Below are 115,343 nucleotides of genomic sequence, written 5' to 3'. Positions count from 1 at the left end.
ATACGGGCATGAGAATGAACGTGAGTATAATTAGCGTTACCATTGGTTGCATATAATTGCGGAAAAAATCCGTCTAAAAAGCATTATAAATCAGTTTGATTTCCGAGAATAAAAATGAAAGAAGTACTTAAATCACTCAAAGAAAATGCTACATCTCGTCTTAAAAATCCAATTGTCGGTGCTTTTGCTCTTTCTTGGTGTGCATTAAACATAAATGGGTTAACAGTCTTTATCCTTTCTAGTAGTACGGAGAAGATTAAGATAGCTTCGAACAAAGTTTGGTCCTTTAATGGAGATCTATTAATCCCACTTTCTATAGCAATCTTGTATTTACTGTTGCTTCCGATATTGAATCTGGCATACGAGTTTATAAATGATGGGGTTATTAACTCTTTCCGAGATAAACGTCAAAACAAGACAGATAAAGAACGATTTGTTCGTCAAAAATCCACAGTAGGTGCAAAGATCGAGGCTGATGAGGAATACATTCGAAAGTTGAAAGACCAAGAAATTGAAAACTGGCTTCAAGAAAAAGCGTTGCGTAATAAACAATTTATTGAGCAGAAAAGTAAGTATTCTTCACTATTGGTCTTGTTGTCCGAAAAAGAGCAGCAATTCTCACAGTCTCGCGCGCAGTATGTTGCTGAGATAGAGTCCTTGAAATCGAAGCAGGTCTCAATAAGTACTCAGCTCGATTTAGTTGAGTCAGACACCGCAAGTAAGCTATCGTATTTGGAAATTACATTGAATGAGTTAGGCCGAATTTTAGATGGGGTTGAAAATGCTAATGGTTTAACCACATCACAAGATATTAAAGAACTCCGAGGTAAAATCGAAGAAGTGCGGAGTAAGTTTGGTATCTGGGACGATATACCGTTCTGATTTATAACAAGCAATTCAAGCTGATTCGCAACGCTCGGCACTTTCGGTTTCAAATGGTTTGGTGATTACGGTGAAGTGTTTGGGTGTGGTGGTAGCGTTGCTCACAACTTAATTGGGCGTTGGTTGCTATCGGATTAAATTAGACTTGAGGGATTATGGAACACATTACAAATCAACTTCGTGATCCATTAAGTGAAACAACGAGAAAAGTAAGGCGCAACCTTTTAGCTGCTAGCCTTGTTGGTCTCCTTACAACTAAAATAGGGCTTATTCCGACCCAAATAACAGCATTTGGTATAGCATTTTCAACCTCAAATTTGGAAGCGTTAATGCTGTTAATTACGGCTATTACTGCCTTTTACTTGGTCAGTTTTTCTATCTACATTGCATCTGAGCTTCAGGGATGGTCTCTTTTGACTAAATCAAAACATTTGGATTTGGTGTTCGAGCGTGTGACGCAAGCTGAACCGAGCGTGAAAAAGCTATATGGAGAACAGGCTGCTGACATACAGTTAGATTTAATGAAAAGGAACAAACTCACAAAACCAATCTTTATCTGTCGGTTGGTTGTTGAAGTTCTACTACCCATTTTGATTTCTGCTTATTCAATTACGCAAACCTCAAGTATTGATGTAGTAGCATTGTATACGCCTTGAGTACGCAACTAACAAATTGTTAACCGTTTCCTGCGTTTGGAGTTTAAATGACACGAAAAGAGCTAGTGCACGAAGTCTTATATATGGCTGAAGACATTACGAAAAAATTCAAACCAGTAGATGGTAGCTGTTTGTACATGAGCGCAATATTGGCAGCAATGATAAGCGATAACTTGTCAGTCGAACCTAGGCTTGTGACGGGGAGTTTGTCTGTTGCAGGTTCTAAGGTTTTTTCGCACCAACCAATCAAACCTGCGCTAAATCAAAAGTCAGGTTTAATCGCACAATGGGATGGGCACTCTTGGGTTGAAGTGGACGACCTTATTTTCGATTTATCAATATTTAGAACAGTATTTTCAGAAGTAGCTACACCTCGTATCCAGAGTCTATTTGAGGCGAGGTTTGATCGTGGAACCGCGTACCTGATTGGACAAAAAAGTACGCTAATCGAAATGGGGATAGAGTACACCCCACTAGAGCTATTGTCTGACGATGATGCGACCATTTTTATACAAAATGCCGATAGATTAGGGCTGATAAACAGTTATCAAAGCATTTAAGAATGATTCCCAACGCTTTAGCATTTTTGTCTCCACGTTGAGTTTTGTGTACTGTGCAATGGTTTAGGTTAGGTGGTCGCGTTGCTCACCTTAATGCGGCTAAATTCAATATGAGGAAATATGGAAAAACTGCTAGATAGTTTGCTTTCATCAAAGAGTGAAGGTTTATGGTGGGATTTTAAGCAAAAGTTTCATGATGAGTTATTCGATTTGCTTCATGACATTACGTGCTTGGCGAATATCATTCATGATGGCGACCGATATTTAATCTTCGGCGTTAGCGACGATTTCGAGGTGATCGGTTTAGATGAAAATGAATGTCGTTTTTCTCAAGCAGATTTAATTGGCTATTTAAGGCAACAGCCATATGCTGAAAATAACACTCCAACAATTGAGTTAAGGTTTATTCAGTACGCTAACAAAAGTGTTGCTGTTTTAACTATAAAAAATGAAAGGCTTAAACCTTTCTATTTTACGAAAGAGCTGAGATATCGTAATAAAATATTAAGAGCTGGGTCTGTTTACTCAAGAGTAAGGGATACCAATACACCGAAAGATTCTTGCGCTAACCCAAAAGATATCAAAGCTATGTGGTTAGAGCGTTTTGGGCTGGATTTGCCTGCAATAACTCGTTTTCAGTTACTTTTAGAAGACACTGAAAATTGGGTATATAATGGCATCAATGGTGCGTTTTATGCCTTAGACCCTGACTTCACGATATCTATCTCAGAAGAGGAGTATCGAGGTGGAAACTTTTGGTGGCAAAATACTCTAGTTGAACAGCCGATCAAATATGATTATCTGCTTAAGTATAAAAATGCAGTCATGCATGAGTTACCTGTGATCCACTTTCAAAATGAAGGTTTATGTGTTCCATTTCCTGACGTTGAGTATGTTACGCACCCGGAGAAGAATGACGGACTTAACGCAGAGTTCTATTGTGACCTCTTTTACTACACAAAAGGCACATTATCCTATGCCTTATTTGAACACTTACGCAAGATTCACACTGAAGACCCAGACTTGAGTACACCGATTGTTACGCAGACCAAGCCGCCAATCATAAAGCTTCCATTCTTTATCCTCGATAAAGATGAACAAATTCATGATCTTTGTAATAACTACCTATCAGCATACAAAAAATTTGTAGAGAACCAGCAAGGTATAGTTGATAGTAGCCTTTACAAAGGGAAAAATATGAATAGGTATAAATTCGAAAGGGTGTTCTCTGAGTGGGCGTTTTGTAGGTTAACCGGCAAATACATATAACACATCTGAGCCCTTCTCCGGTCAATAGGCAATAGTCAACTTTTGGCAGCAGCAGTCAACGCTCTCGAACAACAGAATCGTCTACTTCGTTTTGCCCAAATCCACCTTATTCGAATTAGACAGTTTAGAGAGCAAAATCTAACTGCCTTTTGTCCAAAAGTGTGCCGAAGGGGCATGAAACACGAAAAATGCCCCAAACTTGTTAGGATAAATGCTCTACACATTTTACGGGGCGTGCGTTTTCCCTATCAAATCTAATCCGATGAAAGAGGATCAGACCGAGCTTATTTTGGGCCTATGTAGGTTGAAAATCGTATTGTCCAGAAGACGCCGGATTTATACAGGAACTTTCGGCAATTTCTGAAGTTCACATCCTAGACGCCAGGCAATACGGGCATTAGATTGAGCGTGAGTATAATTAGCGTTATGATTGGTTGCATATAGTTACAGAAAATACGCTTAATGATAGTTATGTTCTTTTCGAGGAGAGAAAAATGAGTAAGTGGTCATTGCTACTGTTGTTTATGAGCAGCACTTGTGCTGCATCTCAGGTTATTTACTTAACTTGTGATGGTGTTGCGACAGATACTGACCTCAACAAAGTTGTAAGTACAATGAAGAGTGACTTCATCATCAATAAAAAGGAAAAGTACATACAGCAAGTCATTACAGGTATGACCGAAGAGCAAACAAAAAATCTAAGATATCCGTATACAGAAACACCAACACAGTACGTATCTCATGGTTTTTCGATAAATAGGCATACCCTAGATTATGCAGCAGAGGGAGTCATGGGCGTAAAGATCACTGGAAGCTGTAAGCTAATGGCGCCAGCCATATAGAACAAACCATAACAGATAAGGATTAAGCGTTGCGTAGCCAACGTTAAATCCCAAGTGTTGGACAAACTTGAGCCTCTATAAAAGTAAATTGTACGATCTGCTCTAGAAAGGTGGCGTCCTTGATGTTTTTCTCAAGGCAAGAGCGGTCTTCGAAAGGCAGAGGCTTCAACTCGTAATCCGGTGCGTCCCGCATGTCAGTTTTGCTATTTGCCATACCTGTAGGAGAGTAGTGTGCTTCCAAAGAATCAAAAAGGTTTGAGTCGTTTATCTCTGTTTTACAACAAGAGCCGAGTCAAAAATATAAGAAATAAGTTTTACTCCAAAGCCCAGTGCTTTCGAGCTAACTTCTCGAATGTTTCATTTGTAAATGTGAACTTTAAAGGGGCTATATTAACCAGTTGTAGTTTTAATAACGCAGAGTTTTCGCAGGTTGAGTTTCTTGGCTCAAATCTGAAAAAATCTAATTTCACTAATGCTAAGTTTAAGTATTGTGTGTTTTCAGCAGCGTTGCTGAAAAAGAGTAACTTCAAAGGCTGTACGTTTGAAAACTGTATTTTTATAAATACAAATGTGGATGTGGCTAAAAACATGATTTTTGGTGACACTAATCGCTTCTACTCGCAGCATCCGTCACCTGTTCTATCAGCAAGCACAATAGGCTTGCTTGATAAATTGAGATTTCACCCAAAAATTCAGAATAGCCGTGTGTTGCATCTAAAAGGCGGCAAGCTAAATTCATTAACGCTATTTAGCCTACTTGAGCGACTCGGCGAGGAAAAGCTTGCAGTAGGTCTCAAAAAATTGAATGGTACTTTGCCATATCGTATCGTTACCGCTAATGGACTATGCAACGCAATTGACAAGGCAAGTCGATAAAGATAGTCTCTGTGTTGTCCCGCCCCATTCAATCGAGAGATTGAAAAGTTCAGGAAATTAGTGGGGACTCGATTCAATAACTGGCATTCGAGAGGGGGTAGCTATGGTAGGAAATCTTTGCACGATCTTTGGTTTTTTAAGTTTGATCATTGTTAACTGTCTAGACCTTTTTATTTTTAGTGAAAACTCTCGATTGTTTGGGGTTTTATAGCCTCAAACAACTTCACACTACTCTCCAGCATTTCTTCTAACGAATAAGCGTTGCGTAGCCAACGTTAAACCTCAAGTTTTGAACAAACCCTAGCCTCTGCTTTATATAAGTAAATTGTGCAAATCTGCTCTAGAAGAGTGGTGGTATTGAATTTCTTTTCAATTAGGACGCAGGTATTGAAAGTAGAAGTTTCGACACATCATCCCGTGCGTTCCGCACGTCAGCTTTACTAGTTCCCATACCTGAAGTTATTCATGAATTACTAATGTTCGATTTCCCGAAACTGATAATTGTCCAAAAACTATTTATACAAAGTTGGAGTGACTAACCATCACGCTCAGCTTTCATCTTCTTAACGACACGTACAACCTTTCTGGCAGAGACACCAATCATCTTGGCCGTTTCATTAATGCTCATGTGGTTATTGACTCTGAGCTTGTAAATCTTTTCATGCAGTCCCAGCTCGGGTTTTCTTCCTTTATATTTCCCTTCGCTCATGGCCTTCCGATGCCTTGCTTTTGGCGGCGGCGTCTATCTTCATAATCCGTTCTTGTGCAGAATTTCTTTTAATTTTGACTCTCATTACCATGATATTAATTATTATCTGAAATATAATATAAATCTAAAAACAAAAAGAGTTATGCTATGGGAACTAAAAGACTAAATGTTTTTTTAACTTTTATAATTATAGTAATGTCATTATTTATTTTATATGAAAAAAATAACAAAAATTACAATGAAAGTCTTGAATCAGGCTACATAAAAAATGCTAGGGAAGATTTAAGAGAATATGCACTTATATCTTGCTTAATAAAAATAGAACCTAGTGGTAAAATGGCAAATGACCTTGGAAATCTTAGAAGATCATTATCTTACATGGGAAAAGGGAAGTACTTTATAGAACAAGATAATGATACATTGGAAGACATAAGAGACCCATACCGTAATGCAGTCGAATCTATGCTTTTAGAAGCGAGTAAACACAAAGGTTATATGAAAAATGGTAACATATCTGAATCATTCACCTGTTTTAAAGCATATCGTTCGAAAATATTTAATGAGATAATTCATGGTCAAGATGATTTAATATTACCCAATGAAAAAAACTCCTTTTAAAAATTTGTTAGGCTTGTGTAGGGGGACTTGCTGCAAAAATTGAAGATGTGTCTGAGGTGCCTAACTGAGCACCTCTTTTCATGCGTAAAGTCCGAAGATATTGAAGAGTTCATTGAGGAAGGCGGATCTCTCCTGCACCCTCAGTTTCGGCTCATCAAGATTTGACAAAAATACATAGTTCAGTGATCAATCATAGTTAAAGTCTGGCGGGTTGTGAGGGTTTTGCAACAAGCTCATTATGCGTACGAAAGAAGAGTTGGACTGGTATGTGAATATCACGCCTGAAGGGTTTGATTTGGCGCTAGGTTGGATACACGGGGGAGAGTCTTAAGTCGAATTTTGTATCAGGCCGATGTAACAGACATTCTGCCTATAGAAAGCACGTTTTCCTCAGTATATGAAGCACAAAACGAATATTCAAAGACCACGATAGAAAAGTCTAAACAGTTTGAGGAAAGCATTCTTCAAATTCAAGATTCAGGTAACCAAAGCGCCAAAAGCCTTATTGAACGTATAAATAATTCTTATAGGCCTACCTCTAATGGAGCGACAGATACTGAGCCAACTAAGGTCAAAAAAGTTGGTGATGATGCAGTTGCAAAAGTTCACAATCGACAAGATATAGTAGAAGATGGAGTTTTTGTTTGGATTGAAACAATAGGCACTGGACATGCTTTATTAACAGTGCATGATTCTGATATAACAATGTTTTCTTATGGGCGCTACGATGATATTTACCCTAATACTTTGGGGACTATGGGGGATGGTGTTTTGATTAAAGCCTCAAATGAGGACTGTAAACCATATTTAAGAGAGCAAATTTTTGCAAAAGGAGCTCGAGTATTTAAAATAACGGATGTAAATAAATCTGATGTTTTTAATTACTTAAATGATATTTGGGAAGACAGTGATGACTACCCCGATTCTACAGAAGGAGAACTAACCTTAAAAAGTGGAAGAGTTATTAATGAATATAGCTTATTTGAAAACAACTGTACAACCACAATAGTAGACGCCTTAGATAAATCTGGTACTAAAATCTTTGAAGATTCGATACTTGGAGTTGAGCTTGATCAAAGTTTTACGATCCCAGTTTCACTAAGCGATTATCTAAAAAATGCTTCATTAAACTTTGATATGCTTGTTATTGATGTAACAAAAGAGATGAAAATGTTTTTAGACAATCCAAATAACTTAAAGATAAAGAAACCAAGCAAAAAGGACATAGTATTTGGTATTATCACAAATCAAGCTAGTTTTTTTGGCTCTTCTAGTAGCGATTAAGTAGGTAAAATGATGGTTAAATGGATATTTATATTATTTTTAATTTTTCTATATAGCATTGTCCTTTTTCTTCCGTTCACGGATTTAATGTTATTAATTAAATATAAATTACCAGAAGATTGCTCCACTATTGGCCAGGATATTGATCGGATAACAGATAATCTATTTTTTATCGCATTCGGTGGTTATTATCTTTCATTAACCCTTATTATATTGATATTGGTTAAATTCAATAATAAAAATTAGTTAAAGTCCTCATGAGGCACTTACTGGCAAAACTGAAGATGTGTCTGAGGTGCCTAACTGAGCACCTCTTTTCATGCGTAAATTCCAAAGAGATTGAAAAGTTCACTGCGGAAGGCGGCTCTCTCTTGCACCCTCAGCTTCGGCTCATCACAACGTAACCAAAAATCAAACTGCCTTTATTCGAGGTTTTTGCAACAAGCCCATTTCTAAACTGCACACTGGTAGAAATAGAACTTGCGATTAAAAAACAACCAATTATTTTGTCATTGTTGTGTCAGCATTCGTGCAACAGTCTTAACTTTACATTGACCCTTAGGTGTTTTGTGATTATCGCTATTGAAATGATAAAAACACATACTATCAATAGCTTGTTGTTTGTTTTGATTAAGCAAGGCATGATCTCAGCGACTTAATTTAAAGTAATTTGTCAGGGTTGTGTTATTTAGTGTCCGAGTTGGGAAATAAAGCTTTGTGGCTCATACATTCACTAAATTTATGGTTGTTTGACAATTAATCAGCCTGGGTGAAGAATACACCACATCGCTACCGCTGATAACCATTATCAGATAAGCATTACACTTTAATATAGAGAGTTGAGACGCACATGAAAATTACACTAAATAAAATCCTTACTATTATTTCTGTAACTTCTGTACTGGCTAGCCCAATGACTCACGCTGAAGCAGAACCGGGTAAAATTCACTTTGAAGGCGCCGTGACTGCAACACCATGTGGTATTGTTCCGGAGTCTCTCAATCAAGTAGTTCAACTTGGTCAGGTAAGTAAAGCTAATTTATTACAGGGTGGTGCTTCTGAGCGTCAAGACTTCGAAATTCGTTTGGTTAACTGTACTTTTGGGCCTAATGACAACAAAACCGTATCGATCACTTTCTCTGGTGATACACCCATGGGATTTGCGAATGAACTTAAGACGCGCGGTGACTCAGGCAATACGGTGATCAAATTGTATGACCACGATGAAAACCCTGTTAACTTTGATCAAGCACTTGAAGCCGTTGACCTTGTAGAGGGCAGCAACGAGCAAAATATCTTGCACTTCTCGGCTGAAGTTGCCATGTCAAAGCAAGATGGTGCAACGGTTACAGAAGGGGACTTTGACGCGACATCAACATTTACTTTGGCTTACAACTAAGCTCATCAAATAGCGTTAGACAATAGTATTCAATAAAAAGGTTCAAGTGCTTATGTACTTGAACCTTTTTAACATATAAAACGATTTATCGCTGGTTATCATATATTCGCTCTAAGGCTTGAACGCGACGTTGTTGTTGCTCTGCAAAACTTTGTGTTCGGAGGAGGGCAATTTCTGTATTTTTTTGTTCTGTACTTAATCCATCATATTCGAGGATATCATCTCGTTGCTGTAAATAACCATTAAGTGCAGCCTGAAAATCTCGTTGTTGGTTTTCAAGGTCTTGCAGCCTTTTTGCCCCTTTTTCACCGACTAAACTCACATGCTGTATATATTTGTCTTGTAGGTTTAATTGAGAAGTACTGGCTAACTGCATGATTAATTGCTTGTTCTTATTCACCTGCTGTATATAGTTGGGTTGCTGACTAAGTAGATCATCAAGCAATTGTTGCTGTAACAAAGGATCGTGAGTTGTGGCTATGATCTCTTGCTTTTGAATCGTGAACCGTCTCAGGAGATTTTGTTGCCCGAATAACCGATCCTTTTCTGAATGTGTGAAAAACTTATCTTGAAGTGTGGTTATCACACCCTCAATTTCAATTAAATGTTGGAGAGATAGCTGAGAAGATGGTAATGGATTTAAGTCTAAAAGGGCTTGTTTATACTCAATATAACGATGAAATAAATCCTGTTCTACGCTCCCTTCAAACACAGCTACGGACGAATCAGAATCAAAATTGTGTATGATTTTGTTGAGAGTTTGTTCACCTTGAGTACTTAATTGATATTCAAAAAAGTCCTTAACCGAAGACACATCAAGCTCAGTATCGAGCTGTGAAGGGCTTTGCAATGATGCAGAACGATGGTCAGGTTCTTGATTGCTCAATATAGAGAGCAAGGCAACGCTTGCAGCTAGAGTAAGACATCCCCACCCAAAAAGATGACATTTTTCCATACTATCGACCTACAGTCCGTAAAGTTTCAAACGATTGGCATGTTGACGGTAAAGTGTCACGGGGTCGGTTTCAAATAAATGATGTAAACCTAACCAGCCATTAATTTCATCTAAATGATTTAGGCGGTAATCATCACGAATCACGTTACCTAAATGTGCGCTACAAACATCGACTAAACCATCATTAGGTAAATCGAACGCCAGGCTTAACAACATAAATGCACTATCGGTCGGGTCTAAAGCATGAGTAAAAGTAGCAGAACCAGTCCAGGAAAAATAATAAACACCGTTTTCAGCGAGTTCATCGCCTTCTCCACAATATGAAGAGGGGACGCCTTCAGGAAACCATTGATTAAATGCAAGCGAGCCTTCAGTCGTCAGAGCCGCAAGAGAGGCAAGAGGATCTTGCTCCAGATGGGAGCCGCCAGATAATAACCCAATCAACGCCGTTAGCCCTTTTGCAAGCTTGGTTGCGATTATTTCCTTATATGACCCCTCCGGTACAGAGCGACGAAGTATATCGGCGACCGAAGAACCTTTATGAACACCACCGACGCTGGTGACAGAAGCGACCAAATCTGGCCGAACACCTGCTACATAACGAGCGGTTGGACCACCATGACTGTGCCCTATTAAGTTCACTTTTTGAGCTCCAGTTGCTGCGAGTAGCTGCTCCACTTGGGCGAGTAACTGTTCCCCTCTGATTTCTGTACTGTTGGCTGCTGACACTTGAGCAACATAAACCGTTGCGCCATCTTTAGTCAGTGATTCGGGGATACCGTAAAAATAGTCGACGCCAGCCAGAGTATCGAAGCCAAATAAACCATGAACTAAGACGATTGGATATTTTGCAGCAGTGTAATCTGTTGTTGATGCGGAATAAACAGGAAAGAGATTGAAAACAAAGAGCATTGTTACGAATAGTCTGTACTTCATCATCATGTCCTTATAATTGATGTGTAACAATTGATAAAAATAGAAGATAAATAAGAAAGTAATAGACCTATTGTTAATCTCAGCATTTATTTTGTGATTTATCGCTTAGAAAACAACACAAATGTATAACATGATACTCAATCATTTGCTGTAAAAATCATCTTGAAAGGTCAACAGCTCTAATAGGTTGAAATCAACCCACCTCAAAGGTCTGAGTAAAAAGAAAAACGTCATTTGAAAAATCATAGGGCAGATGGCCTCCATTGCGAAAGCCATTTTTATAAAATCTGTAGGGAGGATTACAGATTGGCTAAAGTCGAGTTGTAACGAGCGAACCCTTGCTCTAGGTCGGTAATCAAATCATCCACATCTTCCAAACCAATATGAAGGCGTATTAGTGTGCCTGAAAAATTTGGATTAGCGACAGTGCGGAGCGATTTGAAACTATTCGGCTCATTTGCCAAGATCAAACTTTCAAACCCTCCCCATGAATAGCCCATCGCAAAATGCTTCATTCCATCGAGCAGAGCTGTTGTTGCCTGAGGTCGGCTGGTTTTTAAAACAAACGAAAAAAGCCCATTACCTCCGGAAAAGTCCCTTGAGAAAAATTCATGACCAGGGCAGGTTGGTAGGCTTGGATGACGAACGTGGTCAACTTCTGAGCGCTGTGTAAGCCATTGGGCAACTTTGAGGCTATTTTCGGCATGTTGACGTAAACGTACATCGAGCGTACGTATCCCTCGTAATGCAAGATAAGCATCATCAGCAGAGACACATTGCCCCATTAGGTAACTTTGCTCTCGTAATTGGTCCCAATATTGTTCAGTAGCAACAGCGGTACCAAGCATGACATCGGAATGGCCAACAATATATTTTGTGGCAGCTTGAATAGATATATCTACACCATGTTCAAAAGGAGAAAAGTTGACACCTGCTCCCCAAGTATTATCGAGTACAACGATGATACCGTACTCATGAGCAATCGCTGCGATGCTAGGGACGTCCATGACTTCCATCGTAATGGAACCAGGGGACTCTAAAAACAAAATTTTGGTGTTAGGTTGGATCAGCTTACGAATATTATTGCCAATTAAAGGGTCAAAATAAGTCGTATCAACCCTCATTTTTTTTAAGATGACATCACAAAAATCTCTTGTTGGTTCGTAGCACGAATCAACCATTAAAATATGATCACCGGTTTCAATAAATGAAAGTATCGTGTTGGAAATTGCGGCAGTGCCACAAGGGTATAAAGCACATCCAGCCCCTCCTTCAAGAGTCACCATAGCATCTTGAAGAGCAAAGTGTGTTTGAGTTCCCCTTCGACCATAAAATAATGCCTTGTTGGCTCGATTGATCGTGGCATGTTTTTTTTCGGCAACGCTATTAAATACAATTGTTGAAGCACGTTGAACTGGAGGGTTTACAACGCCATGAGTCCACTCACTATTGCGGCCCGCTGAGATCAGTTTTGTATTTTTCCCTTCAGACATAAAAATTCCCTGTCAAATGTTCTATCTAAGCATCAACTCATTTTTCGTGGTTAAGGCTTTTAGTTATGATGAATGTCTTAATATACCCAAGTTACCTCAAAATACTGCGTTCTGTGAGACGACTTTAGTGCGCTGAACACGGTATTTTGAAGTAACTGAGTTATAGAACATGTCTGAAGAATAATTTGCAAGTGAAAAATTTTCAGAATGCACCCAAGTGCTATACCCAAGTGACCTCAAGATGCTGCGTTCAGCGAGATGACCTTAGCTCTCAGGCGCGGCAACGATTCGAAGATATAGTTGCTCTACATTGAGAATCGTTAACAAAGTCTGAGAGTTAAGGTCACTCGCCCTTTGGGAGCGTGTCACTGAGCAGACTTCTTGCGTCAGACAACCGTTCTTCTTACAAAAATAAGAAAGAGCCGGCTATTCCGCTTCGTTGTCTTCCTTGAATTCGACTCAGTGACCTCGCTCTGAATCAAGCATCTTGAAGTCACTTGGGTATAATATGAGAGTAAGCGACTGAGGTCAGTTTGCTATACGTACTATTCAGAAATCCAAGGATTAAAGAAGTGGGTTAAATAAATAAAACACACGTTCGAGAAACCGAGAGAAAAGACTTCGCTGCTGCCATTTATCTTTATCAACAAGATGCGATTGTTTAATGTAAGAGCTTTGTAAAGAGGACATTTGCTTTGTAAAATCAACATCATCGACGGCGAGGGTTACTTCAAAATTAAGCCATAAACTACGCATATCCATATTGACGGTGCCGACTAGGCAAAATTCTTCATCAATAACAACAGATTTTGTATGCAATAAACCCCCATAGAATTCGAAGATTTTAACTCCTGCCGAAAGAAGGTCACTGTAGAAAGATCGTGAAGCCCATTGAACCATCATTGAGTCATTTTTATGTGGGATAATAAGCTCAACATCGATTCCTCGTTGTGCTGTCATTTGCAGTGTGCCAAGCAGGTCAGCACTAGGAACAAAGTAGGGGGTAGTGATCCTGACAGAGCGATTCGCTTGATTGATCGCGAGAGTTAAAACTTGATAAATTAAATGCTCAGGCATACCAGGACCCGATGGGACGACTTGGATTGGATGTAAATAATCGTTTTTCTGAAGGCATTTAGGGTGTTGAGGAAGTGCACGTTCACCGGTTTCAACTTCCCAGTCCCAACAGTGAATGGCACTGAGGACATTAACTGTTGGGCCAGTTAAACGCACCATAATGTCGATCCATTGTCCAACACCACTATTTTGCTTGAAAAATGCAGGGTCGACTAAGTTCATCGAGCCAGTGTAGGCAATGTCATCATCAATGACGATAATTTTTCGATGTTGACGCAGATCCAAACGACGCAGAAATATCCGCCACATATTCACTTCTAATGCTTGAACAACTTCAATACCAGCAGCCAACATCATTTTATGCCAATGACTCCGGAAAAAAGTTGGGCTTCCTGCAGAGTCTAGTAATAATTTGACCTTAACTCCTCGTTTAGAGGCTTGAATTAAAGCAGAAGCAACCGAGTCCGCCAAACCACCAGGATACCAAATGTAAAAAACCATTCGAATCGAATGTTGGGCATTCTCAATGTCTTTAATAATCGAATGTAGGATTTCTTGTGGTGATTGTTGTAAGGAAAGACTATTACCGCTTAAGGCTGGTAAGCCAAGCCGATTATTACACAATTCATCAATACGATAGATATGACGGCCCATTGCTTCAGGAACATGAGCATTACAGTCATTGAGCTGAGTAAACCATTGCTGGAAAGGGGAAAACATGTCTTTAGCGCGTTCAGCACGTTTACGTCCAAGATTTAACTCACCAAACAGGAAATAACAGACAACACCAAGTACAGGCACAATGTAGATGACCATGAGCCAAGCGAGTGAGACGCTTACAGCCCGTCGTTTCAAAACAACGCGAATGGTGACACCAGCGACAAGTAGCCAGTAAAAACCAACGCCAGTTAGAGTAAGAAAGTGATAAAACTTATCCATAATGGTTAATAACTAGTGAGTTCCTTCAGAGTGACCAAGCACATTGTAGATTATACCTAAGTGACTTCAAGATGTTTGAGAACGTGTCATGTGACACAGTCGAGGTATATACCCAAGGAACCTCTAGGTGCTTAATGCAGAGTGGGGTCACTTGGGTATAGATCTGTTATTTCATGAAGCTCGATATTACTCGCAATGTATGAAGCCAAACTAAGAAAAATACGACCACTTGCATATAAAATGGTCAAGATAAACCTTGCATGTTATGTTGTGGTTATGTGAAAATTTTGTTCAACAATTAACTTGTGGTTAAGAGTTCGGCTATTGAGGTGCGTTATAGTGTAAATAGACATTAAATACACTCATCGGGCTTCCAATTCTAAATTGAAACTGCTTTACTGACCATACATAGGGCGCTAGCAAACTTCTTATAAGGTGTAATTTTTATTTTACACTTAACATATTTTTGGCGCTTTATCCTATGTAAACACAACATGCAGTACACACATTTATGGAGAAAAAGCGTGGCTACAACGAATACAGCAGCACCACGTGATACGTGGGGGTCTAAACTAGGCTTTGTAATGGCAGCAGCGGGGTCCGCTGTAGGTTTGGGCAATATATGGAAGTTCCCATATACAGCAGGTGAAAGTGGCGGCGGTGCATTTGTCGCAATCTACCTTTTATTTGTTATTTTTATTGGCTTTAGTGTAATGCTTACAGAGTTTGCTATTGGCCGAAAAACAGGTTTATCAGCCGTTGGAGCTTTTAAATCGACGGATCGCCGTTGGACTTTTACGGGAGTGATTGGTGTTTTAAGTGGCCTACTCATCATGGGTTTTTATCCCGTTGTTGGGGGCTGGGCTTTAGCTTATATCTTTAAAATCGGTGGCGGTTTATTGAATACGCCTGATGCGATTGGTGACAGCTTTGGTGGCTTCATTTCTGATCCCGTACAACCTTTGATGTGGATGGCTCTATATTTATTTTTGAACGTGCTAATCGTTATCAAGGGCATCTCTGGAGGGATTGAAAAAGCGGGTAAAGTACTAATGCCACTGCTTTTCCTAATTCTGATTATTGTTTCGGTAAAAGGCTTAATGCTTCCTGGTGCTATGGCTGGGCTTGAGTTCTTGTTCATGCCTGACTTTTCTAAAGTCGACAGCAACGTCGTATTGGCCGCGTTGGGGCAGGCTTTCTTTTCTCTTAGTTTAGGTATGGGCTGCATGATGACGTATGGTTCGTACTTGAGAAAGAAAGAGAACCTTGTACAGACAACAGGCATGGTGACCGCAATGGATACAGGCGTTGCGATTCTCGCTGGTATTGCTATGTTCCCTGCGATGTTTGCTTTTGGCATGGAACCCGCTGCAGGCCCTGGTCTCGTATTTGTTGTCGTGCCGCAACTTTTTGCAGAAATGGGTGGTTTGATCGGTTTCCTATTAGCATTGATGTTCTTTATCGGCTTGACAGTCGCCGCTTTGACGTCTTCCGTTTCTTTACTTGAAGTTGTGGTTTCATATTTGATTGATGAAAAAGGCTTTAAGCGTTCCACCGCAGTGTTAAGCTCAAGTATTGTGATGGCGTCACTTTGTGTTATTGCTTCACTATCTCTTGGTGGGATTGGTCCAACACTGTTTGGAACTGGGGCGTTTGATATCTTTGACTTACTAACGGATAAAATCTTCCTTGCAGTAGGTGGTATGTTAGTGTGTATCTTTGCTGGATGGCGTTTAAACCGTGCAGATTTAGAAAAAGAAATCACTAACGACGGCAAAGTTTCATTCCCTCTATTTGGTCTGTGGTATAACTTAGTCAAGTATGTCATCCCTGTTGCTATCGCGATTGTTGCTTTCATGGGCATTAAATCAGGCTTTGATAGCGGTAAAGGGGAAATCATGCTAATCGGTATTGGAATCATTGTTATTACAGGTTTGTTCTCTAAAAAGCTGTAATAAACATTGTCCTCTAGGATGAAAACTAAAAGCGGAAGTAGGGTTACTTCCGCTTTTTATTTAATGACATTTGGTAAAGATTGAAAATAAGCCAATAAATCACTCAATTCATTAAGCGCCAATGAGGCGGCATCATTAAAACTCTCCACATTACCATGATGAACTAAGCAAGAGGGCATTTGAGCATTATACGCTGCTTGTAAGTCGTAAAGGTAATCTCCTACATACAGGACTTCATGAGGCAAGACACGCCACTCTTTTGCAAGAATCTGAAGAGAAAGTGGATCGGGTTTAGGGGGAAAACATTCACGTGTAATCACCCGTTCTACAGAGATGTGATTGTTTTCAAGTTTGCGCCTCGTCGCGATTTGGCAGTTACGCGTTACGATAGCCGTTTTGATTTTACTTTGTTGTAAGTAGGCTAAAAGCTCATGACATCCCATCATTGGAGAGGATTGCTGGGCGTCAGAAATCTCATAATCAAAAATCATACTGTGTGCGTTTTCTCGATGAGCGGGGTGGTCAATCGCATCGACAAAATCCAAGAGATCAGTCGTTTTTGGACAACCAAGCTGTTGACGTAACTCATTAAAATTTATATCAGAACTTACTAATGTGTTATCTAGATCAAATACAACAGCTTTAATTTTATCGAGCTGTAAAGGGAATGGAACCATAAAGACCTCGCACAATTTAGCTAGAGTGAAGTTCACCAAAAAATAAGAAACATATTAAGTTTAGGCTCTTTCAACGAGATGGTGCTGCTTTGATTGTTAATTCTATTATACCTAGGCAACCTCAAGATGCTGAGTTCAGAGCGAGGTCACTTGGGTATATTAACATGGTCAAATGAGCTCAAACTGCTTGATTCAGTAAGATTTTACTTGGTCAAGTTCACTAAATGCAAGTTGTGTATTAGGAATTTTTTATCAGAAATTTATATGAGTCTGGTTGGTTATTTAAGTTTGAATATTCTAATAATCTAAAATTATGCATTGCAAAGAAAGGCATGATGGACCAAAATGACACTGTATAAATAAACAGTTAAATGTTATGAATGTCATACCAATTTCAGCCAGTGCAGGTATTACTGGCTTTGAATCTCCTGCAGCAGAATACCGACAGCTAGCACTCGATCTAGATGATCTTCTAATTGAAAACCCAAGTGCCACTTTTTTGGGTCGTGCCAGTGGTGACTCGATGCAAGGTGTCGGGATCTTTGATGGTGATATCCTCATTGTTGATAGGCATATGCAACTCAAGAATATGGATGTCATTGTTGCGAACCTTAATGGCGAGTTTGTGTGTAAGATACTTGATATACCACAGCGACGTTTATTATCGGCTAATTCGGCTTATTCACCTGTACTTATAGAAGAGTGTGACGTGTTTACGGTTGAAGGTTTAGTGATACGTTCTATTCGTTGTCATCGAGCCAGTTCTCAGCTGGAGCGATAAGCCATGTTTGCACTAGTCGATGCTAATGCCTTTTATTGTAGTGCTGAGCAAGTTTTTCAGCCAAATTGGCGAGGAAAGGCAATAGTGGTCCTTTCCAATAATGATGGTTGTGTGGTTGCGGCTAATCAACAGGCTAAAGCAATGGGAGTAGAAAAGTTTAAGCCTTACTTTCAAATGAAAGCTCTTTGCGAGCAGCGCGGAGTCATCGTACTTTCTTCCAACTACGAACTGTATGCGGATTTATCAACAAAGATGATGCAGGTGATTGGCCGTTTTGCTCCGGAGCAATATATCTATTCAATTGATGAATCTTTTTTGTCTTTTACACAAACTGAGCGAGCGATACCTTGTTTACGTTCTCATGGTGTTGCTTTACGCCAAGCGGTATGGCGGGAATGTCGCTTACCTGTTTGTGTGGGAATGGGGCCAACCCTTACGTTGGCTAAAGTGGCGAATCATGCCGCGAAGAAAATACAGGGATATCAAGGTGTCTGTGTATTAGATAGAGAATCCGAGCGCAAACAGGTACTCTCTCAGTTATCGGTTAATGCAGTATGGGGTGTGGGTAGACGCCTAACGACACACTTAAAGCATCTAGGTATTACCACGGCGCTGCAGTTGGCTGATTATCCAGCTAAAATAGCGCGCAAGACATTTAATGTTGAGCTGGAACGAACGATACTAGAGCTAAATGGTCAGCCATGTAAACGGTGGGATGAAGCCCGCACGGATAAAAAGCAAATTTTTTCGACACGAAGCTTTGGTCATCGTATTGAAGAGCAATCATTATTAAGTCAAGCTCTTTGTCAACATGCGGCAATTGCTTCTCGTAAGGCCAGGCAGCAGGGCTCCCTGTGCCGAGTCATGGTTGCTTTTGCTTCGAGTTCTCCATTTGATGATATTCCCTATAGTCAGCGAGCAATATACCGCTTTGCTTATCCAACGGCAGATGTTACTAACATTACTAAGGTGGTCTCTCAACTAGCTAAGGAGCTATTCAAACAGGGGGTTCGTTTTTATAAAGTCGGGGTTGGACTACTGGATTTGGTCGACGGCCGACAAGAGCAGCCGGATTTGTTCAACCCCCAGCCTAACAATGCACCTTTGATGACGTTATTCGATGGGTTAAATAAGCGCTATGGTCAAAATACGTTATTTCTTGGAGCACAAGGGTGTGAACAAAAGTGGCAGATGAGGCGCCAGTTTTTGACACCTCAATATACGACATGCTGGTCTGACTTACCAATCATTCGATGCTAAGCATTTTTTAAAATTAGGGGTGGTAATTAAAAACTAATCCCTCGTTGACATACGATAATCAGCGTTGTGAGGAATTATCTGAATTGATGAGTCAATAAATGCTACAAGTCACCATAATGACAGTCTATACAGTTAATACGATATCATCTTTAGTAAAAAAGATTATTGAAATCTAATTATAATAAAAAGCCATCTTTCAAAAAACGTGAGATTTGTATAATAGCTAAAGCTTATGCGAAACTCATATAGTAATGATATAAGAGAAATTACCTTGAAAAAAATTGCATCGATTATTCTAATGGTTATGTCAACTCAGTCATATGCGAGTGAGCTGAGCGGTAGTGATGTTACAGAAACGACAAAAGGTGTTATTTCTGGATTTGTTAAGTTTAGTAAAGATCTTGTCGAAGGTGTCGATGAAGGTGTTGATGAAGGAAGAAAAACCGGCCTCAGTAAAGACGGTGCCCTGATCATTAACAATACTGAAGATTTGAACAAATATTTAGAAGTTAAAGTATTGAGTGTTAAAAAGGTAGGGGAACGTGGTGCTTCCATTGAGGTAGGCTTTAAGAGTGCGCATCATGAGCCTATTCGTATCATAAACCTAATCGAGTCAGAGAATGTTCTTGTGGTGGATAAAGAGGGATATGGAACCAATCTCTGGTCTGGTAAAAGTAACCCGCAGCAAATTACAGTGCCAAGTAAAGCAGGACGTAAAGCGACGTTCTATTTTGAACTGCCTCCAGAATCAATTAAATCCATACGCTTCTTTGGCTTACCATTCGATATCTAGAGTCTCAATTCCAGGGGGGCATCCAAGCCTCCCCGAAGTTATTAGGGCGTAACGATTTAATTTCAAAATTTGGTAAGAGATTTCAGAATTATTCACGTGTACTTGCTGGTTTAAAGAAGATAATGGAGAGCCATTTGGTTATCACATCAAGATGTTGGGCGTTGTTAAAATCCATTTTTCTAAACCAAGTGACCTCAAGATGGTGGCTTGAAAGTTTTTCAGTGAACACTTCATCTTGAGGTTACTTATGCATATAGCAAGCGGAGTGAATATGTTTAAAGCACTGACATCGGCCATTATGCCATCGAATGTTATCCCTGAATCGGTACAAAAAGAGCGTGCGCTTTTACGTGATTCTCTTGACCAGCAAAGTCATGATAATGAAGGGCTGCCACCATTTGCCGACTCTGTACGCCACGTTAATAACTGTCTAATTTCGCATAACCATCATGGTTTACCTGAGTGGAAGTCAGAGCAATATCGAGAGCTTACACAAAAGGTGACACTTGGTGAAGTTTCGAATTCATATGCATTTTTGAGTTCCAGTTTGGGTTGGGCTACAGAAGTGAAAAACGCACAAACAACGACACAAAGAGCAGAAGCTTTAGTCGGAGCCGTCATGAACTTTGGTGGTGCTCTTGCATCTGGAGCAGTCGACCACCAAAAAATGAAAGGTTTAAAATAAATTCAGAGAACTAAACTTAACAAGTTCAAAGCTTATTGTTCTTGGCTTAGTAGCCTATCTCTCACCTCCATAAGTGCAAACCCTAATAGGTTAAGCCCTTTCCAGCTGTATGGATCTGAAATAGCAGGATTATCCTGGCTCATGCCCACTCCCCAAATCTTATCAACGGGGCTGGCTTCAACTATGATTTGGTCGCCAGTATTGAGTAAAAAGTCTTTTAGAGCTTTGTTTTGAGAGAACTTAGCAAAGTTAGCATTTACGACAATCTCAAATCGTTTCTCATTCCATTGTTTTTGATTAAAACCTATCACTTCTCGGCCAATTTGCTTGGCTTCCTTGGCTGTGGGAGATAAAAGGACTTTTTCAGCGGCTTTTGCATCATCAAATAACTTGGCTTTGTAATACATCATATAATGTTCAGCTGTAGGAAACGTATTACCATTTTCTTGAAACCCTGAAATGTACCATTGACTCAAGCTGCTCTTCGTTACTTGGTTGCTTTTTTCTTGATGCCCCCAAAAAAAGAGATATTTGAACTTTTCTCCATTATTTAAAGCGTCAATAAGCGATTTCATTTTTGTAATTTTCATATATTGCTCTTGTTGCATTGTTATGGTTTTTGGCTGAGTTTAAATATATCAGGTAAATTTTAAATAGACAAAGCGACTTGGGTATAAAAAATAAAGAGTGATTCTTCATTATCCAAGATGGAAGCGGTGATTATCATATATACCCAAGTAACCTCAAGATACTGTGTTCAGCGAGATGACCTTAGCTCTCAGGCGCGGAAACGATTCGAAGTATAGTGGCTCTACATTGAGAATCGTTAACAAAGTCTGAGAGTTAAGGGCACTCGCCCTTTGGGAGCGTGTCACTGAGCCGACTTCTTGCGTCAGACAACTTGGAAATAGAATATTATTCCGCTTCGTTGTCTTCCTTGAATTCGACTCAGTGACCTCGCTCTGAATCAAGCATCTTGAAGTCACTTGGGTATATTGGTTCTCAAAAGATTAGATAAGGTATTACGAAAATAGATTAAATGTACCAGTAATAATTAAGGTTTATGAATTTATTATGAATTTATTGGCTTTTTTGATGGTAAGTGGTTGTTTAAAATGGGTTATTTATTTTTATGAAATAATGTTATTTTAAGTGTTGTTATGTTTTTTTTGTGCAATAAAATGCCCCCATGTTTATTAAGTGAGGTTTTATTGTGAATAAATTTAACAAGATGTTGTTTATAGTGGCTCTTTCTGGATTTGGCCTTTCAAATGCTGCAATAGCTGGTAACACGGGTACTATTAGGTTTATAGGTTCTGTAACAAGTCAGACTTGTAACATAGTTGGAGAGCAAGACAATATATATAGTAATACGATTACGTTAGGTGATTATACGAAAGATGAAGTTTTAGATGGTAGGACTACAGAGAAGTTATTTAACCTTCGTGCTTTTAATGATAATCAACAGGAATGCACACCACAAGGTTCAATCGAAATAAGCTGGACACCTATAAACGGGTGGGATCAAGGTGGGCTAATGAATACCGGAACAGCTAATGATGTGGTCGTAAAATTAATGGATAAAGACTCGGTCGCATTTGGTCCTTTAAGAAATAACGTCATCTACTCTCAGAGCTTTGCTGCCACATATCCATTCAAAGCACAGCTTATAAGTAGTGGAACTGGGGTATCTGCCGGAAGCGTTAGGGCTGCAGCAAGTTTTATAGTTGTATATCAATAATTATAGGCGTAGTTATAGTGAGCTGACATATGACATTGGCTCACTATAATCATATACACTTGTGGAGTAGTTCGACCAATGTTTCGGCTTAAAATAACAATAGCAATGCTATTTATCTTTTGTATAAAAGCCCATGCTCAGACTGAATTGGATCTTTCTTTCTTGCAGGGGAAGCAAACAAAGATTCCTAATATTTTTAAAAATATAACCAATAACATTCCGGGTGAGTATTTTTTAGATACATTTATAAATGGTGAAAATGTTGGAAGAAAAACATTAACTATCATGAAGGAAGATTCTTCAAACTTATGCTTGCCTGATGATTTTGTAGAAAAGCTATATCGAAAAATTGACCTAGATAAGTTGAAAACTGCTCTTAATGCAGAAAGACAATGTTATGACTTTACTCAAATAACTGGAGGGGGAGCCACTTTTGATTATGCGCAACAGGCATTACGAATTACCCTTCCACAGGTTGTTTTTTTGAGTTCAGTAAAAGGTAATAAGTGGGATTATGGTGTTTCGGGTTTTAACTTATCTTATCAAGTCAATGCGAGTAAAAACTTTGGTTTAAAATCATCTGAAGACAGTACACAATACTTCTCTGACTTTGACTTAAATATTAATTATGATAAGTGGGTACTGTCTGCTAGTGCATATGCACTCAATGATGAAAAAGTTCGATCTCCTGATATAAAACTAACAAGAGCTCTAGAAGATTTACAAAGCGATCTTACAGTTGGAAAAGATTATTTTAATGGTTCACTTATCGAAGGATTTTCTTTTTATGGCGTGTCATTGAACTCGAACTCAAGAATGCGTCCTCATCGTTTCAGTGGTTACGCACCTCAAATAAATGGAGTGTTGAATTCAGTTTCACTTGTGACGGTAAAGCAAAACCAGCGTGTACTATTTGCTCAGACTTTACCAGCAGGGCCATATTCTTTAAATGATATAGCACCCGCAGCAAATGGCGATATTACAGTTATCATTGAAGATGCAAATGGGGTGATTACTCGTCGTTCATATCCTGTTGCAAGTTTACCTGAACTGTTAAGGCCTGATAATTATAATTACAATCTTTCAGTAGGCACTCGGGAGCATTATGAGCTAGATGATCAGAAGTTTGCACTAGCATCAGTAGACTATGGATTAGAGTTTGGCACTGTAGGCTTTGCTTCATTATTCCATCCTAAATATCATAGTGTCGGCTCAAGTCTTGCTTTTCCTCTTGGTGATTTTGGAGCAATGTCTACCAGTATTAATTTGTCATGGAGTCGATATGACTTTGCTGCGTTCCAACCCAATGGAAATGCGACACAGAGTGGTTTTAGTACGAAAATAAAATATGCGAAAGACTTAGGGAAAACGACAAACCTACAATTGTTGTCGTACCATTATAGTAGTGCTGGGTACGTTGACTTTGCAGATTTTAAACCCGCCCGAATCCATAGTGAAAGCCCAAAACGTAGCCGCTATGAAGTAAAAATCGCTCAACGCTTAGGTTCAGCCCATCTAGCTTTATCAGCTTGGCGACAAGATTACCGTGATAAAAGAAAGAATCAAACGGGAACTAATTTATCGTTAAGTAAAACTACAGAGCAAGGGGTGATGTTCGGATTAAACGCCTCTTATGAAAACTCAACTTTGGGTGAAAAAGAATACAGCACAACATTTAGTTTGAGTATCCCAATAAATTTTATAAGTGAACATGAATACTTAAATAGTAGCGTTAGTTATGCTGATGATGGAAGTACTTTATTTAATAATGGTATGTCCATATCCACAGAAGACCAGACATCATACAGTTTAGACTCTACTTGGAGTAAAGAGCGGAGCACTTTGACAATAAGCTCATCTCATAGCTTTGATGCAGCGAGAGCTGGGTTACTTATATCAAAAAATAATCAAAGTACAACAGTCGCTTCATCGCTGTCAGGCTCTATTGCTGCAGTGAAAGATATCGGGTATGCATTCTCAAATGTACAAAGCAAAACTATTGCTCTCGTTCGGGTTCAGGATATAGAAGGAATTACACTCAGAGGGTCATCTCCGACGAATGAATCTGGTAATACAATCGTCCCATTAGTCAGCTACAGAGATAATGATATAAGATTAGAAGGTGGAAATATTCCGAGCAATGTTGAGTTTTCAAAAACGGCTTACAAAGTGACACCTTCAGGAAACGCTATTATTGTAAAAAATTATGATTACCAAAAAGTGAATCGTTATTTGTTAAGAGTCTATAATAACAAAGATCAGGTGTTTTCTTTCGGAACTGAAGTCATTTCTGAGAAGAATAGTCCGGTAGGGATTATTGCCAAAGGAGGCATTCTTTACGCTACTTTGTATTCAAACTCAAAAAATATCTTCATAAATCAAAGTGGCGAGAGTTGTAAAATCACACTTGAAAATATTAAACCTAACACCGATAAAATTTCGGATGTATATTGTAAATAAGATGGTATATTAAAATGAAAAAATTAATAAAACTGATACTTTTTTATATCTGTGTTTTTTCTCCAATATCAATGGCAGCCTTTGTACTCAATGGAACTCGAGTTATCTTTAACGATGGAAATGAAGATGGAACTGTAACTTTTGTTATTAAAAATAAAGCCAGTGATACCTATGGTGGACAAGTCTGGATAGATAATATCGATGAGAAAGATAATGATGTATACTTTCTACCAATGCCATCGTTTCTTAAAGTGGACGGTGGAGAGAGTCAAGTCGTTAGGATAAAGAAGATAACCGATAAACTGCCTAAAGATAGAGAGTCTATTTTCTGGCTAAATGTTCAGGAAATACCGCCAGTTAATAAAAATAAAAAAAATGCGTTGGTTATAGCTGTAAATACAAGAATAAAGTTAATTTACAGGCCAGAAAGTCTTATTGACTCTCGAGAAAATGCAGAAGAAGAAATAACGTTAACTAGAGAAAAAGGCGCTCTTGTACTAAATAATCCAACTCCTTACTACTTTTCAATCATAGGTACCATAGTCGGTGATAAGAAGATTAAATTAGGAGAAAGCTCAAAAAAGAAAATGAGTATGTTAGCACCTAATAGTAAAGTGGTATTGGATGAGATAAATGCCTCCAACTTTTCTAAATTAGTCCTAGAGGCCATTAACGATTATGGTGCCATTAATAAATATGAGGTAAAAATAAATGAAAGCCTATAACTTAGTTGGTGTTTGCTTGTTTATTTATATCTCATATCCAATACAAGCATTATCTAAAACGATTGGTTTAAGCCCCGGTGATGAGTATATCGCTTCTGTACGTGTTAGTTTACAAGGCTCAGCAACAACCAGCCCCAATGCTGGAATATGCTTTGGTTTCAGCAGATGGATGTCGTCAGGTGTGTTCTGTACATTACCTGTAAAATATTCCCAAAATGGTGTGACAGCTACGATTAACAGTGCGAGTGCCAATGTTAGATATCGTGGACAGCAGTCTTTTATGAGCGTAAGCGATGAACAAGTATCTGAATGTGTAACCGAACCCCAAGGACAGGAATATAAGGCGCAATGTAAATTTAGTGAAAATTCAGCTACTGACAATGGCGTTTTCTTGTTTCATAAACATTTTACTGGTACTGACCGTGTTACCTATCAGCAGTCTGCACAAATTAGAACCATTCGAATAAGAGCGAGTTCAAGTGCCACTCCGGGAAGGCACACTATCTATACGAGCATAGCAGCTATTGATGGTTCTAAATGGAAATTTAAAGAAAGGGAAGATATCACTGTTGAGGTCCGAAATAACACTTGTACATTAAGTAGTAATGACTTGGATATCGGCTCTATTACTCCTAATGAGGATAAGGTTGAAAGACTGAATATATCACTAAGTTGTACTGATAGCCAAATGGGTGGTTCAAGCTGGCGCTTTAATGAAATTACTGATAGTACAACGAATAAGCTAAATGATGTGTCACTACAGATATTAGATTCAAATAATAATATTCTTATGAAGAATGAAGACTATATTGATCCAAGTGAACTGAATAAATTGAAAATAAGAGTAAATGCAGGCCCTAGTGCAGAAATGGGTGAATTTTCAACTAAGTTTAAGTTTACACTCACTTATTCTTAACTTGGTAATCAGATGAATAAATATATTATATTGTTATTTTCAATTATTGTGCCTTTTAATTTGTTAGCGAAAATAGTCACCACGACAGTTATAGTAAAAGGCCGAGTTGTTGTGCCATCTTGTGATATTAATGGTTCTTCTACTCACTTTGAAGAAAAGGTCACCTTAGGAGACTATACCGGAGAGCAGGTTATACGCTCTCAAACTGACAAAGTTGAAGTTCCTATTTCAGTTGAATGTTTATCGGGCACACCTCGCTCTGTTACATTCAAGTTTGCTCCTTCAAATGGGTACAGTATTAAAGACAATACGTTACTGAGTACAAATTTAAACGGTCTTGCCATAGATCTGAAATGGAAAAAAGACGGTCAATATGTCTTGTCAGGGGCGAATGATAGAACGTTTTACTTCGGTAATGGTGTGACTGAATTAGATGCGAGTTTGATTGCACAACTAAAAACGTTAAGAAATTATGATTTGAACACCATACAGTATGGTAATTTCACTAGTTCATTAGCTGTCGATGTTTCTTATAATTAAAGGTAGATATGAAAACTTCAAAATTTAATAGAACATATTATTTATTACCTATTCTATTAGGTTCTACTTTTGCTTCCAGTGTTTTTTCAGCGGAAAATAATCAAAGCTCCATATGGATCGCTGGTTCTGTTGGTATGGGTACTAAGGATTCTTTAGGTTTAATGGATCGTAACTCATCGCCTTCGATTAAAGTTTCTTCTGGGGTAGACTTAGGAAAAAATATAGGATTCTTTGGTAGCTATGATCATATTGCTGACATTACTGATAATGGACGGTTAAACATTCTGTCATTTGGTATGAGAGGGCAGTACCCACTTATAGAAGGACTCTCTATTTATGGAAAAACAGGCATGAGCTACATGAATATTCAGAGAGAAAAGCAGAATGTATCAGGATTGATAGGAGTGGGCTTAGAGTATTCTTTAACGAATTCGATTTCTACCCATGTTGGCTATGACTATTATCAAGATCTCGCTAATGCGAATACTTCGGTAGATATTAATCAATGGTATTGGGGCTTAACTTACCATTTTGGTAAAGGCTCTTCTATCGTGGTGAAATCAAATCAGCAGATAAGCGGAGTTCAAGTTGTAGATCACAACTCAACTCTCTCAAGAAGTCAATATCTAGTATCGTTTGATACCGGAGAGAGCACTCTTGACTCATTTGATCGATATGTACTTGCTGATTTACTTGCCTTCATGAAGCAAGATCCTGAAATGAAAGCAAAGATTATTGGTAGAACAGATAAGCAAGGGGGATATAATATCAATGAGATTATTGCAAATAAACGCACAAACGTAGTCTATGAGTACCTGATTGATAATGGCATATCGCCATCTCGCTTAGAGAAGGATTCAGTAAGCAATAAACGTCCATTGGATCTGGAGAGCGAAGAAAGCCCTAAAAGCAAACTTGAACGAAGTGTTCAAATACTTCTTAATTATTGAGTTTTCGCCTTTTAACTAATGTCGATTTGGGTTAACTGCCCGTTAACCCAATTTTGTCTAGTGTATATACCCTAAAATGGACAAACGGCCTCATCTTCATGATAGGTACCACTTAATGACTCTTGGAACCAATGATCAACCTCTTTTCTATGGGTTCTAATGAAGTCATTCATAGCTAATATTATCGCTTTACCTTTGGTTGTTTGGTTAGCCATGTAGACTTTGTAGCGCTCAGGGTTGTGGTTCAACTCCATATTAAGCCCTTCATTACTGAAGACAGAATCAGAGCTATTACTCCGATATTCAACCTCTACAGAGTCAGTGATCATGGCATAGGGCTTTTCTTGGTATTTCTCAAAACAATCAAAAACAGCAATATTACTTTCTATGATTTTTATATCAGCATTTTTAATTATTTTATTGACATATATTTCGTTTGTTCCACCTTTATTTTCAATAATAACGTTTTCTCTCTTATCTATATCTGAAAACCTTTTAAATAAGTGAGCATTTTCTTTTGTGAAAAGTACGGCCTTTTGACTTTTTATAATTGGCTCGGTTAGATAGAAGAGGTCATTTCTTCCTTCTGTATAGGTAATACCGCCAATTGCCATGTCACATTTTTTGGCCATTAAATCTGAGGATAATTGTTGCCATGTTGTTTTTTGAAATTCTAATTTTAAATTCATATGCTTAGCAAAGTTCTTGACGACTACAGGTGCAAATCCCTCATATTGTCTAGTGTCAATATTGTATGATGTTAGTGGTGGATAGTCTCCAGTGGTACAAACAGTCAGAGTACTATTTTTGAGCGTATTAATTTGAATGTTTTCTGCTGTGTTTGCTGTTATTGATGTACTTAGAAAAGATAAAGCGAATAGTATTTTTTTATTTAGCATTGTTGTTCTTTTTTTTGTTGTGGGTATTGTATTTAATCAGATATTTACCGTTTATTGTGTGATGAAAATCATGAGCTTAAAAATAATTTTTTATGGTATTTCTAAAATTATGGATTAATCTATCTTGTTCGATATTAACTTCTATTTTTTAAATGACACAAAACTTTATACATAATGCATTGAAAAATCTATAGATCTTATTTTATTCATTATTCTATTTAATGCTTTAATTATGGTAAAAGTTAAAGTTATTACTAATAGCAAGTTAGTATATTTATATATATTGACATATATTGTTGTATTAAAGGATAGTCTATACCCAAGTAACCTCAAGATGCTGCGTTCAGCGAGATGACCTTAGCTCTCAGGCGCGGCAACGATTCGAAGATATAGTCGTTCTACATTGAGAATCGTTAACAAAGTCTGAGAGTTAAGGTCACTCGCCCTTTGGGAGCGTGTCACTGAGCCGACTTCTTGCGTCAGACAACCGTTCTTCTTACAAAAATGAGAAAGAGCCTGCTATTCCGCTTCGTTGTCTTCCTTGAATTCGACTCAGTGACCTCGCTCTGAATCAAGCATCTTGAGGTCACTTGGGTATACCAAGTAAACAATACTTCAAGAGGGGATTACTGATGAAGCCAATCAAAATTACTCTGTATCGTTGGGCAGGCAGTTGGGGACCATTTAACGTTAACATCCCTTGTGGGGAATGTACGTTAACTAAAGACATCTTAGAGGATACTTTCAGAACAGAGTTAGCAGGTATACCGATTGAACTGGAAGTGAAAGATTGGCTTTCTTGTTGGTGGGAACCCCTTAAGCTTGGTGCTTGGCATGCTCCTATTGTTGTTGTGGAAAATAAGGTAATTAGCCAAGGGGAAGCGCTCAATCGTGGTGTATTAGTTCAATCAGTGATTCATCAGGTCGTGCAACGAGAAGAGATCAAAGGCAATGTTGTTTTTGGCAAGGAGACTTGTCCCTATTGTGTCAAAGCCAAGGCTCTACTTGAGGCGTCGGGAGTAGAATACACGTATTATGACGTAGTCAAAGAAAGTGCGGCGTTGTACCGAATGATACCATCAGCTAAAGCAATTATTGGAGAGAAAACGCCTGTAACGGTTCCCCAAATTTGGTTGGATGGTCAATATGTCGGGGGTTATGATAATCTGTCTCAACGTATTGATAGCAATAAACAAAAGGAAGTAAGTAATGACTAAAAAGGCTATGTTATTAGGAGTACTTATCATATTGTTTATTGCCGTATATTTGCAATTTGGCCATCTTTTGACTCTAGAGCAAGTCAAACAATTTCATCAAGATGTGCAAAGTGATATTCAAGCAAACTTTACATTATATAGTGGCTTTTACTTTTTATTTTATATTTTGCTTACAGCGTTATCTATCCCTGGTGCAGCTGTAGTGACTTTACTAGGAGCCGCTTTGTTTGGTTTTTGGTGGAGTGTCGTCTTGGTCTCATTTGCCAGTTCGATTGGTGCCACCCTTGCTTTTTTGAGTAGTCGTTATCTTTTAAAGGAATGGGTTGAAAGTAAATTTGATGATAAGTTACATGTGATAAATGAGGGAGTAGCAAAAGATGGGGCCTTCTATCTTTTAACGTTACGATTGATTCCGGTTTTTCCTTTTTTCCTGATCAATCTCCTGATGGGCTTGACCAGTATAACCGTTGCTCGTTTCTATTTATTTAGTCAGTTAGGCATGTTGCCTGGAACCATGGTTTACTTAAATGCGGGGACACAATTATCAGAAATCACGTCGCTTTCTGGGTTGATTTCACCATCTATCTTGATTTCATTAGCTCTACTTGGCCTATTTCCACTGATCATCAAGTTCATCATGGGGCAAGTACAAAAATCACGGGCATAATCACGGAAAATTAAACTTACCTTGGTTCAGGTAAGGTCTATCCTTGTTCAAGGTCAATTGCTTTCAGAGGAAGTCATGAATACTTTTCGGTATATATTTAAAGTCAGTTATATACATTTAGCCAGCTTTGGGTTGTTAATTTTTCCATTGCTTAGTTTTGCCAATGAAGGGGAAAACACAATAGATTGTAGGGAACCATCGACAACGCTTGAGATAAACCAGTGTGCAGAACAAGATCTGGCTTTTGCACAAGTGCAGCTTAATCAGTATTTAAAGGTTACCTATGATCTTAACGTTAATGAACCAGAATTGGTCAGTGCGATCCAAGAGGCTCAAACCGCTTGGCAGGATTACATGCTGGCTCACTGTGGTGCAGTTTATAAACAATGGCAGGGTGGGACCATTCGCGGTGTGATGGCATTATCTTGCAAAACAAAACTGACCCAACAAAGAACGCATGATATCTGGACATCGTTTTTAACCTATATGGATAATTCTGCTCCGGTTTTACCTGAGCCTGCACTCGATAAAACCAATTGATATTAGTTCAAGCTTATACCCAAGTGACCTCAAGATGCTTGGGCATAAAAAGCTTCGGTGGCTATCAATCAATCTAGATAGCCGTTAACCTGACAACCTATTAAACATCGATGATGCTCAAAGAGTCGTTTCTTGCTCTAAAGATTCCACCCAGCGTAGGATTTCTGCTGTCGCTTCAATTAACTCGCCGGGTATGTACTGATCAATTTGTCCATCGGCGAACAAAGCTCTTGCAAGAGGGATCTTTTGCATCACAGGGATACCTTCTTCACGCGCTATTGCAATCATGCGTTTGGCAACAGCATCCGTTTCCATTAATGTGATCATTGGTAATGGTGTTTCGCCTCTTTTGTAATATAAACCAACCGCAATATGAGTAGGGTTGGTCACTAATACACTTGAGCGTTTGACGTTTTCACGTTGGTTAGAACTTTGAAGTTCTTGATGTAATTGACGTCGTTTACTTTTGATTTCAGGGTTACCTTCCATCTCTTTATATTCTCTTTTTACTTCATCTTTACTCATTTTGAGTTTCTTGGTGTGGTCATATTTCTGATAAGCAAAGTCTGCAACAGCAATAATGACAAAGCCAACGGAAGACATGATGATCAGCTGTTTGATGAGTAGCCCAGAGACCAAAGGTACACAACTTAAGCCACAGTGAGGAATATTTAATAACGTACTGATATTCCCTTGAAGTGTTGTCCAAATAATACACGACAGCAGAAAAACTTTGAGTATTGATTTGATGAAGTCAACGATGCTTTTCATCGAGAAGATCTTTTTTGCCCCTTCCGCTGGGTTGATCTTTTTTATGTCTGGCTTCAATGACTCAGCGCTAAAAAGTAAACCGAATTGACTGACATTAGCAATGATCGCCACTAGAAATGCAACAATAAGAATAGGTGCTAGCAGATAACCAATTTCCTTTGCCATCGCCATAGCAACATCCACTAAAGCATCTTGAAAGTTTTGATAAGCAAGTTCGCTTGGTAGTAGTAATAGAGCAGAAATATGAGTGACATAGTAATCTGCACAGGCAAAGAGCACCAAGATGAGTCCCATTATCAGAGCGGTAGAGATGACTTCTTGGCTTTTTGCTACTTGACCTTTCTTTCTAGCATCTCTGAGTTTTTTGGGGGTGGGCTGTTCCGTTTTTTCTCCACTCATAACTTCGTTTCCTTAAAGGTAAAGATTGAACTCAGTTGCTCTTGAAAGAAGGTGATATCAACGAGGCTTTTTTGAAAATACTGCATCAGTAGAGAGAGGTAAACGATAATAAGTGCACTTGATACCGCACTTTTTATTGGCATTGATAAAGAGAAAACATTAAGTTGAGGAGCGAAACGGCTGATAAGCGCCAGACCAAACTCTGCAAGAAACATGGCCAGAACGAGTGGGGCGGACATTAGCACGCCAAGGTATAACAGTTGCTCGAATAGACCATAAAAAAAGGCGACCCAGGCACTATTAATGCTCGGAAAAAACGCCAGAATTGGCCAAGAGGTATAGCTTTTAAACACGGCGTACATAAAGGAAGCAAACCCACCACCAGAAAAAAACAGAGTGATAAGGGTTTGAGTAAAGAGTACCGCTGTAGGGGTGGTTTGTGATCCAAGTAGTGGGTTAAACATACTTGCCATTGCTGCCCCTCGTTGGTTATCAATCAAAAAACCGGTGGCCTCAATCGCCCAAAATGGTATGGCTGCAATAAAACCGATCAGCATACCAATGAGCATTTCTTTGACCAAAATCAAAACAACCCAAGTACCATCTATTGAGTCCGGTATTGCTTCTTGGTTGATCAAGGGAAAAGCAAACAAAGCGAGCGAGAACAAAATAGCGTTTCTTATCATCGCTCCACCCAAGGTTTTTTTGTTGAGAAGAGGCAAGAAGATAAAACAGGCTATTAATCGCGGTAAGCTCAAGCTATATAGAAGAAATGCTTGTTGAATATCGTCAAAACTCATCGTATTTGCGGGATTCTATCCATAATTAACGAGGTAAAAGAATATAATTCAGAACCTAACCACTGCGTTGTTGCAAATAAAGTGATGATGACGGCGATCAGCTTTACAACAAAACCTAACGTTTGTTCTTGTACCTGAGTCAGAGCTTGTACAATGGATACCAAAGTACCGACCAGTGCGGCAACCAAAATAGGTGGAAGCGAAAGATATAACACGAGGATCAGTGCTTGAGTGGTAAAATGTATAATGTCAGGGGGAGTCATAAAAATACCTATATCACTGATAACTCATTACTAAGCCATGTGTAAGCTTTGTCCATCCATCGAGTAAGACAAAAAGTAACAGCTTAAAAGGCAGTGAAATGGTCATTGGCGACACCATCATCATTCCCATTGCCAGTAGAATATTAGACACGATCAAGTCGATGGCGATAAATGGAAGGTAGAGCAGAAAGCCAATCTCAAAGGCTCGGGTTAATTCACTGACAGTAAAAGCAGGCAATAAGAGCAATAAACTGTCAGATTCTAATCTATCGACGTACTTTTGTGGCCAAAGAGTTCGAGCTGCATCAGTAAAAAACAGTGTTTCTGTTTCGCGAATGTGTTTTTTTAGGAATTCTCGATAGGGTTGTAAACCCTCTTCTATTAACCCTTCTATACTGGCAGAATCCTCTAATGCAATGTCATGTTGTTTCAAATAATCGTATGTTTCAAATCCGACTGGCGCCATGATAAAAACAGACAGAATCACAGCAAGGCCATATAGAGCCATGTTGGGTGGAATTTGCTGCACACCAAGGGCATTTCTGAGCAATGAAAAGACAACCGCGAGCTTAACAAAAGAGGTTGCCATCATTGCAATAATTGGCAGTAACGTTAATAAGCTAAGTAGAGCGATTAGATTTAATTCATCGGGTAACTGAATCATACTGGTTCTTGATCCCCACCAAATAAATTCAGAATTCTGACACCTAGGTGTTCATTGATATTAACCAATTCACCTTGGCCGATAGCTTTGCCATTTGCTCTTACCGTAACAGGTTTGCTGACGGGTTGATTAAGCTCAAAGGTAAAACCCGGTTGAAGCGAATTAAGTTGCTCTAAGGTTATGGTTTGAGAGCCAATATCAAAACTCATTTCAATTGGAAGTTGTTGATGTTCAGTAAGCATTTCCGGATTATGGGCATCATTCATTTGGGAATCCTTTTGTAAAATATGAATTGTGTTTTCATCTAACTCACAGAGCCAAAGGTTTTGATTAGAGACTTTGAGGATGATCTGACTACGAGTGAGATAACATTGGTCAAAAAATATTACGTCTCCTTTTTCAAGCGCTTGAAACTGGTCGAGTGGTAAGCAGGTATCACCCAAGCTTAACGAGAAAGGTAAGGTGATCGATTGAGTTAGGTAAGACGTGGCCTTTGGTAAAGCTGAAATTAGGTATTCTTGACCTTGAGGCACCCAAAGGCATAAAGCACTTGTTGAGCGATTAAAGGTTAAAGCTAGCACATTTTCTTCTGCTGCTGGCTGGTTGTATTGTATTAGCTTGCTCAGTACAGGAAGTTGACCGAATAATATCTTTATGGTGTTGCTGTACGCTTCAACTTGTTGATTAAGTAGAGCGAGCTGCAAAGGCTCTGGTAAGGAATCGAAAGCAGTCGCACCCAATATATCGTGTAGCCACTGTTGCAGTTGAGCACTTGAAAATTCAATATCAATCGCTTGTCCTCCTAAAAGAACAGTCAGGCGATATCCTGTAAAAGCAGGCTTTGAATCTAAATTAATCGATAAACTGACGCCATCATCACTATTAAAATAACACTGTTTTTCACTGAGTGAGTTGCTCAGTGCTAGGGTTGACGTATCTATCTTAGGTAAAGCAAGAGTCATCAATCCTCCTCAGGGTTCCATTCGTCATAAATATTTCTTTGCTGTCTTGAGCGTTGTTGGTCGCTTTGTTGGTTCATCTGTTCACTGACTGACACTCTAATTGGTGCGTCAGTAACCAGTTTTTGCAGACGTTCAACCAGATCTTGTCGGGATTGTTGATTGATAAGAGTGAGCGCTTGTTCTTGACGAATGGTTACGCTGTAACCTTCTGCGCTCTGTTTGATTGAGATTTCTCCGCCTTTGAGTAGCCCCTCATTGAGGAAAACTCGAACTTCTTTCTCATTAGCTGAAGGTAAAGAGACCCAGATTTTTTCTACTAACTTATTCACTAACTGTGTTAGAGAGTGGTCGTCTTTAGTAGGAGCAATGACTTCCAGGTTTTTCAAGATGATGTCACCTTGAGTCATTCTGACCATCGGTGAAGCAAGGTGCGATAGAGACTCTGGCTCTTCCTTTTTATTCAATGATTTGTCTATGATTCGCGAATTGAGCTCTTTCGTTTCTTTTGCTGAAGTCATAGCCTGGTTTGTATTCAGGTTCAAAAGCACCTTACTGTGTTTACTGTCTTGTTCTGGTTTTATGTTCGGCTCGGTAGTCTCGGGTTTTGCAATTGATTCAAAATGAGAGTGCTGCAGACTAGACGCTGTAGCGGTGTTAATTGTATTTATCTCTTGCTTGTCTGAGTTTTCAACTTCTTTGAGCTTTTTCGATGGAGCTCGATCTTTCAATGGCTTTTGTGCAGGAAGCATGAGGTTTGCCTGTGCTGTACTAGAGCGGTTCAAAGGTGCCTCTGCTTCCTTTGAATTATCAGTATAAAGAGGACTAGTATGAGGAGTTGTATCACTTGAACTAACCCCAGATCTGGTGGTGTCAGTGTCTATCGCTGACTTAGTCTGCTTTATGTGGGAGAATTTTTGCAGCATTAATGCATCAGAAGTGGTGGCTGAAAGTGCTGAATTGGCAGTTTGAGTCGTCGATTCAAGTATCTCATTGAATGGCGTATTCACGTTATCAGAAGATTCCGGCAGAGCAGGGGAAGTCGCAAGTGCATCCGAGTTCTTCTTAGCGTCGTTTTTGCTCATCGCCTTGTTCATCTTTAACTCTAATGTTTCTACAGCAGAGTGATTTGCCGTCAACTTGTTTTGCCGTTGCTTCTTCTGCGGTAGATGATGCTCAGCTATGCAGTTTTCTATGCTGTTCTGAGGCTCTGATTTTAAACGCATAACCACTCCTACATGGTTTCCGGAAGTCGAAACTCTTCTTGCTCGATCTCTTCTTGATATTGTTGTTGACGGACGAGCTCATCAATTTCTTGTTGATTTAACTCTTCAAACTTCTGTTTGGTTTTGTGTGCTGCAAGCGCTTCATGTTTCTTTTGCTTTAACAAGACTCGTTCGTTATCTAAGTTCTTTTGTGCTTCCACCGCTTGCTGTTGAAGTTCTGCTTCCCGCTCCCTTAAGAGCGCAATTTCTTGTCGCAAATTTTCTAGTTCTTTGAGCAATAAAGTCTTCTGCTGCGCTTTTGCAAAACGACGTGCTTCTTCTTCTACTCTCCATTGTTGATAATCCGTTACGGCTTGCTCCGCTTTATTCAGCAAACTCGTCATGTTTCTCACGCGGTACTCTTGCTGCTTAACCGCACTATCTGCTCGGTCTGCACGTATCGACTTAATGTGCAAAAGTTGCTCAATCATTATCTTTTCAAGTCTTGCATAAGCGTGATGGTTTCATTAAGTTCACTTGGCTCATGGGTACCTTGGCGCAAGAATTCACGAATGGCATCATTTTGGGCAATTGCCATATCGGCTTGTTGATCTGCACCTTGTTGGTATTCTCCAATTTTGAGTAGCAGCTCAACCTCTTCGTACTTAGCGAGCATCTCTCTTACATGTGCCGCTGCAGTGCGGTGCGAGTCGCCAACAATTTGGTTCATGACGCGGCTCGCTGAACGCAAGACATCAATTGCCGGATAGTGGTTTGTGGCAGCAAGCTTGCGAGACAGAATAATATGGCCATCTAGAATTGATCGCGTTTCATCTGCAACCGGTTCAGTCATGTCGTCACCTTCTACCAAAACGGTATATAGAGCCGTAATGGAGCCTTTGTCTGACTGACCCGCACGTTCCATTAATTTGGGCAGAGAAGCAAAAACTGAAGGCGGGTAGCCTCGGCGAGTAGGCGGCTCTCCTGCTGCGAGGCCAATTTCACGTTGAGCTCGAGCAAAGCGAGTGACAGAGTCCATAAGAAGTAAAACTCGCTTACCTTGGTCACGAAAATATTCGGCTATGGAGGTTGCAACAAACGCTGCTTTTGCTCTTTCCATCGCTGGTCGATCTGAGGTCGCAACGACAAGAACAGAGCGAGCCATACCTTCTTCACCGAGATCATGCTCGATAAACTCTCTAACTTCTCGACCTCGTTCACCAATCAAAGCCAGAACAGTGACGTCGACGTCTGCGGAACGAATTAATTTGGCTAAGAGAGTACTTTTTCCTCCACCAGCTGCAGCAAAAATCCCCATACGTTGGCCTTCACCGCAAGTCAGTAAGCCATCAATAGAACGAACGCCTAACGAGAGTGGCTCGGTAATAAGTTTTCTCTGCATGGGTGGCGGTGCATCACGATAGACAGGATACCACTGCTCAGGCTCTTGGCTTTGTGAACCATCAAAAGGGCGCCCAAGGCCATCGAGAATTTGTCCCAATAAATGCTCACCCACACCGACTTCGTGCATTTTTCCCATTGGGCTGACTTCAGTATTTGAAGAGATACCAAACATATTACCCAAAGGGGTCAAGAGGGCATGATGTTGTTGAAAACCGACGACTTCAGCTAACAATGAAAGCGTTTGATCGGGATTACGTAACTCACATAATTCACCTACGCGAACGCCAGGAACTACCGCTTTGATTATGGTTCCTGTTACTTGCGTGACTCGACCGCGGATTTGAATTAAGCGACTTTGCTTTATCGCGGTTTGTTGGGCTTCGGTAATGTATGAGAAATCGTTCAATTTAAAAACAGCGTAATGGTTGATGGCTAGAGGATAAAGAATCGAGAAAGGAGCATATAGTAATTATTGGTCGTCATTTTTTAGAAAATAGTTAATCGACTAAAAAAACACGTCTGATTTTGACAGCTTCATTTTTTATGGATTCATATAATCCAAATATATTGTGCGAGAAGCGTACAAGGAGGGGAAATGTTCAATCAATCTATCCAAACAAACACTATTCGGAATCCATTAGCCGATAACTCATCGAACGCTCAAGGAGGGGGTGGAGCAACCGTTGGGAATTATCGTGGTCAACAAGTACACGTTCAACAGTCCAATCTCTCTTTTTTTGACGCGCTTGAAGAACTGACCGTTCAAGGTGCCTCAAAAGGTGAAAAATTATTATCCGATTACAAAGTCAAAGATGGCCGAAGTCGAGATATCAAGTTGGAAGAGCTGGTTTCTCGTTATCTTGAGCGAGTCCCTGATATTGAAAAAAATCAGAAGATCAAAGACCTCGCAACCGCAATGGCTGGTGGAAATATTGCAACGATTCGTCAGATGCAAACGTTCCTCGATAGCTTCTCAGAAGAAAAAAGTCATCAATACTTGGCTTTAAAAGCAGTGGATGTCTTCCTAAAGGATAGGCCTGAGAGTCAGCATCTAGCACAATTGGTTGCTCAAGCCATTTCTGATATAGAGCAAGATACGGCGGTATTCGCTCCAATCAAGACAGAAATACGCATATCCAGCATCGCTGACCAGTTTAGTGAAGATGAAGGCTTTAGCAGTCTACAACAATTACGTGGCTTTTATCGGGATACTGTGCACGGTTATCAAGGGCTTAATGCAGTGTTTAATGATGTAGTAAACCGTTTCGGTGAAGCTGGCATTGTTAAAGCAATTGATTTTTTAATGCAGGGCATGAGCGCGGATCTCAGTGTGCAAGGCAGCAATATTGAGTCAACTAAACTGAAGCTCTTAATGTCTGATATGAATATTCTAAAAACCTTGAATACGCTTCAAGAGCAGGTAGGTCAATTGTATCAACAATTTGCGCCACAAAAGGTAGGCTATGGAGTATAACGCGACACGTCTAATGGCGGACATCATAGCACTTGTTGAAGAGCGTTGGGTCAGCAGTGAAGCGCTATGGAAAATCGCTGATGCCATGAATCTCAAAGAGGCAGAGAAAAAAATAGGTTTTTTTAGAGAGCTACATAAGTTAGTTCGTCATATACCTATAAATGTTTTTGCTGACGATGAACAAAGACAAAACTTAATTCTAGCCGTTCAGAAAGCGCTGGATGAAGCAATTGAGCAAGAAGAAGAGGAAATGTGGGACGATGAACTGGATTGATGCATCGGTCGATGATTTTTTTCGGGGTATGGGACTGGATAATATCGATTTCTCATTAGTAGGGCGTGCCCAATTGAGCTTTGAAGAAAGCGGTACGTTACATATTGAGAGACATGAAAACCGCTTGTACCTAATGTTATCTAAACCACTTCCATGGGATGGTTTTAGTCGTTATGCACAAGCCGCACTCACTTTATGTCATGCCGACAATGGGTGGCCGTTTGTCATTAAAGCTGGATTATTGGATGAGCAAAATTTAGTGTTCTCGGCTGAAATTGAAGCACAAGAAGTCACATTACCTACGATAGAACAAGCATTTGCTTTGCTGAATCGTCTCCATGAAAAAGTGATTAACTCATGAGTAAAGTCAGCACGCTTAACGTCGGCATTGAGGGGTATAGTTATGTCTCGGCAGAGCAACTGGAATCTGATTTACCCTCCCGATTCCAGTTATTACCAGATGGACAAGCGATTGAAACTCATCTTGGTAAACTGTATGAACTGCGTCCTTCAGATCAATACTTGCTTTCACTAGCGAAGCCCAAATTGCATAACAGTGAGTTATTAAGACCAGAAAAGTATCGAAGGCAGTTTGATGACACTCTATTGCATCTGTCGCAACTAGCAGAAGAGAGACGTTCCCCCAAGCTGCAGAAGACGTTAGATGCCCTCAAGAATACACAAATGGATCAACGCTTTTTAACCATGGCTTTGAACTTATTAATTCAGGTTTAAGCATGATGTTAAGTCCTAAAGATCAAGAGTTACTGCTCGTACATGCTGCTCTTCAAGTTCAATACCAAAAGCCAGAACAAGCGATCACTTTGTTAGAGGGGTTGCTTGAGTTTGAGCCTGAGCATAAAGAAGCGCAGCAAGTATTAGCGGTTGCAAGCTTACATGCTGGGCAATACGAGCGTTCAGCGGAGCTTTGTGAACAACTGATTCAAGCTCAATCAATCAATCAATCTGGCTTGTGGTTTTGCTTAAGCCAAGCACGATGGAAACAACAGAATAATAAAGAAGCACGGTATGCACATCGTCGCTACCTGCAATCTTTAAATAGTGAATCGAATGAATAAACTTGTTGATATATTGAATAAAATCGGTCAACGTAAAGACATCATGTTGGCAGTCATGTTACTCGCCATAGTGTTTATGATGATCTTACCACTGCCGACTGCCATGGTGGATGTGTTGATCGGGACCAATATGAGTATTGCTGTCGTTTTACTCATGCTAGCGATTTACATTACTTCACCTTTGGAGTTCTCAGCTTTTCCTGCAGTGCTTCTCATTACTACGCTCTTTCGATTGTCCTTATCTATTACAACCACGCGTTTAATTCTTCTCGATGGAGACGCGGGGCAGATCGTTTATACCTTCGGTAACTTTGTTGTCGGCGGCAACTTGGTCGTGGGTATTGTTGTTTTCCTAATTATTACCATTGTTCAATTTATGGTGATCACTAAGGGTTCAGAAAGGGTTGCTGAGGTAAGTGCAAGATTCTCATTGGATGCGATGCCAGGCAAACAGATGAGTATTGATGGAGACATGAGAGCGGGAGTCATTGATATGAATGAAGCTCGTCATCGTCGCTCGCTGATAGAAAAAGAAAGCCAAATGTACGGTTCCATGGACGGGGCCATGAAGTTTGTAAAAGGCGACTCCATTGCAGGTTTGATCATCATTGTGGTTAACATCCTTGGCGGCGTTACCATTGGTGTGACGCAAAAAGGGATGTCAGCATCGGATGCGTTGGAACTGTTTGCCGTGTTGACCATCGGTGATGGTTTGGTCTCACAAATTCCGGCACTGTTTATTGCGATTACTGCAGGCATTATCGTTACCCGTGTTTCTAATGAAGAGTCGACAGATTTAGGCTCCGATATTGGTGGGCAGATTACGGCACAGCCTCGTGCTTTATTGATTGGTGGTGTCCTGCTGCTTTTGTTTGGCCTTATTCCAGGCTTTCCTAAAGTCACCTTTTTGATCCTCGCGCTCATCGTTGGCGGTGGGGGTATGTTTCTTTTATATCAGAGCAAAAAGAACGACCAAGCTGATCATTCTGATTTAAGCAGTTTTGTTGCCCAGGGTGCAGGTTCACCAGCTGCGAAATCCAATCACCCGTCCCCTTCAAAAGTCGGGAAAGGGAAACTCTCTGAGCAGGAAGAGTTTGCGATGACGGTCCCTTTACTGATCGATCTTGACATCGGTTTACAAGAGAGCTTGGAGGCAGTAGCACTTAATGACGAGTTAGCTCGCGTCAGACGAGCACTATATCTGGATTTAGGCGTCCCATTTCCTGGTATTCATCTACGTTTCCATGATGGCATGGGTGAAGGTGAGTATTTAATCCAACTGCAAGAAGTCCCTGTTGCCCGTGGCAATATTGAGAAAGATAAATTACTGATTACCGAAGGCAATGAGCAAATAGAGTTGCTGGGTATTCCACATGAAACGGCTGATGACTTTTTACCTAATATCAGTACCTTGTGGGTGGCTAAAAGCCATCAAGAAAAGCTGGCTAGCAGTCATGTTGGCTTTTTAACGCCAGATAGAATTCTGACTTATCATTTATCTCATGTACTCAAAGAATACGCACAAGATTTTATCGGCATTCAAGAAACTCGCTATTTATTGGAACAAATGGAAGGCAGCTATGCAGATTTGGTGAAAGAAGCACAGCGAATTGTACCATTGCAAAAAATGACTGAGATTTTTCAAAGATTGGTTTCGGAAGATATCTCCATTCGTAATTTACGTGTGATTTTAGAAGCCATGGTTGAGTGGGGCCAAAAAGAAAAAGACGTTGTTCAATTAACAGAATACATGAGAACCAGTCTGAAACGATACATTTGTTATAAATACGCCAGTGGTCAAAATATGCTACCGGCTTATCTCCTCGATCAAGGCTTGGAAGACACGATAAGAAATGGTATCAGACAAACCTCTGCTGGTAGCTATTTAGCATTAGATCCTTCAATTACACAACAGTTTGTCAGCGATGTTAAACAAACCATTGGTGATCTTAGTCGTATGCCGAATAAACCTGTGCTGGTGGTTTCTATGGATGTGCGTCGATACGTCAGGAAACTGATCGAAGCCGAATATTACGAGCTTCCAGTTTTATCATTTCAAGAGCTAACACAGCAGATCAATATTCAGCCTCTAGGGAGAGTGGGGGTCTGATGAAAGATATCTATACCCAAGTGACCTCAAGATGCTTGATTCAGAGCGAGGTCACTGAGTCGAATTCAAGGAAGACAACGAAGCGGAATAGCAGGCTCTTTCTTATTTTTGTAAGAAGAACGGTTGTCTGACGAAAGAAGTCGGCTCAGTGACACGCTCCCAAAGGGCGAGTGGCCTTAACTCTCAGGCTTTGTTAACGATTCTCAATGTAGAACGACTATATCTTCGAATCGTTGCCGCGCCTGAAAGTTAAGGTCATCTCGCTGAACACAGCATCTTGAGGTTGCTGGGTATATTCAATGGACTTCGGAATAAATAAAAACTTGCGACCATAATTGATAGCTTGGTTACTTGTGTGGGAATACGATGGTGCTATAAATGCAAAAGCCTTTTTCAGAAACAATCGAACAAGCAAAACTTGCCATTAAAAGTGCAGAAGAAAGGACAGATGTTTTCAATCAGCTCCTTGATGGCTTAGGTGTCGATCCTATTGTCGGAGAAATTCTACTTTCCGATATAAAAACCACACCCGAAATGATGAAAAAAGCTGAGCAAGAGCTTATGGATGAAGTACAGCGACGAAGAGCCCAACAGCCTTTGCTACAAGTCTCAACGTCATCAGGTACTCGCCGTAGAAGGCCAACAATGATGCGTGGCCTTATAATTTAAAGGTTATTTATGACATTTTTGACAACGACTGGCCTCAATGGTGGTTCATTAGCAAGTATCAATCATGATTTTGCTTTTCAAACACAATTATTAGATGTTTTTGAGCGGACACTTGGCCACTTTGATACCTTAAATTTGCAGACGTCGATTACTCAATTGCTACCGGTGACAGGGCTCAATGAACAGGATAGCCTCAAAGTTTACCACTCTGCGCTAGAGGGTTTAAAAGCAAAACAGCAAGCGTTTGAAGATGTGCCTTTAAAGACGGTCGTTCAAGATTGGCTAATGATCATGCAAGGACAATCTAAGTCTGGGCAACCTTCAGCCAGTGATGTGGAGCATACAGCAAATCAGACATTAGCTGTCCATTTCCAATCCTGGTTGGGGACAAAATTACATGTAAAAATTGATCAGCGTTTGCCTTCTGAGTTTATCAGCCAATTAAGCCTAGGTAGCCAAGCAACCCAAGCTTTGCAAATTGGGCATATGTCTGAGCAGGAGCTTGCTCGTACTATCAAGGAAGGAGAGGCATTTGTTGGTACTTTGGCCAGTAATATTTCTAACCGCCCAATGAATGAGTACGAGCTGTCAGTACTAACGAATGCTTTAAATCATTCTGCGGGGCTTACATTTCAACAACTTAATAATTCAGACTTCTTATTCAGCCATGAGCGGTTTGTTGTTAATGTTAAAAATGAACTGCAGAACGTCTTTTCTTCTATGGGTGTTATTCTAAACGCTGACACTGCACAAAGGCTTGCTGAGAAGGTCAATTTTGTCCCTGGTATTTCTAAGCAGGATTTAAGAGAGTCATTAAAAACGCTTTCAGAGCAAACTCAACAGCCATTTAGCCATATTTATGATGAATCTGAGGCTAGAGCAAAGCTGCAATCTTTTTGGGACGCAGAGATTCAAAATGTTCAAGAAAGTGCTTCATCGATCTCTCTATCTGGCTTATTTGCCAATGTGGTGAAAGCAACGGTTAATGCAGAGATTGACCAGCTGTTGGTGGATCTAAAGGATGTTAAACAGCAGTTAGAACTGCCGCAAAACATCAAGACGATCAAGCAAGTCGTTGGTCAAGATATAAGTGTTTTATTTGAAAAAATGGCTCAAGGGCAGAGTGTAGAAACTGATTTCATTACTCGCCACAAAAAATTATTAGCAAATCTTGCGCAGTTCTCTGAACATTTAAAAAATAATATTCAAAGTCAAACAGACAGCACGCAAGATAACAATGAGTATGTTCTAAAAGGCTTGGATCTTTTCGCCCTAATTGATGCCAGTACGGGAGATCGTTTGGATGATAAGATCTTAAATGCTTTGGATGAAATGAGGCAGGGCCAGTTTAATAAAAGGGATGAAATTAAAAATGAACTTGAAGAGCTGACAATAATTCTCAATTTGTACAACCTTATTCAGGCAGCGATTCATAATGCCCAAAGCGGCGAAGGTAAATACAATATTAACCAGGAGTTCAAACCGGAGGACTTTGGTTATAGTACACAAGAAGAATTTGAAAACTCCCCGGAGTTCGCATTTTTAAACAGTCAAAACCCACCGATAACAAGCCACAAGGGTTTCCTAGAACAACAAGGCCTAGATATAGATACCAGCCAAAACTCAGGTATTTATGAAGATACAGAAGATGATGGAAATAAACTCAGTAACCTTTCAACGGCAATCAGTGATAAGTCAAAGATTGTAAATACAGACGTACAGCTAAAAACGGAAGAATTTAGCAAAATGAACAGTGATTACAACGCAACGATTCAGGCAATGAACCAGATCGTGCAAAAGTTTATTAGTGTTTTAACTGATATCCTCCGTTCTTTCTAAGGGTAATGATGATGAGTGATAAAAATAAATTAAATGAACAAGCTCAAGTGCAAGCTGAAGAATTAATCACCTTCTTTGAAGAAGGGGGAACATTAAAAATGCTTCATGATGTCTCATCAGAGACGATTGAATACATATATTCACTTGCGTATAACTTTTTTCAATCTGGGAAAATAAGTCAAGCAGAACAGATATTTCAACTATTGAGCATGCTTGATCATTATCAAGCTCGGTTCTTTATCGGGCTGGGTGCAGCTCAACAGGAACTAGGTAAATACTTGGAAGCAATCAATGCTTACAGTGTTGCTGCGCTAGTGGATACACAGGATCCACGGCCTGCCTTTCATGCTGCTGAATGTTATCTAAAACTTGAGCAACTGACGGAAGCTGAAAGTGGTTTTTACGGCGCGAAGGAGATGTCTGCCGATAAGCCTGATTATGCAGACTTACATCAAAAAGCAGGCATCATGTTAGAAGCGGTGAAAAAAAGAAAGGAGTAATTAGAATATGAGTTCTATTACAACACTTGACCGTGCACAGTTATTAGCTTCGGTTAATAAACAGGAATTAGAGACACTAAAAGATGTGACTAGTGTTTCTAAGACTACCAAAAACGGTGATTCATTGATTAACGTCAATGACTTAGAATTAAAAAATGTCGTTTCACAGAATTCAACGGGCCTTTTTGTTCAACTTGATAAACCTAATTCTGAATTGGTTAATCAGGCGACCCGTTCTTTTCCAGAAGTATCAAAGGAAATAGGTCAGGTACAAGGCATTGCTGCAGCTCAAATTGAGGTCGTTGAAGCGTTTTCTGATCAAATTATTGGTTCTTTACAAAAAAATTTGCTTGGTCAAAACCGTTCATCTGCACAAAGTAAGTCGGTTGATTTCGAGTTGGCTTTTGCGTTGATGATGAATAAGTTAGAAAACATTCAAAGTAATCTAACGATCAATAAAATTAAAACAACCAAAGACAAATATGAAAAGGAAATGGTTGAGAACAAGCAAAAGATTGAAGAAGCTGAAAAAGCGGCACAAAACTCAAAGCAGGCTAGTAAAGCATCGCAAGTGATTGGTTGGATGAGTGCTTTTGCCTCATTGGCTGTTGGGGGCGTGTTAGCCTTTACTGGTGTTGGCTTGCTTGCTGTAGCTGCGGGTGCTTCAATGTTAATTGCCGGTGGTATCGAGTTGACTCAAAAAGTCATTAATATACCTGAGGTTAAAAGTTCTATTGAAAATGTGATTGGTGAAGATGCTTTTAAAGCGATAGACACGACTTTAACTGTTGGCGCAATTGCATTTGCTGTCTCTAGTCTACTGATTACTGGTGGAGGGAGTGCCGCTAATCTTATGACCAAGCTCGGTACAAAACTTCCAGGATCAGTCGGAAATTTATTAACGAATGCGGGGTCCAAAGCCACAACCTTAATTGCTAGTGCTGAAAATATCGGTGCTAGAACCGCAACAACAACGGGTCATATAACGCGTTTCAGTGCCGAAGGCGCAGACTTAGCACTTGATATAAGTAAAGGCATATCCAGCACGGTTTATACTGCAAGACAAGCTCAATCGGCAGAAGTACAAGCCGACATTGCAGACTTAAAAGCAAAAATGGCTTTGACTGAGGCGACGTTAGAAAAGTTGAAAGACGAAATGACTAAGGCAACGGAAGTTCATAGAGAGCTCATGATTACCATGATGCAAACAATGCAGTCTAATTTTACGTCTTTAAAAACATTAAATGCTAGACCTCAAGTAATTTAATGGAGAAATTTATGATAGATAATATTAATAATAAATCCGTGAGTGAGGCAGCAATTAAATTTGCTACCGATAACATGGTTGAAAAAAGTGTTGTAACTAAAACTGAAGCAAGCCTACCAGCTGGAATGAACCAAACAAGTGCTTCAGCTCGTCAGAATTTCTACCTCGATATTCCACAGGTATCAAATTCAGCATTGCAGGCAGATACTGCTGTTAATGTGATTAAGGCCATCAGTTCAAATTTAATGTCTTTGATGCAGCTAAAAGACAGCGTTATGCCCAGCGGTATTGTAAAAAATAGCGCTGTAGCTAACGAAAGCACATCAAGTTCAAGCGCTAGGGTCTTTGATATTCTGGTACTGCTGATCAGTATTGCTAACTTAAACCGAGAAAGACAAGCAACGGAACGTCAGGTTGCAGTGCAACGAAACGTAACGAGCCTCCAGAATCAAGCGGATGAACTGAAACATCAAGCGACCATCCAAACCATTGCAGCAGTAGGACAAGGGTTGCTTGCTGTAGCGACGTCTGGACTGGGAATCATGAGCTCTGTTAAATCAGCAAAGAGCCTTAAAAGTGAGATTGACGGTAATCAGCTATTAAAAGGCCATCAAACAAAGCTGGATCAAGAGATGGCAAAAATCCGAGAAACTAAAGGTTTTGAAGGCGCTAAAGTTCAGCGTGCTGAATTAAGAGAAGGTGTCAAAAATATCAATACTGATATCAGTAATACCAAGATCGAGACTCAGTTAAGTGGCCGTCAATTCGAAACTCAAGCTTCTAAGCAGCAAATGATTAAAGCAAGTTCAGATGGTGCTGGGCAAGTAATGAATACCTCGGTTAATGTTGAACAGACCAAATCTCAAGCTGCGAGCAAAGAGGAAGAAATCGATGCAACAAGAGCTCAGGCTGAGAAGCAACGTAGCGATGACAACAACGCTTCGCTAGAAAGTCTTATCGCTTCGCTTCTCTCTATATTTAGGGCTCAAGCCGACTCTAACTCCCGCCTAATGGGCAATATCATCATTTAAGGTATTTTAGAGTAGTAATTTGTCCCCACATATTGCTATAAATAATCACCACTGCTTAATGCAGTGGTGATGTTATTTATACACAAGTGACTTCAAGGTACTTGATTCAGAGCGAGCTCACTGAGCTGTAATTCAAAGAAAACGATGAAGCCGAATAGTATTCCATTTCCAAATTGTCTGACTCAAGGAAACTATTTTAATCTCTAAACTCTCTTAATCTCCAGACTCTCAGACCTGAAATCATCCGGTGCTCATTGGCACCAAATATGCAGTCTCCTATGTGATGTAAACAAAAACAACTAAGAATACGACTTTCCCCAGCGTGAGTCGCCTAGATTCTCATATTGATATTGATATTGATATTACTAATCGGGTGTCAGTGATAGTTCGGGGAGAATGGAGAGACTTATGTTTAGACGGTTACTGATGTTATGTTCCCTTGCTCTGCCGATAGCAGTGCAGGCTAACCCACTCACTCTGGAAGGAGATTATCAAACCACGGCGGGAGGGGTGAATTACCAAGTCTCCCCGAACCCAATAAGTTGGGCGGCTTTTTATGATTTATCAACCAGCAGTTTACCTATTGGTTCATTTTCGATGTCGACAAGCTTATCGGGGGCTCATGAGTTAGTGACGAGCTCACTACAAGTCCCAAATAACCTCCAAGTTACCTCCAATTCGAACTCTGGTTTTACCATTAGTGCTGATAATTATAACCCTTATGTGACAACAAAAGATGTCTTGGGGATCGGTGAAATTCTTATATCAGGTGTTTCAGGGGACGGTATCACTCCTTATGTCACAAAAGACACGAGTCGTTTCTTTTTAACATTCCATAATAAACCAGCTTTTGGTCCTTTGTATTGTCATGAAATTCAAACTAATCAAACTTGCCCAGGATATCCTAGGCATTACCCATTTAATGGCGGAAATGGAACCGTGGTGGTGCAAGGGTTGAGTTTTTTTGATACTGAGATGGATAAGCTCTATATACACTCGAACCAAGGTGATGCTTGGGGTATAAGCTGTTGGGATACAATGAATGACTCCTCTTGTGGTGATATAGTATTGTTTGAGGATTCTGATGAATCTCTCTCTAGGATTGTTAAAGCGGGTAATAACTTGTTCGCGATTAACAAAAAGGGAGAGATATATTGTACAGATTTAGCATTGAGCTCTATGTGTGACGGATATCCTAAAGACCTTGGAGCCAGCTTTGAGTCTCTAGCTGAACATATGGATGGGATCGGACATGAGCAACGAGGTTATTTTTTCATCAATGGCCAGAAGTTCATGTGCTGGGATTCAGTTTCACATTCAATTTGTCCGGGATGGGAGTCTCCAATTCAAATCCATCAGCTCTCGCCTGCAACTTGGGTGAGAGCATTTGTGGGTTTTGACGCAAATGCTCAACCGGACAGAGTTTGTGGATTGAGAGGCTTTGAAGGTTTAACAACCAGTAAATGTGTTTTATTTTCGACAAGGGCAATATCTACCCACTCAATAACAAACATCTTCTTATACGGTGACATCTCGCATTTCATTAACTCACAAGGGCAGGCAGTCTCTGTTTTAGCTGGTTCCAATTCATCATATGCTTATAATTGGTCAACTGGGACGGAAACAGCATTTTCAGACTCACCTTGGGGCTTATATGGTTCATTCTTAGATTCAAACGGATGTATATGGTTTGGTGGGCATGTGCTTGATACAGCCCTAGCAGTTCGCCTTGATACAACGATAACACCCATGCCAACTTCGTTACTCGATGGCTGCAAAAATGCTAAAGCTTCGGGAAGTATTACTCCCAAAAACAACTACTGTGCAACAGGTTCTGCAACCGTGACCACGTGGTCTAACATCGTTATCGAAAATGTTACCGCCAGCGATTACTCGAGTATGCAGCTTGAACTCAGTGATGATAATGATAACCTGCTTCAAACTGTTGATGTGTTAGCTGGTTTGGTTGGGACGACGTTTACGTTAGACATCAATACCGTGACATTTAATGCCCATGATACCTTGAAATACAATGTAGTGGGTGTACCTGCGGCTAATGCACAAACAACTGTGCCGACTTTCCACATTGATTTCGATGGCCCAGCGCCAGAAGTATGCTTTGAGACAGTTGCAAGTTCAGCCAGTTGTAATCTAGACCAAACTGTAGATTTAACTCTAACCAGTGACGTAGATGGCGTCACAAATAACCTCGGTGTTAGCGGTATTTATTCGGTGAATAACACTTGTACCAATCTGGATGACTTTGACTTTGGTGATGCACCGGAAAGCTATGGTACGTTAGCCGCGGATGATGGCCCAAAGCATGTGGTTATCTCAAGCCTGTACCTTGGCAGTGCTGCTACCGATGTCGACCCAGATGGTATCCCAAGTACCAATGCCGATGGTGACGATAACGAAGGCAGTAACGATGAAGACGGCGTGGTTATTCAAACGCCATTTGAAACCGGTAAAGCCTCTGTGATTGAAGTGCTAGCGAACACAGGTGGCGACGAGGCGTATCTGCAATGTTGGACGGATTGGAACCAATCGGGTCAATTTGATACTGACGAGCAGTTCCTGAAAAATTATGCGCTGAGTGATGGCAGCAACACCATTGTGATGGACGTGCCGATTGATGCGCAGCTGGGCAGTACTTATATGCGTTGCCGAGTCTCAGCGCTGAAAGACCTTGGCCCAACCGGCTTTGGTGGGGGCGGTGAAGTTGAGGACTACGCAGTCAATGTGTCCCAAGGTGACGTGAACTATGTCTACTTGCCGAGTGCTTCAGGTTGGTATACTGCGGCCTTCGAAGATAACTGGCCAATGATGGGTGACTACGACCTGAATGACGTGGTGATGCAATACCGAGTGATTTTGCATGAGAGCAGCGCTCATAATGGCGATGTCGTCCGAGTGGATGTGGTGGGTCAATTAGCCGCTTATGGCGCAAGCTATAACAACGGTTTTGCTTTACACTTCCCGGGTATTGACCGTGCGATGGTGGATGCGGCGTCTTCACGCTTCTACCGTAATCAAACGCAAGTCGGCACCATGCTGGATATGAATGCGACTGAGCTTATCGTGATAGCCAGTAACGACCTGAAAAATGCACTGACGTTCAACAGTGGGTGTGATTACCATCGTACCGAATCACACTGTTTGAATGAGCCTGTGCAGTTTACCTTTAACGCGAAAATGCCACTGGCCAGTGCGCAACCTTCGTCGACCTTTATTGAAACGGGCTCAATGCCAGGCGGCTATGACCCATTCATCTTTGGTGGCGGTGGCTGGCGTGAAACGCCTCCAGGTGGTGGTTTAGGTCGTGAGTTTGAAATACACACCGCAGACCGAGCGCCGACGTCCGTCGGGGGTACGGTTTCCTCAAGCTTCTTTACTCAAGGGGATGACATCTCTGATGGCACGGTGTATTACCGTAACAGCAACCAATTGCCATGGGGTATCATCATTACCGACGATTGGGCTCACTCACTGGAATACCGAGACATCAGTCAAACCTATCCTGAGTTCCCAACCTTTGTGACCACCAGTGGTGCGCAATCTGCGGATTGGTACACGCCAAGTAAAGCGTCTTACGGTTACTACGGCAGTGACAACGGCGTCATGCATGTGACGGTGTCGGGCGGTAAGTACTACCTCAATGGGGTAGAAGCGCCAAGCTTGACCTTACAACGTGGCCGCACTTATGTGTTTGAACAACATGAAGGCACCAATGCCGGTCATCCATTAGCGATTCGTACTACCGATGACCAACCGTACACCAGTGGAGTGATGTCATACGGTGGCGATGCGGGCAGCATGCGTTCACAAGTGAAGTTCCAAGTACCAATGGATGCGCCAGACAGCTTACGTTACTACTGTACCGTGCATGGCAATGGTATGGGTAATGTGTTGAACATCACCAACTAACAGGAGAGAGTAAGATGAAATACTTATCAATTTGGACGCCTTGTGCGTTAGCAATATCCGCTCTTCTGGTCGGTTGTGGTGGCGGTGAGGGAGGCGGAGCCAGTGCTCCGCCAAGCACACCGACACCAGCCTTGTACGGTGAAGCGTTGGAAGAAGCGGAAACGGCGGAACTCGTGGCGCAAAAAGGGTTTAACTTTGGTACGGATTATAAAGTGGAGGTGTCGCTTTCGGTGGCAGAGCCTGCTGGGGCGGAGGGGTACCTTTCTTTGTACACCGAATTTGATGCTGCCAGTGGACGTCCGGATTACGCTTCGCGGATTGTGTTATCGACCTTAGATAACCAAGCAGGCTACAACTATTCGATGCGTTTACCTAACCATGTTACTCAAGTGTGGGCTGAAGTATGGTATCGAGATGCGCCAACCAAACCACTCAAACAGATGCTAACCGTCAGCAATGGCGTGATTAACGAGACGTTGTAAAAGAATAGTAACTTAAACTCAAAAAACGGGAAGGCAATGTGCTTTCCCGTTTTTCATTGTGCGTTCTGTTTTTATAGAAGGTATATACCCAGTTTCGCTATCTCTAGCTCATTTTAGTGATAAAACAAGTGTAAATAACAGATGTAACATTATCTTGTGCTGAAACTGTTTACGGAAAACCTTGATTGTTATTATTATGATGCGCTATTTTTATAATCTTGTTTGTGTTTTGTTTTCTTTGTGTTTTGTCGTTCATTTAAAAAGAGTCATTACTGATTTGCTCATTGAGTGAAGCGCAAGTGCGATAAAGGACGAATGTAAGAAGGCCCATAAAGCCTACTGTAAGAGGAGCATTGAGAAAGCAGCATAGCTAAACACTAAAAAATAAAATGACAAAAGGATATTGCTATGAACTTAACCTCAGGGGCGCGTTTCAGGCTCGCACTTAAAAGCAACTCGCCATTGCCTATTGTAGGGGCAATTAACCCTTATTGTGCCATGATGGCTAAACAACTGGGACACCAAGCGATTTACCTATCCGGAGGTGGTGTCGCCAATGCCTCCTACGGTCTTCCAGACTTGGGGATAACGACATTAAATGACGTACTGGTTGATGCTGAACGGATCACAAACTCATGTGATTTACCATTATTGGTTGATATTGATACGGGTTTTGGCGGTGCTTTTAGTATTGCGAGAACGATTAAATCGATGGAAAAAGCGGGGGTTGCGGCTGTACACATAGAAGACCAAGTCGCACAAAAAAGATGTGGTCACCGTCCAAATAAAGCTATTGTTAGCCAACAAGAAATGGTTGATAGGATTAAAGCAGCAGTTGACGCACGTCGTGATGAGGATTTTGTTGTGATGGCCAGAACAGATGCGCTTGCAGTAGAAGGTATCGATAAAGCAGTGGATCGAGCTATTGCTTGCATTGAAGCTGGTGCCGATATGATCTTTCCTGAAGCTGTCAATCAGCTTCATCAATACGAATATTTTTCGAACTCTCTAAAACAAGCCATCGGCAAGCCTGTGCCAATCTTGGCTAATATTACCGAGTTTGGTCAAACTCCATTATTTGATCGTAAAGAGCTCGCTGGCTCAGGTGTTGATATGGTCTTGTACCCACTAAGTGCTTTTCGAGCGATGAACAAAGCAGCAGAAATGGTCTACTCCCATCTCATTCAAGTAGGTAACCAAGAAGCGTTACTAACGTCAATGCAGACCCGCGAAGAACTGTATGAATATCTCGGCTACCATCAGTTTGAGAACAAGCTTGATGAGTTATTCTCACAGAAAAAAGACGAGATCTAACCTTCAAGTTAAAGATGACAAAAGATAGAAACTAAATAACACAGCCCTGAAACTGGATACTAACTATTTGAAGGTGAAGGTAAGCTGGGCATATAAGGAGTTCAGAATGTCTCAAGCTGTCGATAAAAAAAAGGAATTGGGTGGTGCTGGATTACGCGGTCAAAGTGCAGGGGTAACCTCGTTATGCACAGTTGGCAAAACTGGCACAGGTCTTACTTACCGTGGCTATGATATTACCGACTTAGCCACTCATGCAGAATTTGAAGAAGTTGCCCATCTTTTGTTACGTGGTCACTTACCGAATAGACAAGAACTCGATGACTACAAAACGCATTTGATTTCACTCAGAGGATTACCCGGAGCACTTAAGGAAGCGTTAGAGTTAATTCCTGCCGATGCGCATCCTATGGATGTAATGCGAACAGGGTGCTCTATTTTGGGGAACTTTGAACAAGAAGAAAGTTTTGAGCAGCAGCTTCACGCAACAGAAAGAATGCTTGCGTTATTCCCTGCCATTATTTGTTACTGGTATCGTTTCAGTCATCACGGTTTAAGAATAAAAACTCGTGACAGAACGGAAGACAGCCTTGGTGGATACTTCTTAAAGTTACTGACAGACAAATCTCCGACAGAGACCCACAAAAAAGTCATGCACTGTTCACTGATTTTATATGCAGAACATGAGTTTAATGCCTCAACTTTTTCAGCCAGAGTATGTGCTTCAACGTTATCTGATATTCATTCATGTATAACCGCTGCAATTGGGACTCTTCGGGGCCCATTACACGGTGGAGCAAATGAAGCTGCGATGGCAATGATACAAGATTGGCAGACACCCGATGAAGCAGAAGCAAACATTATGCAAATGCTTGCCAATAAAGATAAAATTATGGGGTTTGGTCATGCTATTTATCGCGAAAGTGATCCGAGAAACGCTTTGATCAAATCTTGGTCTGAAGCGCTGTCCAAAGAAGTTGGTGATACATCTCTTTATGCGGTATCTGAACGTGTTGAGTCAGTAATGAAGCGTGAAAAAGGGCTGTTTTGTAATGCGGACTTTTTCCATGCTTCTGCCTATCACTTTATGGACATTCCAACTAAATTATTTACTCCTATTTTTGTTATGAGTCGCTTAACGGGTTGGGCTGCGCATGTATTCGAGCAGCGAGCCAATAATCGGATTATTAGACCAAGTGCTGATTATACAGGGCCTGAACATCAAGATTGGGTACCTATTGACCAGCGCTAGAATTTACGCCTTTTCGGTATGACTGAAAAGGCGTTACTTTTCAGAAACGTTTTATCCCCAAGAAACTCCAAGACTGGGCTACTCAGTAATAACATGCAGCGCGTCCTACTCAAGAGGTAGTGAAAGACAGAATGGAATCCGTATAATGAACCAGACCTGCCGTATAAACTCTCAATATCGTAAACGCCTACCCGGAACCTCGTTAGAATACTTTGATGCTCGTGAAGCCGTTAATGCCATTAAGGCGGGCTCTTATGAGCAAATGCCTTACACAGCACGAGTCTTAGCCGAACAGTTAGTACGACGCTGTCATCCCAATGCCTTACACGACAGTCTCGAGCAATTAATTGAACGTAAGAGCGACCTCGACTTCCCATGGTACCCTGCCCGAGTGGTGTGTCATGACATTTTAGGACAGACTGCATTAGTTGATTTAGCTGGCTTAAGAGATGCCATTGCAGAGCAGGGGGGCGATCCCTCTAGAGTGAACCCTGTCGTTGAAACTCAGTTGATCGTTGATCACTCATTAGCCGTTGAGCACGCGGGTTTTGAAGCGGATGCATTTGAAAGAAACAGGGCCATAGAAGAACGCCGCAACGAGGATAGGTTTCATTTTATAGAGTGGTGTAAGAGTGCTTTTGAAAATGTCAGTGTGATACCGGCAGGTAATGGCATCATGCACCAAATTAACTTGGAAAAGATGTCTCCAGTAGTACAAGTGAAAGATGGAATTGCATATCCGGATACTTGTGTAGGTACGGACAGCCATACACCGCATGTCGATTCTTTGGGAGTCTTAGCCATCGGAGTTGGAGGACTTGAGGCAGAAACCGTGATGCTTGGTCGCCCGTCTATGATGAGATTACCTGATATTGTTGGGGTAAAATTGGAGGGTAAGCGTCAGCCTGGCATTACCGCAACCGACATTGTTTTAGCGATCACTGAGTTTCTGCGTCAGGAGGGTGTCGTGTCTTCCTATTTAGAGTTTTTTGGTGAAGGTGCCCGCTCTTTAACCATTGGTGATCGTGCAACCATTTCGAATATGACACCAGAATATGGCGCAACAGCTGGAATGTTTTTCATCGATGAGCAGACGATTGAATATTTAAGATTGACTGGTCGAGATGTTGAGCAAATCGCTCTAGTTGAGAGCTATGCCAAGCAAACGGGCCTGTGGGCTGATGCGCTTGAAAATGTTGTATACGAGCGGCAATTACATTTTGATTTATCGAGTGTAGAACGGAATATGGCTGGCCCATCCAATCCTCATCGTCGTCTGCCAACGACAGAGTTGACTCAAAGAGGGATTGCCGGCGATTGGCAGCAGCGAGAAGGTGAATTACCAGATGGTGCAGTGATCATTGCAGCGATTACCTCCTGTACGAATACAAGTAACCCTAGAAACGTGGTTGCAGCGGGGCTTTTAGCACAAAAAGCGAACCAATTGGGATTGAACCGAAAACCTTGGGTCAAGTCCTCATTTGCACCCGGATCCAAAGTCGCACGATTATACTTAGAAGAAGCTGGTCTATTAACAGAACTTGAACAATTAGGTTTTGGTATCGTTGCTTATGCATGTACGACATGTAACGGAATGAGTGGCGCGTTAGATGACGATATCCAACAAGAAGTGATTCGGCGGGATTTATACACAACAGCGGTATTATCGGGTAACCGTAATTTCGATGGTCGAATTCACCCTTATGCTAAACAAGCCTTTTTAGCCTCCCCACCATTAGTTGTGGCCTATGCATTAGCAGGGACGATTCGTTTTGATATAGAACGTGACCCTTTAGGGGTCGATAAAGCTGGGAAACCGATTTATCTCAGTGAATTGTGGCCAACAGATGCAGAAATTGACGCCGTCGTGGAGCAATTTGTTAAGCCTGAACAGTTTAATCAAGTGTATATTCAAATGTTTAAACTTTCGGAACAGGACAAACTCAGCCCTCCACTTTACCAATGGCGCCCAAAGAGTACTTATATTCGGCGTCCTCCTTATTGGGAAGGAGCTTTATCAAAGCCAAGAGAGCTTACAGGCATGCGTCCATTGGCCATACTAGGCGATAACATCACCACCGATCATTTATCCCCATCTAACGCGATATTAGCAAGCAGTGCTGCTGGTGAGTATCTTACTCGAATGGGCGTGCCTGAAGAAGACTTTAACTCTTATGCAACCCATCGAGGAGACCATTTAACAGCACAGCGGGCTACTTTCGCAAACCCTAAGCTATTCAATGAAATGATCAAGCAAGATGGAAAACCTGTCCAAGGTTCTTTAGCCCGAGTCGAACCTGATGGCAAAGTGATGAGGATGTGGGAAGCGATTGAAACTTACATGGAACGACAGCAGCCACTTATCATTATTGCTGGAGCGGATTATGGTCAAGGCTCGTCGAGAGATTGGGCAGCCAAAGGTGTTCGGTTAGCGGGAGTGGAAGCGATTGTCGCTGAGGGTTTTGAAAGGATCCATCGAACGAACTTAGTTGGAATGGGAGTCTTACCTTTACAGTTTTATGAAGGCACTGATCGCTTAGTATTGGGCTTAGATGGGGGTGAGCAATATGACGTTATTGGTGATATTACCCCCAAAGCCGAATTAACCTTGAGAATAACTCGGACAAGTCATGAAGTGATAGACATTCCCGTTATTTGCAGGCTGGATACAGAAGATGAAGTACTCGTCTATAAATCAGGTGGTGTATTACAGCGCTTTGCTCAAGATTTTTTGGCTCACGACTAAGGTGAATGAGATGAAGAGTACAATAAATGGTCAAATCGCCATTCCAGCGACTTATATGCGAGGTGGTACAAGCAAAGGAGTATTCTTTCGCTTATGTGATTTACCCAAAGAAGCGCAGGTTGCCGGTGAGTATAGAGACAGACTTTTAAGAAGAGTGATTGGCAGCCCTGATCATTATGGTAAGCAGATTGATGGTATGGGCGGTGCTACATCAAGCACAAGTAAAGTCGTGATCATTTCAAAAAGTAACAGTGTGGATCACGATATAGACTATCTCTTTGGCCAAGTTTCTATCGATGAACCTTTAGTGGATTGGAGTGGTAATTGTGGCAATCTTTCTGCTGCAGTCGGTCCATTTGCCTTGCATTCAGGACTCATTTCTAAAGAAAGGATACCATCGAACGGTGTTGTAAAAGTCCGAGTATGGCAAGCTAATATCAATAAAACCATTGTTGTGCATGTTCCCGTTGTTGATGGACACGTGCAAGAAAGTGGCAATTTCCAATTAGATGGAGTGACGTTTCCATCTGCCGAAATTCCAATAGACTTCATGTCGCCTACCATCAACGAAAGTGGGATTTTTCCGACAGGCCGTATTGTCGACGAACTTATTGTGCCTAATGTTGGACATTTTAATGCCACTTTTATTTCTTCAGGCATCCCTACCGTCTTTATCGAGTCGAGCGCTGTGGGTTATGAAGGAACGGAATTACAAGATGATATCAATAGGGATGAGTCCGCCTTGGAACAGCTTGAGCTGATTCGCGCGTATGGGGCGATCAAAATGGGGCTGATTTCATCGCTGGAAGAGGCTCAAGTGCGTCAACATACTCCAAAGCTTGTATTGGTTTCTAAACCTAAAGCTTATCGTTCGTCTTGTGGAAAATGGTTTGAGAAACATGAGATAAATTTTAATGCACGTGCTCTTTCTATGGGGAAGCTTCATCACGCTATGATGGGAACAGCAGCTGTTGCGATTGCTTCAGCTGCATGTGTACCGGGCACCATAGTGCATCAAGTTTTCAATGGTGAACATCAGGGACCGATTACTTTCGGTCATCCCTCTGGAAGTTTGACTGTTGGAGCTGAGGTGATTAAAGAAAGTGATAAATGGGAGGTTGAAAAAGTCACAATGAGTCGCAGTGCAAGAAGGCTGATGGCAGGGGTAGTGTTTATCCCTGACAATTTTATGTCCAAGTTATCCTAAGATGAAAGTCGTCTCGTTGAACACAGCACATACTGTAACTTGGGTATCATGATGTAAAACTTGTGTTGGTCTCTGTCAGTTCTGTGTAATTTGTCGTTGTTTTTGTCAAGTTGATCGTCAATATTATCTTCTTTGTAATTAAATGATAAATATAGGATTGTTTTATTTAAGAAATATTTATTGGTTTTTTATCCTGAATAAGCCGTTTAAAATAGATTTTTATTTTTTAAATTGTTAACAGTTGGCAAGCGTGAATCTGACATTGGAGTTTTTTTTAAGGGTAGAGTTAGAGTCTTGTTGATTTTTGCACACTTTTAGTGGGGGTGGTGAAAGTTACTGTCGGTAGGGCAACTTTTAAAAAGTCTGTTTTGTGTTATCTGGCCAGCTTATTGATTTTAATAAACAATATTCTTGAAGGCATAGGAAGTAGAGTATTGTTCTGTTTTGTTGTCTACTTTAAATTCTACATAGTGATCTCGTTGTGAATCAAGCATCTTGAGGTGATTTAGGTATATAATGCATGGATGTTTAGTTTGGATTTGTAATAATGTCTGAGTTTATTATTACCCCTGCAAAGGCAGATGATTTAGAGTCACTGAATGACATGATGTTCGAATTGCATCATGAGCATCATATAAAAGAGCCGGGGTTGTTTAAATCCCCTGAAGATATAGAGCAAGAAAAAAGTGTTGCTCGTTACTTAGATAACCCAGAATGCTTAGTGTACAAAGCAACAATGGAACAAAAAATAGTTGGCTTTATTACGGGACATTTTTGTGAGCTTTCTTCTACTGTGAGTCAGCCCATTATGATGGGGAGTGTTGACGAACTTTATGTTGTTCCCTATTACAGAAAGAAAGGTATAGCTAAAGCACTTATCAAAAAAATAGAATCTACTTTTATCGATTATGGCGTGGAGCAAATTTTTGTGGAGGTTTGGCATTTCAATCAAACGGCACGCTCATTTTATAATGAACAAGGCTTTATGCACCATATTCACTGGCTCAGGAAGCCAGTATCAAACAAGTCTAAATGATTAACTTCATATGCGATCTCGTTGGGTAATTCTATAAATATAAACAACAAAGAAATGAAACTGTTTCTGCTTAAAGTCCAGACTAGTAGGTCGTCTCGTTAAAAAACGATTTATGCTATACACAAGTGGCCTTAACTCTCAGAATTTGTAAACGATTCTCAATGTAGAGCCACTATATCTTCGAATCGTTGCCGCGCCTGAGAGCTAAGGTCATCTCGCTGAACGTAGCATCTTGAGGTTACTTGGGTATACAAGTTAAAAGTGGGGCCAGATAAGGTAATCCACAGTATTAATTTATGTATGTAATCAAAAAATATACTAAATTTAAAAAAGTCGTTACTAGAAAGTAATATAAATAAGGAAGAGGGCTGATAATGAGGCGTGCCTGTATCAAATTGTATATTCCCAATATTTTTTCTAAGTCTCGATATGAAACCTATTTTTATCTAAGTCCAAAATTAATTTTTACATATTTAAAGGTCTAGCTTGTGTTAAAGCCATGTTCTTACATCATACTTTTTGTTTTTCTCTTGTTGAGTGACTTTATGGTTAGTCAGGCATCTGCACAAGAAAAAGTTGATGCGGTAAACTGTATCATAAGAGCGGATAACAAGCTTGTTGTAACGCATGAAGTTTTGACGAATAAGCTCTCAGTCCCAGGAGGGCACTACAACATTGGTGAAAGCTATAGAGCAGCGGCAGAAAGACAAGTTTGGGAAGAAACTGGTTTAGTGGTTAAAGCTGACAAAGAGCTTGGTCGATTTAATAATATTATATTTTTCGATTGTTTACCAAAAAGTGAACTACTTGCTTTCTATGCCACAAATAACTTTGGTGGGCATGAATTCCCAATATGGTTTGCACCAGACTACGGTTCATACAGTGCATCAGCAATGTTTATCGATCCGTATGGGGTAGATTCTGCCTCGTATCGTTTTCCTCTGGAATGGAAACAAGTTAGAGATTTCTTTGTGATGGCTTCTGATAACCAATTGCGATTTACAAATGATATGATTGAGTCGACCTCTAAAGTTAGGCAAAAAGAATTAAAGTGGTTGAGTGATTTTCAAAATTGGTTCAATACTTTATCAATGAGTAGCCGCGACTGGGCTATTTTAGTTGCGATTGGTTTGATGAGCCTAGCAGGGCCTACAGCAAAATTATTTTTGTTTCCTTTCATTATTTGGAGATATGGTCACTCTTTTACGTATCGAGTTTTCTTTGCAATTTCAGTTTGTTCCATTATTGTTTTGATCGCGAAACAGACCTTTACCTTACCTAGGCCGCATGTATACACTCCCATGGCAGAGTTATTTCATAGTTCTGGTTTCAGTACACCAAGCTTAAGCGCAACAATTTGGTTTTGCATATTAGTTCTGTTTTTTAAGAAAACCGGTAAGTTTGGCAACAATCGCTATACATGGTTAGCTTTTTTGGTCACCGTTTTAGTTATGGCCAGTAAATTCTTTTTAGCCACATTGTTTATGACGGATATCCTTGTGAGTGCCTTCTTAGGTAGTCTCATAGCATGGCATATCTATCGTTTAGATGACAAACCAAATCTTGATGTCAATAAAGTATTAGCTTCAAAAGGGATATGGGTAATTTTAACGGCTATTACCTTGATATTTACAATCATTTGGCCTATACCGCCTTTAAAAATTTGGTTAGGGATCTTTTTGGCGTCCGCTTTATTGAGAATACCGTTTAAAGGTAGAGAGCTCCAACTGAGCTTTCGTAAAATGATATTGTCTATTACTGTGCTTGTTGGTACCAGCTTTCTTTTAATGTACCTTACTTCTTTGCTTACCCACAGTCATTTCTGGCCAGAGCTTTTGCTAATTGTTCATTACCCTCTATTAATGCTGATTATTATGCTGCTTGCTAAAAAGCCGAGCAATAGCTAATGTTGCACAGTTTTTTTGAAAAATAAGAAAGGTCCTATATTTATTCCTTTGCCACAATGTTCTCTTTTTAATCAAGTACTTTTTTAAGCAAGTATCTTGCAGTTGAATTCGGGGGGGTATATTACTGGTGCCACATAAGTACTCTCATTTTGAGAATTTAAAAGTCATAATGAAGATTAAATTGTGCGAGTTTTAGTAAAATAAAATCTGAATTACATTTAACTTATTGATATTAAATTAACTTATCTTTAAGTGTTAAAAAACATATTAATTGGCCTTAATATTGCTTTATTGACACTGGTAATGTGAGATTTCTTCAAATGACATACGTTGATCTCCACAAACATCCACTCTGTGCAGACAATCAAATACGTTAACCACAAGAGAGATAAGTTATGATAGCTAAAACAAAGCTGGCATCACTGTGTTTACTTAGTTTGGCCAGCGCAAATATTTATGCTTCAAGCGTGATAGATTTGGATTTTTCCAATCACCTAGAAGCGACTAATTCCAGCGTTTCTTGGGCTGGGCCTGTTTTTACTGGCCCAGACATGCATTTTGTAGGGGTAGGCACGCATGATGGCAAAACTATAGACGCTAAAGTCACAAGTAGTGTTTTTGGTGATGCCACATTTTTATGGCATGCGCCGAATTATAATCAATTAAGCGGCTCTCAACCTCTTGGGGATATCGGTTTTTTATATCAAACCAACTCACCAGGTAATGCGGGCTTAACTTATGTTTTTGAATTTTTCGATGGTACCGATGGTTTATCTGGCACCTTCTCTGTACCGTACATTATCCCTGAGTTTGAGTTTATTGGTTATGACATAGATGGTGAACCAGTACAATCCGAGCAGGTAAGAGTATTCAAAAGTGAAGGCTTTTATAGCTACCAACTTGGTAGTGGTGCGGCAAGCTTGACGGCTCAAGAGAGTCCCGATGGTCAGTCAGTGTTGTTCACAGGACCAGGAACCAACTTCTCAGAAACGGATACATCCGGTGCTGTTAAATTTACTTACAAAAATACATCAATCGTTACATTGCAGTTTGAAACTGTTACCACATCTGCTTCTGGCTTTCCAAACCCCATCTTCTCGGCGTTTGATGGTAACTGGGATTTAGCTGGATTTGACACGCCAACCACATCAAACAGTGACTTTGATTACGGTGATGCGCCAGATACTTACAAAACTCTTCTAGCAAGTGATGGTCCGCAACACGCATTGAGTAGTTCCCTTTATTTAGGTAGCTCGGTTGATGCTGATCCTGATGGTCAACCAAATCCGACATCGACTGGTGATGACTTTGATGTTGATGGTAATGACGATGACGGTATTACGCCTTTAACTAACTTTGAAATCGGCCTTGATGCATTAATTAATGCTCAAGTCGTTGGCGAAGGTTACCTTCATGCTTGGGCTGACTGGGACATGAATGGAACATTTGATGCTGATGAGCAAATTCTGAAAAACTACAACGTCACAACTGGGGCTAATGTTATCCCTATTCGTGTTGGTGATGACGCCATAGTAGGAAATGTGCAAACTCGTTTCAGATTGTCTTCATCTCCTAATTTGCCAAGTACAGGTTACGCCGGTGATGGTGAAGTTGAGGACCGCGTATTTGATGTGGTTGACCCTGAAACGACTATTCAAACTTCCGACTACTACACCGCTGCTTTCGAAGATAACTGGCCAGAAATGGGCGACTTTGACTTAAATGATGTAGTCACCTATTACCGTACAAAAGTTATAAGCAAAGATGGCAATGTGTTGCGTTTAGACATTGAAGGTACGATTACTGCCTACGGTGCATCATACAGTAATGGTTTGGCTTGGAAATTAGACGGCTTCGCTGAAAGTGATGTCAACCTTCAATTGTCACGCGTTACTAAAAATGGTCAGTTACGAAATGGTATCTCACCATTCACTGGAGAAGACAAATCTGTTGCATCACCTGGTGGTGATCTTGTTGTGGTTGCTTCGGTTAATCTTTTAGATGACATTCCGATTCATGGTGAGTGTATTTATCACCGTACTAACCCATCATGTAATCCATCTCTTGAATCTTCACAGATGACCTTCAGCGTGTCTCTTCCATTTAATGATGGTTCGGAGCCAACCGTGACTTCTTTACTTCCATTAGACGGTCATGACCCATTCATTTTTGCATCAGGTGAAGGCTCTTACCATGGGGAAATTTTCACAGTACCTCCTGGTAAAGATTTAGAAATTCATACAGCTGATTTCCCACCGACTTCTCGTGGCACACTTGTATCGACTTTCTACGAGCAAGCTGATGATCGCTCTGACCCTTCTATCTCTAAATACTACCGTACAGATGGTAATCTCCCATGGGGTATTATCATTCCATCAATATGGAATCATCCATCTGAGTATATTGATGTGAGTGTGGCTTATCCTGACTTTGCGGAATGGGCGGTATCTGGTGGTTCTTCAAAACCAACTTGGTATCTCAATCCAGAATCAAGCCAAACTTGGACAACCAGTGATTAATAAGGAGGATTTATGAAAGCATGTAAATTATTATTCAGTAGTGCAGCCGTACTCTTCCTATTCGGTTGTGGTGGTGGTGATTCCGGCTCAGGCAGTGCTGCGCCACCCGTGAGCACTCAGGAAGACCCAGTGGTTGTCGATACTGGAGTAACAAGCGGTATTACTGAAAACTTAGTCGTACCAGAAGATTTTGATTTTTCTTCTGAATCAGAAGTAGCGATTGAATTAACGGTTGCCAGTAATCAGCTAAATCGAGGTTATTTAAGTGTGTATACTGATAGTAGAGAGGGAGTCGTTGATTATACTTCTCAGATTATCAGATCACCGGTCAAATCAGGACAAACCTTTGACAGTGTTATAATGTTGCCTAACCACTCCGATTCAATATGGGTTGAAGTATGGTACCCAACCGATCTAGACAGTACAATTAAACAAAGAGTCGCAGTAGTGGATGGAGTAGCAAAAGCACAGCTTTAATGTTTCCTCCTTTCTAACTAAAACCGAGTGAGCCCCTCACTCGGTTTCTCTTTGTTCAGGTCAGGTATATTTATTTAATTAATACCTTGTTTGAATTGACCTTATGCTCGCACTCGATTAATGTCTGCTCTCGATGTTTTATAAGCAAGTGAGTTCTACATTGTATAAGTTAAACGAGATGTTTGAAACCATCCAAGGAGAGGGGGTATTTACTGGGGTGCCTGCGGTTTTTGTCCGATTACAAGTGTGTCCAGTTGGATGTTCTTGGTGTGATACTAAGCAAACATGGTTTGCAGAAGAAACAGACAGAGTACAAATTGGTGATATCTTATTAAAAAAAGAAGACACGCCAACATGGTGCTTTGTTACTGCAGATGAAATAATCGCCGAGTACAAAAAGCAAGGATTCAACGCGCAACACATTGTTATTACTGGTGGGGAACCGTGTATCTATGATTTACGTCCTTTGACTCATGCCTTTGAGGAATTAGGCTGCCAATGTCAAATTGAGACCAGTGGTACCTCTGAGATAACCACTTCTGAATCTTCGTGGGTTACTGTCTCACCTAAAGTAGCCATGAAAGGAAAACTTCCCGTTTTACACAGTGCATTAAGAAGAGCCAATGAAATTAAACACCCAGTTGGTACTCAAAAAGACATTGAACAATTAGACCACCTTTTATCTTCTGCTAATTTAACGTCGCAGCCAGTTATTGCTCTGCAACCTATTAGTCAAAAACCGCGTGCAACAAAGTTATGTATTGATACTTGTATTGAGCGTAATTGGCGTTTATCAATTCAAACACATAAATATTTAAATATTGCTTAGGCTAGGAGAAGGAAATGAAGAAAGCCGTTGTTGTTTTTAGTGGTGGACAAGATTCAACCACATGTTTAGTTCAGGCTTTAAAGGAATTTGATGAAGTACATGCTATAACATTTGATTATGGACAAAGGCACAGACTTGAAATTGATGTTGCCCAAAAACTTGCAAAGGAACTGAATGTTGCAGCTCACAAAATCATGAATGTTGAGCTTTTGAATGAGCTAGCCATAAGCTCATTGACTAGAGAAGATATTCCAGTATCTCATGACCTTCAAGACAACGGTTTGCCTAATTCATTTGTCCCTGGCCGTAATATTCTGTTTTTGACCTTAGCTGGAATCTATGCATATCAGATCGGTGCACAAGCAGTCATTACTGGTGTTTGTGAAACAGACTTTAGTGGTTACCCTGATTGTAGAGATGATTTTGTCAAGACAATGAACTCTGCACTTGTTAAAGGAATGGACCGAGAGTTTGAGGTTAAAACACCACTGATGTGGCTTAATAAAGCTGAAACTTGGGCTCTGGCGGATCAATACCATTCATTACAAATGATTCGCGAACAAACTTTGACGTGTTACAACGGGGTCATTGGCGATGGGTGTGGTGATTGCCCTGCGTGTGACTTAAGAAAATCGGGTCTTGAGGAATACTTAAATAACAAAGAGTCTGTTATGCAATCGCTAGTGCATAAGCAGAAGTAAAATTCCAACTATCTGTCTATTAGAAGTTTTTTCTTCAAATTTATATGTACTTGGGAAGCTCACTTGTCTTTTCCAAGTACATTTCTTATTCTTAATAAGCTTCAAACGGTTTCAAGATTCATGCACCTTAAGGTTACTTAGGCATATTTATGCTTAAAGTTCTCAGTATTGCATATACTTAATATGTAATTAATTAATAGAGAGCGTAACATGGAATTGAAATCGTTTTTCTTATTGGCAGCATGTGGTCTGGCCTTGCCCTGGAGCCAATCGTTACAGGCAAAAGAGTTTGTCACAATGGGCACTGGGGGAGTAACAGGAATTTATTATCCAGCAGGGGCTTCTGTATGTAAACTTATTAATACCCACCGACGTGAACATTCAGTTCGTTGTTCTATTGAATCGACGAAAGGATCAATTGAAAATATCCAGCGGCTTCGTGATGGCAAAATAGATTTTGCTTTAGTTCAATCTGACTGGAAGCATCACGCTTATGTTGCTGATTCTATTTACTCTGGAAATGAACCATTTACAGAGTTGAGAACCTTATTCTCCTTACACACTGAATCTTTTAATTTGATTGTAGGTAAAGATTCTAGCATTTTTAAGGTTCAAGATTTAGTGGGGAAAACAATTAATATTGGCCTTCCGGAATCTGTCGAACGTGTTGACATGGAGATGGTCATGGAGTCATTTGGTTGGGATAGCAGCGATTTTAAGGCATTAAAAGAAATAAAAAAAACCGAACAAGCACAAGCTTTATGTGATGGGTATATTGATGCATATCTTGACATGATGGGGCACCCAAGTGCTCGTATCGAAGTTGTACTGGATGGATGTGATGCAAGGCTTGTTCCTGTGACAGGTGAAGAAATCGATAATTTAATGGCTTCGCACAGTTACTTTATTCCAAGTGTTGTCAAAAAAAATGTTTACCCTTCTATGAAGAAGGATATTCCGAGCTTTGGGGTGACTGCCACACTAGTGACAACAAGCGATGTTAGTGAAGAGGTTGTGTATAACATGGTGAAATCGGTGTTTGAATACTTTGATGATTTCAAGAATACTCATCCTGCGCTTAAACCTTTAGATAAAAAGGGGATGATTATTGGAGGGTTGTCTACGCCATTACATCAGGGTGCCATTCGGTACTATCGAGAAGCTAACTTGTTAACCCAAGAAGAACTTAATCAAGCAAGGCATGGAAAGAAGTATGATTCACAGGGGCATAATAGCCATTAAGTCTGTATTAAAAGTAACCTGAACAAAAAAGGCCGCATTTCATGATGGGGCCTTTGTTCTTATGACTACCTGTGCCTTATAACTAACTATGTCTTACAACCATTGGCATCTTATAACCATCGGCTTTAAAAAGGCGTTTTTAGAGGTATAGCTTAGCTAAATCTTGCGGTTCAACTTCTTTGCCTTCTAATTGTGCATTCCAGTTAGCGCCAATAAGTACGCCATCTTCGGCAAGAGTCAGTAGCCAGTCTTCAACAAAAATATCTAAAGGTATTTCTAATACTTCAAAATCAGCCCACTCTTCAACGTTATGTGCCTGAGCATCTTCTTTAGCTGACCAGAAGGGCATTACTTCGCTGTTTTCGAATTCAGTTGAGTCACAGGAAAGCCAACCTTCCTCATTTCTTAATCCCCACACCAATTGATTTTCTTTCGATTCACTGATGAAAAGATCAAGGTTAGCTTGGGTATCTGATGTAAGTTTACTCATTGTAACACTCTCTCTATTATGACGTAGCAAGCCTATCATTATAATTGAAATTTCAAAAGTCTATTATTTCTTTAGGCAATTTGCTTGAGTATACGTAATTGGCCTCAAAGTTCTCTGAATCAAACATCTTGAGGCCACTCGGGTACATGTCCCAAAAAAAGAAAAAGAGCTTTCTAAGCCCTTTTTCATCCATACTCGTACTGTTAAGCTAAAGTTATCTTCTCAGGAGACAATATTAGCTTTTGGGGAAAGTCGTGAATATGGTCCACTCCATAAGTACTTGGTTTTTTTCACCAACAACGGATGCCACGACCCTTCGATTGAATGCATGGCTTCTTTCGTCAGTGCCATTGGTTGCAGGATTGGTACTCCCATAGCCTATGATATTAATACGCTCAGCGTTAATACCATAATTTAGCAACTCTTTGCGTACACTTTCAGCCCTTCTTTTTGATAAATCAATATTCTGTTGGGCGTTGCCTGTTAGACTCGCGTAGCCTTCAATCTCAACAGTTGTATTAGGGTATTCTTTCAAAAATTCAGCAAGTTCTATAATCTCATCGGAGAAGATAGGGTTGATTTTATCAGAGTTATTGGCAAAGAGAACACGAAGGTCCATAGATGCAGGCGTCATAAAGTATTTACTGCAGCCATCATTATCTACTTCAGCACCAGTCGGGGTCTCTAGGCAAAGATCACGCTCATTTATCACACCATCATGATCATCATCGTGATGATCTGCCACCTGAGGTGCCACTGGAGGGTCAATATAATCAAATTCATCGTTTTGAATATGAGGAGAATTAACACTGAAGTGATAATCGGTTTCAGTGGTTTTTTCATCATTATTGCTTAATTCAGCAGAGATGTGAGCAGACTTGTTGGGGAGGTCGTATTGGTGCAGTTTATCACCACTTTGGGAAATTTTGTTTTTGCCTGTAACTTTATCATCACTGTTTTGTTGAGCACTGCACGCTGCTAAAACAAGAGATGATAAAATGATAACGAAGTAATTATTCATTTTAGTACTCCATTTTTTCTAACCATTGCTCAGGAACTTCTATTCTTAATGCATCTAATAGTTGCCCCGTTGCATGCATCACACGAAACTTCGCATATTGTTCATCATATTTGATGTCTAAATATCCTTTTCTCGCTTCGAATAGCTCGTTTTTTGCATTAAGTAAATCGAGCATGGTTCGTTTACCGATCTTGTATTGTTTGGAGTAGGCAATAACGGTTTCCGCTGCTGAATCGACGTGGTCTGCAAGAAATTCTTTTTGTTGAACAGTTAGATCGAGTGCACTCCAAGAAAGCATCAGACTTTCTTCTACATCCCGATAGGTGCTTTCTCTAAGATCTTTAGCTTTGTTAAGTTGATAAGCAAAGTGCTCGGTATTGGCTGAGTCACTCCCTCCGTTATATAGGTTATATCGCATCTTTGCCATAGCGAGTGTTTCTTCACTACGTCCTTTGATCCCGCCAGCATCATAACGCCAAGTTTGTGATGCTTCGACAGATAAAGTAGGGTAGTTTACACCTTTGGAAAGTTTGTATTGGAACTTAGCTGCATCCACATCTGCTTTGGCAATGCGGATAACTGAATGTGTGTCGTGAGCGAGCTTATTTGCCTCTTCAAGAGATTTTGGAATGTAATTATCATCTGCGTGAGGAAATATAGGCCCCAAAGGAGCTTGACCGACCAAGTGTGTAAAAAGAGTATGCGAATCATATAAATTATTTTGAGCTGCAGCTAAATTACCGTGAGCCTTAGCTAAACGAGCTTCAACTTGGTATAGATCAGCAACAGAACCCAAGCCAGAAGAAACTTTTCTTTGAACCTCTTTGTAAATTTGCTTGTGAACCGCTAAATTACTTTCAGAAAGGTTCAAGATATCAAAAGCTTCTGTAGCTTCTAAGTAGACTTTAGCCACTTCCAATGCAATGTCAGATGCTTCCGTTAACAATTGTAGTCGTATAGATTCGGCTTCTGCTGCGGTTCGATCAATATCATAAAGAGTAGAACTGCCATCCCAAATGAGTTGTGAGAGGGTAATCGAGACTTCTTTCTTGACCATGTTAGTATTATCTATGCCCAATTCATCAGAGGGCTTTAAACCTTCATGGCCGATACTCGCGTCCAAAAATACCTTTGGAAGATAAGCTCCTTCTGAAGCCTCGTGTTGATATTTGCTGCTTTGAAATTCATTAAAAGCAGCTTTGATGTCGGTGTTGGATTGTAATGTTAACACAACAGCTTGTTCTAATGTTTGGGAGAAGCATTGTGACGATACAAAGGTCATCAAGCTGCTTAAGTAGGTTGAATATAACAGTTTATTCTTCACGCCCGCACTCCATGCAAAACTGGTTAAAATAGAACTTCATATAATTCACTAAAAGTTTATCTCTGCTAGCCTTCGTAACTTAAATAATAATTCTATTATAATCACATTAGCACATATGTCGGACTTTGCTTAATTTGATTTTTATAGTGCAACTTCTTATAAATTATGATGATTTGATGAGAAAATGACTTTTAAATTAAAAATCAATTTGAGAATTTATAAATTAATTTATCTTCTTAGAAATTCTTACAACGATTTGTGTTATCAAATGGCCATTAAATTTTTTCAATTTGAAAACTACATTAAAAAACGCTATTGGTCTGTTTTTACGCTTTTTTATTACTTTGATTTAAAACTTCGCTACTTTGACAGTCTGTTTGTCTTAAAAATATCACAGTGTAAAGAACATAAAAATGTATGACTAACAGAGAATATCTGCGTATTGATACATGGAATGAATATTGCAAATTCTGTATTTGGTACAGGAAAGTTATTGAAAGCTCATTGCACGACGACGTTATACCTTCATTTTAAAGTTTTAATTTTTAACCTGATAAAAGTGCAATGTAAGTCTCCAAGGAAGTGCTGATAGAAGCACAATAATATCGAGGTAATTATGGCACAACTAACCTTACGCTCACTACTATTCAGCAAGATTGTTGTTATCGGTTTAGACGGAAGTTTGAGGGAAGTTGACCAAGCTTCAGGTCTTACTGAAGGGGAAGTAATAATTACTAGAGATAGCAATACAAGGATACAGCAAATTTCTCAAGACGGAACTGCTGTAGATATTACAGATGATATTGCTAATGTTATCGAAACCATTGAGCAAGGCGGAGATCCGACGGCAAATGAGAATGCTGCTCCCGCAGCAGGTGAAGCTAGTACTGGTTCCAGTCTGCAAGCTAGCGGCTCCATTGAACGAACTGGAGAAGAGAGAATAGCTGGCACAGAGTTTGTTACCCAAGGCCTCAGCTCTATCAGTCTAACCGACTCACAATTTGTTGCTATAGCGGAACTAAATGTCAATGGTTTTCTTTCATCAGGTTTAACAGATCCTGCTGTAGTTTCTATAAACTCGCCATCTGTGTCAGAAGGTGAAGATATTAAATTTGATATAAGCTTTGATCAAATCACAGAATCAGACACGCAGGTGGTACTTTCATTAAACGATATTTCAGCTACTGGTGAGGTAGACTTTTCTAGTGGTGTTGTTTCATTATTACTACAAAATGGATCTCAGCAGACACTTATTATTAATGAAGCAGGGGAGTTCGTAGCAAATATACCTTTAGGGAATGACAGCTTCTCTATATTTGTTCAAAGCTTCCAGGATAGTGTTTATGAAGGCACTGAATCATTTGTTTTGAAAGGTGCTACAACGACACAAGATATACCTGCTTCTGGCACAGCCACCATTGTGGATGACGGCAGTGGCCCGGGTCCAAACCCTGATGATGATCGCCCAGTGGTGTCGATTAATGACGCGGGCACAGTGAACGAAGGAGAAACCGCGAGCTTTGTCGTATCACTGAGTAACCCAGCTGAAATGGACGTGCAAGTTCAACTCACTCTAAATGCTGGCGATACCGAAGCAGGTGACCTTGGCGCGTTGGAATACAACACCGGCAGCGGTTGGGTAACATTACCTGCGGATGGTTTGGTGACTGTCCCTGCAGGTATGACCGAGTTTGATGTGCGCGTGCCATCAACCAGTGATGATGTGTATGAAGGCCCAGAGAACTTCAGTATTGGTGTCAACGGTGTTGGCGCAGTTCAAGGTACTGACAATGGCACCGCCACCATCGTGGATGACGGAACAGGTCCGGGACCAAACCCTGATGATGATCGCCCGGTTGTCTCGATTAATGATGCAGGCACGGTGAACGAAGGTGAAACCGCGAGCTTTGTAGTATCACTGAGTAATCCAGCTGAAATGGACGTGCAAGTTCAACTCACTCTAAATGCTGGCGATACCGAAGCAGGTGACCTTGGCGCGTTGGAATACAACACCGGCAGCGGTTGGGTGACACTACCTGCGGATGGATTAGTCACTGTTCCAGCAGGTATAACCGAGTTTGATGTACGCGTACCATCAACCAGTGATGATGTGTATGAAGGCCCAGAGAACTTCAGTATTGATGTCACCGGTGTTGGCGCAGTTCAAGGTACTGACAATGGCACCGCCACCATCGTGGATGACGGCACAGGTCCGGGACCAAACCCAGATGATGATCGCCCAGTGGTGTCGATTAATGACGCAGGCACAGTGAACGAAGGTGAAACCGCGAGCTTTATAGTGTCACTGAGCAATCCATCTGAAATGGATGTTCAAGTTCAACTCACTTTAAATGCTGGCGATACCGAAGCAGGTGACCTTGGCGCGTTGGAATATAACACCGGCAGCGGTTGGGTGACACTACCTGCGGATGGTTTGGTGACTGTTCCAGCAGGTATGACCGAGTTTGATATTAGAGTTCCAACGGTGGATGACTCCAACTACGAAGGTCCAGAGAACTTCAATATTGATGTGACTGGCGTTGGCGCGGTTCAAGGTACTGACAATGGCACCGCCACCATTGTGGATGACGGCACGGGGCCGGGACCAAACCCAGATGACGATCGTCCGGTTGTCTCGATTAATGACGCGGGCACAGTGAACGAAGGCGAAACCGCAAGCTTTATTGTGTCACTCAGCACCCCATCAGAGATGGATGTTCAAGTTCAACTTACACTCAATGTCGGTGATACCGAAGCGGGTGACCTTGGCGCGTTGGAATACAATACGGGCAGCGGTTGGGTGACATTACCTGCGGATGGATTAGTGACTGTCCCAGCAGGCATGACCGAGTTTGATGTGCGCGTACCTTCAACCAGTGATGATGTGTACGAAGGCCCAGAGAACTTCAGTATTGATGTCAACGGTGTTGGCGCAGTTCAAGGTACTGACAATGGCACCGCAACCATCGTGGATGACGGCACAGGTCCGGGACCAAACCCAGATGACGATCGCCCAATGGTGTCGATTAATGACGCGGGCACAATCAACGAAGGCGAAACCGCGAGCTTTATTGTGTCACTCAGCACGCCGTCTGAAATGGATGTTCAAGTTCAACTCACTCTAAATGCTGGCTATACCGAAACAGGTGACCTTGGCGCGTTGGAATATAACACCGGCAGTGGTTGGGTGACATTACCTGCCGATGGTCTGGTGACTGTTCCAGTAGGTATGACCGAGTTTGATATTAGAGTTCCAACGGTGGATGACTCCAACTACGAAGGTCCAGAGAACTTCAATATTGATGTGACTGGCATTGGCGCAGTGCAAGGCACCGATAACGGCACCGCCACCATTGTTGATGACGGCAGTGGCCCGGGACCAAACCCAGATGACGATCGTCCAACGGTTTATATCAATGATGTAGGTATAGTCAATGAAGGGGAAACCGCTCAGTTTGTAGTTTCTTTAACCAATGCTATTAATGTTGAAGAACAGGTTCAATTGACCCTTAACCTCGGTGATACAGAAATTGGCGATTTAGGTACTGTTGAATACAACACGGGCAGTGGCTGGAATAGCTTACCGCCTAATGGAATTGTCACTATTCCTGCTGGACTGAGCCAATTTGATGTCAGAGTACCTTCAGTCAGTGATGAAGTTTACGAAGGTTTAGAAGATTTCTCACTAACCGTTACGGGTTTGGGTGCGATTCTTGGTTCAGACACTGGTGTTGCCGCTCTTATTGATGATGGAACAGGTCCGGGGCCGAATCCTGATGATGATCGCCCTATGGTATTTATTAGTGATGCCGGAACTGTTGTTGAGGGGGAAATCGCAAACTTCGTTGTGTCTTTAAACAATCCAACTGAAGCCGAAAGTCAAGTTCAGATCACGCTTAATATGGGAGATACCCAAGTCGCAGATTTGGCCGGGTTGGAATATAACACTGGCAGCGGTTGGGCAGTCTTACCAAACGATGGAATTGTCACTATTCCTGCCGGTATGACAAACTTTGATGTACGTGTCCCAACCGTTATCGATTCTGTATATGAAGGAATTGAAGACTTCAGTGTTAGCGTAACGGGCCTTGGTAATGTTCAAGGCGCAGATACGGGTATGGCGTCGATCATTGACCAGAATACCGCTCCGATAATATCAGCAATTACAGATGCGGTTGTTTCTGAAGAAGGGCTAGCAGGTGGGATACCTGATTCAGTTGGTGTGCCAAACGATACAACCAATGCCCCGAGTTTTAATGGCTCGTTCACCCTAGAAGATTTAGGTTCAGACAATTTATCCGTGGTCTTAGCTGGGCCAAGTGACCTTGTTTCTTCTGGTGAACCGGTATTTTGGTCTTGGGACACTGGTTCTCAAGCCTTGACGGCTTCTACGGCGAGTGTTGCCAATGTTGCAACAGTCGTTTTAACCGAGCCTTCTCCTTCTGGACAGGGTAATTGGGGTTACACCGTCACTCTATTTGAGCCCATTGATCACCCAGATAATGACATGGAAGATGTATTATCGTTTGATTTACAGCTTACAGTAAGCGATGGGCTGCTCACAACTACCGACTCAATTAATGTTGTGGTTGAAGACGACAGTCCTTATGTGGATCAATCCATTCCAGCCGTCACTGTCGCACTGACTGGTCTTCCTGAAACCGTCAGCGGTAAAGTGAGTTTTACTGGCTGGGAAGACGATGCGCTTAGCCGAACATTTAATGATATTGAAGTCACCGCAGTTGGCTTTATGTCTGATGAATCGACTGTGCTTGGTGCTGCGGAAGTCAATCAATCTCATCTGGGTATTGGAGTAAAAAGTGTTGGTAACAATGGCTTTGCGCTTCCTAATGAGGTTGACTACCGCTTTGCTGGCGATACTGGTGTATCAGAACAACTTATCTTTGACCTTGGTGACAAAGTTGCCTTTGGTGCTGAAATCGAGTTTGAAATGATGTTCGGTGGCGAGTTAGAGGTTGGTTTGGCTTCTTTTTATCTTGATGGTGTTTTGGTCGACCAAAAACCTTTCAACTCAGATGCGGCGAGTGGCGACTATGCAAAAGACTTTAGCATTCTATCGAGTGGGTTCAATAAGATAGTACTGGAGTCGACGGGCAATGGTAATCAGCCTTTCTCTGCAGACAATAGTGACTTTACTGTTAGAACAATCACATTTACAGGGGTAGACCCAACCAAAGCATTAGCCAATGCCAATGGCACAATCAGTGGATTATATGGTGCGGATGGACCGGGTGAAATAGCCTTACTTGGGGCTGAAAACGGCCTGAAAACCGCTGATGGTGAGCCCATTTATGTCTCGGTTGATCCGTCAAACCCCGATCGTATGATTGGTGAAACTCAAGGTAAAGTTGCTTTTGAAGTTCTGTATACACCGACTTCTGGAGAATGGGAGTTCTTCCAATACCTTCCACTAGCTTTACCAGACGACGGTAGCATTGATTTTTCTTATAACATTACCGATAACGACGGGGATACAAAAGTAGGGCACTTTGCCGTCGCGCCATATTCACCACCAAACTTTAGAGATGATATCGATCTGTTTGTTTCAGAAGAAGGCCAATACCCATCAGGAATAGAAGATGATGTAGCGTTGAACGGCTTCTTAGATACGACAGATTCTTCATCTGATTGGGGGCATTTAACCAATGGAGAAAATATCGATTCTGCCACTCTTGGGATACCTAATGTTACTCTGACCAGTAATGATACGGTTGTCGAATGGAGCTTAACCAACAACGATCAAAGTTTGTTGGGTAAAGTGGATGGTAACCTGATTCTTGAAATAACGATCAACGACAGCGGCACCGTCAACACTGAGCTGTACGGGCCGATTGATCATGCGAACCCGTCAGGTGAAGATGCTCTTGAGTTGTTAGTTCCGGTGAATGTTTCAAATGAACTTGGCCATACTAATACCATTGATGTTCCGGTTGTGATTGAGGATGATTCACCGAACTCGTTGACTATCACTCATGATGTCGTGGCTCAGGATGGTGACAACAATAACATTCAATTAATCTTTGATTTATCTGGTTCCGTAAACGTAGACAATCGTCTTCCATCTATGAAAGATACGGCGACTCAACTGTTGAGCCAATATGAGTCTAGAGGACAAGCTCGTGTACAATTGGTTGTATTTGGTAATGCCGCGGTGACACTATCCGTTGCCGGCGCAACCTGGTTGACCGTTGATGATGCCAAGGCAGCGATTGCAGCATTCATGGGCGGGGGGGAAAGTAATTACCTCGCCGCTATTGAACAGGCACAACTGTCGTGGGATGACAGCGGTAAACTGTTGGATGCTATCAATACCAGTTACTTCCTAAGTAGCAGTCAAGTTACTGAAGTTGCTCCCAGCTTAGATGCTACCAATGAAGCAAGCTGGATTGAACACCTTAGTGACCCAAGTCGACAGATCACAGCACTGTCTTATGGTGTTGGCGTAAATTTAGCTGCGGAACAGCTTGATAGAATTGCCTACGATGGCGCAGTTAATCAAGATTTAGATGGCGTTTCTGTCACTGACTTTAGTCAACTAAATCCGACAATACTCAAAACAGCTATTGTGGCAGTCGAAGGGAACCTGTTATCAACCACCTCGTCTGATACTGGTGTTGGTGCTGATGGCGGCTATATCAGCCTGCTTGAATACTCAGGTCTCACTTTTACGTTCGATGGTACTGCACTTTCTGTGGCAGGTTCGAATAGTGAGGTGCAGCACTCGTTTGACGAAAATGCGATGACACTCACTCTGATCTTTGATGATAAACACACCTTTGAGGTCAATTTGTCAGAAGGTGAATATGCCTTTTATGGTGTAGAAAATGAAATCCCAGAAACGTTAGATTTTAATTACCAACTTACCGATTTTGATGGTGATAAGTCGAGTAATACTTTGCAATTTATTATTGATGAAGACGGCGGTGTTAATGGCGCGGTTGGAGGGGCATTTAATATTGTTGAAGCTGAACTTAATGTCAGTCACGATATCCTTATTGGTAATGATGGAGCAGAAGATATCTTTACATGGAGCAATGACAGCATTGATTCAGGAACGGATGTAATAAGAGGTTTTGAGCGTGACCAAGACACTTTAGATCTCTCACAGATCCTCGATGACACCGATTATGGCTCGGTTGAAGATTTGCTCTACGGCATAAATGTGAATGTGGATGGGGATGATTTATCGCTGGAAATCACACGAGGTGATGGACAATCAATCCAGACTATTGTTATAGAAAATGGCGCGACAGAATTTGATGATATTATTGCAGGTAATATGGACTACGAGAGAGATGTTCTGGCTGTGCTGACTAAGGTTAGTTTAGATCAATCTTTCTAGAAGCAGTTGAACGAAGTTTTAACCTTAAACCACAGTGGAAGCTGTGGTTTAAGGTTTACTTTTATACCCAAATGAACCTCATACAAAGAACCTTGCGCAGTACCAGTATTTTATTTGGGTCAATAGCGACTAAAGAACCTTACAAGCAAAGCCTTTTAGATAAAAACCTTCAGGGTAGGCGGTATCAGTTGGGTGATCTGCGGCTTGTTCAAAACGTTCAACAAACTTCACGTGACGATTTGCATCCACGGCTGCATCAGCAATGATTTTCTGGAATAGAACTTGGTCCATGAGTCCAGAGCAGGAGTAGGTCAGCAGTGTTCCACCAGGTTTCAGTATTTGCATCGCCAGCATATTAATATCTTTATATCCGCGGCAAGCACCATTCAATTGTGCTTTACTCTCAGCAAACTTCGGTGGGTCCATGATAACGACATCAAACTGAGTGCCTTGGTCACGGTATTCTCTTAGTAGTTTGAACACATCAGCATTAAGAAAAACAGCGCGTTTTTTTGAGATGTCGAAGCCATTAATTTCAGCGTTATGTTTTGCAGTATCGAGCGCGGGTTGAGAAACATCAGCGTTGATGACACGTTTAGCTTCACCTTTTAGGGCATATAAACCAAATCCACCGGTGTATGAAAAACAGTTCAAGACTTCTTTGTCTTTCACGTATTTCATTGCTTGTTGTCTACTGTCTCTTTGATCAAGGTAGAAACCTGTTTTATGGCCACCAACAATATCAACGCTGATTTTGACGCCATTTTCTTCAATCACAACAGACTTAGGTGGGGTATCTCCATGTAATACTCCCATTGTTTCCGCAAGTCCTTCTTTTTTGCGTACAGATACGTCGGAACGCTCATAGATACTGCACTCGGGGAAACATTCGATTAACGCATCAATGATGTTTTTCTTATTAAACTCTGCGCCAGCACTGAGCAATTGGCAGACAAAAAAGTTTTGATAGCGATCGATGGTGATTCCAGGAAGGCCATCCGATTCAGCCGCAACAAGACGATAACCCGTCAATCCATCACGTTCAATAATATCTTCACGAAGTAATTGAGCATTGTTAAATCGTTTAACAAAGAATGCTTTATCGATTGGTTCTTTTTCAAAACTCCAAATACGAGCACGGATTTGTGAATGAGGAGAATAAGCCGCTTTCGCAAGCCATTTGCCATCAAAACTGAACACATCGACAGTTTCACCAAGAGCGGGGTCGCCTTCCACTTTGCTGATACCTCTTGAAAATATCCAAGGGTGTTTGCGTTTAACCGATTTCTCACGACCTTTAACCAGATATATTGCAGCTGTCATTGATTTGGCTCTTAATTAGATTTGAAAAAGAAAGCATTGTCCGAGATGTTCCTATGAAAAGCAACATACGGTGATTTGTGGGTATATTACATGTGATCAAAAAAATAGGGCACTATAAGCACTTTGCTGGTTTAGGCAGACCAGCCAATTTAGTCGCTTGTTTGGCAGGCCCTTTCTTAAAAAGTTTAAATAGATATTTGCTATTACCTTTTTCAGGCCCATGGGCTTTTTCTAGCGCTTTGACTAACATTCTTACAGCCGGTGAAGTATTAAATTCTTCATAGAAGTCACGTACGAAGTGTATGACTTCTAGGTGTGCTTCGGTAAGCTCAATCTGCTCATCTTCGGCTAAAAGGGCAATCATACCTTCATCCCACTGTTTATGATCCAGTAAATAACCTTGGGCATCGGTTTCAATTTCTTTTCCGTTATAAATGAACATCATTTTTCCTATAAATTCATCAATTATTGTTTCAGGGTAGCTTAGGGTTAGGCAAGAGCTCAACAAAATAGTGGTGCTTTGATATCAAATGGAGAAAAAAGCGTCAGTCGCCACGATTTTTGAGTCTATTGATTTTGATGCCGCCATTCTTTTTGGCCTCACTCATCGATTAAATGGCAATGCCTGCCTTAATGATAATGCCAACAACCATTGCTAGGTAAGCCAAAAAACCAAGTAAATTACCGACCCAAATGGTTGGGTTTCTATGATAAAGCCCGTAGATAAACCAAAGCAGTGAGATCAATGCATACATTGACCAAGTGGTTAGTGATAAACCATGGGCATGATGAGAGTGGGTTATATAAAGTTTATAAAGCTGTGGCAATGTCGCGATTGGGCTCACTAACCCCATGAAAAGCATAATGGGTTCAAGCTTCTTACCTAAGCTATCGAGGAGAGACATATTTGAATACCTCTTTAGAAAAGTTCAACGTGATGAAATCCTGACTTCACAGGTTACTTGAGATTTGTCCTATCAATACTAGTTGAATGCTTATTAAATGCTAATGTGAATGAAAGGCAGTGGTAGTTGTTAACTCGTCAATTGTTAATTCTTTTTGATAATTATCAATCCAAAAGAATAATGGTAAGTGGCATTATATTCACTGAGCTCATTGGTTGTGAGAGGTAGGAGCAAACTGGCTATTAATAATGCATTAAAAATATAACTTAATTAACTAAATATAGATATATGTTATGATTTGATGATTAATATAAAGTAAGTGTATAAAATTATTAACAAATTATTTATCATAAGTCTAGCTTATTGTTTCTTTTGTTATTTATTTGGGCGATAGATCTCAGTTGTAAATTATTTAATTTTCAATGGAAATAAAGTTCCTATAGATTTCGGGTTATCACTTTTTATTTGATAGAAATAACATCAAAGCCGATAAATGGTTTTGAGCAGTGGTCAAAAAAGTGAAGCATTCAATTTAATCTCAAGGACTTATAATGAATTCATTTCCAAAAAAAACACTGGTAGCCTTAGCTCTGACTAGTTTAAGCGGTGCTGCTTTTTCTCATGGTTATGTATCTGAAGGCATTGGTGGTGTTGCAGCAGGCCGCGTCGCGATGTGTAAATACCCAACATCAGATACCAATGAAAAAAACTTAAACTGTGGCTCTATTCAGTGGGAACCACAGAGTGTTGAAGGCCCGGAGGGTTTCCCGGAAGCTGGCCCACGTGATGGAAAAATTGCCAGTGCACAAAGTGCTATCGCTATGGGATTGGATGAGCAAACAGCAGATCGTTGGGTTAAACGCCCAATTCAAGCTGGTAAACAAACTTTTGAATGGACATATACAGCAAACCACGTAACTCGTACGTGGAAATACTACATGACCAAACAAAACTGGAACCCAAATGCTTCACTGTCTCGTGACTCATTTGATCTAACCCCCTTTTGTGTTATCGAAGGTAATATGCAAAAGCCACCGATGAGACACACACAGGAATGTAATGTGCCGAAGCGTGATGGTTACCAAGTGATTCTTGCGGTTTGGGATGTGGGCGATACAGCTAATGCTTTCTACAATGTTATCGATGTAGAATTTGAAGACAACAACAGCACACCACTTATTCCAGATTGGGAAAAAGGCGGCCAAATCATCCCAACACTTGATCTAAGTGTGGGTGACTCTGTATACACACGTGTCTTTGACCAATCAGGTGAAAATGCCGCTTACAGAACCACTCTAGAGATTACAGATGCAACATTGAGCCAAGCTAAAAACTGGTCTCACGCTCTAGCAACGCTTATCAACAAAGAGCAACCTAACATTCGTGCAGGTCAGTTAGTTGATAACAACTTCCAACCAACTTTTGGCACAAACCCAATTTTCCTAAAATCAGGCAGTGGTCTAAAGCGTGTTGAAATTGGTTACAACATCGAAACACCGACACCAGATTACTCAATTACTGTTGATGGCCTAAAAGACGAGTACATCATCTCAGATACTCCAACAGAGCTTAACCTAACGGTTACTACGGAAGGTGATGTTGATGCAGAATTGACAGTTTACAACCACCACCGTGAAGCATTGGCAAGTTGGTCTGGCGCTCTAAAAGATGGTCAAAGCCAAGGTGTTGCTCTGAAATTAAATAAATCAGAAGCGGGTCACCATATGCTTGTCAGCCGTATTAAAGATGAGCAAGGTAACTTAGTTAAGCAAGAAACATTAGATTTCATGCTTAAAGAAGAATCAGTAAACCCAACTCCGACGCCAGACGATTACGACTTTGTTTTCCCTGAAGGTGTTTCAAACTACACTGCAGGAACGAAAGTCCTTGCCGCTGATGGTGCTGTTTACCAATGTAAGCCTTTCCCATACTCTGGTTACTGTAAGCAGTGGACTGCAACAGCAACACAGTTTGCACCAGGTACTGGTTCTGACTGGCAAATGGCTTGGAACAAATTAGATTAATTGTTTTTAACACCAATTAACTCTAATTGATCCAGGAGTTGCTTAGCTAAACAAACAGGTAAAGAGTTAAGTCTCTAAATCTATAAAGAGCTAAGCGACTTAAAAAGATAATAAAAGCCCCGCTGCAATTCAGCGGGGCTTTTTTGTACCAAAAGGATAAGCTTGCGGTGAAGGTTTACTGTCAAATTTCACACTTCTCTTAGTATCGAATTTAAGAGCGCAACTATCTTTCTTCTGCAGGCGGCGTTAACTGCTTTTTCGTTTTTCAGCGGTGAGAAATTTCTCGTATGCCGTCTTAAAATAAGGTTACTTTGGTATCAAGTATCAGAGATCTAAATCATTTTGTGAACGCAATGGTATTGGTTTTCGAATGTTTACTATAGTATTCGAAACATTACTTAATTAACGATGCTCAAGGTAACTGGTTTGACTCCGGTATTATTGGTACTAGTGCCGAATGGGACTTCATTGAAAATTGGCACTCTACAACTAATAAGCGTGAAGGCGCATCTTGGTTAGGAGTCTCAATTAGAGTCAAGTATTGAACTCATCACAAATTGTTTAACGAATAGGGAAGGTAAGAATATGGAAATCAAAATCGATGATTTGTCAGGGGGTGAAGTTATTTGTTACTCGAAGAACATTTAGGTGATATGTATGCGACATCGCCACCGGAAAGCGTTCATGCTCTCGATGTTGAAGCATTGAAATCACCAGCCATAACGTTTTTCAGTGGATGGCTTGACGGTGAACTACAAGGTTGCCTAGCTATCAAGGAACTTACTGCACAACATATCGAATTGAAGTCTATGAGAACGGCTAATGCTTCTCGTAAGTCAGGTGTCGCATCGAAGTTACTTACACATGCTCTCAATTCAGCGATTGAACAGGGTTATCAGCAAGTGAGTTTGGAAACGGGTACTCAAGACTTTTTCTTACCGGCACGAAAGCTGTATGAGAAGTTCGGGTTTAGGTACTGTGACCCTTTCGCTGACTACGAAATGGATCCGCATAGTCACTTCATGACAAGGGAGCTAGCGGAAAAATTTCTATAGCAAAGTTTTTATATACGATTCGTAACACGTGGCGTTTTTTCAATGCTTTAGCTCATCAATGATTGCTTTCATTTTGATCTTTCTAAATTTGAGCCGATTTGAAGTTAGACATATTTCTTTCCTCGTCATATTTCGCTTGCAGAGCCGTATCGACCACTTTGAATTACCAACATTTTCTATCTGGAGAACCTTGAGCTAAATTGAAAAAGCGAGCATAATCAATCGCATGAGACAATTAAAATTGGTCTGGCTGGTCAAGTCTATGGAATGAAAAGTTTGCCGAGACTGAACAAAACTAGGCAATTTGTTGTCATTATGGAGAGCGGGTTTTCGACTTGTTGAAGAAAAATAATGATCATTTAGCCTTGTCATTTGGTCGCATGAATAGTGAGGCGCTCAATTAATGAGCACTTTACATAAATTAAATACAATTATGAACCCAGCGATTGAACAATTAAAGAAGTATGTTATTGAGCTTGAAGCATTTAATGAGTTTGATTCTATTGAGGCGAAAGCTGAGCATATTGGATTGATAATTCAGATTAAGTCATCGAATGAGACATATGGATATTGAACTGATACAAATCGAAAGTGATGAGTATGAACATCTGTTTTCTGTTGTGAAACAAGGCCTTTTCTCACATGTTGACGCTGTCTTTGGTTGGTGTGATAAGTTTCAGGTCAATCGTTTGAAAATTGACTATGAGCCACATTGGTTCCACTGGATTTATCTTAATAATAAGCAAGCTGGAATGATATGCTTCAAGCCTTACGACAATGCACTTCATGTACATTTACTCGTTGTATTTCCAGAATTTCAAAATAAAAAACTGGGTAAAAGGATGATGAGTATGATTCACGAAATAGCTCGAGAGCAAGAACGTTGTCATGTAACATTATCAAGCTTTATTAGAAATGAGTCAGCGATTAGGTTTTACAAATCTCTTGGGTATAAGGTGACTGAAAGCGATGAACACTTTCTTTCTTTGGCGCTTCAAATTTCCTCATAGAAAAATTGTTTAAGATAGACTCAAAATGCTTGATTATGCTTAATTGGGTTTTATGTTTGCAGTGTTGTGATTTAGTAAGGTGATTTACGTTACTCATCCCTTGATGTCGTATTAGCTGAAAGCGTCAATTAACCTTTTTGGAGCCTAAATGTTTTTTATAGTGAAATTTTTCATTGCCATTGTTGTGTTATTGATGGTTGCAGGGAGCTATATATTAAAGGGACAGAAATGGCTCCTTTCTGTAATTATTTCACCTTTGCCTGATGATGAAAAAGTTAGGGTTATGGACTTTTTTGCTCAATGTAAGAGTGAACGCTTTTGCGAAAAGCTTTTATCTACTCTTGACGAAGCTAATAGTAGCAAATACTGGCTTATATTTCGCATCGATTGGTGTGATATCTACGAGGTAGAGGCTCAAGCTAATGCCATGACAAAGACTTATGGTATAGAAGATAAATTTCATACTAACTTTTCAGCCGAAAATGCGTCTGTTTGGAGCTTATTAGTTGTTTTTGATCTTTGGCTACAAGAGAGGGGTTATGAAGTGGTGCTTTGGGAACAGGGCTCAGATGAATACTGTGGTTTTATATGCCAGTCAGAACTACTTCGTCGATTTATAAGAGTTGGGAAGCTATCTGGATTGGACTTGATAAAGCTAGATCATGTCAATGAACAATAGGTTTTTTAAGAGTCCTCTATACAATCTTTATGGTGCAGTGATTAGGGTTAGGTTGCGATGTTAGCACTCGCCAAAACAAAATGAAAGAAAAGGTCATATACATGTCTGTCCCGATTTTGGCCCAATTTTTTAAGTGTGAAAGCAAAGCCATAAAATGCCATTTGTTAGCATCACTTTTGGTGAATGGTATAGAGAGCAGGGAGAATCAGAAAGATAATAGATTTTTGAATTGCGTTTTGCTGTGGATGGCTTCAGTGGTTTTAAGGCGGTAAGGCGGTAATGCGCTTCGATTTGAATAGATATAAAAAAGCTCAGATATCATATCCGAGCTTTTTGGGTTTCATAATAAACCAGAAATTAATCGTCGTTCATGATACCAAGGATGCTTAGTAGGCTAGTGAACAAGTTTAAGATGTTTAGGTACATAGAGATGGTAGCGCTAACGTAGTTAGTTTCTTCACCACGCACGATACGGCTTGTGTCGTACAAAATGAAACCAGAGAACACAAGAGCAGAAACGCTACTGATAACAAGCTGTGCAAGTGTAGAACCAACGAAAATGTTGATTAAAGCTGCAACAATAACAATGATTAAACCAGCGATTAGGAAATTACGCATGAAAGAAAAATCTTTCTTGCTTGAAATCGTGTAAGCCGAGAGACCTAGGAATACCATACCCGTCAAACCTAGAGCTTGTGCGATGATCATTGGGCCGTTTGGAATCGAAACATAGTAGTTGAGCATTGGGCCTAACGCACCGCCCATTAACGTTGTAAAGACAAACGTCCACACAATACCAGTAGATGAGTTTATTGCTTTTGGCATAACAAAAAACAGGATGCCGATCGCTGCTAGCTGCATGACGATAGCAACAATAGATGAAATCTGCATCGCCATTGTCGCACCAGCAGCAATAGCACTGGTCACTAGCGTCATCGACAATAGAAAGTACGTGTTCTTAAGGACTTTGTTCGTTTCCAGTGTACCAGGTACATTGGTTGAGCGTGAAAACATTGGACTGTTCATAATCTTCCTCAATAGGATGGTCTTATAATGATATATAGACATATATAGGACTGAAAGTTCAAAAATCAAGTCACTATGTGGATATCTACGTGAAATAATAATAGAAATAACGTGTTATGTATGGTGTAACTTGTAACATAATATGACCACGTTGCATAGTTTTGTTGATGTTAGATAGGTACATTATCCCTGTTATTCTGCGAGTTACGTTTAAAATAAAGAGAAATGAGGTTCTCGAGCAAGGCAAAATAGGATGAATAGAAGCTATGACTTTTGGTAGGATGTTAGCAGACAGTAATTTGAAATAATCATGGATTGAAATGCAATATTTTCCTCTGTTTTTGGATTTGGCTAACAAGCCTGTATTGGTCGTTGGTGGTGGTGAAGTCGCAAGTCGTAAGATCGAAGCTTTACTCAAGGCGGGCGCTGATGTGACCGTTGTTTCCCCAAGTTTGGATGAGTTTTTGAAACAACTTGCAGATGAGCAGGGAGTCACTTGGATACAACGATTTTATTCTGCGGAGCTCGTGACGAACAAATTTGTTCAAGTTTGGGCGACAACAGATAACCCACAACTTAATCATCAAGTGTATAAGGATGCGAAAAAACACAATATCTTGGTCAATGTGGTGGATGATAAACCTTTCTGTGACTTTATTACGCCCTCTATGATAAACCGCGGCCGTATTCAAATAGCTATTTCCAGTGGGGGCGCTTCACCTGTTCTGATCCGTAATGTGCGTGAAAAGTTGGAAGCCATTCTTCCACAAAACTTGAACTTATTAGCTGAATTTGCCAATTCAAAACGTAATTCTATTAAAGAAGCGCTACCTAGCGTGGATTTAAGACGCAAGTATTGGGAGTGTTTTTTCTCAGATACACGTGTTGAAAATGCATCGGATAACCGTCAATTGGAAGCGATCTATCAAGAAATATTACTACAGCCCATCGATACAAAAGGCAGCTGTGTATGGGTTGAGGTAGGGGATGACATTGAGATGTTGCCCATTAAAGCGGTGCGATACATGCAACAATCTGAGTTAGCCTTGATTTGTAAAGAATGCAACAAGGATGTATTGGAGTTAGTCAGAAGAGATGCTCAAAGAGATGTGTTTGCTAATGCGACGGAATTATCAGAAAAACTGGCCGAAGCGAAAAGGCAAGATATGAGGGTCTGTGTTTTTATTCCACAAGAGACTAGAGAATATTCATTATTGCAGGGGCAGGACTTGGTTTTATAGTCTGTTCTTTCGTTTTGTCATTTTTAGGTTGTAACCCTTTTGTGATGCAATCAATGACTAAAGCGCTGATCAAGCTTGTGTTGGTCAGCGCTTTTTAACACAGCCTTCTTATGCTGGTATATCAAGTTTTCAAAGAAGGACTTTCAGTCTTGCGCAAGAGCTCTAATCACGGAAATTGTTGAACTGGAATGGCAATCCTAGCTCTGCTGCACGGATTGCAGCCATAGTTGCTTGTAAGTCATCTCGCTTTTTACCCGTTACTCGCACTTTATCACCTTGAATCGATGCTTGTACTTTCAGCTTCGCATCTTTGATCAACTTGACTACTTTTTTAGCTGTAGGCGTATCAATACCTTGGCGGAAAGTGAGATTTTGGTGCCAGTTTTTCCCAGTCGCTTCAGGATTTTGCGAATCCATGGCGTTGGCATCAACATTACGCTTCGCTAGATGTCCACGGAGGATATCGCGCATTTGCTTGAGTTGAAATTCGCCTTCTGCTGAAACTTTTACATTTTCATCGACAAGCTCAAAACTCGCATTTACATTGCGGAAATCGAAACGTGTGGAAAGCTCTCGGTTTGCATTATCTACCGCATTACGTAATTCAACGGCGTCGATTTCAGAAACAATATCAAACGATGGCATGAAGATTCCTCGATTATTTTGTTATTGGGTAATTACTTTCTGGATTTTACAGCACTTGCCAGCATATCAAGCAAGTTTACTGTATCGTCCCAACCTAAACACGGGTCAGTAATGGACTGACCATAAGTTAGATTGTGAATGTCAGTCATTGGCTGATTACCTTCCAATATGAAACTCTCAGCCATAATTCCGGCAATACGTGAACTGCCTGAGCGAATTTGGTCACATACGTCTTGAGCGACTTCTAGCTGCTTGCGATGCTGCTTTTGACAATTCGCATGGCTAAAGTCAATGACCAAACGCTGGGGAAGATCAAACTCAGCCAAGGCGTTACAGGCTTGTGCAACAGATGAAGCGTCATAGTTTGGCCCTTTGTCTCCACCACGCAAAATAATGTGCCCGTAAGGGTTACCACTGGTGCGGTAAACCGTCATTCGGCCATTTTTATCTGGAGAGTAAAAGTAGTGAGAGGCTTTTGATGCTCTGATGGCGTCTATGGCAATTTTTACATTACCATTCGTGCCGTTTTTAAAGCCAACAGGACATGAAAGTGCCGATGCCATTTCTCTATGAATTTGCGACTCAGTCGTTCGTGCACCTATCGCGCCCCAAGTGATCAAATCAGCAATGTACTGGCCTGTAATCATGTCTAAAAACTCGGTCGCTGTTGCTAACCCAAGTTTGTTGATGTCCAGAAGTAACTTACGAGCTTTGTGCAAACCGGCTTCAAGAGCGTATGAACCGTCGAGATTAGGATCTGTAATTAACCCTTTCCAACCAACGACGGTTCGTGGCTTTTCAAAATATGTGCGCATGACAATAAACAATTCATCTTTGTACTGGTCTTGAATATTTGCTAGGCGAGTTGCATAGTCAATTGCGGCTTCGGTATCATGAACGGAGCAAGGCCCAACAATCGTGAGGATGCGATTATCTTCACCTATTAATATTTTTTCAATTTGTCGACGGGATTGAGCTATACGATCAGCAACATCGTCGGTGATAGGGTGAATACTGCCAAGTTCAGCTGGAGTTGGCATTGGCCCCAAAGGCTGTGTTCTCAATTCGTCTGTTTTAATCGGCATGTCTAAGTTTTATTCTCTATGGTTAAGCGCTAAAGATAGCGGAATTCTGGTAAGGAATAAACCCTTCACTAAAATCTTATTCTACGTAATGTATCTTAAACATGGTCGAATCTTTTTTCATTGAATTATTAATAATTTGTTCTATAAATTGACATTTTTTTGAGAACCGATCAAAAGATTGCGTTAACAAACCCAATCAAAAAGGGCACGATATAGAATTGCTGTTCTGGTTAACATTTTGGAAACATAGTTTTGACTTAAAGCCAATGGGTTGTTTCACTGGTCGGAGGAATCCTGTGAGGAAAAGTGATGAGATCCATGGTCTGGCGTTCAAATATATACTTAAAATTGTTCGGGTTGACTAAAGTGCCTTTGATTTGGCTATGCCGACCTAAAATTATTGCAATAGATGAACAGCATGTAGAAGTTAAGATACCTCTTAGAAGGAGAACGAAAAATCACCACAACAGTATGTACTTCGGTGCACTTGCTATAGGGGCTGATCTTGCTGGTGGCTTTTTGGCGATGTGTAAAGCTAAGGAACGAGGGGACCGTATCTCGCTCGTTTTCAAAGGCATGAAAGCTGAGTTTTTAAAAAGGCCAGAAGGGGATGTTCACTTCATTTGCCATGACGGTTTACTCATCGATGAAATGCTGCAAAAAACGCTCACAACCGGGGAGCGCGTTAATGAGGACGTTGCAATCACCGCTTATTGTCCTTCAATTGACGGAAAGAAGCCAATGGCAAAATTTATCTTAACACTATCTATAAAAGCGACCTCTTCACCTAAGCCATGAACCAAAGAGTGTAATAGATTGATTATATAAAGATGAGCGAAAAAGCTGAGCAGATTATAGAGCCCTATGTGAGCTCTATCTTTTCGATTGATACGATTTTTGAACGATTAAGTACCACTTTCCAACGGTAATAAATAGGTTCGTCTGTATGGTTGCACTCTTTGACAATGACATTCAACAGATGACGCTTCTCTACTGACTCTTTACTTACCTGACCGTCATTAAGCTTGTAGACGCGATTCGTACTTTTATCCATTAAGCGTATAATTGGACGCAAACTGATGTTGAGTGTTTCACGAGTTTGCTCATATCCACTGAGAAATGATGTGGTCGCCATTTCTGTTTTCGCATGATAATGAAGAATTTGCTCTTCTCGCTGCACCACTCGTTTTTTACGGATGCTTTGAATTCTATCAGGTAGAGATGACAAAGAGCGATAATCAAGCCATTCTAATTTACGACCAACAAACTTTTTTGTTGTCGGATCCATGTACTTCTTACGCCATTTAGGTTTGCCTTTACGAATCCAGCGCCACATTGCATCACGAAGATCATCCTTAAAAATCTCCCTCAAAGCGTAGATAAATGACATAGCGATGATAAATGAGGCTGAGATTTCACCAAGATAATCTCGAGCCATTATGACGGTGGTTGTTACCACAACCATGACCAGCCCTGTCGCGATTCCCTTCGTTGCTCGTTTAATGTTTTTGCCCATCGAGGTTGTTTTTTCACGCAATACGATGGGGTGCTCAATTAAACGTCTTAGTAAGCGCATTTTATTTGATAAACGGGTGACATCTTCAAACATGCCTGCTGAATTGTAATTATTGAGCTTACGATGAGCCTGTTCTTTTTCACATAAGGTGATCAAACGTTCCTTGATCGTACTATAGTCTCCCTCACGAGGAAGGTGAGCAACCAATGAAAGGAACTTTTGCTCTGTATACCAAGATAGATAATTATCTATGTTAACGTAATACCGCTTGAGGCTTTCTTCGTAAGGTATTGATCGCCTTAAACGTTTCAGAATATCGATGGTCAGCTCAATCACTTCATCAACATCATCTTCTGTTACGGTGTCACTTTCATGCTTATTTAAGGCTTCTACGGCTTTATCGAGAGCGGTGACATATTGGTAAGCAAACAAGCTTAAACTGACACGATATTGGCGATTTGATAGATGGCCGCGTTTAGCAAGACGACTATGAACAAGCGGTAAAAGAATTTCGGTACTATAGTAAGAACGTTTCTGGGTGATCGAAGTGTAGTAAAACTCTGACTCGCTGATTATATCGGAGTTTAAACCAAGCTCTCCGGGAACAAATATGTAGATATCAAGGTCGAGTGTTTTGCTCTTAGCAAGAGCATGACTAATCTTGAGGGTTGTTGAGTCTTGTTTGTCTACGGTGACCAATGAAGTCTCCTGATCTTAGATATATCATCCTAAACCTAGTTGCATAAAGCCTATGCGATTAGGCTGGAAAAAATTAGTGTAAAACATCAATAGCATAGCAGAGAAGGCAGCATTTCTCTCTGATTTTATGCTTAGTTTGGGTATAATTCCTAACAAACTTAAAAAGAGATGAATTAAATGATTAAAATTGGTCAAATTAACAGCTTAGAGGTCATTAAAAAGGCTGATTTTGGTATGTTTCTAGACGCTGATGATTATGGCTCAGTATTATTGCCTAATAAATATGTACCACAAGGTTTAGAAATAGGCGCTCAAATTGACGTTTTTCTTTATTTTGACTCAGAAAGCCAGCTTGTGGCCACCACTGAAACGCCGATAGCTCAGGTCGGTGAGTGGGGTTTAATGAAAATTGAAGGCATCAATAAGACAGGTGCATTTGTAAATTGGGGTATCAAAGAAAAAGATCTTCTTATACCGTTCAGTGAACAACGAACTCGCTTCTCAGCCGGTCAGACTATCCTGGTTTACGTCTATACAGATAAAGCTTCAGGCCGAATTGTGGGAACAACGAAATTCAATAAATGGCTTGATAAAACGCCGGCTAACTATGAAATTAACCAACAGGTAGAGTTGATCATCGCTGAGCGAAGCCAACTTGGTTATAAAGCAATCATTAATGGTCAACATTGGGGAATGATTTTTCCATCTGACGTGTTTGGTAAACTCTTTATCGGTAAAAAATTGAAAGGTTACATCAAGCAGATTCGAGAAGATGGTAAGATCGACCTAGCTTTGCAGAAAGTGGGGGTCGCAAAAATGGACGATCTTTCGATTAAGATTTTGAATGAACTTCAAAACAAAGGGGGATTTTTGCCTTTGAATGATAAATCCTCACCCGAAGCAATCTTTGATGTGTTTAGAACAAGTAAGGGTACGTATAAAAAGACGATTGGTGGTCTGTATAAAGCTGGGAAGATTGTTATTGATTCTAGCGGAATTCGCTTACCATAGGTATTTTTCTTAACTTGAAACTTGCAGGCTTCAACGTAGCGGACAAAAAAAAGGCCCAAATTCTTCCATATCTTTGGGCCTAGGGGAAACGGCTACTGAAGCCTGTATTAAGATTCGCCATTAAAGACATTGTTATGCATCTCAAACTGCACAATAAACATCACTCTTATCTCTGATGAGAATGCCATGTGTGTTGAACACCTCCAATCAATACGTCTAATTATTCTAGTACACTTTAATAGGATCGCGAGTGAACTTGGTTCCAACTAGAAAAATACATTGGGTTTGTTTTAAAGGTGAGACAAAATGAGGAAGCATATGAAACTTACTTCGGGAAGCTCTATTGAAGCTATATTGGGACAGACATAGTTGTTTAGGTTCCAGCAAAATAATTAGGGACAGTCAAAAGTTATCTAGTTACCCAATTGCATTCAAACAGCATTATGAATATTAATAAGATGGGGGATATTAAAAAGGAGAATATTAAAAAGGACATGTAATATTCCTGAGGTTTTTTAATAGTCTGGAAGACTTAAAAAGGACAGACGATAAACCTCAAAGCTTGCTTACTTCGGTCTAATAATCGATGTTAATCTTAAATTTGGATGAGAGATTAAGTAAGAACATTGCTCAAAGAGGGCGAGAAATGGAACTCAATGGATTTTTAACAGATTTAAAGATCGAGGAGTCTAGAATCTTTGATCTACAGCTTTTGTCTGACTAGTGTTAAGACAAACGGAAACCAGTGACTTTTTGCCGATTGAAGAAAGGTAGAGAAGCTTTAATTGATACATCGGTCCCCACAAAAAAACCTTTTTCAATATGATGACATGCTGTGAGCCAATGAGAATGGTCTAACCCTAATCTTTGTAGAATCGAAGGGAGACGAGCGTCTTGATAGCCTTGTTTACCACTTCTTATTTGTCTTGCTGTCCAATCGACTAATTCCAGATAATCCAAGAGTTGAAATGGAAGTCCTTGAGGTGGGTCTTGTATAGACTCTTCGGTAAATGGAAAGAGTAAAGACGAAGGCTGTCCATCGCGAAGCGCCTCGATCCTAGTTTTAACCGAGGTAAACTCAGACTCCTCTGGTGTGTTTGCTAAGTTTGCGCGAACAGGGTTTAAATCGACGTAGGCCATCGCCGCAGCGAGCGCTTTTTCATCCAGTAATGCTTGGCTTTTAAATCTTCCTTCCCAAAAGTGGCCTTTACATTCGTCTTCTTGATTCGCTTTAAAGGCAATATGCTGATTGAGTAATTTCATAAACCAACTGATGCTGGTCAGCCGTGTTCGCCATTGCTCAATCATTTCTTTACAGCAAGCCAGTTCAGGCTCAGACAAGGTATCACCGGAGAGAAACCGACGGATTAGTTCGGGTGTGCGATGCAAACTTAACCACCGAGCTGCGACTTGATGTAAAGAAAGCGTGTCGGCGAGAGTGGAATTAACGTGCAAGACCACATGATAGTGATTACTCATGATGGCATAAGCACAAACATCAATACAAAAGACCTGGGCTAATTGAAGTAAGCGCTTTTCAATCCAGCCACGTCGGTGCTCAAAACAGGCATTCGTCTGCTGATCATAGCCACACAAAAAAGAGCGGCGAACGCAACGAGAAATGCAGTGATAATAAGGGGTGGCTTCAATGTTAATTAATGTTGTTCGAGCAACTGTCATGGTTTATCTGCATTGAGCATGGATAAATAAACAGTAGTTCAAGAGGGTAAGGATTACTCTGTGATTATGATCATTTTGAGAAAGGCAACACACTTTTTATTGCAAGTCATGTTGGTTTTTCATTCTAATCATGTCTGTTCTAATTAGCCCTACTTTACATAACCATGTCTGTCCCAAGATTGCTTGTCCCAAGATTGCTTTTTCGAGTTGCCCCCCGAAAAAGCAAAACCTGTCAATGTGAATTATTAAAAATAAACATCCAAACTGACAGGTAGTAGAGGGAAGTACGAGTGTGAGGAGAGTCGACTAAAATAAATTCTTATCGCGAACCAATTCGCGAGGTAGGCCGTTCTTAATTCGATTATTTACCCATTTACCTAAGCCGATAATAGCACCGTCATATTTAACCAAAACTTCGCCTTTTGTTACCTGCTTTTCTGCCAAATAGCTTGGTCTAATATCTCGCCCCATAAACCATTCGCGTGCTTCTTCTGTATTTAATTCCACAGTGTGTTGTTCTGTACCATCAGCCAGAGCCGTTGCTACTTGATGTTGCCAGCGATAACCATTCTTATGCGTTTCTGCAATTTTGATCCCCATTCTAGAAAAGCGCAGCTCACCAAGCATAGGTTCTAGTGCTTGTGGAAACAGCCACACATCTTTATCGCGAAGCCATAATGTTGCGTCATTTGGAAAGCTAATGCCCAATGCGTCTTTGAGCTGATTGGCAATGTCAGAAGTTACTTTTTTTGAAGCCTTTTCAAATGGGAATTTACCCATACGTTTTTTTACGATTGGTGTCTCTACGGGAGCGACTTTACGAACTCGAGCAACGAAGAAGCCTTCACAATCGTAGACTTGAGGGAAAATATGTAAAAAGCCGTCTTCGGTTAGGGCTTGTTCAGCCATAGGGAATAAACCTGCAAGGCTTTCAAATTTCACCGCGTCACCAAATGTCTCTTTTATGTGATGGCACACTTGTTGGTTCTCTTCGGTACTTAAAGTACAGGTAGAGTAGACCATCACACCATCGGTTTTGAGAGAGCAGAACGCACTTTCAATCAGTTCTTTTTGCGTATTGGCGATATCAAGGACAGATTCTTGAGACCAGTTTTTCATGGCATCAGCATCTTTACGTAATGTTCCTTCACCAGAGCATGGAGCATCCAATAACACGGCGTCAAATTGCTCGGGAAGCCATCCACCAAAGACACGGCCATCGAAATTACTCAGGGCTGTATTGCGAACACCACATCGTTCAATATTGGCGTGCAAAACTTTGACTCGACTAGCGGCATACTCGTTGGCGACTAAGATGCCTTGATTGTCCATGAGTGCAGCGATTTGAGTTGTTTTTGAGCCTGGTGCGGCAGCAGTATCTAATACGCTGTGATATTGCTCTTCGTGCATGAAAAGAGCTGAGACAGGCATCATGGAACTGGCTTCTTGGATGTAAAATAATCCTGACATATGCTCGGCAGTATTGCCAAGTGGGACGTTTGATTCATCTGCATCAATCCAGAAACCAGTATCACACCATGGGACAGGCGTAAGCTTCCAACCTTTTAACTCTGCACGTTCGAGAAATGATTCCACACTGATCTTCAAGGTGTTCACTCGGATGCTTTTACGCAGTGGTTTTTGACAAGATGCGATAAATTCTTCCATGTTGAGATGCTTGGGAAGAATAGTCTGAATTTTTTCTAGAAAAGCTTCAGGAATATATACGTTAGAATGCAAAGTCATTTCTCGGTTACAGAATTTAAAGCAAATAATATACGAAATCACCAAAGAAACGAACACTGATAGTCGGAAACGAACCAAAAAGAGCAGCATAAAAGCTACTCTTTTGATAATTTTGGGTGTTAGTTTGGGCGACTAAGGTTTAGGTATCGGTGTTTGCCAACTTGTCCAATCTTCTTCAGCTTGAGGGTTGAGGTAAAACGTTTTCCCAGCTTCTGCAATCGGTTTAAGGTTTGATTGTTCAGGGGTAGCAAACGCGATGCCACCTCTAACTAAACTTTCAACTGTGCCAGAACGGATGCTTGCGCCTGAGAGGCCAAAAGAAACATCAACGCCAGAAACATTCCAAAAGACACTGTTTTGACGCACTAGGTAAGCGAATTGAGGCAAAACTTCAATTTGAATCATGACTCGGTCAGCAAACTCACCGAGCTGAATATCTGTGACTGTCCCTACATCCATTTGTCGGTAGAGTATTGGTGTGCCTACTTGAACAGAACCGCGTTGTTCGCTCTGTAAAATAAAGCCTATGCCTTGTTGTGATTGGTCAGTATTTGCTAAGTCAAATTGGAACTTACTGTTACCATTTCCTGGCTTAACGCTGATCGATTTAGAGACAAGCGCATCGAGGTTTTTGACTCCGCTAATTCCAATTTGTGGTGAAGCGAGCCAAAAGTGTGACCCTGTCACGGCAATGTCGTCAACATATTGAGGGTAGAGATGCGCTTGTACTTTCATCGACTCTTGCTTGAAATCTGGTGATACAGAGGTGACTTCTCCAACTTTAATTCCTTGATATTGAATAGGGGTCCCTTCGCTCACTTCTTGGGTGCCATTTGTCAATAATGTGATGGTTTTACCAAATTGTCTGGCTTCACTTTGGTTGTTGTAAAGTTTCCAGCGATGAGCGATTTTGTTTTCAACACCTTCTATAGTATCAAACGCAATGCCACCCTGGATAAGAGTCCTTATTGGGTCGGCTTTTACGCGAATGCCTGCCATTGATGCGTCGATTTCAACGCCTGAACGATTCCAAAAAACGGTTTGCTTGCCAACTAAGTAAGCGTAACGGTTCTCTATCGTCACTTTTACAATCACCCCATCGTTAACCAAGCTAAAATCAGAGACACTTCCTACAGGCAAGTTGCGGTAGAGGAGTGGGCTGCCTTTGGAAATCGAGGGGAGCTCTTTGGTGAATAATGTCAGAGTCTTAGAGCCAGTTTGATTGTACTGGGCAATCTCTGCTAATGAGGCACTTTGAAATAGTTGATATTCATCTTTCACAGTGTTTTTGCCTTGACTGACAAAGCTAATTGAACCTGTTAAGAGTTGTTTTGCAGGTGGCACAGTAATACTTAACCCCGACTCAGTGAGCTCAGCAGAAGCACTGCCAGTCACATAGAATCGGTTATTTGATTTAAGTAGATGCTTGTATTCATGATCAACCAACACATCCATGAAAACTTCGTTGTTGCTTTGCTTAGTTGTACCTTGTAGTCCCACTTTGATAACAGAGCCAACCACAACCCCTTTATAAAGCAGGTTTGCCCCGCTATCCAAACCATATGAATTGTTTGAAACTAAACGGATTGCAATGGATTTTTCTTGTTGTTGATTAAAAACGCTCTTGCGAATAGCAGTGAATTGACGGGTACTTTTCCCTTTATTGGGCACGATGGTTAAAAAATTCCCACGCACTAAGTTAGTAATATTTTCAACACCAGATAAAGAGACTTTTGCTTCTTCGAGAACAAAGCGAGTATTGACGGTTAACATATCGCTGAAGGCGGGTTGGATCGCTGCTGAAGCTAAAATAACTTTATTGTCTTCAGAAAGCTTTAGGTCGGTGATTTGACCTACTTCAATACCCCGATACATGATAGGAGCGCCTTTACCGCTGATGTTATTATCATCAGGTAGGGCGATTTTAATCGCGATTCCTCGGCCTGCGGTTTGTAAATCTTTATAGAGATGAAATTCACTATTTTCTTTAACGGGTTCGCCATCGTCAGGTGAATCAACAGCAATAGCACCAGAGAGCAGAGCATTCATGCTTTCCAGTTTGACATCAACCCCATTGAATCCAATATTCGCTCCTAAGCCACTAACATTCCAAAATCGACTGCGATCATTGATTATATGTCGATACTGTTCTTCAATATTTGCTTGGATGGTGACGGATTTAGCATCTTTGTCTAATTGGTAGTTGTAAATCTCGCCGATAGGTATTTTTTTGTAAACAATCTGCGAACCAATGGATATCCCACCAAGATCACGGCTTTTAAGTTGAATATTTAATCCCTGATTGACTTTTAAGTCTCTTGGGGCAGAGTTTAGTGCGTGAAATGTAGTTTCAAATTTTTGGCTATCACCAGGTTGAATCGCAATGTAATTACCGGAAACCAAAGCGTCTAAACCAGAAACTCCGCTCAAACTAGCGGTCGGTTTAACCAACCAGAATCGAGTTTTATCGTTAAGTAATTTAGTTGCATCTGGGTAAATATCCGCATCGACATAAATATTGCTTAAATCTTGAGACAAGCTTATGTTACGAACCATCCCAACTTCTAAACCTTGATAACGAATGGTTGTCCGACCCGGAATTAACCCTGCCGCTTCAGAAAAGTAAATTTGCACGCTTTGACCGGCATCATGAACCGATTTGAACACTAACCAACCGGCAAGAACCATGGTTAACACCGGCAAAAGCCACAGCGGAGAAATGCCTTTGCTTTTCTTTACGTCAGGTGAGTATGATGCTTGAGAACCGTTTTTATCACTCATTAATTTGCTCTTTGTTGGATTTTTGGGGTGGCGCTTTCCAAATACATCTAGGGTCAAGACTATCGGCGGCCAACATAGTGAAGACAACGACAGCTCCGAAAGCAACGGCCCCATAGCCTGGGATAAAGTCAAGAATTTGCCCACGATCGATTAAGGTCATCATGATTGAAATGACAAATAAATCCATCACTGACCATTTTCCGATCCATTTAACGGCAAAATATACCATCATCTGCTGTTTTCTGTGTTTGATTTGTTTAAATTGGATGCATAACAAGATGTAAGCCAATCCAATAATCTTAGCAACAGGGACGACAATACTCGCTACGAAGATGATCACCGCAATGCCATACATACCGTTTTGCACAAGGCCCATTACACCAGAGTAAATGGTATCCTCTAAGCGCTGGCCATTCGTGGTTAAAATTGAGATCGGTATGAGGTTAGCGGGAAAGATAACAATACTGGCAGCGACTAAATAGGCCCATGTTTTCTGGATGGAGTGGGGTTCACGGTGATGTAAGTGATGATGGCAGCGTTGGCAGTGGTCCTGTTTAGGCTGGGAAAGGTGGCACTCATGACAATCAATGTCCTTATGCTCAAACTTGTAGCTCACTTCAGGTTGCCAAGCTTCCCAATAACGACGCACACAGATGCGTGATAATAACATAACCGTGAAAATCTGTAGCAGTACCAAACCGATAAGGCCAGGGCCGACATAAATATCAGACAGCTCTTGTAACTTGAAACATGAGATAGCAATGCTGACCAAGAAAACGTCTAACATCACCCAGTGCTTTAAGTTTTGAACCAGCCAAAGTGAAACTTGTAAGCTTTTAAACCATCGCTGAGATATGGACCAGTGGGCGAGTAAAACGGAACTACACACAATCAAAGGGGCTAGGGTACTGCAGAGAAAAATCAGTAGCGGTAGCAATATAAAACCGTCTTGAAACAGGGTAAAAACACCAGAGGGTAAAGTAGCAGGTATCATTACCCCAAAGAGACGAATGCTGATGAAATCATAAAAATGTGAGGGGATAAAAAGCAATAGACAAGTGAAGGCGATGGCAGCATTCCCTGACAGGCTTGGGTTACCTCCTCGGTACAGTTGGGTACCACACCGAGGGCAGTGAGCTCGGTGTCTATGGTTTAATGGAATCACATCGACAGGCAGTTCACACCCCTGGCAAAGGCGAACGCGTTGAACCTGCCGATTATGTTTACTCAGCAGTGCCACGGGAAACTCTTTGTTTTATCAATTTGCTGAGCAAAGGCTCTACGCATGAGATTGGATTCCACCATATAATGTTTGATATAAACCTTCTTGTTTAACCAGTTCACCGTGAGTTCCCGTCTGAGTCACCTGGCCATCTTTAAGGACATAAATCAGGTCCGCTTGTTTGACAGCTGATAAACGGTGCGCCACGATAAGTGTTGTTTTACCTCGCAAAAACTCATTTAGAGCTTTATGTAAGGCTGCTTCTGTTGCGGTATCTAATGCAGACGTCGCTTCATCAAGAATAACAAACTGCGGATTGCTTAGAATCATACGTGCAATCGCAAGCCGCTGACGTTGGCCACCAGATAAACGGATACCATTACGACCAATCTCTGTTTCTAAACCGTGACTCAACTGAGAAATAACATCTTGAAGCTGAGCGACTTCAAGAGCATGCCACAGAGCGCTCTCTTCAAAATGACCACCAAGTGTAAGATTATGCCTCAAGGTATCATTAAATAATATAGGTTGTTGTAATACAACGGCAATTTTATCACGAATTAATTCAAAGCTGATATCTTGCGTTCGTTCGCTATTATATAAAATTTCTCCAGTATCTTGTTGATATACACCAATCAAGAGCTGTATCAATGTAGACTTACCGCCACCACTGGCGCCGACAAGGGCGACTTTTTTTCCTGCAGGGATATGTAACGACAGGTCGTTGAGGATATTTTTTTCACCATCATACGAGAAAGTTACGTGCTCAACTTTGACATCAACTTCTTGGTCTGAAATAAACGGGTTAACTTTAGACTCTGGTCTATGTTCTTCTTCAAGTACTAATAATTGATTGATACGTTGAAGTGCTGCTTTTGCGCTGTACCACGAAAATTGAATACCTAACAGCTCTTGAACTGGGGAGAGCATAAACCAAAGATAGCCGAAGACAGCAAAAATTTGCCCAATCGTGAGGTCACTAAAAAGCACCATTAGCATGGCAACCGCTCTGAAAAGCTCAAAACCAATTAAAAAGAGCAAAAAGGACACACGTCCTGCCGCTTCTGATTGCCAAGCGTATTTGTCTGCATCAAGCCGAACTTGATTGGCGCTATCTTTTAACTGTTGTAAAAAAATCCTTTCTTTATTTGCCGCTCGAAGTTGATAGATACCATCAAGCGTTTCAATTAAGCGGTTTTGAAAAACCTCAAAAGCATGATTTTCTTTACGCTTAAGGTGTTTAACCATCCCTCCTAATTTACGGGAGAAATAGACCACAATAGGGTTAACCAGCAATATGAATAGGCCAAGACGCCAATCTAACCAAAGCAAAACAATGGCCGTGCCAAAAACCGTAAGAAGACTGATGATAAACTTCGCGAGTGTAGAACCAATGAACTGATCAATGGTTTCAATATCGGTAATCAGGTGAGCATTAATGCCACCGCTGCCTTTGGTTTCGTATTGGCGGATACTGATTCTGCCGAGTTTATCGATCATTTTACTGCGCATTTCAAATGTGATGGTCTTTGAAATCTGAGTAAATTGACGGCTTTGTAGAATACTAAACGCTTGGCTCAATGCTCTCATTAGAATAACGAGAAACAGAGTAAAGGAGATATAGCCTGTTGGCGTTTGCCATGCTTGAGGCAAAACGGCGTCCATCAGAGCTAACCCTGAAGCAGGAGTGTCAAGAAGAACTTCATCAACCATCAAAGGCATCATTAAAGGGATAGGGACACTGATTAAAGTCGCGATGACAGCAATAACATTCGCCATGATAAGCTTTGATTTGTATTTTTTTGCTTGTGCCACCAACCAAGAACGGCTTATTGTGTTGTATTGATTATTCATTTAATTGCGAATAGTTCCTATTAAGATTTTTCGTATTTTAACGGGATAATGTAAGAATAGAAAGACACCCCCCAAAAGTTGGCAAAGCTTGACAGAACACAAACAGATAAAAAATATGGAAGTTAATATGAATATAGAACAGTATCAAAGACTAACGAAGCAAGCATGCGCCTTAATTGAATCAGAACCGGATTTTATTGCTAATCTAGCCAACCTCAGCTCATTATTGTTTCTTGAATTGGAGTCATTGAACTGGGCGGGTTTCTACTTAAAAAAAGGCAATGAGCTTGTCTTAGGGCCTTTCCAAGGAAAACCTGCATGTGTTCGTATACCCATTGGTAAGGGTGTATGTGGCGTAGCTGCAGAACGAAAAACGATCCAAAGAGTGTACGATGTTCATCAATTTGAAGGTCATATAGCTTGTGATGCTGCAAGCCAATCAGAAATCGTTATCCCATTTTTTATCGGAGGAGAATTGGCCGGCGTACTTGATATTGATAGCCCTAATATTGGCCGATTTAATGAAATTGATGAACAAGGGTTAGCATTTTTTACCGCTGAAGTAGAAAAGCTGCTTAATTCGCACGCTAATAAAGCATAAATTCGCCATCGACTGTGGTTTTTCTTTCTCATGTCACTATAATACGAGAATATTTTTTCTTAATGCTTCGCGGAAATCCGCTCAAATCAGGAACCCTCATGACTGAAAAGTTAAAAAACAGCAAAGAAGTGATTGCATATATTGCTGAATGTTTCCCTAACTGCTTTACTTTAGAAGGTGAAGCAAAGCCTCTGAAAATTGGCATCTTTCAAGATCTTGCGGAACGTCTAAATGAAGACGAAAAAGTGAGCAAGACCCAGCTTCGTGCAGCGTTAAGACAGTACACTTCATCATGGCGTTATTTACACGGCGTAAAAGCCGGCGCTACTCGTGTTGACCTGGATGGTAACCCTTGTGGTGAGTTAGAAGAAGAGCACGTTGAACATGCCAAAACGACTCTAGCTGAAAGTAAAGCAAAAGTTCAAGCACGTCGTAAAGAACAAGCTCAGAAAGCTCGTGAAGAGAACAAGGCGAAAGCGAAACCTGCGGCTAAAAAACCACAGCAAGCTCGTCGTCCTAATAAACCAAAGACACAAAAACAACAAGCTAAACCTGTTGAAACACGTGCGTTAAATGCTGATGAAATTACAATCGGTAACGCAATCAATGTGAATATGGGTCAAGGAAACATGGCAGCGACCATTGTTGAAGTCAATAAGGAAGATGTACGTGTTCAACTTGCTAACGGCCTTCAAATGGTTGTGAAAGCGGAGCACCTACGCGCATAAGGGAGATACTCCTACGCATGAATTGCCGTTCAAAAATGACGCTGATTGCTGCTAGCCTATGGCTGGCAGCATCGGCACAGGCTCTAGAAGCCAAATTAAATAAAGATGATTTACCCACTCTTGCCCCTGAAACCCAGCATGAAACAGCAAGCAAACGAGTAACATCCCGTTTCACACGCTCTCATTATAAGCATTTCAACCTTAATGATGACTTTTCTAAAGCTGTCTTCGACCGCTATGTAGAACTGCTTGATTATAATAAGAATATTTTTACTCAGTCGGACATAGATTCTTTTAAAGATGCTTCAGTGAGTTTAGATGATCAGCTCAAAGTTGGTAACAATAAAGCGGCCTTTGATATTTATAATCTATCAATGCAAAAACGCTTCGAGCGCTATGCTTATGCTCTGACATTGTTGGATAATGAAATTAAATTCAATACCGATGATGTAATAGAACTTGATCGCTCAGAAGCTGCGTGGCCTAAAGACCAAGCTGAACTGAATGAACTTTGGCGAAAGCGAGTAAAATACGATGCGCTTAACCTCAAGTTAACGGGTAAGAAATGGCCTGAGATAAAAGAGGTTTTAGAGAAGCGTTACAACAATGCAATGAAGCGTATCACTCAGACGCACAACGAAGATGCTTTTCAGTTGTACATGAACGCTTTTGCTCGACAAGTTGATCCACATACAAGTTACTTATCTCCTCGAAATGCAGAACAGTTCCAATCAGAAATGAACCTATCTCTGGAAGGGATCGGCGCTGTACTTCAAATGACTGATGATTATACGGTCATTCGCTCTTTAGTCGCTGGTGGCCCAGCATCAAAAAGTAAGAAACTGGGTGAGGGCGACCGAATTGTTGGTGTCGGCCAAGACGGTGAAGATGTTGTTGATGTCATCGGCTGGCGTTTAGATGATGTTGTTCAGCTCATTAAGGGACCTAAGGGGACCAAAGTACATCTAGAGGTATTGCCTGAAGGCAAAGATGCTAAAAGTTACGTGGTCACGATTGTCCGTGATAAAGTCCGTTTAGAAGATCGTGCCGTTAAATCAGAGATTATCGAACAAGACGGTAAGAAAATTGGTGTACTAGAAGTCCCAAGCTTTTATGTTGGCCTTTCTAAGGACACCGACAAGCTGTTAGCCGAACTTAAAGAAAAGAATGTTGATGGTGTTATCGTCGACCTTCGTAATAACGGTGGTGGAGCACTTACCGAAGCAACCGCGCTAACAGGCCTGTTCATCAAAGAAGGTCCCGTTGTTCAGGTTCGTGATAGCTACGGACGAGTGAAGGTCAATGCTGATACGGATGGTCTGATCAGCTATGAAGGCCCATTAACGGTTTTGATTAACCGATACAGTGCCTCTGCATCAGAGATTTTTGCCGCAGCAATGCAAGATTACAATCGTGCAATTATTTTGGGTGAAAATTCATTTGGTAAAGGGACTGTTCAGCAACACCGATCGCTGAATCACATCTACGACCTATTTGATAAAGAGTTAGGTTACGTTCAATACACGATTCAAAAATTCTACCGTATTGATGGTGGAAGCACACAGAATCGAGGTGTTGCACCCGATATCTCTTTCCCAACACCTGTTGAACCGAGTGAAACCGGTGAAAGTGTTGAAGATAATGCTCTTCCTTGGGACAGCATTACCAAAGCGAAATATCAAACGTTTCCAAGTAATGAGAAGCTGATAGCCAATCTTAATGAGCTGCACAATAAACGTATATCAAATGAGATGGAGTTCGGTTTTATCAAAGAAGATATTGAGAAATATCGTAAAGAAAAAGACGACAACTTTTTATCTTTGAATGAGAAAACTCGAGAAGCAGAGTCAGATAAAGCAGAATCTGTCCGTTTGGAGCGAATTAATAAGCGACAAGCAACACTGAAACAAGACGCGTTTAAGACTCTGGATGATGTGCCTAAAGACTATGAAGCTCCAGATGTTTATTTGGATGAATCGGTCGCGATAATGGTTGATATGCTAAAAAAATAAAGTATTAACTATTTAAGTTCGTTATTTTAATTTAAAGCGAGTCATTAATTATGACTCGCTTTCTTATTAATATACTATCCCATATGCATATCAATTAAAGTGGTTGTATATATTGCAGCCGTAGTTCTTAATTTTTTGCGATAATTAAACGTGATCAAAGTCAAAATAATCGCAATAATGTGATCTAGAGCCTAAGCTAAAAGAAAACGACAAGGATACCGTATGAAGTATGCCAGCATTCTTTTAAGCTTATTTTGCTTCAGCTCTCTGAGTTTCAGTTCGACTGCCGATAAAGGGGACAAACTGAGCCATTTTGATACTCCTTTTCTCATTGGCGATTGGTATCTAATGAATACTAATTCCGAGAAGTCAGCAGAAAATTTTCGAGCAATTAAACTCAGCTTAGGCTCGGATTATTCTTTCTCTATTGATATCCAGAAGCATGATTATTCTATTGATCATTGGGAGGGGGCGTATAACGCGAATGATGAAACACTCGTTCTTGGACTGCATACCGATCAGCCACAGATATATGCTTATTCAAATAATCATAATACCTTAGATCTCAATGGGGTGACCTTTACCAAAGGTATGCCTGAAGCTCTTCCTGGTATCTGGTCAAGTTCGCATATTTCGGGAGACGGAATGGTGGCGAATCAGATAAATAAAATGGAACTTATTCTACAGCCAGATTTTGTCTTCTTGTTTCGAGTTGCTAACGAACATGGCAATGAATCTGTTAAACAAGGCGTGTTTTATACGGAAGACGAGCACTTGATATTATTGTATGAAAATGGTGAACACGGTACGCAATATGAGCTAAATCATAATGAACTGACCATCAAGGACTCAAATGGCGATATGTACGCTATTCTTAATCGAGTGATATCAGAGTAGCGATGAACAGAACGGCATCAAAGCTGAACAAACCGATATTTTATTTAGTGTTGATTATTTGTTAAACAAAATGTGATTCGAATTAGCTAAAAGCTCTGTTTTTTCGTACAAAGACTTGTATTCTTGCTCCACAAGCCCTAAAAATAGCTTATTAAGTGATATCGAGCATAAAATCTTAGGATAATGCTCGACTATTTATATGGTTATAAGAACAAGGATTGAACAACATGGCTCATGCCCCGCAAGCAAAATATCGTAAAGATTACCAAGCACCTTCTCATCTCATCAGTGACATTGATTTGACCTTTGACCTTCATGACAACAATACAATGGTTACTGCTGTTTCTAAAATCCACCAGCAAGCTCAGTCAAATACATTAGAGCTCGATGGGGAAGGCTTAGAGTTACATTCTTGCAAAGTGAATGGCGAAGAATGGACGCACCGAGAATTGACTGATACGTCATTGATACTTCAGCAGCTCCCTGAACAATTTGAATTAGAGATCGTGACAAAAATCGATCCAGAAGCGAATACGGCACTTGAAGGTTTGTATAAGTCTGGGGGCGCGTTCTGTACCCAATGTGAAGCGGAAGGCTTTCGACGCATTACTTATTACCTAGATAGACCCGATGTCTTGGCCAAATTCACAACGAAAGTGATCGCAGACCAAAAAACTTACCCGTATCTCCTGAGTAATGGTAATCGCATTGCTGAAGGTAAAGCTGATTCAGGTCGTCACTGGGTGCAATGGCAAGATCCCCATCCAAAACCTGCCTACTTATTTGCACTTGTCGCAGGGGACTTCGATGTTTTAACAGATCAATACACCACAATGTCTGGTCGTAAAGTCGCCTTGGAAATTTTTGTTGATAAAGGCAATTTAGATCGAGCAGGCCATGCGATGACTTCATTAATCAACTCAATGAAGTGGGATGAAGAGCGATTTGGCCTTGAATATGACCTTGATATCTACATGATCGTTGCCGTCGACTTTTTCAACATGGGTGCGATGGAAAATAAAGGGTTGAACATATTTAACTCGAAGTTTGTATTGGCCAATGACCAAACAGCAACGGACCAAGAGTACCTAGGTATTGAGGCTGTGATTGGTCACGAATACTTCCACAATTGGACGGGTAACCGCGTAACATGTCGTGACTGGTTCCAGTTAAGCCTCAAAGAAGGGCTAACGGTGTTCCGAGATCAAGAATTCTCTTCTGATTTGGGGTCTCGTGCGGTTAATCGTATTGATAATGTCCGTATTATTCGTGGTCCGCAATTTGCGGAAGATTCGAGCCCGATGTCACATCCGATTCGCCCTGATAAAGTGATTGAAATGAATAACTTCTACACCTTAACCGTCTATGAGAAAGGCAGTGAAGTGATTCGTATGTATCATACCTTGCTTGGTGAAGAAGGTTTCCAGAAAGGAATGAAGCTTTACTTTGACCGTCATGATGGTACGGCAGCAACCTGTGAAGACTTTGTTTCTGCGATGGAAGATGCGACAGGTGTTGATTTACAGCAATTCCGCTTATGGTACAGCCAATCTGGCACGCCGACGTTAATAGTAGAGAGTGAATATAATGCTGATGCTAAAACATTTGCTCTTACCGTTGAGCAAAAGACGGAGCCGACGCACGATCAAGCAGAGAAGCAGCCTTTACATATTCCATTTGATGTTGAGCTTTATGCCCAAGATGGCAGTATTATCCCATTAACGATTAATGGTGAAGCGGTCCATCATGTATTAGACATTAAACAAGCCAAACAAACCTTTACGTTTGAAAATGTCTCTCAACCACCTGTTCCTTCATTGTTGCGTGAATTCTCTGCACCAGTGAAACTAGAGTATAACTACCGTGATGACGAGTTGATTTTCCTAATGAAGCATGCAACCAACGATTTCGCACGTTGGGATGCCAGTCAAATGCTACTCGCAAAATACATTCGTCAAAATGTACAACATGTTCAAGCAGGTGAAGAACTCTACCTACCTGATGCATTAATTGATGCTTTCAGAGGTGTCCTTCTTGATGCCGACCTTGACCCTGCATTTATCGCACAAGTGCTATCATTGCCATCAATTAATGAAATTATGGGATGGTACCAACAGATTGATATTGATGCCGTCGACAGTGTTCTAAATGGCATCACAGTACAACTTGCGGCTGCTCTCGAAGAGGAGTTAAGTGCTGTGTACTACACTTTGAATCAAGCTGAATATTCGATTGATCATAAAGCGATGGGTAAAAGGGCGCTTCGTAATCGTTGTTTGCAGTTCTTGGCTTATTCAGAGCAAGGAAATACGTTAACCAAAGCCCAATATGAAACGTCAAATAACATGACGGATACGATTGCCGCAATGAGTGCAGCAAATAATGCCCAGTTGGCTTGTCGCGAATCACTAATGGCTGATTACAGCAATAAATGGAAACACGATGGATTGGTTATGGATAAATGGTTTGCTCTGCAAGGCAGTAACCCACAAAAAGGGGCCTTGGAGAAGATCAAACAAATTATGCACCATGAAGCGTTTAGTTTGAAGAATCCAAACCGTACTAGAAGCTTGATCGGTTCTTTCTTAAATTCCAATCCAGTTAATTTCCATGACAAATCTGGCTCAGGTTATCAGTTTGCTGGTGAGATCCTTCATAAACTCAATGAAACCAATCCACAGGTGGCATCTCGGTTGATTGATCCCTTACTGAAATTCCGCAAATTTGATCCGGAACGTCAACGTCTAATGCGCCTCGAATTGGAAAAACTTCAATCATTGGATAACTTAGCGAAAGATCTCTTTGAAAAAGTGACCAAAGCATTGGAGGATTAATCCTATTAGTATTGGGTCACATTAGTATTTGGTTACCCAGAAAATAATAGAGCTTTAATTCAAAAATACTAGGGCATTACTTGATGCCCTAGTCAAATCAATATAATAAGTTTTATGAAACAATATTACTTTTCCCTTAACATCTCTTATCAAACATTCTTAGCGCATTATTCTGGTGCAGCGAAATCAATACATATCACAACAGAACAAGGCTTGACTTTGCAACTGGATGCTATGAAATTTAGACCATTTCTTTCACAATTAGGGCTTAAAGGTCGATTCAGGCTTACAACAGACCAAAATAATAAGTTTTTAAAGTTAGAAATTCTGTAGGTCCCGCTATTTCTATAGTTGGAAATAGCTATCTTAGTCACATAATCAAACTTTTTACCTACTTCTAACCGGATTTGTTGTTAACCATTTGTAATTATGCTTTTACAATGTACAGATGCATTACCTATGCTTAGTTTTTAGATATATTAAAACCTAAGTACCCATACAAAAAAACAATTCTAATGTGGAGTGTGAATATGACCGTGCGTGAAAATGTAGTGCCGGTTCTGCTTGAAAAAGTGTACCAACTTATTCAGGACAAACTTGAGCTTGCTCACCAGCCTCTAGTCACTAAACTAGCTCAACACTTATTTAGTAATATTGCTGATGATGATTTAATTCAGCGAAATGAATCGGATCTTTATGGTGCTGTGATCAGTTTGTGGCATCATATTAATGAGAAGAAGCCCGAAGATATTTCTGTCAGAGTATTTAACCCAACCGTCAGCCGCCAAGGTTGGCAATCAACGCACACTATTGTAGAAATTGTTGTTCCAGACTCTCCATTTTTGGTTGACTCAATCAAAATGACATTAGGTCGACTTGATCTTGTTTCTCACCTGATGTTGAACAATCCAACTCAAATAGCCCGAGATGCCAAAGGGCAAGCAGTCGAAGTCAATGGTGCTGAAGGTGCGCTTCAATCATTGTTCCATATTGAAGTTGATAGGCTTACCAGTAAAGAAGCAATGCATGCTCTAAAAGATGAGCTGCTCTCCATTTTATCCGATACCCGTCTGGTAGTGGGTGACTGGAAAAAGATGGTAGATAAACTGAAAGAAGTGACCACCGAGCTTGAGCAAAATAAAGCACGTATTTCGATGAACGCAGAGCGGTTAGATGAATCGATTGAGTACTTACATTGGTTGGGTGATCATAACTTCACTTTCATGGGCTATGTGAAATACGATCTCGCCAGAACAGAAGGTGATGCGGAACTTATACCACTAAAAGAAGAAGGTTTAGGCCTGTTCGCCGATCAGACTCGCGTGCGAACATTGAAACTTTCAGAGCTTTCAGATTCAGCTCGCTTAGAAGCAGAAAAGCCTGATGCTCTGATTATCACCAAAGGCAATCAAGCATCACGTATTCACCGTCCAGCTTACACGGACTACATCGGAGTTAAGACTTTCGATGAAAAAGGTAACCTGATTGGTGAACACCGCTTCACTGGCCTATACACATCAGCGGTATACAACCAAGCCGTACAAAGCATTCCACTTATCCGCGAAAAAGTAGACCGTATCCTAGAAGCTAGCGGATACCGTACAGGTTCATACTCATATAAAGCGCTACATAATATCCTTGAAAACTATCCTCGGGATGAACTGCTACAAGCCGGCGAAGAAGAGTTACTTGAAGTCGGTATGGGTGTTGTACAAATGCAAGACCGCGATTTGTTACGTTTATTTGTACGTAAAGACCCGTTTGGACGTTTCTTTAGCTGCATGGTTTACGTAAACAAAGATCGCTACAACACAGAACTTCGTAGTCAAACTCAACGTATCCTGAAACAGTACTTTGGTTGTGAGCAAGAGGTAGAATTCACTACCTTCTTCTCTGAAAGCCAATTAGCAAGAACTCACTATATCGTTCGTGTGGATAACAACAACATCGATGTGGACGTGAAAAAAATCGAGAAGAATTTAATGGAAGTATCGACTTCTTGGGATGATCGCCTAAAAGAATCGATCATTGCCAATCTTGGTGAAAGCAAAGGCCTACCTCTTGCAAAAGAGTATATGAGTGCATTCCCTCGCTCATACAAAGAAGACATGATGCCAAGCTCAGCTGTTGATGACATTGAGCGTTTAGAGGCATTAAGTGACGATAACAAACTAGGCATGTTATTTTACCGCCCACAAGAAGAAAGGGCAGAATCTAAAGCCGTTCGCTTGAAGCTCTACCATCGTGATGAGCCTATTCACCTGTCTGATGTCATGCCGATGCTGGAAAACATGGGCCTACGTGTCATTGGTGAATCCCCTTATGAGATTGAAACCAAAAATGGTCAAACATTTTGGATCCTTGATTTCTCAATGCTTCATAAGAGTGAAAACAGCGTCGACTTACGTGAAGCTCGTGATCGCTTCCAACAAGCTTTTGCTGATGTTTGGGCGGGCAACTTAGAAAGCGATGGTTTTAACCGTTTGCTACTTGGAGCCTCATTATCTGGACGCGAAATTACCATCTTACGTGCTTATGCGCGTTATATGCGCCAAGTGGGTTTCCCATTCAGCCAACAGTACATTGAAGATACGTTAAACCATTATCCAGAGCTGGCTACAGGTTTAGTTAGCTTATTTATCAAGCGCTTTGACCCGAAACATAAGGGCAGTGAAAAAGGTCAAAATGATCTTATTAAAAAGATCACTGCACAATTAGATCGTGTTGAAAGCTTAGATGATGACCGTATCATTCGCCGCTACATGGAAATGATCATGGCGACGTTGCGTACAAACTACTATCAACTGGGTGAAGACAAGCAACCAAAACCTTGGTTATCGCTAAAAATGAAACCAAGTGATATCCCTGAGATCCCTCAGCCAGTACCGGCATTTGAAATCTTCGTCTATGCCCCTGATATTGAAGGTGTTCATTTACGTGGTGGTAAAGTTGCTCGTGGTGGACTACGTTGGTCAGATAGACAAGAAGATTTCCGTACAGAAATTCTTGGTCTAGTGAAAGCGCAGCAAGTGAAAAACACGGTGATTGTACCGGTTGGCGCGAAAGGCGGTTTTGTCTGTAAGAGACAACACAACTTTACGAATCGCGATGAAATCTTTGCAGAAGGTAAACGTTGCTATAAACGCTTTATCCGTGCACTACTAGACGTATCAGATAATATTATCGAAGGTGAAGTTATCCCGCCGAAGAATGTGGTACGTCATGATGAAGACGACCCATACTTGGTTGTCGCTGCCGATAAAGGAACAGCGACCTTCTCAGATTTAGCGAACTCTGTTTCTGAAGAATATAACTTCTGGTTGGGTGATGCATTTGCTTCTGGTGGTTCAAATGGATACGACCACAAAGCAATGGGTATCACTGCAAAAGGTGGTTGGGAATCGGTTAAACGTCACTTCCGTGAAATGGGTATTGACTGTCAAACAACTGACTTCACAGCGATCGGTGTGGGCGATATGGCAGGGGATGTATTTGGTAATGGCATGCTGTTATCTAAGCACATTCGTCTTCAAGCCGCATTTAACCATATGCACATCTTCATCGATCCTAATCCAGATTCAGCAACGGGTTGGGAAGAACGTCAGCGACTGTTCAACCTACCACGCTCAAGCTGGGAAGATTACAATACAGACTTGATCTCAAAAGGCGGTGGTATCTTCTCTCGTCGTAAGAAGTCGATCACCTTAACGCCTGAAATTCAAAAGATGTTAGGCACGAAGAAAGCATCATTGGCACCGAATGACTTGATCAAAATGATCTTGAAAATGAAAGTCGATCTGCTGTGGAACGGTGGCATTGGTACTTACGTTAAAGCATCGACTGAAACACATACTGACGTTGGTGACCGTGCTAACGACGTGCTTCGAATCGATGGCCACGAGCTGCGAGCGAAAGTCGTTGGCGAAGGTGGTAACCTAGGTATGACTCAGCTAGGCCGTATTGAGTATGCAATCAGCGGTGGTCGAGTTAATACTGACTTTGTTGATAACGTTGGTGGAGTGGATTGTTCAGATAATGAAGTGAACATTAAGATCTTCCTTAACGGGCTGGTTTCGAATGGTGATCTCACTGTTAAACAGCGCAATCACATTCTTGAATCTATGGAAGAAGAAGTTGGTGAGATTGTTCTTGATGACGCTTATTGTCAATCTGAGTCCATTTCGGTGACTGAATTGCAGGGAGTGGGTGTCGTAAAAGAGCAAATTCGCTTTATTCATACCATGGAGAAAGCAGGATATCTTGATCGTGCACTAGAATACATTCCAGACGATGAAACATTACTAGAGCGTGAGAAGCAAGGTATCGGCCTGACGCGTCCTGAATTATCGGTGCTTGTCGCTTACGGGAAAATGGTTTTGAAAGAGCAGTTAGTTGCTGATGAGATCGCTAATGATGATTTCCACGCAAAACAACTGACAGCTTACTTCCCAAGTGAGTTACGCCGTAACTATTCAGAACAAATGGTTAACCATCCATTACGTGCTGAAATCATTGCTACTGCATTGGCTAACCAATTGGTTAATGAAATGGGTTGTAACTTTGTCACCCGTTTACAGGAAGAAACTGGCGCGAGCGTGATTGAAATTGCGAATGCCTACAGTGCAACAAGAGAGATCTTTGGTATCGAAGATATCTTGAAGCAAACCAGAGAGTTAGACAATATCGCCTCAGCAAATGCGCAGTACGAAATCATGGCATATGTGCGTCGTGCATTACGCCGTATTTCACGCTGGTTGCTACGTAACCGTGCTAGTAAGAGCACCGTATCTGATCTCGTGGCTATGTATCAACAAGACGTTCGTTTGATAACAGAAGGTCTTGATACTATGCTGGTTGCTTCCGAAGTCGAAGAACATGATGCTCTTGCCCAGCAGTGGATAGAGCGTGGTGTGGAGGAGAAACTGGCCAACCATGTTGCACGTCTATCTAGTTTACAATCGGCATTAGACATTTCTTCAGTCGCGAACGAAACAGGCAAGACGGTTCAGCAAGCCTCAAAGCTTTACTTCAACCTTGGTGACAGACTATCTCTGCATTGGTTCTTGAAGCAAATCAATAGCCAATCGGTTGAAAATAACTGGCAAGCTCTTGCTCGAGCTGCTTTCCGGGAAGACTTAGATTGGCAACAACGTCAGCTTACTGCACAGGTTCTGACTTGCTCATGTTCAGAAGAAGTCGATGTTATTGAAGCTCTAGAAAGCTGGATGATTTCGAATGAACCGTCGCTTCAGCGTTGGGAAAGTATTCTTAATGAATTTAAAGTGGGTACTGTGCATGAGTTTGCAAAATTCTCAGTAGCACTTCGAGAACTAGTACTCCTTAATTTGAATTGTTCAGGGAAAGGCTAAGCTAAAGACTGAACAACGATAAATTCAAGTTCACCATTATAGAAGGCCCCGTATATTACGGGGCTTTTTTTATAAATAGAGTATCAATTTTCACTGTTGGAGTTTGAGACTGATCTTATTGAGAGAAAGAAGAAAGGAAAGTCATAAAAATTAGAGGAGAAAAAATGTGTCTGTCCTTGTTAAATCAGGAAGTCGGGACAGACACACTTCTTTTCTTAAATCAGGACATCGGGACAGGCACATTTCTTTTCTCATATTAGTATTGGGCACAAACAGGTATCAAAATTAGAAGCCGCAATAAGAAGAGGGGAAACAGAAAATCTTAGCCACTTAGTGACGTTGTCACCTTTTGGTTTGGCGGTTTTGTCTAATCTCCAAGCAGAGTTATTAAATATCCTAATATACAATGGTAATTCAGTGCTATTTTTCAGAATCTGTTCATTTTCATTGAATTAATATAAGAAAAAGTAAATAATACCAATCCGTTTATACGGGCTTTTTTCTTTCGGAGGCACAATGCTTTACCGTCTAGCCAGAGCTGGCTTTTTCCAACTTGATGCCGAAAAGGCACATGATCTTGCAATCACAAACTTTCAACGTTTGAACAACACCCCACTTAACCTTCTGTATCGTCAAGATATACCTAATCGCTCAGTTGAGTGCATGGGGTTGACTTTCCGTAACCCTGTTGGCCTTGCCGCAGGTTTAGATAAAAATGGCGAATGTATTGAAGCTTTCGATGCAATGGGCTTCGGTTTTGTTGAAGTTGGGACAGTCACACCTCGTCCACAACCAGGAAATGATAAGCCTCGATTATTCCGTTTAGTAGAAGCAGAAGCCATCATTAACCGTATGGGCTTTAACAACTTAGGTGTTGATAACCTTGTCGAGAATGTAAAAAAAGCTAAGTTTAATTGTGTACTTGGTATTAATATCGGTAAAAACAAAGATACTCCAATCGAGAAGGGTGCAGAAGACTACTTGATTTGTATGGAGAAAGTTTACCAATACGCAGGATATATCGCGGTTAATATCTCATCACCAAACACACCTGGGCTACGTTCGCTCCAATATGGCGAAGCATTAGATGAATTACTTGCGGAGCTAAAAGCCAAGCAGGCAGAGCTCAGTGAAACTTACGGTAAATATGTCCCACTTGCTTTGAAAATTGCCCCAGATCTTACTGATGACGAAATTGAGCAAATTTGTGAATCTCTAATTAAAAACAACATTGATGGGGTTATTGCGACAAATACAACGTTAGATCGCTCAATGGTCAATGGCATGAAACACGGTAATGAAGCAGGGGGCTTGAGTGGCAGGCCTGTTCAATCACGTTCAACAGAGGTTGTACGTAAATTACACCAAGAGCTAAAAGGCCAAATCCCAATTATCGGTGTAGGTGGCGTTGATTCTTACGTCGCTGCGAAAGAAAAAATGATGGCAGGTGCTAATCTGGTTCAAGTCTATACTGGTTTTATCTACCATGGACCAAAGTTAGTGAGAAATATAGTAGAAAACTTATAGAGTAAGCAACGGGTTACATACTTTGGTGTT

The 115,343-nt window shown here is 40.8% G+C and carries 93 protein-coding genes and 3 pseudogenes; 64 read left to right on the top strand and 32 right to left on the bottom strand.

Going from position 1 to position 115,343, the window contains the following annotated elements; genetic code table 11:
• The first annotated feature begins 114 nt into the window (after nt 1-114).
• The 6 genes from BS333_RS07605 to BS333_RS07580 all read left to right on the top strand — a co-directional run bounded on the left by BS333_RS07605 (nt 115) and on the right by BS333_RS07580 (nt 5,085).
• Nucleotides 115-882 (top strand): hypothetical protein, encoded by a 768-nt coding sequence (locus BS333_RS07605; protein WP_021711716.1) that lies wholly within the window; start codon nt 115-117, stop codon nt 880-882.
• 155 nt (nt 883-1,037) lie between these two features.
• Complete coding sequence (locus BS333_RS07600; protein ID WP_021711715.1) at nt 1,038-1,538, top strand: hypothetical protein; 501 nt, start codon at nt 1,038-1,040, stop codon at nt 1,536-1,538.
• A 47-nt stretch (nt 1,539-1,585) separates the two neighbouring features.
• Nucleotides 1,586-2,098, top strand: coding sequence for a hypothetical protein (locus BS333_RS07595; protein ID WP_021711714.1), 513 nt, complete (start codon nt 1,586-1,588; stop codon nt 2,096-2,098).
• A gap of 120 nt (nt 2,099-2,218) precedes the next feature.
• Nucleotides 2,219-3,367 carry an ATP-binding protein gene (locus tag BS333_RS07590; RefSeq protein WP_021711713.1) on the top strand — a complete coding sequence of 383 codons (1,149 nt, stop codon included), beginning with the start codon at nt 2,219-2,221 and terminating at the stop codon, nt 3,365-3,367.
• 494 nt (nt 3,368-3,861) lie between these two features.
• Nucleotides 3,862-4,209: a hypothetical protein gene (locus tag BS333_RS07585; protein WP_021711712.1), complete on the top strand. Its 348-nt coding sequence runs from the start codon at nt 3,862-3,864 to the stop codon at nt 4,207-4,209.
• A gap of 231 nt (nt 4,210-4,440) precedes the next feature.
• Nucleotides 4,441-5,085 carry a pentapeptide repeat-containing protein gene (locus tag BS333_RS07580; protein ID WP_021711710.1) on the top strand — a complete coding sequence of 215 codons (645 nt, stop codon included), beginning with the start codon at nt 4,441-4,443 and terminating at the stop codon, nt 5,083-5,085.
• Between the two features lie 535 nt (nt 5,086-5,620).
• Here BS333_RS07580 and BS333_RS07575 read toward each other — a convergent pair.
• Nucleotides 5,621-5,850: pseudogene (locus tag BS333_RS07575) on the bottom strand (recombinase family protein); the annotation flags it as partial.
• Between the two features lie 91 nt (nt 5,851-5,941).
• Here BS333_RS07575 and BS333_RS07570 point away from each other — a divergent pair.
• Nucleotides 5,942-6,412 carry a hypothetical protein gene (locus BS333_RS07570; RefSeq protein ID WP_021711708.1) on the top strand — a complete coding sequence of 157 codons (471 nt, stop codon included), beginning with the start codon at nt 5,942-5,944 and terminating at the stop codon, nt 6,410-6,412.
• A 78-nt stretch (nt 6,413-6,490) separates the two neighbouring features.
• On the opposite strand, the pseudogene BS333_RS22575 reads toward BS333_RS07570, so the two are convergent.
• Nucleotides 6,491-6,568 (bottom strand): annotated as a pseudogene (locus tag BS333_RS22575) (IS6 family transposase); the annotation flags it as partial.
• Nucleotides 6,569-6,751: 183 nt separating this feature from the next.
• On the opposite strand from BS333_RS22575, the gene BS333_RS07560 reads away from it, so the two are divergent.
• Together BS333_RS07560 and BS333_RS07550 are read left to right on the top strand one after the other, a co-directional pair.
• A complete protein-coding gene (locus tag BS333_RS07560; protein ID WP_033004490.1) occupies nt 6,752-7,696 on the top strand; it encodes a hypothetical protein in 945 nt (314 codons plus the stop codon).
• Nucleotides 7,697-8,546: 850 nt separating this feature from the next.
• A complete protein-coding gene (locus BS333_RS07550) occupies nt 8,547-9,095 on the top strand; it encodes a fimbrial protein (RefSeq protein WP_021711706.1) in 549 nt (182 codons plus the stop codon).
• Between the two features lie 85 nt (nt 9,096-9,180).
• Here the strand turns inward: BS333_RS07550 and BS333_RS07545 are convergent, their stop codons facing one another.
• From BS333_RS07545 to cls, 4 genes are all read right to left on the bottom strand, one after another.
• Nucleotides 9,181-10,050 (bottom strand): lipase secretion chaperone, encoded by an 870-nt coding sequence (locus BS333_RS07545; RefSeq protein WP_021711705.1) that lies wholly within the window; start codon nt 10,048-10,050, stop codon nt 9,181-9,183.
• A 9-nt stretch (nt 10,051-10,059) separates the two neighbouring features.
• Nucleotides 10,060-10,986 carry a lipase family alpha/beta hydrolase gene (locus tag BS333_RS07540; protein WP_021711704.1) on the bottom strand — a complete coding sequence of 309 codons (927 nt, stop codon included), beginning with the start codon at nt 10,984-10,986 and terminating at the stop codon, nt 10,060-10,062.
• Between the two features lie 299 nt (nt 10,987-11,285).
• Nucleotides 11,286-12,479 carry a cystathionine beta-lyase gene (locus tag BS333_RS07535; RefSeq protein WP_021711703.1) on the bottom strand — a complete coding sequence of 398 codons (1,194 nt, stop codon included), beginning with the start codon at nt 12,477-12,479 and terminating at the stop codon, nt 11,286-11,288.
• Nucleotides 12,480-13,043: 564 nt separating this feature from the next.
• Nucleotides 13,044-14,495: a cardiolipin synthase gene (gene cls / locus BS333_RS07530; protein WP_021711824.1), complete on the bottom strand. Its 1,452-nt coding sequence runs from the start codon at nt 14,493-14,495 to the stop codon at nt 13,044-13,046.
• Nucleotides 14,496-15,019: 524 nt separating this feature from the next.
• On the opposite strand from cls, the gene BS333_RS07525 reads away from it, so the two are divergent.
• Complete coding sequence (locus BS333_RS07525; RefSeq protein WP_021711823.1) at nt 15,020-16,450, top strand: sodium-dependent transporter; 1,431 nt, start codon at nt 15,020-15,022, stop codon at nt 16,448-16,450.
• A 56-nt stretch (nt 16,451-16,506) separates the two neighbouring features.
• Here the strand turns inward: BS333_RS07525 and BS333_RS07520 are convergent, their stop codons facing one another.
• Nucleotides 16,507-17,127: an HAD family hydrolase gene (locus BS333_RS07520; RefSeq protein WP_021711822.1), complete on the bottom strand. Its 621-nt coding sequence runs from the start codon at nt 17,125-17,127 to the stop codon at nt 16,507-16,509.
• A 376-nt stretch (nt 17,128-17,503) separates the two neighbouring features.
• Between BS333_RS07520 and BS333_RS07515 the strand changes: the two genes are divergently transcribed.
• The 4 genes from BS333_RS07515 to BS333_RS07500 all read left to right on the top strand — a co-directional run bounded on the left by BS333_RS07515 (nt 17,504) and on the right by BS333_RS07500 (nt 20,646).
• Nucleotides 17,504-17,908 (top strand): LexA family protein, encoded by a 405-nt coding sequence (locus BS333_RS07515; protein WP_021711821.1) that lies wholly within the window; start codon nt 17,504-17,506, stop codon nt 17,906-17,908.
• Between the two features lie 3 nt (nt 17,909-17,911).
• Nucleotides 17,912-19,168, top strand: coding sequence for a Y-family DNA polymerase (locus BS333_RS07510; protein ID WP_021711820.1), 1,257 nt, complete (start codon nt 17,912-17,914; stop codon nt 19,166-19,168).
• 271 nt (nt 19,169-19,439) lie between these two features.
• Nucleotides 19,440-19,961: a hypothetical protein gene (locus tag BS333_RS07505; protein WP_033004544.1), complete on the top strand. Its 522-nt coding sequence runs from the start codon at nt 19,440-19,442 to the stop codon at nt 19,959-19,961.
• Nucleotides 19,962-20,232: 271 nt separating this feature from the next.
• Complete coding sequence (locus BS333_RS07500) at nt 20,233-20,646, top strand: hypothetical protein (RefSeq protein WP_021711818.1); 414 nt, start codon at nt 20,233-20,235, stop codon at nt 20,644-20,646.
• 32 nt (nt 20,647-20,678) lie between these two features.
• On the opposite strand, the gene BS333_RS07495 is transcribed toward BS333_RS07500, so the two are convergent.
• On the bottom strand, nt 20,679-21,236 hold the full coding sequence (locus BS333_RS07495; RefSeq protein WP_021711817.1) for an NADAR family protein: 558 nt from the start codon (nt 21,234-21,236) through the stop codon (nt 20,679-20,681).
• A 623-nt stretch (nt 21,237-21,859) separates the two neighbouring features.
• On the opposite strand from BS333_RS07495, the gene BS333_RS07485 reads away from it, so the two are divergent.
• The 6 genes from BS333_RS07485 to BS333_RS07460 all read left to right on the top strand — a co-directional run bounded on the left by BS333_RS07485 (nt 21,860) and on the right by BS333_RS07460 (nt 27,978).
• Complete coding sequence (locus tag BS333_RS07485; RefSeq protein ID WP_021711857.1) at nt 21,860-22,387, top strand: fimbrial protein; 528 nt, start codon at nt 21,860-21,862, stop codon at nt 22,385-22,387.
• Between the two features lie 78 nt (nt 22,388-22,465).
• Complete coding sequence (locus tag BS333_RS07480) at nt 22,466-24,847, top strand: fimbria/pilus outer membrane usher protein (protein WP_021711856.1); 2,382 nt, start codon at nt 22,466-22,468, stop codon at nt 24,845-24,847.
• A gap of 14 nt (nt 24,848-24,861) precedes the next feature.
• Complete coding sequence (locus tag BS333_RS07475; RefSeq protein ID WP_021711855.1) at nt 24,862-25,572, top strand: fimbrial chaperone; 711 nt, start codon at nt 24,862-24,864, stop codon at nt 25,570-25,572.
• Nucleotides 25,559-26,488, top strand: a complete 930-nt coding sequence (locus BS333_RS07470) for a hypothetical protein (protein ID WP_021711854.1) — start codon at nt 25,559-25,561, stop codon at nt 26,486-26,488. The genes BS333_RS07475 and BS333_RS07470 overlap by 14 nt, the downstream gene beginning before the upstream one ends.
• A gap of 12 nt (nt 26,489-26,500) precedes the next feature.
• Entirely contained in the window at nt 26,501-27,028 is a 528-nt protein-coding gene (locus BS333_RS07465) for a fimbrial protein (RefSeq protein ID WP_021711853.1), read from the top strand.
• A gap of 8 nt (nt 27,029-27,036) precedes the next feature.
• The gene (locus BS333_RS07460; RefSeq protein WP_021711852.1) at nt 27,037-27,978 is read left to right on the top strand and encodes an OmpA family protein; all 942 of its coding nucleotides are present in this window, start codon (nt 27,037-27,039) and stop codon (nt 27,976-27,978) included.
• Between the two features lie 71 nt (nt 27,979-28,049).
• On the opposite strand, the gene BS333_RS07455 is transcribed toward BS333_RS07460, so the two are convergent.
• Complete coding sequence (locus BS333_RS07455; protein ID WP_021711851.1) at nt 28,050-28,877, bottom strand: transporter substrate-binding domain-containing protein; 828 nt, start codon at nt 28,875-28,877, stop codon at nt 28,050-28,052.
• Nucleotides 28,878-29,509: 632 nt separating this feature from the next.
• Here BS333_RS07455 and BS333_RS07450 point away from each other — a divergent pair.
• The 3 genes from BS333_RS07450 (at nt 29,510) to BS333_RS07440 (ending at nt 31,301) form a co-directional block, all read left to right on the top strand.
• The gene (locus BS333_RS07450) at nt 29,510-30,094 is read left to right on the top strand and encodes a glutaredoxin domain-containing protein (RefSeq protein ID WP_021711606.1); all 585 of its coding nucleotides are present in this window, start codon (nt 29,510-29,512) and stop codon (nt 30,092-30,094) included.
• Nucleotides 30,087-30,761 carry a TVP38/TMEM64 family protein gene (locus tag BS333_RS07445; RefSeq protein ID WP_021711605.1) on the top strand — a complete coding sequence of 225 codons (675 nt, stop codon included), beginning with the start codon at nt 30,087-30,089 and terminating at the stop codon, nt 30,759-30,761. Before BS333_RS07450 ends, BS333_RS07445 begins: the two co-directional genes overlap by 8 nt.
• 75 nt (nt 30,762-30,836) lie before the next feature.
• Nucleotides 30,837-31,301, top strand: coding sequence for a lysozyme inhibitor LprI family protein (locus BS333_RS07440; protein WP_021711604.1), 465 nt, complete (start codon nt 30,837-30,839; stop codon nt 31,299-31,301).
• A gap of 117 nt (nt 31,302-31,418) precedes the next feature.
• Here the strand turns inward: BS333_RS07440 and sctU are convergent, their stop codons facing one another.
• The 8 genes from sctU to sctN are packed head-to-tail and all read right to left on the bottom strand — an operon-like array spanning nt 31,419 to nt 38,172.
• On the bottom strand, nt 31,419-32,471 hold the full coding sequence (sctU, locus tag BS333_RS07435) for a type III secretion system export apparatus subunit SctU (protein ID WP_021711603.1): 1,053 nt from the start codon (nt 32,469-32,471) through the stop codon (nt 31,419-31,421).
• Nucleotides 32,468-33,271, bottom strand: coding sequence for a type III secretion system export apparatus subunit SctT (gene sctT, locus BS333_RS07430; protein WP_021711602.1), 804 nt, complete (start codon nt 33,269-33,271; stop codon nt 32,468-32,470). The genes sctU and sctT overlap by 4 nt, the downstream gene beginning before the upstream one ends.
• Nucleotides 33,268-33,534: a type III secretion system export apparatus subunit SctS gene (gene sctS, locus BS333_RS07425; RefSeq protein WP_021711601.1), complete on the bottom strand. Its 267-nt coding sequence runs from the start codon at nt 33,532-33,534 to the stop codon at nt 33,268-33,270. The genes sctT and sctS overlap by 4 nt, the downstream gene beginning before the upstream one ends.
• A 13-nt stretch (nt 33,535-33,547) precedes the next feature.
• Nucleotides 33,548-34,198, bottom strand: a complete 651-nt coding sequence (sctR, locus tag BS333_RS07420; RefSeq protein ID WP_021711600.1) for a type III secretion system export apparatus subunit SctR — start codon at nt 34,196-34,198, stop codon at nt 33,548-33,550.
• The gene (sctQ, locus tag BS333_RS07415; protein WP_021711599.1) at nt 34,195-35,160 is read right to left on the bottom strand and encodes a type III secretion system cytoplasmic ring protein SctQ; all 966 of its coding nucleotides are present in this window, start codon (nt 35,158-35,160) and stop codon (nt 34,195-34,197) included. The genes sctR and sctQ overlap by 4 nt, the downstream gene beginning before the upstream one ends.
• The gene (locus BS333_RS07410; protein ID WP_021711598.1) at nt 35,160-36,383 is read right to left on the bottom strand and encodes a type III secretion system needle length determinant; all 1,224 of its coding nucleotides are present in this window, start codon (nt 36,381-36,383) and stop codon (nt 35,160-35,162) included. The genes sctQ and BS333_RS07410 overlap by 1 nt, the downstream gene beginning before the upstream one ends.
• A gap of 8 nt (nt 36,384-36,391) precedes the next feature.
• Entirely contained in the window at nt 36,392-36,853 is a 462-nt protein-coding gene (sctO, locus tag BS333_RS07405) for a type III secretion system stalk subunit SctO (RefSeq protein ID WP_021711597.1), read from the bottom strand.
• Nucleotides 36,853-38,172 carry a type III secretion system ATPase SctN gene (gene sctN, locus BS333_RS07400; RefSeq protein WP_021711596.1) on the bottom strand — a complete coding sequence of 440 codons (1,320 nt, stop codon included), beginning with the start codon at nt 38,170-38,172 and terminating at the stop codon, nt 36,853-36,855. The genes sctO and sctN overlap by 1 nt, the downstream gene beginning before the upstream one ends.
• Before the next feature lie 189 nt (nt 38,173-38,361).
• Between sctN and sctW the strand changes: the two genes are divergently transcribed.
• From sctW to BS333_RS07280, 24 genes are all read left to right on the top strand, one after another.
• The gene (sctW, locus tag BS333_RS07395) at nt 38,362-39,240 is read left to right on the top strand and encodes a type III secretion system gatekeeper subunit SctW (RefSeq protein ID WP_021711595.1); all 879 of its coding nucleotides are present in this window, start codon (nt 38,362-38,364) and stop codon (nt 39,238-39,240) included.
• Nucleotides 39,230-39,514 carry a TyeA family type III secretion system gatekeeper subunit gene (locus tag BS333_RS07390; RefSeq protein ID WP_021711594.1) on the top strand — a complete coding sequence of 95 codons (285 nt, stop codon included), beginning with the start codon at nt 39,230-39,232 and terminating at the stop codon, nt 39,512-39,514. The genes sctW and BS333_RS07390 overlap by 11 nt, the downstream gene beginning before the upstream one ends.
• Nucleotides 39,501-39,875 (top strand): type III secretion chaperone SycN, encoded by a 375-nt coding sequence (gene sycN / locus BS333_RS07385; protein WP_021711593.1) that lies wholly within the window; start codon nt 39,501-39,503, stop codon nt 39,873-39,875. The genes BS333_RS07390 and sycN overlap by 14 nt, the downstream gene beginning before the upstream one ends.
• Nucleotides 39,872-40,249 carry a type III secretion system protein VscX gene (gene vscX / locus BS333_RS07380; protein ID WP_021711592.1) on the top strand — a complete coding sequence of 126 codons (378 nt, stop codon included), beginning with the start codon at nt 39,872-39,874 and terminating at the stop codon, nt 40,247-40,249. The genes sycN and vscX overlap by 4 nt, the downstream gene beginning before the upstream one ends.
• Nucleotides 40,250-40,251: 2 nt before the next feature.
• Nucleotides 40,252-40,593 (top strand): type III secretion system chaperone VscY, encoded by a 342-nt coding sequence (gene vscY, locus BS333_RS07375; RefSeq protein ID WP_021711591.1) that lies wholly within the window; start codon nt 40,252-40,254, stop codon nt 40,591-40,593.
• Nucleotides 40,577-42,703 carry a type III secretion system export apparatus subunit SctV gene (gene sctV, locus BS333_RS07370; RefSeq protein ID WP_101903870.1) on the top strand — a complete coding sequence of 709 codons (2,127 nt, stop codon included), beginning with the start codon at nt 40,577-40,579 and terminating at the stop codon, nt 42,701-42,703. The genes vscY and sctV overlap by 17 nt, the downstream gene beginning before the upstream one ends.
• A gap of 378 nt (nt 42,704-43,081) precedes the next feature.
• Nucleotides 43,082-43,372 carry an LcrG family type III secretion system chaperone gene (locus BS333_RS07365; RefSeq protein ID WP_021711589.1) on the top strand — a complete coding sequence of 97 codons (291 nt, stop codon included), beginning with the start codon at nt 43,082-43,084 and terminating at the stop codon, nt 43,370-43,372.
• Between the two features lie 9 nt (nt 43,373-43,381).
• Nucleotides 43,382-45,211 (top strand): virulence-associated V antigen, encoded by a 1,830-nt coding sequence (locus BS333_RS07360; RefSeq protein ID WP_021711588.1) that lies wholly within the window; start codon nt 43,382-43,384, stop codon nt 45,209-45,211.
• An 11-nt stretch (nt 45,212-45,222) separates the two neighbouring features.
• A complete protein-coding gene (locus BS333_RS07355; protein ID WP_021711587.1) occupies nt 45,223-45,711 on the top strand; it encodes a SycD/LcrH family type III secretion system chaperone in 489 nt (162 codons plus the stop codon).
• A gap of 7 nt (nt 45,712-45,718) precedes the next feature.
• On the top strand, nt 45,719-46,978 hold the full coding sequence (sctE, locus tag BS333_RS07350) for a type III secretion system translocon subunit SseC family protein (protein ID WP_021711586.1): 1,260 nt from the start codon (nt 45,719-45,721) through the stop codon (nt 46,976-46,978).
• An 11-nt stretch (nt 46,979-46,989) separates the two neighbouring features.
• Nucleotides 46,990-48,009, top strand: coding sequence for a type III secretion system translocon subunit SctB (gene sctB / locus BS333_RS07345; protein ID WP_021711585.1), 1,020 nt, complete (start codon nt 46,990-46,992; stop codon nt 48,007-48,009).
• Nucleotides 48,010-48,417: 408 nt separating this feature from the next.
• Nucleotides 48,418-51,936, top strand: a complete 3,519-nt coding sequence (locus tag BS333_RS07340; RefSeq protein WP_158297036.1) for an LruC domain-containing protein — start codon at nt 48,418-48,420, stop codon at nt 51,934-51,936.
• A 14-nt stretch (nt 51,937-51,950) separates the two neighbouring features.
• Nucleotides 51,951-52,418, top strand: a complete 468-nt coding sequence (locus BS333_RS07335; RefSeq protein ID WP_021711803.1) for a hypothetical protein — start codon at nt 51,951-51,953, stop codon at nt 52,416-52,418.
• A 408-nt stretch (nt 52,419-52,826) separates the two neighbouring features.
• Nucleotides 52,827-53,732 carry a methylisocitrate lyase gene (prpB, locus tag BS333_RS07330; RefSeq protein ID WP_021711804.1) on the top strand — a complete coding sequence of 302 codons (906 nt, stop codon included), beginning with the start codon at nt 52,827-52,829 and terminating at the stop codon, nt 53,730-53,732.
• Between the two features lie 106 nt (nt 53,733-53,838).
• Complete coding sequence (gene prpC, locus BS333_RS07325; RefSeq protein WP_021711805.1) at nt 53,839-54,981, top strand: bifunctional 2-methylcitrate synthase/citrate synthase; 1,143 nt, start codon at nt 53,839-53,841, stop codon at nt 54,979-54,981.
• 145 nt (nt 54,982-55,126) lie between these two features.
• Nucleotides 55,127-57,727, top strand: a complete 2,601-nt coding sequence (acnD, locus tag BS333_RS07320) for a Fe/S-dependent 2-methylisocitrate dehydratase AcnD (protein ID WP_021711806.1) — start codon at nt 55,127-55,129, stop codon at nt 57,725-57,727.
• A gap of 10 nt (nt 57,728-57,737) precedes the next feature.
• The gene (gene prpF, locus BS333_RS07315; protein ID WP_021711807.1) at nt 57,738-58,934 is read left to right on the top strand and encodes a 2-methylaconitate cis-trans isomerase PrpF; all 1,197 of its coding nucleotides are present in this window, start codon (nt 57,738-57,740) and stop codon (nt 58,932-58,934) included.
• 547 nt (nt 58,935-59,481) lie between these two features.
• Nucleotides 59,482-59,970 (top strand): GNAT family N-acetyltransferase, encoded by a 489-nt coding sequence (locus BS333_RS07310; RefSeq protein WP_021711808.1) that lies wholly within the window; start codon nt 59,482-59,484, stop codon nt 59,968-59,970.
• 545 nt (nt 59,971-60,515) lie between these two features.
• Complete coding sequence (locus BS333_RS07305) at nt 60,516-61,877, top strand: bifunctional NUDIX hydrolase/phosphatase PAP2 family protein (protein ID WP_021711759.1); 1,362 nt, start codon at nt 60,516-60,518, stop codon at nt 61,875-61,877.
• A gap of 395 nt (nt 61,878-62,272) precedes the next feature.
• Nucleotides 62,273-64,396: an LruC domain-containing protein gene (locus tag BS333_RS07300; protein WP_021711758.1), complete on the top strand. Its 2,124-nt coding sequence runs from the start codon at nt 62,273-62,275 to the stop codon at nt 64,394-64,396.
• A 12-nt stretch (nt 64,397-64,408) separates the two neighbouring features.
• Nucleotides 64,409-64,873 carry a hypothetical protein gene (locus BS333_RS07295; RefSeq protein ID WP_021711757.1) on the top strand — a complete coding sequence of 155 codons (465 nt, stop codon included), beginning with the start codon at nt 64,409-64,411 and terminating at the stop codon, nt 64,871-64,873.
• A gap of 178 nt (nt 64,874-65,051) precedes the next feature.
• Nucleotides 65,052-65,702, top strand: coding sequence for a 7-carboxy-7-deazaguanine synthase QueE (gene queE, locus BS333_RS07290; protein WP_033004509.1), 651 nt, complete (start codon nt 65,052-65,054; stop codon nt 65,700-65,702).
• Nucleotides 65,703-65,716: 14 nt separating this feature from the next.
• Nucleotides 65,717-66,403: a 7-cyano-7-deazaguanine synthase QueC gene (queC, locus tag BS333_RS07285; RefSeq protein ID WP_021711755.1), complete on the top strand. Its 687-nt coding sequence runs from the start codon at nt 65,717-65,719 to the stop codon at nt 66,401-66,403.
• A gap of 210 nt (nt 66,404-66,613) precedes the next feature.
• Nucleotides 66,614-67,645 carry a TAXI family TRAP transporter solute-binding subunit gene (locus tag BS333_RS07280; RefSeq protein ID WP_021711754.1) on the top strand — a complete coding sequence of 344 codons (1,032 nt, stop codon included), beginning with the start codon at nt 66,614-66,616 and terminating at the stop codon, nt 67,643-67,645.
• A gap of 139 nt (nt 67,646-67,784) precedes the next feature.
• Here BS333_RS07280 and BS333_RS07275 read toward each other — a convergent pair whose 3' ends face one another.
• From BS333_RS07275 to BS333_RS07265, 3 genes are all read right to left on the bottom strand, one after another.
• Nucleotides 67,785-68,135, bottom strand: a complete 351-nt coding sequence (locus tag BS333_RS07275) for a DUF2750 domain-containing protein (RefSeq protein WP_021711753.1) — start codon at nt 68,133-68,135, stop codon at nt 67,785-67,787.
• A 235-nt stretch (nt 68,136-68,370) separates the two neighbouring features.
• The gene (locus tag BS333_RS07270) at nt 68,371-68,928 is read right to left on the bottom strand and encodes an OmpA family protein (protein ID WP_050568074.1); all 558 of its coding nucleotides are present in this window, start codon (nt 68,926-68,928) and stop codon (nt 68,371-68,373) included.
• 229 nt (nt 68,929-69,157) lie between these two features.
• Complete coding sequence (locus BS333_RS07265; RefSeq protein ID WP_033004503.1) at nt 69,158-70,438, bottom strand: TolC family outer membrane protein; 1,281 nt, start codon at nt 70,436-70,438, stop codon at nt 69,158-69,160.
• 658 nt (nt 70,439-71,096) lie between these two features.
• Between BS333_RS07265 and BS333_RS07255 the strand changes: the two genes are divergently transcribed.
• Entirely contained in the window at nt 71,097-77,843 is a 6,747-nt protein-coding gene (locus BS333_RS07255) for a Calx-beta domain-containing protein (RefSeq protein ID WP_101903868.1), read from the top strand.
• 129 nt (nt 77,844-77,972) lie between these two features.
• Here the strand turns inward: BS333_RS07255 and BS333_RS07250 are convergent, their stop codons facing one another.
• The 3 genes from BS333_RS07250 to BS333_RS07240 form a co-directional block, all read right to left on the bottom strand.
• Nucleotides 77,973-79,166: a class I SAM-dependent methyltransferase gene (locus tag BS333_RS07250; protein WP_021710480.1), complete on the bottom strand. Its 1,194-nt coding sequence runs from the start codon at nt 79,164-79,166 to the stop codon at nt 77,973-77,975.
• Between the two features lie 112 nt (nt 79,167-79,278).
• A complete protein-coding gene (locus tag BS333_RS07245) occupies nt 79,279-79,608 on the bottom strand; it encodes a TusE/DsrC/DsvC family sulfur relay protein (RefSeq protein ID WP_021710479.1) in 330 nt (109 codons plus the stop codon).
• Nucleotides 79,609-79,777: 169 nt separating this feature from the next.
• A complete protein-coding gene (locus tag BS333_RS07240) occupies nt 79,778-80,071 on the bottom strand; it encodes a SemiSWEET transporter (protein WP_021710478.1) in 294 nt (97 codons plus the stop codon).
• Nucleotides 80,072-80,622: 551 nt separating this feature from the next.
• Between BS333_RS07240 and gbpA the strand changes: the two genes are divergently transcribed.
• The 5 genes and pseudogenes from gbpA (at nt 80,623) to BS333_RS07220 (ending at nt 84,839) form a co-directional block, all read left to right on the top strand.
• Nucleotides 80,623-82,095 (top strand): N-acetylglucosamine-binding protein GbpA, encoded by a 1,473-nt coding sequence (gbpA, locus tag BS333_RS07235; protein ID WP_021710477.1) that lies wholly within the window; start codon nt 80,623-80,625, stop codon nt 82,093-82,095.
• A 585-nt stretch (nt 82,096-82,680) separates the two neighbouring features.
• Nucleotides 82,681-83,150: pseudogene (locus tag BS333_RS07230) on the top strand (GNAT family N-acetyltransferase).
• A 403-nt stretch (nt 83,151-83,553) separates the two neighbouring features.
• On the top strand, nt 83,554-83,724 hold the full coding sequence (locus tag BS333_RS22040) for a hypothetical protein (protein WP_021710475.1): 171 nt from the start codon (nt 83,554-83,556) through the stop codon (nt 83,722-83,724).
• Nucleotides 83,705-84,160, top strand: coding sequence for a GNAT family N-acetyltransferase (locus BS333_RS07225; protein WP_033004059.1), 456 nt, complete (start codon nt 83,705-83,707; stop codon nt 84,158-84,160). Before BS333_RS22040 ends, BS333_RS07225 begins: the two co-directional genes overlap by 20 nt.
• Nucleotides 84,161-84,308: 148 nt before the next feature.
• The gene (locus tag BS333_RS07220) at nt 84,309-84,839 is read left to right on the top strand and encodes a DUF6630 family protein (RefSeq protein WP_021710473.1); all 531 of its coding nucleotides are present in this window, start codon (nt 84,309-84,311) and stop codon (nt 84,837-84,839) included.
• Nucleotides 84,840-85,196: 357 nt separating this feature from the next.
• Here BS333_RS07220 and BS333_RS07215 read toward each other — a convergent pair whose 3' ends face one another.
• Nucleotides 85,197-85,865 carry a Bax inhibitor-1/YccA family protein gene (locus BS333_RS07215; RefSeq protein ID WP_021710472.1) on the bottom strand — a complete coding sequence of 223 codons (669 nt, stop codon included), beginning with the start codon at nt 85,863-85,865 and terminating at the stop codon, nt 85,197-85,199.
• Nucleotides 85,866-86,185: 320 nt separating this feature from the next.
• Here BS333_RS07215 and BS333_RS07210 point away from each other — a divergent pair, with 320 nt between their 5' ends.
• The gene (locus BS333_RS07210) at nt 86,186-87,106 is read left to right on the top strand and encodes a precorrin-2 dehydrogenase/sirohydrochlorin ferrochelatase family protein (protein ID WP_021710471.1); all 921 of its coding nucleotides are present in this window, start codon (nt 86,186-86,188) and stop codon (nt 87,104-87,106) included.
• Nucleotides 87,107-87,268: 162 nt separating this feature from the next.
• Here the strand turns inward: BS333_RS07210 and BS333_RS07205 are convergent, their stop codons facing one another.
• Both BS333_RS07205 and BS333_RS07200 read right to left on the bottom strand, forming a co-directional pair.
• Nucleotides 87,269-87,751 carry a YajQ family cyclic di-GMP-binding protein gene (locus BS333_RS07205; RefSeq protein WP_021710470.1) on the bottom strand — a complete coding sequence of 161 codons (483 nt, stop codon included), beginning with the start codon at nt 87,749-87,751 and terminating at the stop codon, nt 87,269-87,271.
• Nucleotides 87,752-87,783: 32 nt separating this feature from the next.
• Complete coding sequence (locus BS333_RS07200) at nt 87,784-88,836, bottom strand: 3-deoxy-7-phosphoheptulonate synthase (protein ID WP_021710469.1); 1,053 nt, start codon at nt 88,834-88,836, stop codon at nt 87,784-87,786.
• 309 nt (nt 88,837-89,145) lie between these two features.
• Between BS333_RS07200 and BS333_RS07195 the strand changes: the two genes are divergently transcribed.
• Nucleotides 89,146-89,634: a DUF4442 domain-containing protein gene (locus BS333_RS07195; RefSeq protein ID WP_021710468.1), complete on the top strand. Its 489-nt coding sequence runs from the start codon at nt 89,146-89,148 to the stop codon at nt 89,632-89,634.
• A gap of 64 nt (nt 89,635-89,698) precedes the next feature.
• Here BS333_RS07195 and BS333_RS07190 read toward each other — a convergent pair whose 3' ends face one another.
• Nucleotides 89,699-91,051 carry a hypothetical protein gene (locus tag BS333_RS07190; protein WP_021710467.1) on the bottom strand — a complete coding sequence of 451 codons (1,353 nt, stop codon included), beginning with the start codon at nt 91,049-91,051 and terminating at the stop codon, nt 89,699-89,701.
• A gap of 177 nt (nt 91,052-91,228) precedes the next feature.
• Between BS333_RS07190 and BS333_RS07185 the strand changes: the two genes are divergently transcribed.
• Nucleotides 91,229-92,062: a CvfB family protein gene (locus tag BS333_RS07185; protein WP_021710466.1), complete on the top strand. Its 834-nt coding sequence runs from the start codon at nt 91,229-91,231 to the stop codon at nt 92,060-92,062.
• A gap of 726 nt (nt 92,063-92,788) precedes the next feature.
• Here BS333_RS07185 and BS333_RS07180 read toward each other — a convergent pair.
• The 5 genes from BS333_RS07180 to BS333_RS07160 form a co-directional block, all read right to left on the bottom strand.
• The gene (locus BS333_RS07180; protein ID WP_021710465.1) at nt 92,789-93,742 is read right to left on the bottom strand and encodes a transposase; all 954 of its coding nucleotides are present in this window, start codon (nt 93,740-93,742) and stop codon (nt 92,789-92,791) included.
• Nucleotides 93,743-94,048: 306 nt separating this feature from the next.
• Nucleotides 94,049-95,482 carry a 16S rRNA (cytosine(1407)-C(5))-methyltransferase RsmF gene (gene rsmF / locus BS333_RS07175; protein ID WP_033004065.1) on the bottom strand — a complete coding sequence of 478 codons (1,434 nt, stop codon included), beginning with the start codon at nt 95,480-95,482 and terminating at the stop codon, nt 94,049-94,051.
• Nucleotides 95,483-95,620: 138 nt separating this feature from the next.
• The gene (locus BS333_RS07170) at nt 95,621-98,269 is read right to left on the bottom strand and encodes an MlaD family protein (protein WP_021710463.1); all 2,649 of its coding nucleotides are present in this window, start codon (nt 98,267-98,269) and stop codon (nt 95,621-95,623) included.
• Nucleotides 98,262-99,509, bottom strand: a complete 1,248-nt coding sequence (locus BS333_RS07165) for a paraquat-inducible protein A (protein ID WP_021710462.1) — start codon at nt 99,507-99,509, stop codon at nt 98,262-98,264. Before BS333_RS07165 ends, BS333_RS07170 begins: the two co-directional genes overlap by 8 nt.
• Before the next feature lie 39 nt (nt 99,510-99,548).
• Nucleotides 99,549-101,345 (bottom strand): ABC transporter ATP-binding protein, encoded by a 1,797-nt coding sequence (locus BS333_RS07160; RefSeq protein WP_021710461.1) that lies wholly within the window; start codon nt 101,343-101,345, stop codon nt 99,549-99,551.
• 127 nt (nt 101,346-101,472) lie between these two features.
• Here BS333_RS07160 and BS333_RS07155 point away from each other — a divergent pair, with 127 nt between their 5' ends.
• The 8 genes from BS333_RS07155 (at nt 101,473) to pyrD (ending at nt 115,313) form a co-directional block, all read left to right on the top strand.
• Nucleotides 101,473-101,946 (top strand): GAF domain-containing protein, encoded by a 474-nt coding sequence (locus BS333_RS07155; RefSeq protein WP_021710460.1) that lies wholly within the window; start codon nt 101,473-101,475, stop codon nt 101,944-101,946.
• Nucleotides 101,947-102,044: 98 nt separating this feature from the next.
• A complete protein-coding gene (proQ, locus tag BS333_RS07150; RefSeq protein WP_021710459.1) occupies nt 102,045-102,674 on the top strand; it encodes an RNA chaperone ProQ in 630 nt (209 codons plus the stop codon).
• Nucleotides 102,675-102,691: 17 nt separating this feature from the next.
• Nucleotides 102,692-104,686 carry a carboxy terminal-processing peptidase gene (prc, locus tag BS333_RS07145; protein ID WP_021710458.1) on the top strand — a complete coding sequence of 665 codons (1,995 nt, stop codon included), beginning with the start codon at nt 102,692-102,694 and terminating at the stop codon, nt 104,684-104,686.
• Between the two features lie 222 nt (nt 104,687-104,908).
• A complete protein-coding gene (locus BS333_RS07140) occupies nt 104,909-105,583 on the top strand; it encodes a hypothetical protein (protein WP_021710457.1) in 675 nt (224 codons plus the stop codon).
• Nucleotides 105,584-105,810: 227 nt separating this feature from the next.
• Nucleotides 105,811-108,417, top strand: coding sequence for an aminopeptidase N (gene pepN, locus BS333_RS07135; protein ID WP_021710456.1), 2,607 nt, complete (start codon nt 105,811-105,813; stop codon nt 108,415-108,417).
• A gap of 114 nt (nt 108,418-108,531) precedes the next feature.
• Entirely contained in the window at nt 108,532-108,750 is a 219-nt protein-coding gene (locus tag BS333_RS07130; protein ID WP_021710455.1) for a DUF2835 domain-containing protein, read from the top strand.
• A 197-nt stretch (nt 108,751-108,947) separates the two neighbouring features.
• Entirely contained in the window at nt 108,948-113,786 is a 4,839-nt protein-coding gene (locus BS333_RS07125) for an NAD-glutamate dehydrogenase (RefSeq protein ID WP_021710454.1), read from the top strand.
• Between the two features lie 516 nt (nt 113,787-114,302).
• The gene (gene pyrD, locus BS333_RS07120; RefSeq protein WP_021710453.1) at nt 114,303-115,313 is read left to right on the top strand and encodes a quinone-dependent dihydroorotate dehydrogenase; all 1,011 of its coding nucleotides are present in this window, start codon (nt 114,303-114,305) and stop codon (nt 115,311-115,313) included.
• Nucleotides 115,314-115,343: the final 30 nt, after the last annotated feature.

The organism is Vibrio azureus (assembly GCF_002849855.1).
Lineage (GTDB): Bacteria > Pseudomonadota > Gammaproteobacteria > Enterobacterales > Vibrionaceae > Vibrio > Vibrio azureus.
This window is presented reverse-complemented; position numbering and strand designations above follow the sequence as displayed.

Bases quoted from the DNA above. Each gene is read 5' to 3' on its own strand.
- vscX (WP_021711592.1), top strand. From the start codon at position 39,872: ATGAGTAAAGTCAGCACGCTTAACGTCGGCATTGAGGGGTATAGTTAT.
- BS333_RS07600 (WP_021711715.1), top strand. From the start codon at position 1,038: ATGGAACACATTACAAATCAACTTCGTGATCCATTAAGTGAAACAACG.
- BS333_RS07210 (WP_021710471.1), top strand. From the start codon at position 86,186: ATGCAATATTTTCCTCTGTTTTTGGATTTGGCTAACAAGCCTGTATTG.
- BS333_RS07605 (WP_021711716.1), top strand. From the start codon at position 115: ATGAAAGAAGTACTTAAATCACTCAAAGAAAATGCTACATCTCGTCTT.
- prpC (WP_021711805.1), top strand. From the start codon at position 53,839: ATGTCTCAAGCTGTCGATAAAAAAAAGGAATTGGGTGGTGCTGGATTA.
- BS333_RS07255 (WP_101903868.1), top strand. From the start codon at position 71,097: ATGGCACAACTAACCTTACGCTCACTACTATTCAGCAAGATTGTTGTT.
- BS333_RS07160 (WP_021710461.1), bottom strand. From the start codon at position 101,345: ATGAATAATCAATACAACACAATAAGCCGTTCTTGGTTGGTGGCACAA.
- gbpA (WP_021710477.1), top strand. From the start codon at position 80,623: ATGAATTCATTTCCAAAAAAAACACTGGTAGCCTTAGCTCTGACTAGT.
- cls (WP_021711824.1), bottom strand. From the start codon at position 14,495: ATGGATAAGTTTTATCACTTTCTTACTCTAACTGGCGTTGGTTTTTAC.
- BS333_RS07295 (WP_021711757.1), top strand. From the start codon at position 64,409: ATGAAAGCATGTAAATTATTATTCAGTAGTGCAGCCGTACTCTTCCTA.
- BS333_RS07195 (WP_021710468.1), top strand. From the start codon at position 89,146: ATGAGATCCATGGTCTGGCGTTCAAATATATACTTAAAATTGTTCGGG.
- sctE (WP_021711586.1), top strand. From the start codon at position 45,719: ATGAGTTCTATTACAACACTTGACCGTGCACAGTTATTAGCTTCGGTT.
- BS333_RS07495 (WP_021711817.1), bottom strand. From the start codon at position 21,236: ATGAAAATTACAAAAATGAAATCGCTTATTGACGCTTTAAATAATGGA.
- BS333_RS07360 (WP_021711588.1), top strand. From the start codon at position 43,382: ATGACATTTTTGACAACGACTGGCCTCAATGGTGGTTCATTAGCAAGT.
- BS333_RS07305 (WP_021711759.1), top strand. From the start codon at position 60,516: ATGGTTAGTCAGGCATCTGCACAAGAAAAAGTTGATGCGGTAAACTGT.
- pepN (WP_021710456.1), top strand. From the start codon at position 105,811: ATGGCTCATGCCCCGCAAGCAAAATATCGTAAAGATTACCAAGCACCT.
- BS333_RS07185 (WP_021710466.1), top strand. From the start codon at position 91,229: ATGATTAAAATTGGTCAAATTAACAGCTTAGAGGTCATTAAAAAGGCT.
- BS333_RS07590 (WP_021711713.1), top strand. From the start codon at position 2,219: ATGGAAAAACTGCTAGATAGTTTGCTTTCATCAAAGAGTGAAGGTTTA.
- queE (WP_033004509.1), top strand. From the start codon at position 65,052: ATGTTTGAAACCATCCAAGGAGAGGGGGTATTTACTGGGGTGCCTGCG.
- BS333_RS07300 (WP_021711758.1), top strand. From the start codon at position 62,273: ATGATAGCTAAAACAAAGCTGGCATCACTGTGTTTACTTAGTTTGGCC.
- BS333_RS07535 (WP_021711703.1), bottom strand. From the start codon at position 12,479: ATGTCTGAAGGGAAAAATACAAAACTGATCTCAGCGGGCCGCAATAGT.
- BS333_RS07390 (WP_021711594.1), top strand. From the start codon at position 39,230: ATGGAGTATAACGCGACACGTCTAATGGCGGACATCATAGCACTTGTT.
- BS333_RS07570 (WP_021711708.1), top strand. From the start codon at position 5,942: ATGGGAACTAAAAGACTAAATGTTTTTTTAACTTTTATAATTATAGTA.
- BS333_RS07445 (WP_021711605.1), top strand. From the start codon at position 30,087: ATGACTAAAAAGGCTATGTTATTAGGAGTACTTATCATATTGTTTATT.
- sctU (WP_021711603.1), bottom strand. From the start codon at position 32,471: ATGAGTGGAGAAAAAACGGAACAGCCCACCCCCAAAAAACTCAGAGAT.
- BS333_RS07440 (WP_021711604.1), top strand. From the start codon at position 30,837: ATGAATACTTTTCGGTATATATTTAAAGTCAGTTATATACATTTAGCC.
- BS333_RS07225 (WP_033004059.1), top strand. From the start codon at position 83,705: ATGAGACATATGGATATTGAACTGATACAAATCGAAAGTGATGAGTAT.
- sctS (WP_021711601.1), bottom strand. From the start codon at position 33,534: ATGACTCCCCCTGACATTATACATTTTACCACTCAAGCACTGATCCTC.
- sctW (WP_021711595.1), top strand. From the start codon at position 38,362: ATGTTCAATCAATCTATCCAAACAAACACTATTCGGAATCCATTAGCC.
- BS333_RS07275 (WP_021711753.1), bottom strand. From the start codon at position 68,135: ATGAGTAAACTTACATCAGATACCCAAGCTAACCTTGATCTTTTCATC.
- BS333_RS07265 (WP_033004503.1), bottom strand. From the start codon at position 70,438: ATGACCTTTGTATCGTCACAATGCTTCTCCCAAACATTAGAACAAGCT.
- pyrD (WP_021710453.1), top strand. From the start codon at position 114,303: ATGCTTTACCGTCTAGCCAGAGCTGGCTTTTTCCAACTTGATGCCGAA.
- BS333_RS07215 (WP_021710472.1), bottom strand. From the start codon at position 85,865: ATGAACAGTCCAATGTTTTCACGCTCAACCAATGTACCTGGTACACTG.
- BS333_RS07475 (WP_021711855.1), top strand. From the start codon at position 24,862: ATGAAAAAATTAATAAAACTGATACTTTTTTATATCTGTGTTTTTTCT.
- prc (WP_021710458.1), top strand. From the start codon at position 102,692: ATGAATTGCCGTTCAAAAATGACGCTGATTGCTGCTAGCCTATGGCTG.
- BS333_RS07545 (WP_021711705.1), bottom strand. From the start codon at position 10,050: ATGGAAAAATGTCATCTTTTTGGGTGGGGATGTCTTACTCTAGCTGCA.
- acnD (WP_021711806.1), top strand. From the start codon at position 55,127: ATGAACCAGACCTGCCGTATAAACTCTCAATATCGTAAACGCCTACCC.
- BS333_RS07365 (WP_021711589.1), top strand. From the start codon at position 43,082: ATGCAAAAGCCTTTTTCAGAAACAATCGAACAAGCAAAACTTGCCATT.
- proQ (WP_021710459.1), top strand. From the start codon at position 102,045: ATGACTGAAAAGTTAAAAAACAGCAAAGAAGTGATTGCATATATTGCT.
- BS333_RS07450 (WP_021711606.1), top strand. From the start codon at position 29,510: ATGAAGCCAATCAAAATTACTCTGTATCGTTGGGCAGGCAGTTGGGGA.
- BS333_RS07180 (WP_021710465.1), bottom strand. From the start codon at position 93,742: ATGACAGTTGCTCGAACAACATTAATTAACATTGAAGCCACCCCTTAT.
- BS333_RS07220 (WP_021710473.1), top strand. From the start codon at position 84,309: ATGTTTTTTATAGTGAAATTTTTCATTGCCATTGTTGTGTTATTGATG.
- BS333_RS07130 (WP_021710455.1), top strand. From the start codon at position 108,532: ATGAAACAATATTACTTTTCCCTTAACATCTCTTATCAAACATTCTTA.
- BS333_RS07335 (WP_021711803.1), top strand. From the start codon at position 51,951: ATGAAATACTTATCAATTTGGACGCCTTGTGCGTTAGCAATATCCGCT.
- BS333_RS07140 (WP_021710457.1), top strand. From the start codon at position 104,909: ATGAAGTATGCCAGCATTCTTTTAAGCTTATTTTGCTTCAGCTCTCTG.
- BS333_RS07240 (WP_021710478.1), bottom strand. From the start codon at position 80,071: ATGTCTCTCCTCGATAGCTTAGGTAAGAAGCTTGAACCCATTATGCTT.
- BS333_RS07205 (WP_021710470.1), bottom strand. From the start codon at position 87,751: ATGCCATCGTTTGATATTGTTTCTGAAATCGACGCCGTTGAATTACGT.
- queC (WP_021711755.1), top strand. From the start codon at position 65,717: ATGAAGAAAGCCGTTGTTGTTTTTAGTGGTGGACAAGATTCAACCACA.
- vscY (WP_021711591.1), top strand. From the start codon at position 40,252: ATGATGTTAAGTCCTAAAGATCAAGAGTTACTGCTCGTACATGCTGCT.
- BS333_RS07585 (WP_021711712.1), top strand. From the start codon at position 3,862: ATGAGTAAGTGGTCATTGCTACTGTTGTTTATGAGCAGCACTTGTGCT.
- BS333_RS07250 (WP_021710480.1), bottom strand. From the start codon at position 79,166: ATGACAGCTGCAATATATCTGGTTAAAGGTCGTGAGAAATCGGTTAAA.
- BS333_RS07170 (WP_021710463.1), bottom strand. From the start codon at position 98,269: ATGAGTGATAAAAACGGTTCTCAAGCATCATACTCACCTGACGTAAAG.
- prpB (WP_021711804.1), top strand. From the start codon at position 52,827: ATGAACTTAACCTCAGGGGCGCGTTTCAGGCTCGCACTTAAAAGCAAC.
- sctB (WP_021711585.1), top strand. From the start codon at position 46,990: ATGATAGATAATATTAATAATAAATCCGTGAGTGAGGCAGCAATTAAA.
- BS333_RS07355 (WP_021711587.1), top strand. From the start codon at position 45,223: ATGAGTGATAAAAATAAATTAAATGAACAAGCTCAAGTGCAAGCTGAA.
- BS333_RS07455 (WP_021711851.1), bottom strand. From the start codon at position 28,877: ATGCTAAATAAAAAAATACTATTCGCTTTATCTTTTCTAAGTACATCA.
- BS333_RS07595 (WP_021711714.1), top strand. From the start codon at position 1,586: ATGACACGAAAAGAGCTAGTGCACGAAGTCTTATATATGGCTGAAGAC.
- BS333_RS07515 (WP_021711821.1), top strand. From the start codon at position 17,504: ATGAATGTCATACCAATTTCAGCCAGTGCAGGTATTACTGGCTTTGAA.
- BS333_RS07125 (WP_021710454.1), top strand. From the start codon at position 108,948: ATGACCGTGCGTGAAAATGTAGTGCCGGTTCTGCTTGAAAAAGTGTAC.
- BS333_RS07540 (WP_021711704.1), bottom strand. From the start codon at position 10,986: ATGAAGTACAGACTATTCGTAACAATGCTCTTTGTTTTCAATCTCTTT.
- sycN (WP_021711593.1), top strand. From the start codon at position 39,501: ATGAACTGGATTGATGCATCGGTCGATGATTTTTTTCGGGGTATGGGA.
- BS333_RS07500 (WP_021711818.1), top strand. From the start codon at position 20,233: ATGTTTAAAGCACTGACATCGGCCATTATGCCATCGAATGTTATCCCT.
- sctQ (WP_021711599.1), bottom strand. From the start codon at position 35,160: ATGACTCTTGCTTTACCTAAGATAGATACGTCAACCCTAGCACTGAGC.
- BS333_RS07465 (WP_021711853.1), top strand. From the start codon at position 26,501: ATGAATAAATATATTATATTGTTATTTTCAATTATTGTGCCTTTTAAT.
- BS333_RS07245 (WP_021710479.1), bottom strand. From the start codon at position 79,608: ATGTTCATTTATAACGGAAAAGAAATTGAAACCGATGCCCAAGGTTAT.
- BS333_RS07200 (WP_021710469.1), bottom strand. From the start codon at position 88,836: ATGCCGATTAAAACAGACGAATTGAGAACACAGCCTTTGGGGCCAATG.
- BS333_RS07470 (WP_021711854.1), top strand. From the start codon at position 25,559: ATGAAAGCCTATAACTTAGTTGGTGTTTGCTTGTTTATTTATATCTCA.
- BS333_RS07480 (WP_021711856.1), top strand. From the start codon at position 22,466: ATGTTTCGGCTTAAAATAACAATAGCAATGCTATTTATCTTTTGTATA.
- BS333_RS07155 (WP_021710460.1), top strand. From the start codon at position 101,473: ATGAATATAGAACAGTATCAAAGACTAACGAAGCAAGCATGCGCCTTA.
- sctO (WP_021711597.1), bottom strand. From the start codon at position 36,853: ATGATTGAGCAACTTTTGCACATTAAGTCGATACGTGCAGACCGAGCA.
- sctT (WP_021711602.1), bottom strand. From the start codon at position 33,271: ATGAGTTTTGACGATATTCAACAAGCATTTCTTCTATATAGCTTGAGC.
- BS333_RS07520 (WP_021711822.1), bottom strand. From the start codon at position 17,127: ATGGTTCCATTCCCTTTACAGCTCGATAAAATTAAAGCTGTTGTATTT.
- BS333_RS07410 (WP_021711598.1), bottom strand. From the start codon at position 36,383: ATGCGTTTAAAATCAGAGCCTCAGAACAGCATAGAAAACTGCATAGCT.
- BS333_RS07340 (WP_158297036.1), top strand. From the start codon at position 48,418: ATGTTTAGACGGTTACTGATGTTATGTTCCCTTGCTCTGCCGATAGCA.
- prpF (WP_021711807.1), top strand. From the start codon at position 57,738: ATGAAGAGTACAATAAATGGTCAAATCGCCATTCCAGCGACTTATATG.
- BS333_RS07510 (WP_021711820.1), top strand. From the start codon at position 17,912: ATGTTTGCACTAGTCGATGCTAATGCCTTTTATTGTAGTGCTGAGCAA.
- sctR (WP_021711600.1), bottom strand. From the start codon at position 34,198: ATGATTCAGTTACCCGATGAATTAAATCTAATCGCTCTACTTAGCTTA.
- BS333_RS22040 (WP_021710475.1), top strand. From the start codon at position 83,554: ATGAGCACTTTACATAAATTAAATACAATTATGAACCCAGCGATTGAA.
- BS333_RS07460 (WP_021711852.1), top strand. From the start codon at position 27,037: ATGAAAACTTCAAAATTTAATAGAACATATTATTTATTACCTATTCTA.
- BS333_RS07310 (WP_021711808.1), top strand. From the start codon at position 59,482: ATGTCTGAGTTTATTATTACCCCTGCAAAGGCAGATGATTTAGAGTCA.
- BS333_RS07280 (WP_021711754.1), top strand. From the start codon at position 66,614: ATGGAATTGAAATCGTTTTTCTTATTGGCAGCATGTGGTCTGGCCTTG.
- BS333_RS07550 (WP_021711706.1), top strand. From the start codon at position 8,547: ATGAAAATTACACTAAATAAAATCCTTACTATTATTTCTGTAACTTCT.